Annotated in this window: 82 protein-coding genes (2 of these 82 running past the window's edge); 13 read left to right on the top strand and 69 right to left on the bottom strand. The window is 38.6% G+C overall.

From position 1 onward, the window contains the following. The 9 genes from D8Q48_RS00860 to D8Q48_RS00825 all read right to left on the bottom strand — a co-directional run. On the bottom strand, positions 1-2,477 hold the 5' portion of the coding sequence (locus tag D8Q48_RS00860) for an FN3 associated domain-containing protein (protein ID WP_243116192.1). 217 nt of this gene lie to the left of the window's left edge; 2,477 of the gene's 2,694 nt are visible here — the first part of the coding sequence; it begins with the start codon at positions 2,475-2,477; its stop codon lies off the left edge, out of view. Next, complete coding sequence (locus tag D8Q48_RS00855; RefSeq protein ID WP_243116191.1) at positions 2,450-4,918, bottom strand: discoidin domain-containing protein; 2,469 nt, start codon at positions 4,916-4,918, stop codon at positions 2,450-2,452. Before D8Q48_RS00855 ends, D8Q48_RS00860 begins: the two co-directional genes overlap by 28 nt. 43 nt (positions 4,919-4,961) lie before the next feature. Beyond that, positions 4,962-5,774, bottom strand: a complete 813-nt coding sequence (srtB, locus tag D8Q48_RS00850) for a class B sortase (RefSeq protein ID WP_117874607.1) — start codon at positions 5,772-5,774, stop codon at positions 4,962-4,964. 72 nt (positions 5,775-5,846) lie between these two features. After that, the gene (locus tag D8Q48_RS17750) at positions 5,847-6,263 is read right to left on the bottom strand and encodes an MmcQ/YjbR family DNA-binding protein (protein ID WP_117539300.1); all 417 of its coding nucleotides are present in this window, start codon (positions 6,261-6,263) and stop codon (positions 5,847-5,849) included. Between the two features lie 186 nt (positions 6,264-6,449). After that, positions 6,450-6,773, bottom strand: a complete 324-nt coding sequence (locus D8Q48_RS00840) for a hypothetical protein (protein WP_117539302.1) — start codon at positions 6,771-6,773, stop codon at positions 6,450-6,452. A 4-nt stretch (positions 6,774-6,777) separates the two neighbouring features. Continuing rightward, positions 6,778-7,365 (bottom strand): hypothetical protein, encoded by a 588-nt coding sequence (locus D8Q48_RS00835; RefSeq protein WP_117539304.1) that lies wholly within the window; start codon positions 7,363-7,365, stop codon positions 6,778-6,780. A 67-nt stretch (positions 7,366-7,432) separates the two neighbouring features. Continuing rightward, on the bottom strand, positions 7,433-7,600 hold the full coding sequence (locus D8Q48_RS17070) for a hypothetical protein (RefSeq protein ID WP_172696934.1): 168 nt from the start codon (positions 7,598-7,600) through the stop codon (positions 7,433-7,435). A 54-nt stretch (positions 7,601-7,654) separates the two neighbouring features. Continuing rightward, complete coding sequence (locus tag D8Q48_RS00830) at positions 7,655-9,100, bottom strand: glycoside-pentoside-hexuronide (GPH):cation symporter (RefSeq protein WP_121055091.1); 1,446 nt, start codon at positions 9,098-9,100, stop codon at positions 7,655-7,657. 18 nt (positions 9,101-9,118) lie between these two features. After that, positions 9,119-11,536 carry a glycoside hydrolase family 3 C-terminal domain-containing protein gene (locus tag D8Q48_RS00825; protein ID WP_121055089.1) on the bottom strand — a complete coding sequence of 806 codons (2,418 nt, stop codon included), beginning with the start codon at positions 11,534-11,536 and terminating at the stop codon, positions 9,119-9,121. Positions 11,537-11,681: 145 nt separating this feature from the next. On the opposite strand from D8Q48_RS00825, the gene D8Q48_RS00820 reads away from it, so the two are divergent. After that, the gene (locus tag D8Q48_RS00820; protein ID WP_117989259.1) at positions 11,682-12,440 is read left to right on the top strand and encodes an AraC family transcriptional regulator; all 759 of its coding nucleotides are present in this window, start codon (positions 11,682-11,684) and stop codon (positions 12,438-12,440) included. 133 nt (positions 12,441-12,573) lie between these two features. Here the strand turns inward: D8Q48_RS00820 and D8Q48_RS00815 are convergent, their stop codons facing one another. From D8Q48_RS00815 to D8Q48_RS00750, 14 genes are all read right to left on the bottom strand, one after another. Continuing rightward, positions 12,574-14,286 carry an AAA family ATPase gene (locus D8Q48_RS00815; RefSeq protein WP_243116190.1) on the bottom strand — a complete coding sequence of 571 codons (1,713 nt, stop codon included), beginning with the start codon at positions 14,284-14,286 and terminating at the stop codon, positions 12,574-12,576. A 255-nt stretch (positions 14,287-14,541) separates the two neighbouring features. After that, complete coding sequence (locus tag D8Q48_RS00810; RefSeq protein ID WP_117989260.1) at positions 14,542-16,053, bottom strand: CoA-transferase; 1,512 nt, start codon at positions 16,051-16,053, stop codon at positions 14,542-14,544. Between the two features lie 150 nt (positions 16,054-16,203). Continuing rightward, positions 16,204-16,965: an SDR family oxidoreductase gene (locus D8Q48_RS00805; protein WP_121055087.1), complete on the bottom strand. Its 762-nt coding sequence runs from the start codon at positions 16,963-16,965 to the stop codon at positions 16,204-16,206. Between the two features lie 222 nt (positions 16,966-17,187). Then, the gene (locus D8Q48_RS00800; protein ID WP_117989262.1) at positions 17,188-17,880 is read right to left on the bottom strand and encodes a DNA alkylation repair protein; all 693 of its coding nucleotides are present in this window, start codon (positions 17,878-17,880) and stop codon (positions 17,188-17,190) included. An 82-nt stretch (positions 17,881-17,962) separates the two neighbouring features. Beyond that, positions 17,963-18,484 (bottom strand): EutP/PduV family microcompartment system protein, encoded by a 522-nt coding sequence (locus tag D8Q48_RS00795; protein WP_022075561.1) that lies wholly within the window; start codon positions 18,482-18,484, stop codon positions 17,963-17,965. A gap of 25 nt (positions 18,485-18,509) precedes the next feature. Beyond that, the gene (locus tag D8Q48_RS00790) at positions 18,510-18,938 is read right to left on the bottom strand and encodes a BMC domain-containing protein (RefSeq protein WP_117989263.1); all 429 of its coding nucleotides are present in this window, start codon (positions 18,936-18,938) and stop codon (positions 18,510-18,512) included. 11 nt (positions 18,939-18,949) lie between these two features. After that, the gene (locus tag D8Q48_RS00785; protein ID WP_022075563.1) at positions 18,950-19,315 is read right to left on the bottom strand and encodes a BMC domain-containing protein; all 366 of its coding nucleotides are present in this window, start codon (positions 19,313-19,315) and stop codon (positions 18,950-18,952) included. A gap of 72 nt (positions 19,316-19,387) precedes the next feature. Beyond that, a complete protein-coding gene (gene ytvI / locus D8Q48_RS00780; RefSeq protein WP_117989264.1) occupies positions 19,388-20,518 on the bottom strand; it encodes a sporulation integral membrane protein YtvI in 1,131 nt (376 codons plus the stop codon). An 80-nt stretch (positions 20,519-20,598) separates the two neighbouring features. Further along, positions 20,599-21,207 (bottom strand): ribosome biogenesis GTP-binding protein YihA/YsxC, encoded by a 609-nt coding sequence (gene yihA, locus D8Q48_RS00775; protein ID WP_117989265.1) that lies wholly within the window; start codon positions 21,205-21,207, stop codon positions 20,599-20,601. A 27-nt stretch (positions 21,208-21,234) separates the two neighbouring features. Beyond that, positions 21,235-23,547: an endopeptidase La gene (gene lon / locus D8Q48_RS00770; protein WP_117989266.1), complete on the bottom strand. Its 2,313-nt coding sequence runs from the start codon at positions 23,545-23,547 to the stop codon at positions 21,235-21,237. 199 nt (positions 23,548-23,746) lie between these two features. Beyond that, on the bottom strand, positions 23,747-25,018 hold the full coding sequence (gene clpX / locus D8Q48_RS00765) for an ATP-dependent Clp protease ATP-binding subunit ClpX (protein WP_117989267.1): 1,272 nt from the start codon (positions 25,016-25,018) through the stop codon (positions 23,747-23,749). Between the two features lie 30 nt (positions 25,019-25,048). Then, on the bottom strand, positions 25,049-25,630 hold the full coding sequence (clpP, locus tag D8Q48_RS00760) for an ATP-dependent Clp endopeptidase proteolytic subunit ClpP (RefSeq protein ID WP_022075568.1): 582 nt from the start codon (positions 25,628-25,630) through the stop codon (positions 25,049-25,051). A gap of 31 nt (positions 25,631-25,661) precedes the next feature. After that, positions 25,662-26,948, bottom strand: a complete 1,287-nt coding sequence (tig, locus tag D8Q48_RS00755) for a trigger factor (RefSeq protein WP_117989268.1) — start codon at positions 26,946-26,948, stop codon at positions 25,662-25,664. Between the two features lie 268 nt (positions 26,949-27,216). Continuing rightward, positions 27,217-27,765 carry a DJ-1 family glyoxalase III gene (locus D8Q48_RS00750; RefSeq protein WP_117989269.1) on the bottom strand — a complete coding sequence of 183 codons (549 nt, stop codon included), beginning with the start codon at positions 27,763-27,765 and terminating at the stop codon, positions 27,217-27,219. 162 nt (positions 27,766-27,927) lie between these two features. Between D8Q48_RS00750 and D8Q48_RS00745 the strand changes: the two genes are divergently transcribed. Together D8Q48_RS00745 and D8Q48_RS00740 are read left to right on the top strand one after the other, a co-directional pair. Then, the gene (locus D8Q48_RS00745) at positions 27,928-28,410 is read left to right on the top strand and encodes a CYTH domain-containing protein (RefSeq protein ID WP_121055085.1); all 483 of its coding nucleotides are present in this window, start codon (positions 27,928-27,930) and stop codon (positions 28,408-28,410) included. Between the two features lie 106 nt (positions 28,411-28,516). Beyond that, positions 28,517-28,903, top strand: a complete 387-nt coding sequence (locus D8Q48_RS00740) for a helix-turn-helix transcriptional regulator (RefSeq protein WP_172696933.1) — start codon at positions 28,517-28,519, stop codon at positions 28,901-28,903. A gap of 93 nt (positions 28,904-28,996) precedes the next feature. Here the strand turns inward: D8Q48_RS00740 and D8Q48_RS00735 are convergent, their stop codons facing one another. The 8 genes from D8Q48_RS00735 to D8Q48_RS00700 all read right to left on the bottom strand — a co-directional run bounded on the left by D8Q48_RS00735 (position 28,997) and on the right by D8Q48_RS00700 (position 38,993). Continuing rightward, a complete protein-coding gene (locus D8Q48_RS00735; RefSeq protein WP_121055084.1) occupies positions 28,997-30,214 on the bottom strand; it encodes a homoserine dehydrogenase in 1,218 nt (405 codons plus the stop codon). 35 nt (positions 30,215-30,249) lie between these two features. Further along, a protein-coding gene (prfB, locus tag D8Q48_RS00730) for a peptide chain release factor 2 (protein WP_186864988.1) occupies positions 30,250-31,348 on the bottom strand; the annotation gives its coding sequence in 2 pieces (ribosomal slippage) (positions 30,250-31,284 and positions 31,286-31,348; 1,098 coding nt in all). A gap of 39 nt (positions 31,349-31,387) precedes the next feature. After that, entirely contained in the window at positions 31,388-33,964 is a 2,577-nt protein-coding gene (secA, locus tag D8Q48_RS00725) for a preprotein translocase subunit SecA (RefSeq protein WP_117989274.1), read from the bottom strand. 70 nt (positions 33,965-34,034) lie between these two features. Beyond that, a complete protein-coding gene (gene hisA, locus D8Q48_RS00720; RefSeq protein WP_121055082.1) occupies positions 34,035-34,826 on the bottom strand; it encodes a phosphoribosylformimino-5-aminoimidazole carboxamide ribotide isomerase in 792 nt (263 codons plus the stop codon). Positions 34,827-34,995: 169 nt separating this feature from the next. Next, the gene (locus D8Q48_RS00715) at positions 34,996-35,259 is read right to left on the bottom strand and encodes a hypothetical protein (protein WP_121055080.1); all 264 of its coding nucleotides are present in this window, start codon (positions 35,257-35,259) and stop codon (positions 34,996-34,998) included. A 109-nt stretch (positions 35,260-35,368) separates the two neighbouring features. Beyond that, positions 35,369-37,327, bottom strand: coding sequence for a fructose-1,6-bisphosphatase (locus tag D8Q48_RS00710; RefSeq protein WP_118688475.1), 1,959 nt, complete (start codon positions 37,325-37,327; stop codon positions 35,369-35,371). Positions 37,328-37,387: 60 nt separating this feature from the next. Beyond that, positions 37,388-38,146 (bottom strand): 4-hydroxy-tetrahydrodipicolinate reductase, encoded by a 759-nt coding sequence (dapB, locus tag D8Q48_RS00705; protein WP_121055078.1) that lies wholly within the window; start codon positions 38,144-38,146, stop codon positions 37,388-37,390. A 220-nt stretch (positions 38,147-38,366) separates the two neighbouring features. Continuing rightward, positions 38,367-38,993 carry a single-stranded DNA-binding protein gene (locus D8Q48_RS00700; protein ID WP_117989279.1) on the bottom strand — a complete coding sequence of 209 codons (627 nt, stop codon included), beginning with the start codon at positions 38,991-38,993 and terminating at the stop codon, positions 38,367-38,369. Between the two features lie 228 nt (positions 38,994-39,221). Here D8Q48_RS00700 and typA point away from each other — a divergent pair, with 228 nt between their 5' ends. Both typA and raiA read left to right on the top strand, forming a co-directional pair. Beyond that, the gene (gene typA / locus D8Q48_RS00695) at positions 39,222-41,048 is read left to right on the top strand and encodes a translational GTPase TypA (RefSeq protein ID WP_121055076.1); all 1,827 of its coding nucleotides are present in this window, start codon (positions 39,222-39,224) and stop codon (positions 41,046-41,048) included. 180 nt (positions 41,049-41,228) lie between these two features. Next, positions 41,229-41,786: a ribosome-associated translation inhibitor RaiA gene (gene raiA / locus D8Q48_RS00690; protein ID WP_117989281.1), complete on the top strand. Its 558-nt coding sequence runs from the start codon at positions 41,229-41,231 to the stop codon at positions 41,784-41,786. Between the two features lie 106 nt (positions 41,787-41,892). Here raiA and D8Q48_RS00685 read toward each other — a convergent pair whose 3' ends face one another. Beyond that, the gene (locus D8Q48_RS00685) at positions 41,893-42,543 is read right to left on the bottom strand and encodes a YigZ family protein (RefSeq protein WP_121055074.1); all 651 of its coding nucleotides are present in this window, start codon (positions 42,541-42,543) and stop codon (positions 41,893-41,895) included. Between the two features lie 177 nt (positions 42,544-42,720). On the opposite strand from D8Q48_RS00685, the gene D8Q48_RS00680 reads away from it, so the two are divergent. Further along, positions 42,721-45,285 carry a transglycosylase domain-containing protein gene (locus tag D8Q48_RS00680; protein WP_121055072.1) on the top strand — a complete coding sequence of 855 codons (2,565 nt, stop codon included), beginning with the start codon at positions 42,721-42,723 and terminating at the stop codon, positions 45,283-45,285. 82 nt (positions 45,286-45,367) lie between these two features. Here D8Q48_RS00680 and hprK read toward each other — a convergent pair whose 3' ends face one another. The 3 genes from hprK to ftsH form a co-directional block, all read right to left on the bottom strand. Next, positions 45,368-46,297, bottom strand: coding sequence for an HPr(Ser) kinase/phosphatase (gene hprK / locus D8Q48_RS00675; protein WP_121055070.1), 930 nt, complete (start codon positions 46,295-46,297; stop codon positions 45,368-45,370). A gap of 86 nt (positions 46,298-46,383) precedes the next feature. After that, positions 46,384-48,234 (bottom strand): excinuclease ABC subunit UvrC, encoded by a 1,851-nt coding sequence (gene uvrC, locus D8Q48_RS00670; RefSeq protein WP_121055068.1) that lies wholly within the window; start codon positions 48,232-48,234, stop codon positions 46,384-46,386. Between the two features lie 167 nt (positions 48,235-48,401). After that, positions 48,402-50,513: an ATP-dependent zinc metalloprotease FtsH gene (gene ftsH, locus D8Q48_RS00665; RefSeq protein WP_117989286.1), complete on the bottom strand. Its 2,112-nt coding sequence runs from the start codon at positions 50,511-50,513 to the stop codon at positions 48,402-48,404. Positions 50,514-50,717: 204 nt separating this feature from the next. On the opposite strand from ftsH, the gene D8Q48_RS00660 reads away from it, so the two are divergent. Continuing rightward, positions 50,718-52,196, top strand: coding sequence for a DUF1846 domain-containing protein (locus tag D8Q48_RS00660; RefSeq protein WP_117989287.1), 1,479 nt, complete (start codon positions 50,718-50,720; stop codon positions 52,194-52,196). 96 nt (positions 52,197-52,292) lie between these two features. Beyond that, positions 52,293-53,921 (top strand): CTP synthase, encoded by a 1,629-nt coding sequence (locus tag D8Q48_RS00655; RefSeq protein WP_121055066.1) that lies wholly within the window; start codon positions 52,293-52,295, stop codon positions 53,919-53,921. 43 nt (positions 53,922-53,964) lie between these two features. Here D8Q48_RS00655 and D8Q48_RS00650 read toward each other — a convergent pair whose 3' ends face one another. The 13 genes from D8Q48_RS00650 to D8Q48_RS00590 form a co-directional block, all read right to left on the bottom strand. Then, entirely contained in the window at positions 53,965-55,239 is a 1,275-nt protein-coding gene (locus D8Q48_RS00650; RefSeq protein WP_121055064.1) for a diaminopimelate decarboxylase, read from the bottom strand. Between the two features lies 1 nt (position 55,240). Then, positions 55,241-55,948 carry a TrmB family transcriptional regulator gene (locus D8Q48_RS00645; RefSeq protein WP_118688565.1) on the bottom strand — a complete coding sequence of 236 codons (708 nt, stop codon included), beginning with the start codon at positions 55,946-55,948 and terminating at the stop codon, positions 55,241-55,243. A 161-nt stretch (positions 55,949-56,109) separates the two neighbouring features. Then, positions 56,110-56,973 (bottom strand): DMT family transporter, encoded by an 864-nt coding sequence (locus D8Q48_RS00640; RefSeq protein WP_121055062.1) that lies wholly within the window; start codon positions 56,971-56,973, stop codon positions 56,110-56,112. A 1-nt stretch (position 56,974) separates the two neighbouring features. Beyond that, complete coding sequence (gene thiD / locus D8Q48_RS00635) at positions 56,975-57,805, bottom strand: bifunctional hydroxymethylpyrimidine kinase/phosphomethylpyrimidine kinase (RefSeq protein ID WP_121055358.1); 831 nt, start codon at positions 57,803-57,805, stop codon at positions 56,975-56,977. Then, the gene (locus D8Q48_RS00630; RefSeq protein ID WP_121055061.1) at positions 57,805-58,482 is read right to left on the bottom strand and encodes an HAD family phosphatase; all 678 of its coding nucleotides are present in this window, start codon (positions 58,480-58,482) and stop codon (positions 57,805-57,807) included. The genes thiD and D8Q48_RS00630 overlap by 1 nt, the downstream gene beginning before the upstream one ends. A 26-nt stretch (positions 58,483-58,508) precedes the next feature. After that, the gene (thiE, locus tag D8Q48_RS00625; RefSeq protein ID WP_121055059.1) at positions 58,509-59,150 is read right to left on the bottom strand and encodes a thiamine phosphate synthase; all 642 of its coding nucleotides are present in this window, start codon (positions 59,148-59,150) and stop codon (positions 58,509-58,511) included. 29 nt (positions 59,151-59,179) lie between these two features. Continuing rightward, positions 59,180-59,998: a hydroxyethylthiazole kinase gene (gene thiM, locus D8Q48_RS00620; RefSeq protein WP_117989294.1), complete on the bottom strand. Its 819-nt coding sequence runs from the start codon at positions 59,996-59,998 to the stop codon at positions 59,180-59,182. Between the two features lie 127 nt (positions 59,999-60,125). Continuing rightward, positions 60,126-63,329: a carbamoyl-phosphate synthase large subunit gene (gene carB, locus D8Q48_RS00615; RefSeq protein ID WP_118688561.1), complete on the bottom strand. Its 3,204-nt coding sequence runs from the start codon at positions 63,327-63,329 to the stop codon at positions 60,126-60,128. Continuing rightward, positions 63,329-64,399 carry a carbamoyl phosphate synthase small subunit gene (locus D8Q48_RS00610; protein ID WP_117989438.1) on the bottom strand — a complete coding sequence of 357 codons (1,071 nt, stop codon included), beginning with the start codon at positions 64,397-64,399 and terminating at the stop codon, positions 63,329-63,331. The genes carB and D8Q48_RS00610 overlap by 1 nt, the downstream gene beginning before the upstream one ends. Positions 64,400-64,621: 222 nt before the next feature. Beyond that, complete coding sequence (locus D8Q48_RS00605) at positions 64,622-65,902, bottom strand: peptidoglycan-binding domain-containing protein (RefSeq protein ID WP_243116189.1); 1,281 nt, start codon at positions 65,900-65,902, stop codon at positions 64,622-64,624. 143 nt (positions 65,903-66,045) lie between these two features. After that, positions 66,046-67,197: a nitronate monooxygenase family protein gene (locus tag D8Q48_RS00600; RefSeq protein WP_117989296.1), complete on the bottom strand. Its 1,152-nt coding sequence runs from the start codon at positions 67,195-67,197 to the stop codon at positions 66,046-66,048. A gap of 203 nt (positions 67,198-67,400) precedes the next feature. Next, a complete protein-coding gene (locus D8Q48_RS00595) occupies positions 67,401-68,168 on the bottom strand; it encodes a type III pantothenate kinase (RefSeq protein WP_121055057.1) in 768 nt (255 codons plus the stop codon). Between the two features lie 77 nt (positions 68,169-68,245). Next, entirely contained in the window at positions 68,246-69,574 is a 1,329-nt protein-coding gene (locus tag D8Q48_RS00590; RefSeq protein WP_121055054.1) for an MATE family efflux transporter, read from the bottom strand. A 290-nt stretch (positions 69,575-69,864) separates the two neighbouring features. Between D8Q48_RS00590 and D8Q48_RS00585 the strand changes: the two genes are divergently transcribed. Then, a complete protein-coding gene (locus D8Q48_RS00585) occupies positions 69,865-71,349 on the top strand; it encodes an AAA family ATPase (protein ID WP_118688559.1) in 1,485 nt (494 codons plus the stop codon). A gap of 145 nt (positions 71,350-71,494) precedes the next feature. On the opposite strand, the gene bilR is transcribed toward D8Q48_RS00585, so the two are convergent. The 4 genes from bilR to D8Q48_RS00565 form a co-directional block, all read right to left on the bottom strand. Further along, a complete protein-coding gene (gene bilR, locus D8Q48_RS00580; RefSeq protein WP_121055052.1) occupies positions 71,495-73,501 on the bottom strand; it encodes a bilirubin reductase, long form in 2,007 nt (668 codons plus the stop codon). Between the two features lie 94 nt (positions 73,502-73,595). After that, a complete protein-coding gene (locus tag D8Q48_RS00575; protein ID WP_117989299.1) occupies positions 73,596-75,521 on the bottom strand; it encodes an FAD-dependent oxidoreductase in 1,926 nt (641 codons plus the stop codon). A 162-nt stretch (positions 75,522-75,683) separates the two neighbouring features. Continuing rightward, positions 75,684-76,460 (bottom strand): S8/S53 family peptidase, encoded by a 777-nt coding sequence (locus D8Q48_RS00570; RefSeq protein ID WP_118688558.1) that lies wholly within the window; start codon positions 76,458-76,460, stop codon positions 75,684-75,686. A gap of 110 nt (positions 76,461-76,570) precedes the next feature. Further along, positions 76,571-84,931 carry an InlB B-repeat-containing protein gene (locus D8Q48_RS00565; RefSeq protein WP_121055050.1) on the bottom strand — a complete coding sequence of 2,787 codons (8,361 nt, stop codon included), beginning with the start codon at positions 84,929-84,931 and terminating at the stop codon, positions 76,571-76,573. A 235-nt stretch (positions 84,932-85,166) separates the two neighbouring features. Here D8Q48_RS00565 and D8Q48_RS00560 point away from each other — a divergent pair, with 235 nt between their 5' ends. Continuing rightward, positions 85,167-85,889 carry a LytTR family DNA-binding domain-containing protein gene (locus tag D8Q48_RS00560; protein WP_121055048.1) on the top strand — a complete coding sequence of 241 codons (723 nt, stop codon included), beginning with the start codon at positions 85,167-85,169 and terminating at the stop codon, positions 85,887-85,889. Further along, a complete protein-coding gene (locus tag D8Q48_RS00555; RefSeq protein WP_121055046.1) occupies positions 85,886-87,160 on the top strand; it encodes a sensor histidine kinase in 1,275 nt (424 codons plus the stop codon). The genes D8Q48_RS00560 and D8Q48_RS00555 overlap by 4 nt, the downstream gene beginning before the upstream one ends. A gap of 12 nt (positions 87,161-87,172) precedes the next feature. On the opposite strand, the gene D8Q48_RS00550 is transcribed toward D8Q48_RS00555, so the two are convergent. The 5 genes from D8Q48_RS00550 to D8Q48_RS00530 all read right to left on the bottom strand — a co-directional run bounded on the left by D8Q48_RS00550 (position 87,173) and on the right by D8Q48_RS00530 (position 94,398). Further along, complete coding sequence (locus tag D8Q48_RS00550) at positions 87,173-88,858, bottom strand: Na/Pi cotransporter family protein (protein WP_121055044.1); 1,686 nt, start codon at positions 88,856-88,858, stop codon at positions 87,173-87,175. 140 nt (positions 88,859-88,998) lie between these two features. Continuing rightward, positions 88,999-91,137 (bottom strand): ATP-dependent helicase, encoded by a 2,139-nt coding sequence (locus tag D8Q48_RS00545; protein ID WP_121055042.1) that lies wholly within the window; start codon positions 91,135-91,137, stop codon positions 88,999-89,001. A gap of 57 nt (positions 91,138-91,194) precedes the next feature. Next, entirely contained in the window at positions 91,195-92,031 is an 837-nt protein-coding gene (locus D8Q48_RS00540) for an energy-coupling factor transporter transmembrane component T (RefSeq protein WP_022076164.1), read from the bottom strand. Then, positions 92,021-93,745 (bottom strand): ABC transporter ATP-binding protein, encoded by a 1,725-nt coding sequence (locus D8Q48_RS00535; protein WP_121055040.1) that lies wholly within the window; start codon positions 93,743-93,745, stop codon positions 92,021-92,023. The genes D8Q48_RS00540 and D8Q48_RS00535 overlap by 11 nt, the downstream gene beginning before the upstream one ends. Positions 93,746-93,846: 101 nt before the next feature. Then, positions 93,847-94,398: an ECF-type riboflavin transporter substrate-binding protein gene (locus D8Q48_RS00530; RefSeq protein ID WP_022076162.1), complete on the bottom strand. Its 552-nt coding sequence runs from the start codon at positions 94,396-94,398 to the stop codon at positions 93,847-93,849. A gap of 296 nt (positions 94,399-94,694) precedes the next feature. On the opposite strand from D8Q48_RS00530, the gene D8Q48_RS00525 reads away from it, so the two are divergent. Continuing rightward, positions 94,695-96,053 carry an MATE family efflux transporter gene (locus D8Q48_RS00525; RefSeq protein ID WP_121055038.1) on the top strand — a complete coding sequence of 453 codons (1,359 nt, stop codon included), beginning with the start codon at positions 94,695-94,697 and terminating at the stop codon, positions 96,051-96,053. 93 nt (positions 96,054-96,146) lie between these two features. On the opposite strand, the gene D8Q48_RS00520 is transcribed toward D8Q48_RS00525, so the two are convergent. From D8Q48_RS00520 to D8Q48_RS00510, 3 genes are read right to left on the bottom strand one after another with little or no spacing between them, the layout of a single operon-like run. Continuing rightward, entirely contained in the window at positions 96,147-96,944 is a 798-nt protein-coding gene (locus D8Q48_RS00520) for an ABC transporter ATP-binding protein (protein ID WP_191855102.1), read from the bottom strand. A gap of 8 nt (positions 96,945-96,952) precedes the next feature. Continuing rightward, positions 96,953-97,891, bottom strand: coding sequence for an ABC transporter permease (locus D8Q48_RS00515; protein ID WP_117989307.1), 939 nt, complete (start codon positions 97,889-97,891; stop codon positions 96,953-96,955). A gap of 11 nt (positions 97,892-97,902) precedes the next feature. Continuing rightward, positions 97,903-98,904, bottom strand: coding sequence for an ABC transporter substrate-binding protein (locus D8Q48_RS00510; protein ID WP_117989308.1), 1,002 nt, complete (start codon positions 98,902-98,904; stop codon positions 97,903-97,905). A gap of 427 nt (positions 98,905-99,331) precedes the next feature. Here D8Q48_RS00510 and D8Q48_RS00505 point away from each other — a divergent pair, with 427 nt between their 5' ends. Then, entirely contained in the window at positions 99,332-100,276 is a 945-nt protein-coding gene (locus D8Q48_RS00505; RefSeq protein WP_243116188.1) for a hypothetical protein, read from the top strand. Positions 100,277-100,433: 157 nt separating this feature from the next. On the opposite strand, the gene D8Q48_RS00500 is transcribed toward D8Q48_RS00505, so the two are convergent. From D8Q48_RS00500 to D8Q48_RS00460, 9 genes are all read right to left on the bottom strand, one after another. Continuing rightward, positions 100,434-101,033 (bottom strand): signal peptidase I, encoded by a 600-nt coding sequence (locus D8Q48_RS00500; RefSeq protein ID WP_121055036.1) that lies wholly within the window; start codon positions 101,031-101,033, stop codon positions 100,434-100,436. Next, the gene (locus D8Q48_RS00495) at positions 101,030-103,114 is read right to left on the bottom strand and encodes a DUF2357 domain-containing protein (RefSeq protein ID WP_172696932.1); all 2,085 of its coding nucleotides are present in this window, start codon (positions 103,112-103,114) and stop codon (positions 101,030-101,032) included. The genes D8Q48_RS00500 and D8Q48_RS00495 overlap by 4 nt, the downstream gene beginning before the upstream one ends. A gap of 30 nt (positions 103,115-103,144) precedes the next feature. Next, on the bottom strand, positions 103,145-104,782 hold the full coding sequence (locus D8Q48_RS00490; RefSeq protein WP_121055032.1) for a hypothetical protein: 1,638 nt from the start codon (positions 104,780-104,782) through the stop codon (positions 103,145-103,147). A gap of 6 nt (positions 104,783-104,788) precedes the next feature. Then, positions 104,789-105,544 carry a signal peptidase I gene (locus D8Q48_RS00485; RefSeq protein WP_121055030.1) on the bottom strand — a complete coding sequence of 252 codons (756 nt, stop codon included), beginning with the start codon at positions 105,542-105,544 and terminating at the stop codon, positions 104,789-104,791. A 2-nt stretch (positions 105,545-105,546) separates the two neighbouring features. After that, positions 105,547-106,344 (bottom strand): hypothetical protein, encoded by a 798-nt coding sequence (locus D8Q48_RS00480; RefSeq protein ID WP_121055028.1) that lies wholly within the window; start codon positions 106,342-106,344, stop codon positions 105,547-105,549. Next, a complete protein-coding gene (locus D8Q48_RS00475; RefSeq protein ID WP_121055026.1) occupies positions 106,344-107,207 on the bottom strand; it encodes a hypothetical protein in 864 nt (287 codons plus the stop codon). Before D8Q48_RS00475 ends, D8Q48_RS00480 begins: the two co-directional genes overlap by 1 nt. Positions 107,208-107,271: 64 nt before the next feature. Further along, positions 107,272-108,153 (bottom strand): hypothetical protein, encoded by an 882-nt coding sequence (locus D8Q48_RS00470; protein ID WP_121055024.1) that lies wholly within the window; start codon positions 108,151-108,153, stop codon positions 107,272-107,274. 33 nt (positions 108,154-108,186) lie between these two features. Next, the gene (locus D8Q48_RS00465; protein ID WP_121055022.1) at positions 108,187-109,107 is read right to left on the bottom strand and encodes a hypothetical protein; all 921 of its coding nucleotides are present in this window, start codon (positions 109,105-109,107) and stop codon (positions 108,187-108,189) included. A gap of 165 nt (positions 109,108-109,272) precedes the next feature. Then, positions 109,273-115,343 carry the 3' portion of a hypothetical protein gene (locus D8Q48_RS00460; protein ID WP_121055020.1) on the bottom strand. Its footprint extends 4,606 nt past the window's final position, so only the last 6,071 of its 10,677 coding nucleotides appear in the window; its start codon lies off the right edge, out of view; the stop codon is at positions 109,273-109,275.

The following is a 115,343-nucleotide window of genomic DNA, read 5'->3' as shown; positions in this document are numbered from 1 at the left end:
AATTCAAATTTGTTCAGCTTTTCTAAGATTTCAGATACCTCATTCGGTGTTGCATTTGGATTGTCCAATACATTTTTCGCCTGTTCTCTAAGTCCTGTAAACTCTTTCCATGACTCATCCGTCGCCTGACCTTGTGTCATATCTTTAATCTTATCATACTTTTCTTGAAGTGCAGTCTTATCCGCACGCAGTCCGCTGATTCGCTGTTTCAAAATGGCCGTCTTTTCATTTACCTCATCCTGTGTATATGTGCCATTTAACAATACCTCTGCTTCTCTGATACCCTGCTGCAGTGCCTCAAAACTTTCTTTTGTGTATCCCTCCGAAGAAATTGCTTTCGCTGTCTTAATGACCTCTTTCAGTTCCGATATATCTACCGTCACTTTCTGGAGATTTTCCCTTGCCGCTTCTACTTCCGCTGCTTTATCGTTCATCTCAGATGTACAGGTCTCTTCATCTGGTTTTTTCAAAAGTTCTGTTGCACTTTTTACAACTTCTTGAAGCGCAGTCCAGCTTTCTGTTGTATACTCTTTTTCATTCAGACCCTCACAAAGCTTCAATTCTTCTTCAAGCTTGCATCTATCCACCATTTCTTTCTTTTCTTTCCGAATCGTCAGTGCGCCAACCTCAACCCAGCCTCTTTTATCCTGTGCCTGTGTGCTTTTTCCCACTCGCTCAAACTGAATCGTATACGAGCCTTCTGCAAATTCCTCCTGCATCAGCTCTGTTCCTTCCACTCGGTTTTGCGCATATGTATCAATCTCTTCCTGATAAATTTGTTTTCCGGATTGATCCTGAAGCGTCACCCGAATGACTCCGTGGTCATCTCCTTTTACAGTCGGAACCTGTATGAAATGTCCGGTAAATTCATACGTCAACGGTCCCGCATTGTCATCTGCTGTCGCCTTGAATTTACCTGCCTGAATCCATTTGTCAGAGCCTTGCAGCTCTCCTGAAGGAACCTGTATCTCTTCAAATCCTCCCTGTTCCAAGTTATCTAATGCTTTTTGCAGTTTCTGCGCTGTCTGATCGACTGTTGGCTGCTTTGCACTCTCATCAGCCAAAACTTCTTTTGCTTCCGCAAGCACTTTCTTTAACTGGTACAACGACTCATTTGTATACTCGCCTTTCAGCGCTTCTTCTGCCCGTGCAATCAATGTCTCCAGCGCCGATTTATCTGTCTCCCCAAAGCCAAGACGGTCATATCTATTTGATAAAAATTCGGTTCTGGAATCCATCAAATCCTGTGATGCTTTCAACATTTCTTTTCCATCTGAAATGCTTTCTTCAAATGCATCTTTTAGTTCCTGCGGTGCATTTACATAATAGTCTGATGTACGGTCTGCTTCCTCTGCCAATCCAATCATGCTCTCCAATTCTGCTGCGTCACCAGCTTTATCTGCCGGAACACCTGCACAAAGTGGTGTCACCTCATACAGAGATGGTTCGCCTAAGAATCCTGCTTTCAGTATCACTTTTACAGAATCCGTATTGATCTCCGGAAATTCCGCTAAGTAATATGCATGATACCCTTCGCTGTTTCCATCTACATCTCCCACCTTATCATTGATATCCCCCATCTTTGTACCTTCGTACACTGTCTGGTAGGTTCCATCCACAAGCGCTTGAATTTCAAATGCACCAATCGCATTATTTCTTGACACAAAGAGGTCAAATTTCATCTGGCTGAGTAGCTCTGCTTTTGCAAATGTCAATGTGAGCTCCATCGGTTTGGAAGTATCTACACCTTTTGATGCCCATCTTGTCGCCGGATTTCCGTCAATCATCTTCTCTTTTGCATAAGTATCTCCCCAATGGTTTTCATGGGATACTACCAAATCTTTAACGGAAATACCTTCTGTCATATATTTCTTTGTATATACCTGACTGACTCTCTGCTCTTTATAGAACAATGCTGCTCTGACAACAGTGTCCTCCTGATCACTCAACTGAAGTGGTTTCTCGTAGTTTTCTGATGTCTTTCTCGGAATACTTCCATCTGTTGTATAGCGGATCTCATAATTTTTAGCATTCTCACTCTTACTCAAAGTAAGCGCCCGGTCCTCCCCAATGATTCCGGAATCTTTACTAAATGAAATCACCCGGTTCTCCATCTGTTTTTCTAATTGTGCCGCGGTATCAGTAAGCTGACTTTCTGCCTTCTGATAGTATTCCATATCCCCTGTGTTTTCCAGCAATGTATTGCGCAATTCTCTCAACTGATTGTAAATAGTATCAATCTCATTGTAGGCAAGCCCTTCCTGATCAGTCAGATAATATACGTTCTCTGCTTCTTGCAGATATGTGCGGTATAATTGATCCATCTGTTTTGCTTTTGTCAGAATACTTCCCAGTTCTTTTGAAGAACGGTCAATCGCCGACTGCAGTTCTTCTTTAATCTTGATCAGATCCGGATGGAGTTGTTTTAAAAATGCTGTTGCCTTCTCTTTCAATTCCTCCACATTCGTCTCAGACATATAATCAATCCAGACAACACTTCTTTTGATACAGGTGCTACCGGTACAAAAGTCAATCCCTCTTTTGCATCTTTCAACGCTTTCAATGCATCTTTAAATTCTGATGGGTGTACCGGTGTTGTCTTGTTCTTTTCAATCAGCTGTTCCACTGCTTCTTTTGCCGCAACAAAATTATTCCAAGACTCTTCTGTATAGATAGATTTATCTGTTGCATTGATAAAGTCATTTTCTGCCTGCACTGCGAGCATACATTCTTCCATTGCAGACGGATTGTATACAAGCGCTGATTTTGCCGCCTCTAAATCTGCAAGTAATTTTTCTACATCTGCTACTGATGTATTATCCGCATTTTCCATTGCTGTTTCAATCGCACTTACTGCGTTGCTGTATACACGCCATGTTCTTGCTGTGTAGTTCTCAGAATCTTTCAGCGCCTTGTCCAATGCTGCCTGCAATTTTGACATATCGCCTTTCAACTCTTTGTCTGCCACTGCATTTTTAATTGCAAGTACTGCGCTGTCAACGCTTCCTTTGCTTGCATGTTCGCTGTCATATACTTTCTGACCTGCTGCAATTGCCGCATCATATGCCTGCTTACTGTCTGTTGTCCAAGAAGAAGTATCTTCTTTGTTGTCTAACAGCTTTTTCAGTTCTGCTTTGTCCACATTCACAGTATCTGTTTTTGCAAATACTAATTCTGTGATAGATGGTGTCACATTTTTCCACTCTAATTTCACATCTAAGAGAACGGTATCTTTTTCTAATACGAACTCATTTACTGTCTGTGCAAGCGTTCCAAGTGTAATCCATTTGTCCGGATTTTTCAATGTGCGGGCTTTTACAGTCGCATTGGAAATTGCGTCTGCTCCCTGAATGATCTTAATCACATTGACATTGTTATTGTCAGAAACTGTATAGTTCAATGTTCCTGTTTCTTTTGCCGGAACAAATGCTGTAGACAAATCAGCATCTACCATGTATGCATATTTTCCGTTTCTTGTATCCAGACAGTCACTTTCAAATGTCGGGTCGTTCACTGTCGGCATATACTCACCGCCATTGATCTCAAATTCCTGGAATCTCACCCATTTATCTGAACCTACTTTTGTTCTTGTAATCTCAAACTTGATAAAACGAGCTTTCTGGTTGATATTTTCTTCCAATTTTGCATTGTAAGAAGTCTCATGTAACGGAGGTACATCATTGATATTATCTTCGTTTGAAGCTTCGCCTTCATTTTCTTTATCCTGATTACCGATTGTCATCACATCTGTCCACTTTTGACCATCTGTTGATACTGAAATCTTTGCGTGATGTGGGAAATCAATCTCACTGTCTCTACATACTACTTTCAATGTCTTCAGGTCAATTGTCTGTCCCAGATCATAGACAAATTTTGCGCCCTGATTTTGGCTTCCCTGATAGATAACCTGTGTCGTGCGGTCTCCGTCAAACAGGTTTGTTGCCGGATTGCTTGCCGCCTCACCGATTGCAAACGTTGTCTGATCAGCTACAAGTGATTTTTCATAAATCTCAAATGTCTTCAATGACAACTTCTGAATATCGAATGTTTTCTTCGCATCTGTCTTGTTGATGAGACGTACATAACGTGCATCTACATTCTTTCCAGCTGCATACTCAGTCCATTCGTATCCGTTTTTCGATACTTCTAATGTAATACCGTCTGCATCTTTTAACTGATTCTCAATCGTTGTAATCTCATGTACACGATCTAATTTCAGACCAATATATTGATCTTTCTCCAACGCAATGTCATTTTGTGGAGCCAGCTCTGCTGAATCTGCAAATACGTTTGCCCCAAAATCTTTATATGCATCTACGTTTGTATATGCTTTCGCATTGTAAAATACTTTTGCATCTACATCAAATTCTCTGAAAGCAATCCAGCTCTCCTGATTTTCCAGACGAACATACTGTGCCTCGATGTTTTTGTCCGAAAGATCTACCTGAATATGTCTTGTATTTTTAAACGGCTCTACACCCGGAATATCCTTCCAGTCTGTTCCATTTACTGAATACTGCAATTTTACATTCTTGAAGTAATCACCATCATTGTCATTCTTACCCTGTAAAATATCAATTTTACCTAACGTGATTGGCTGTGATAATTTCACTCCGACATAGTCACCTTTGATTGTAGTATTTGCCGGATTTCCATTCTGTCTTACATTATACCAGATTGATGTCTGTGTATTTTCGTCAATCAAGTTACTTTCTTCTCCTTGATATGGAGCCCATCCGTCCTGTGTACGGATGACTTCTTTCGTAAACTCAACTCCTGTCTCCGGTGTTGTGGATACTTTGAATTCTCTCATAGATGGCCATTTATTGCCTGAGCCTTTTTGTGTACATTCATAACGTACTGCCACAACATTCTCAATCTCGATACCGGATACATCTACACGCTCATCCAAAAACATGTTTTTGGATATTTTTTCGACATACTTTTGGATATTTTCATAGTTAATTTCCTGTTTCCTTTAATTTTGACTCATCTGTAGTTTGTGCGTCAATGCAGACTGCATGGATGGCAAGCCGCTTGCTGTATCCGTTCCCTGTACAGGTAGAAAGTGTCAGTATCTTGTTACTGGTCTGCGGCTTTACTCCTGTATCAACATCGGAATCTTTTATCATCTGGTCGATAAATTTCTGATACTCTTCGCCCGGCTGGTATCCTACTTTGTATACATCACCGCCATTGACTGCATCCTCATAAGAGAAGATTCGATAACGGTAGGCGGTTGTCTCAGAATATACAGTGAAGTATTGATTCTCTTTCCAGAAACCGTCATCCTTATATTTTTTCAGGCTCCCGAACATGCTTCCGTCATTCATATTATGACCATAGATAATGTTGTAATAATCCGAAAAATCAGATTTGTTAAGGCCTTCCAAAAAGATACATCCTGCGATGTGACTGTTGCCATGCAGGTCGGTTCTCAGATATTTCTGATTGTCTCCTGAATACAGAATTGGATAATTGATGCCAAGTTCATCCTGATTATCAAACCGTATCCATCCGATGACATCTGGATTCTCAGCTTTCAACTTGTCAAACTCTACTTTTACATCTGTAGCCCACCAGTCTTTTTTCTTCTGCTTTCCATCATCTGGTTCGGACTCATCATTTACATACTCTTCGGCAAGTTTGTCATAATCTCTGGCAGATTTCCATCGGTCGATGTATGGGGGCAGGATATGCATAAGTGCTACCCCGATCAAAACCACTGCCAATATGATCCATATCAGCCATCGGTATGAGCTTTTTTTCTTCATGTTGTCTCTCCCATTTTTCCTGTTAGTTCTCTCGAACCACTATCGTCATTATGGAATGTGTGGTCAGAATTGTCAATCTTTTTCTTCTGGCGTACTGTCTGTTGCCTGTCCGTCTGCCCCTATCTGTCTATCTGCTCCTGTTTCTCCATCTGCTTCTGCCTGTCCGTCTACGAGGTCGTAGCTCATATCGAGTAAATCCAGAACTTTTGAATCGCTGACAGAACCGTCCAGCGGAACTGCCAGCCAGTGCTTCTGATCCATGTGCTTTGCCGGAGCAAGATGGTACATTTCGATGTAGTTGCCTATCATGTCCGGCTCTGCCTGAACTTCCATGAAAGTTGTTCTTTCGGCTGATTGGTAAAAGATGACATAAGGTGCGGCAGTTCTTGGGTTTTTGAAGATGGTGACGGGGTATCCGGATTTGGTGATGGTGTCTGGATGGATGGGGTATTGCTTTTGGATGTATGTGAATATTTCTTGTTGGTTCATGGGGATTCCTTCTTTTTTCTAATGAATGGATGACCTCTTGCCATCCATTATCATTTATTATAACTTTTCTGATTCGCTTATTACAATAGCTTTTTTAACAAGTCTCTGTTTTTGAAGCAAAAGAAAACTACCAGTTTTTTCCTCTGATAGCTTTCCATTCCTTCTCTATACCATTTATATTTATTATTATTCTGATTCATTTTTAGTTGATTCTTTTATCTTCTCAACTAATTTTTCTACCTCTTTTTCACTATAGCCAACACATTCTATTCCATTAGCTTTAAAACTTTTCGAATCATTTCTCTTTATAAATGCAATAATAATCTTACAAAGTTTTTCTATTAAAACAACAGCCGTACCTGTTTCCAAAAAGTAATATAAAAGATCGAAACCATCAAACCCATTTTGTTCAAATTTTTCAACCTTAATATCTTCTATTTCTTCCAACGCTGAATCTAATTGACTGATTGTTTCTTCATTCGTATAAGCTACTTCAAGTTTAATTTTCATTTTCTTACCTCCAATTTAACAATTTATATATATCTTGATCTGATAATTTTTCACAAGTATCAGATGAGAATATATTCTTCCAATATTCAAGAGCCTTTTCATTAAAAAAATAAGAATACAACATATTTTCAAGATTATAATTGTCCTCAAAACCATTATAATTCCATAGATTTTCATCTTCGTAATCTTGCAAATCTTGTTGTATGATTTGTATTGCAGGAATAACTTCAAAAAGATACATCCTCATTGATATCGCCTGTTGATGAATATTTACTTCATCAATATTGCAATTACACTTTTGCCAAAAAGTCTTTAATGAAATCAATATAGAATTATAATAATTCACGATACGAATTGTTTCTGAACATTTAGTAATAATCTCTTTTTCTGAATATTTCTTTTCCCAAACCTTTCTATATACCGAGATACAATTATTAAATGAATATGTATCACATAACAGTTCTTCTTTCAAATCAGTATCTGACATTGCAGAATTAATCATTTCTAATAATTCTGATTTACTTTTCAAATATTTTTCTTTACAATATGATTCATCATAATTCTCATAAAGTCTATGTACTATATCTAGCATATCTTCTATATTCTTTAAATCAAATGCTTTTTGAACTTTATCATTCTCATATTTAAAATGTGTTTGTTCATGATTTTATAATACGTGGAAAAACATAATTTGTAGAAATCATTTTTATAGTTAATCCATAATTATTACAAACAGATTCTATCACCCTATCTATATGATCTGCTGTATATTCAGAACCATTATCACGTACAATACTATTTTCATATATAAAATCATCAATTGTCATTCATATCACCTTTTTCTAAACTCATCAATTATAAGGTCATCACAACTAATTGAATCATTTTTTATTTGTGCTTTTTATTTCCGCTACCAGTTCTTCATACTTACGTTCGTCAATGATATATTTCCGTTTAATCAGTATATAAGCAGCTCCTATAGAAATTACCGGAACAGCTACAATTCCAAGACGCAATATAAATCTTTGTCCGGCATCTGCTGTCTGGATAAATTTATCTGCCTGTACAATTACATTTTCCGAAGTAAGTTCTCCTATACCAGCTTTTATTTCTAATCCGGATATTTTCTGACTGATTGCATAGATATTGCTTATAATCAGTATTAACGCAACAACCGCCTGATCAACTGCACTGGCCAGCTTTGTTGCAAAAGATCTTACTGCTGAGATAATACTGTCATGTCGTTCATGAAACCGGACTTCATCATACTCTATAGTATTATTTAACATGACAATCATCGTCATGTTGAATGCCCCCTGTGAAAAGAAGATCAGGAAACCGATGATATTCAGTAAAACAACACTCTTTGGTAAAATGTAGCCTACACTCATAAAAAGCATATACCCAATGACTGTAATGACGGTAGCTGCAGTTATAATCTGATTTCGTGTGAATTTTGAGGAAAGCCACGCAAAAGATGCCTCTGATATCAGCGTTCCTAATCCATACATAATTGTAAACCAAAATACAAGACTGCCACCTACAGAATATCCAAATTCAAAATAAAAGAAATTCATTCCAATCATAATCAGAAGACCATTTCCGATTTGGAATAATAAACATGCAATTCCAATCACTATCAACTGATCATTCCTCAGAAATATATGAAACATATCTTTTAATGACAGTGTTCTCTTCTTTTCCGGTCGTTTTCTCTCTTTTACTCCAAACACTGTAAGAAGCTGGAAACCAATAAAACAAAAAGCAATCACAATCGCAGCCGTCCGATACGCCATAATCGCATTTCCTGCTACCATATCAGGGAGCAGACCCGCAACAGAAAACTGTCCGATACAGATAAAAATTCCCTGTACGGTTACCAGCCAGTTCCGTTCTCCCGGATCTGATGTAAGACTCGGCAGCATTCCCCAATAGGCAATATCATTCATTGTGTAAGTCATTCCCCATAAAAGATATCCCACTCCAAAAAATGCGACAAATCCCCATCCTTCCGGTCTTACTGTAAACAGGCAGATAATTACCAGGCTGTTTAAAATTACTCCTATAAAAATCCAAGCTTTAAATTTTCCGGCTTTCAAATGCGAATTTTCAATAATAATTCCCATCATTGGATCATTAATGGCATCCCACAGCAGACACACTACCATAATTGCTGATATTACTGCATATTGGGCAACTGTCAGTTTCATCGTATACTGAATATATGTAAGAAGAAACATAGAGACGAGTGCATACGCCATATCTCTTCCGGTTGCTCCTATACAATAGCTCCATTTTGTGCGTTTATCCAATTTATTGTTTTCCATATACGACTCCCCCTCTCTCTATTTCTTCAGCAGTCTTTTAAAAGCCTGCAAATATTTTTTATTTGCATTGTAAACTAACATATCGATTAACTTCGGAGTTGCAATTCCACCACTGGTGGCAATCAGACCTTCCAGATTTCCTTCTTCCACTCCCATTTTTACCATTTTAAAGGCCGGGTCCTGCTCTGATTTTCCCCGAAGCATAATCTTAAGTCCGATATGTACGACTCCACGAACAAATTTTCCAAACATTGAGACATTTACCACATCCTGATAGGAATCGTAAACCGTATACTCTCCACGCTTTTTTTCTTTGTCATGTTTTGGTTCAACGCCTAATAGCTGATAAAATTGTTCTGCACTGATTTCCATTCCATGTGACTGCTCTCTAAAATAATCCGGAAACAGTTCTCTTTCATTTCTAAAATAACTATTTCCTACTACTTCTATATTCGCCTTTAATTGCAAATCATGTACCGATGCTCCGATACAGATCTGATATTTGCCGCTTAACATGGAAAAGGCTTTTTTCTCTACATCATAGACGGAAAAACTTCTTTCATCCAGCTCTAATATAACTTCTTTTTCTTCTCCCGGATGCAGATATATTTTTTGAAATCCCTTTAATTCTATATGGCTTCTGATAACATCTGATTCGTTCGGGCAGACATATAACTGTGCTATTTCTGCTCCACTCACTTTTCCGATATTTTTAATTTTAAAACGAATTTGTATCTTTCCACCACTATACACTTCCGGTACATTCAATTCCGAATAGGAAAAAGAAGTATAGGAAAGTCCATAACCAAACGGATATTTTACCGGAACATGGAATGTCTCATAGTAACGATAACCCACAAAAATACTTTCCCTGTATTCTACATCATCATTCGGAGGTGCAAAATATCTCCATGCAGGAGTATCTTTTTCTGAAAACGGAATTGTCTCTGCCAATTTACCGGATGGATTCACTTCTCCACTGATTAAGTCAGCAACAGATTCTCCTACAGCCTGTCCTCCGAGGTACATGTGAAGAATTGCTCCTACATTCTTTTCAAAACTAAAATCCATAGGCGCACCACCGAAACTAATTGCAACAATATGATCTTTTCCGACAGTTTCTGCAATTTCAGCCAACAGCTCTTCCTGATTTTGAGGGATTTTAAGATTTTTCCTATCGTATCCTTCTCCTTCGTAAGATTCTGTAAGACCGATAAAATATAGAATCACACAATCTTTTTTTCTATATTCCTGTTTCAGTTTTTCTATCGTATCCTGTAGTTGCTTTTCTCCTAATTCTTCCTTTTCATTCTGATATCCCTGTATATAAGTTACCTGATATCCTTTTTCACGTATTGCTTCAATCGCATTTGTCATCTTCGTCGGCTGGATATGACTACTCCCACCTCCCTGAAACCGCATCTGCCTGGCAAGCTCTCCAATAATGATTACCTTCTTCTCTTTTCCAATTGGCAAAACACTATTATTTTTCAAAAGTACTGCACTTTCATTTTCCAGTTTACGTGCCACCTGATTCTGTTCTTCCATATCTACCTCATAATTTTCTTCTATATTTTTATGAAGTGATACAAAATTCTGCAGAACATTCTTAGTCCAGTTATCCAGTTCCTGATCCGTAATCCAACCATCCTTATACGCTTCTTTTAACACGTCTGTGTGGAAGCCTTTCGGATCTGGCATTTCCAGTGTCAGACCATTTTTCATACAGCTTACAATATCATTTGCTGCTCCCCAATCCGACACCACACCACCTTGATATTTCCATTCTTTTCTCAGAACATCTGTCAGTAAGTATTTATTTCTTGCTCCAAATTCTCCATTAATCCTGTTGTATGAAGCCATTACAGAAGTCGGTTTTGCTTTTTTCACAACTTCTTCAAAAGCCGACAGATATATTTCCCTAAGAGTTCTTTCATCAATCTGGCTATTGGATGTCATTCGTCTTGTTTCCTGTGAATTAACAGCATAATGCTTTAAACTCGTACCTATTCCAAGACTCTGTACACCTTCTATATATCCCGTTGCCAGCTTTCCTGTCAAATACGGATCTTCACTGAAATATTCAAAATTTCTTCCACATAATGGAGAACGCTTGATATTGATTCCACAGCCTAACACAATGGATATCTGCTCTTTTTTCGCTTCTCTTGCAATCGCTTCGCCCATCTTTTTAACAATAGTAGGATTCCAACTGCAGGCTATTGCACTCGCAGTCGGAAAACAGGTCGCTGGCTTGCTGGTTTCAATATCCCCAACCTTTTCCTGCTCCAGTTTTCGAATCCCATGTGGTCCGTCTGTCATCATAATAGAGGGGATTTTCCCATTACAGTCATAAGTATGCCAATCACCAACACCACCTAAAAGCCGGATTTTTTCATCTATTGTTAACTGTTCGCATATTTTATCAATGTTCATGGCTTATCCCCTCTCGTATAATATTTAATGCCAATCTCCTCTCTCTTATTCTCTTAATTGCATTTTATCTATTTCCGGCATATAATTATATTGATTTATCGTGTTTTATGTCAATTTATCGTGTTTTTGACAGGAGGAATTACCTATGTATAAAATGAAGTCAGACATCAATTTTTCACTCACACATGAAATGTTGGAAAATGCAGAAAATGAACGGATACATACATCTTATGCACAGGAAAAGGCAATTCTCGAATGTGTTTCAAGCGGAGATATTCATGCATTGGAGAATACCTATTATTCACTTCCAACAACTGTTTACGGAAAGATGACCTCTTCCAATTCCAAATTAAAATTACTTTTTTATGCAAGTATTGCTAATACAACTTTAGTTACCAGATATGCCATCGAAGGAGGACTTAATGAGGAAACTGCTTTTTCCTTAAGTGATGTATATATACGAAAAATGGAACAATGTACCGATGTTGACGCTTTAATGAAATTAAATGAACAGATGGCTATTGAATTTACGCTTCGTGTTGCTGAAGCAAAAAAGACGCCAAAAAACTACTATTCACCAGCTATTTCTCGCGTCATTGATTATATCTATCATGGTAAAAATAAAACTTTAACCTTAAATCAACTGGCATCTTTAGTTAATTTAACACCTAAATATCTGTCTGCCCTGTTCCATAAAGAAACCGGACAGACGCTTACTGTTTTTATCCATAAAGTTCTTATTGAAAAGGCACAGAATTTACTGGCACATTCCGACTATAGTCTGGGTGAAATCAGTACTTACTTGAATTTTTCATCTCAAAGTTATTTTATTTCTATTTTTAAGAGATACACTGGTATAACTCCCGGACAATATCGTAAACTGCACCGCCAAATTAGTTGGTAAAACATAAAAAATAAGGATAACGACAATGAAACGCTATCCTTATTTTTTACTTTTAAAATTTCTACTTTTTACAAAATAGCAGCCAATTGATAGTAGAAATAATACTGGCGTCATTATATAAATAATTGTCCCTCTAGAGCCTTTCTACTACAACTTTACAGCGTTTTTTATAAAATGCGATTCCATATGCGAGTATTTCGTTCCGTCCGTCCTCGCGCAATGCCTGGTCGTATCTTCGGTCTTTGATCTGTTCCAATGCCCTCTCGCATGCCTGCTCCAGATCATTGAAAGAATGTGCATATTTCAACTCCATGATAATCCCTGCATCCGGATTCTTAGGTTTCACCAGAATATCCGCGAATCCATCTCCGGACTCTCTGTTCGATCTGACCGCCCAATCAGATTTGCTTTTCAGAATGTCAATCAAAATGCCATGATAGAATATTTCTTTTTCCTCATTCCGTGCCTTTGTATCCAGCACGCTGATTGTTTCCCCAAGGAACATCGTCAGTTCCTGTTCTATATCCTCTACTTTTCCTTCCAGAAATCCACAGTTGATTTTCTTTGTAGACGCCTGGTCATTTGCAACAACCCGGTCAAACCACTCACGGATTTGAAGGACAAAAACTTCCAAGACTTCTTTATTTGGAATCACCAGCTTATACATTCCATTTTCAGACTCACCAAGCCGTGTGAGATATCCAGTTGTGAACAGTACACTCCACACATTTTCTGCGCTGTTATCAATCTCATCATAAGTCAGATCCAGCCGGATTCTCTTCTGGACAGCCTTTCCTGTAATCAACTGCTCGATTTCATCCCTGGTGGTCGTATCAGCCTTGTCTATAAAACGCTTCACAAGATCATTTCCACTGCTGTTGATCCAATACGCCTTTGGTTTTGCTTTTGAATCACTCATAAGATCATCGATGTAATTAATCACATCCCACGGACAGTAAATGTCCGCATTTCCAAAATGATACCCATCGTACCATTCTTTCATTTCTTCAAAATGGTCTTGTTGGTTGTAGTCTGCCAGAATTTTCTTTACGTCTTCAGTCGTAAATCCAAATTCTTCGTCATACTGAACATCATCGGCCGAATAAACTTTGAAGTTGTTCAGCCCTGTAAAAATGCTTTCTTTTGACACACGAAGACAGCCTGCCAGCACAGCGAACTGCAGAAAACTGTTTGTTTTTAACGCCTGCCCGAATAAGCCTCGGATCAGAGATTCCATTTCCTTATAATATCCATGCTGGAATGCTTTATCCAGAGGCACATCATACTCATCGATCAGAATAATGGCTTTCTGATCATAATGCTTATATAAAAGCTGAGCCAAAACTTTCAATGATGAAATCAAGAAACCTTTGTCTATACAATATTTCCCGTTTTGGATGATTGTGAAACCACGATACTGCTCCTTTTCTGTTTCAGAAAGTTTATCACTGTTTAATAAAAAAGGAAACCTTGCAGCCTCACTTCCAATGAGCTGAATTAATGCATTTTCAGCTTCATCATACGTCAACCCGTCAACATCTTTCATTGACAAAAATATCACCGGATACTTCCCCATATATTCTTCACAGAGTTTCTGATTCTCTGAAATATAAAGCCCCTCAAATAAGGTCTCATCTGTTCCTATTTCAAAAAAGTTCTTAAGCATGCTCATATTTAAAGTTTTTCCAAATCGGCGCGGTCTGGTAAAAAGGTTCACCTCGCCCCATTTTTGCAGAAGATGCTCAATAAGTTGTGTCTTATCTACATAATAAAAATGATTTTCTCGAATCTTCTTGAAATCATCAAAGCCAACTGGCAGTTTTTTTAAATTTTCCGTACAGATCACCTCCTCAATTGGTTATTATGAGTATAGCCTTTTTTTCAGTCGTCTGCAAGGTCTTACTATGATTTGCTGGTTCTCCCACTGACATAGTAATTCCAATATATATTCTTCCCGTTCCAGCTTGGAATTAACTCTTGTTCATTCTATGTCATCTGCTTCTCTTTGCTTTCCATGATCATTCCTCACTTGTTTTCTGTGTATCTATACATACCGCATGAACTGCGAATCGTTTGCTGCTATCATCATTATGGAATGCACCTATACTTCCACCTCAAATGGTAGAAGATACAGAATATCTTTCTGTACATCAATCCCCGGATAAACCTCTATCAGTTTCAGTCCCTTCGGTGTCAGGCGAAATACGCAGCGTTCTGTCACGTAAAGCACCTTCTGACCATTTGCAATTGCACGTCCGGCTGAAAAACTGATACTCTTGACTTGATCCACGAATTTAGGAATTGTCCCTTCCTTCTCAACCGTTACAATTCCTTTTGTCTGTGAAACCTCAAGACCTTTTGCAGTAAAACTAAAACAGAAAACAACTGTCGGTGTCTTAGATGTGATATTCGCAAATCCTCCGATTCCTGCAAATGCTCCCGGTCCACGATGTGCATTAACATTTCCTTCTTTATCTACTTCAAGAGCACCCATAAAGCAGACATCCAATCCGCCATTGTCATAAAGATCGAACTGGTTTGCCATATCATAGACAGATGCCGCACCAATCATTGCTCCAAATGCCTCACCAGAAACTGGAAAACCGCCGATTCCTCCTGACTCAACCGTCAATGTCACCATGTCAAGCATTCCACTCTTTCTTGCAAAACGTGAAACCATCTCCGGAATACCGATTCCAATATTTACAATATCATCCACTCGCAATTCCTTTGATGCACGTTTTCCGATTATATTCGCTACTGTATTATTCTTTGACTGCTTCACTGAAACTAAATCCAAACGTTCACTCCATGTATTCCATTCTTCATATGGAATCTCAAAGCTTCCGGTTAATGCTGTATAAGCTTCATTTCTTGTTTCTGGTTCTACTACAACAATTGCATCTACCAGACATCCCGGAATAATTGCATTTCTCGGTCGTGACGGAGTATCAACCAAACGGTCTACCTGAACAATCACCTTTCCACGATTTGCCTTAACTGCCTGACAAATAGACAACGCATCACCCGACATAAACATATCATCAAAAGTGATATTTCCCTTTCTGTCTGCCGCTGTTCCTTTAATCAATGCAATATTAATCTTTGGCAATTTATAATAAAGGAATTCCTCCCCATCCACTTCCACATGCTTAACCAACGAATCATCAATTGAGATTCTATTAATTCCGGGTCCTTCTTTTCTTGGATCCACAAAAATGTCCAGACCAACCTTTGAGAGTGCGCCAGGAAGCCCGCCTGCCTGAGCACGAATAGCGTGTGAAATACATCCAAGTGGCAAGTTATATGCTTCAAACCGGTCTTCTAAAACAAGTTTTTTTGTACTTAACATTGCCCCAAAATGCCCGCAAATAAGCTTGTCTACGGCTCCTTCTCTGATATACCCTTCCGCATTATGTTCATCATCCCAGACACCAAATCCGGCACTGGAAATCATTGTCAGATGTGTTGGTGACTGCATCTTCTGATATCTTCTATAAATTGCCTCGTGAAGTTCAATTGGATTCTCTATTCCAACAAATGAATTCACGCAGATACAGTCTCCGTCCCGAATCAGCCGGATTGCCTCATCGGCAGTCATTATTTCATACATGATGTAATTTCTCCTTATCCCAAATATTCTTACCGTTCATTATACACTATCTCAGGAAATCAATCATCATAAATTTACAAGAAAGGCTCCCAGCTGATTGCCTTCAACCAGCTGGGAGCCTTTCTTATAATATTCTTTTACGTAATTTAATTATGGCATAATTGAATTTGCACCATCTACAATTACGCTCTGACCTGAATAATAGCATGAATCTGGTCCTGCAAGGAATGCGATGACTGGAGCAATATCAATTTCAGGGTCTCCAAAACGTTTCATAGGATTTAAGTTTACCTGTTTTGCATATTCCTCCGGGAATTTCTCAGCCCATGCTTTTGCTGCAGGTGATTCTGCTCCTGGGAGTACGATATTTACACAGATTCCATACTGTCCCCATTCTTTTGCTGCAATCTTAGTCATACCTCGTAATGCTTCTTTATTAGAGCCATACGCTAACTGTCCAGCTATACCAAACATACCTGTTGCCGAAGCAAAGTTGATCACTCTTCCTTCGTGCTGTTCTTTCATATAAGGAAATGCTGCCTGCATATAGTTAAGAGAACCAATCACACCACTTTCCCAGGCTTTAAGCATATTGTCATATGTAGTATCCTCAACTGAAGCCGATGGAACGATTGCCTGTGCATTGTTTACAATAACATCTACTGTTCCATATGTATCAGCTGCTGCTTTAACAACTTCTTCTACTCTTGCTCTGTCTGCTGAGTCACAAGACATAGCGAAGCCTTCTCCACCAAGCTCTTTAATCTCAGCGATTGTCTGCTCGATTGGTTCAAGACGTCGTCCTGTCGCAATAATCTTTACTCCCCTCTTTGCAAGACAAAGTGCAATTCCTTTTCCAATTCCCTGTCCGGCTCCTGTTACGATAGCCACTTTTTCATTTAACTGTTTCATCTCAAAATCCTCCTATACGTACAATACTCAATAGGACAATTATAACATTTTTTGTTGATTATGCAATAGACTTTTTATGAAAAGAATATTTCTTTTATAGATTTTTACCAACTTTATAAAATTCTATCGTTCTCCATTTCATATAGCATATCTGCAACGTTCATTGTGGATACTCTGTGGGATACCAGGACAGCCGTTTTCATCCATTTTTTATTTCTTTTATCATTTCAACGTTTTTATATATTCTTTCTGCTTGGGAGTTATCCGATAACTCTCTACGCACTTTTGTATTGTTTTGTTATGTGTCCACACATCCAATTGTCTTTCCTCTAGAAACGGAATCACCTGTTCATACTGCTTTGCCAATGCTGTAGCAAAATACCATGCACGCATCATATTTACGTAATATTCTTCTGAACGGATTTCTGCAACCTTCCTGGCATATTCTATCCGGAATGTATCCTCAAGATAATATCTCATCAACATACCGATAGCAAATCGAATTGTATATGTATGTTCTGATTCAAGCCACTGATAGATTTTCTTTATAAATATATCCAAATGTTTCTTGACAACTTTCATTGCAAGCATATCGCACGTTGCCCAATTATCTATATATGGCAGAAAATATTCTAATTCATCCAGAGCACTATCATATTCTTTGATTTGCTCTATCAATAATCCATGCAAATTATTCTCTTCATAATATTGATGTGGAAGCACTGTTAAAAAAATTCTTGCTTTCTCTGTTTTTCCATATTCTTTTGCAAATGTCCGTAACTGCGGAGTTCTCACTCCTATGATTTTGTTCTTATCAATATTCGGCATCAGTCCTGCATGGAAATCCCTGTATTTTAAATCCTGCATCTCAAAAAGTTGCTCTTCCACTTCTTTAATTACCCATTCCTGTTCCAAATTTTTTACCTTCTTTTCACATTTTTCAAAGAAAAATAATCTATTAAAAAGTGTTATTACTTTCTAATAGATTATCTTTTTACTATTCTGGATACTCTACACCCTCCGGCAGTTCATCCCATTCATTTAATCCAAGATGCTGCTTAAACTTTGCCTGCTCCAAAGTCAGTTTTGGTAAATCATCTTCCAGATATTCCATCAATTCTCTGATTCCCTCACGAGTTACGTTATTTACTTCAAAAATCCGCTCGCATCCGGCATTTTCCATCCATTGTCTTACCATAGGAATGTTTGCATACGGCGAGTCAACTTTTGTAATAATTCCGATTAATGGACGTTGGATAAAAGAGCGACCTCCCGGTCCAAACAAATTAAACGGCTCATCCGCAGCTTGTACCATTGCGATTACATCTGCTTCAAATGAAAAACATGCCAATCCTACACTAAAATGCTTAGACTCTGCATACTCTCCCGGAGAATCAATCGTGTCATCTTCTGTGTTCGTATATTGTGTTTTAATATAGTGAAGTTCTTCCCCCTTCAATGCCTGTGTCAAAGAGGTTTTTCCTGCTTCACTTCTACCCATTAAAAATATTTTTTTCATCTTTTCACCTGATTCTCTTACTTTTTTAGCTTCGGTATACTTCGCAAGTTGCAAAGCCTAACTCTTCTTTAAAAAAGCGGACGACTTCCCCTACCGCAGTCTCTACTTCTGATAAACGACCAAGCAAGATTAATGTTCCACAAAATCGATCCATAAACCCGATTTCAACATGTGCACTCTTCATCGCCACATCAGCAGCCACTACAACAGCTTCCCATGGTGTAAATCGAAGAAGTCCTATTGTCTCTCCATTATGATCTTCACCTTGATGCACCCCGATATGTAAGCCAAGATTCTGATAAATGCATGGATCTGCCGGATTTAAGACATGCGCCATACAAACTTCTCTTCCCGGAACACGAACACGTGTCATGCGAAGCCGTTTTCCTTTCAAATCTTGATAATCATCATGGAACAGTTTTTCTAACAGTTCCTCTTTTGTCATTCGAGCCATTGCTGCACTTCCTATCTCTTTGTAATATTGCAGACTACATATCCAAGAGAATCTCTAAAATAATCTACAATTTCTGTCAATGCTGATGTCACATCAGAAATTTCTCCGGTAATGATCAAAGTCCCGGTAAAACGATCTGCAAATCCCAAATATACATTTCCACTTTTTACTGCGATATCTGATGCAATAACTGCAGACTCCGGTGGTGTCATATTCATAATTCCAATTGCAGATGAACGATAATCCACCTGTGGATTCAATCCTAATTTCTGATAAATAATTGGTGACGGACCTCCCATCACATGTGCAAATGTAATTTCCTTTCCACATACAGTTTCCTGTACGATACGAATCTGTTCTTCATGCTCATTTGCCATCTCTTTGTACCTCTCCTTCTTAATTCTTTCATACACATTTTCTATCTAATTGCTGTTTTACAAGGTGAATGTTTATTTATTTGATTCTTCTCGAAGCCCCAATATACCTTCTACCAGAATCTTTACATCATCAAAAATATAATCAAATGCACCTGCCTGACACATATTGATTATAACCATTCCGATTGGCACTGCAACGATCATTCCTATCACGCTGCTCACACGATATCCGATATACAATAAAATCAATGTGACCAGAGGATTAAGCCCGACACTATCTGCTACCAATTTAGGCTGTAATAATTGTCTGGATACCTGGGTGATCGCATAAATTACGATTAACATAATAGCCATTGTATAATTACCCATAAAGAATTTATATACTGCCCATGGAATCATCGCTGTTCCTGTTCCGAAGAATGGAAGAAAATCCAAAAATGCTATAAAAAACGCAACAAGAACAAAATAGTTAATCCTAAGCATTGCAAAACCAACAGCTAATATTAAGAATACAATCCCCATTATTTTAAACTGGGCTTTAAAATATCCTCCTACCGCATATCGCAGATTATCCATAACCAGTTTCATCCTCTTCTCTACCGATGGCGGCGCAATCTTACATAACCATTGTATCACATCTTCACGCTGTACGGTAAAAAAATATGAAGACATCAATGCCATAATTAAGTATATCACATATGAAGGTAATTTTTTAGCGAAATTGCCTGCTGCTTCCATTGTTGGTTCGCTTGCTTTTTTCACTAAATCCCCCATCATCTGATCCAGATTCACTATCGCTGTATTCCAACCATCCTGCACGCTTTCCGGAAGGCGTGAGAATAAACCTGATAATGTTCCTCCTATCTGGCGCAATCCGCTTTCTAACTGACTATACAGATCAGGTACGTTTTGTATCAAATCTCCAATTTCAAGTATTAATCTGCTGATTGCAAAATAAAATATGGCTACAATAATCGCAATAACCACGATTACAACTAATGCGGATCCCAATTTTTTTACTATATTAAATTTCTTTTCCAGCCAATTTACTACCGGCACCGCAATCGATGCAATACACCATCCAACTACAAATGGCATAAAAAACAAAACGGCTTTTACTCCAATAAATATAAATGCAACCGTCGCTAATATGCTAAATAATAAGCTTACTGCCACTTGCCAATACGGGCGTTTCTTTTCCATACAGACACGTCACCTCGTTTTCATAATCTGCTATTATCTGCCCCTTGTTGCTCTATCACACTTGTTTTCATTAATTTATCTTATTCTTCTGTCTCTTCCTCATTGCCAAGATATTCTGTCTCCACAAGTTCCCAAATTTCATCCCGGCCTTGTTTTGTTACAGAAGAAAATGGAATAATCTTTGTTCCCGGAACTAAATTCAATCCCGTCTTTACCATTTTCACATGTTTCTGAACCTGACTTCTTTTCAATTTATCTAACTTTGTGGCAATAATAATCGGTTCAAAGCCCTGTTCAACAATCCAATCATACATCATCTTATCATTTGCAGATGGGTCATGACGGATATCTATCAACAAAAATACTGCTCTTAACTGTTTTGAACCGTGAAGATATCTTTCAATTAATTTTCCCCATTCGATTTTGTCTTTCTCGGAAACCTTCGCATAACCATATCCCGGAAGGTCCACAAGATACATTTCTTCATTGATATTATAAAAATTAATCGTCTGCGTTTTTCCTGGCGTTGCAGAAATTCTTGCATAAGATTTTCTGTTCATCAACGCATTAATCAAGGAAGATTTACCAACATTTGATTTACCTGCAAATGCAATCTCTGGCAGTTCATTTTCCGGGAGTTTACTTGTAATACCACATACTGTTTCCAGGTTAATATTTTTAATTACCATAACGTTCTCCTATATCATTTTTCTGTTTTACACCAATGCTTCTTTCAATACTTCATCCATAGATTCTACCGGAATAATTTCTAAGCCTTTTGTTATTTCAGAACTTAGTTCCTCCACGTCCACTTGATTTTCTTTTGGAACAAGCACAGTCTTAATTCCGGCATTCTTTGCAGCAAGTAATTTTTCTTTCAGTCCACCAATTGGAAGTACTCTTCCCCTTAAGGTGATTTCTCCTGTCATTGCCAGATCTGCACGTACCTTTCTTGCTGTAATTGCAGATAAAATAGCTGTTGCCATTGTAATTCCCGCTGAAGGACCATCTTTTGGCACTGCGCCTTCCGGAATATGTACATGAATGTCGTGTTTTTCAAAGAAATCTGCAGCAATCTCGTATTTTTCACTAACTGAACGAATATAACTGATTCCTGCCCCAGCCGATTCTTTCATTACATCTCCAAGCTGTCCTGTCAAGGCAATCTCCCCTTTTCCAGGCATTACATTTACTTCTATTTGAAGTGTATCTCCACCGACACTGGTCCATGCAAGCCCTCGCACAATACCAACTTCATCCACTGGATTTGCCATCTGATATTTATACTTCTCTTTGCCAAGATATTTATGCAGATTCTTCTCTGTCACTGATATTTTCTTTTTATCCGTCGTAAGGATTTCTTTTGCTGTCTTTCTGCAAATATTGCCGATTTCACGCTCCATCTGTCTGACTCCGGCTTCCTTTGTATAATTTTCAGCAATCTTCCAGATCGCTCGTTTGCTGATTGATAATGTATCTGAAGTCAATCCATGTTTCTCTAACTGTTTTGGAATCAAATGTTCTTCCGCAATATGAAGTTTTTCGTTCTCTGTATAGCTACTGATTTCAATAATTTCCATTCTGTCTAACAATGGACGTGGTATCGTCTGAAGTGAGTTTGCCGTAGCAATAAACAGTACTTCTGACAAATCTAATGGCACTTCCATGTAATGATCCTGAAATTTACTATTCTGCTCGCTATCTAATACTTCAAGTAATGCAGAAAATGTATCTCCTTTATAGTCTGAACTGACTTTATCAATTTCATCCAGCAACATAACCGGATTTTTGACACCTGCAGTTTTTAAACCGTTCGCAATTCTACCAGGCATTGCTCCAACATAAGTTCTTCGATGACCACGGATTTCTGCCTCATCACGAACACCCCCAAGTGAAATCCGCACATAAGGTTTCTGAAGTGCTCTTGCAAGTGATCTTGCAATGGAAGTCTTTCCTGTTCCCGGAGGTCCAACCAAACAAAGTATCGGGCTTTCACCTTTTTTTGTCAATGTCCGCACCGCCAGAAACTCTAATACTCTTTCCTTTACTTGTTCAAGTCCATAATGATCTGTATCTAATATTTTTTCCGCATAAGCCAAATCAGTATTTTCTTTCACTGTCTTATTCCACGGCATTTCCAACAGTGTTTCAATATATGTGCGTATAACACCAATTTCTGCCGGAGAATTCATAGAGCTTTTGAATCTTTTGATTTCTTTAAATAATTTTTCTTTCACTTCTTTCGGTGCATTCAATTTCTTCGTTGCTGATTCAAATTCTTCTGCATCTGAAATTGTGGAATCTTCGCCAAGCTCTTCTCTGATTAACTTTAATTGTTCTCTTAAAATATACTCTCGCTGATGCTTATCTACACGTTCTTTTACTTTTGCACGTATCTCATCTTTAATCGCAATAATCTGTATTTCGTTTACAAGCTTAAAACACAGTGTCTCATAACGTTGCTCAAATTCTGTTTGATTTAAAATATCCTGAAGCTCCATATATGGCAATGGGACATTTGCAGCAATCTCATCCACCAGTTTTTTTACATCTTGAATCTCTAAAATCCCTCCGATGGATTCTTTTGAAAATTTACCATTCTTTGCAGCGTATTCTACAAAAATGTCTTTCAATCCTCGTAACATGGCCTGATCATCCAAAGTTTCAGGCATAGCTTCGTCATCTTCTATTATTTCTACTTCCGCCTGTAAATAAGGTGCATCATCACTCATATTTATCAAACGGCCCCGCACCTCACCTTCTACAAGTACACGCATTATTTGCTTTGGTAATTTCATAATTTGTTTTACTGTTGCAATTGTACCTATTTCAAATACGTCTTCTTGCGTCGGTTTCTCTGTTTCTATACTTTTTTGTGAAACCAGAAAAATTTTCTGTTCCTCTGCCATTGCCTCCTGCACAGCTTGGATAGAACTTTCTCTACTCACATCAAAATGCACTATCATCCCCGGCATAATGGTAAGCCCTCGAAGTGGTACCATAGGAAGATTTAATCTTTGATCTGCCATCTTAATATCTCCTTCTATGTATCTCTATTTATAAACCAATATCTGGTAATTTTCGTCTTTATTATAACTCTCATCTATATAAAAAGGAAGCGGATACCCAGTGTTCGCCCAGTTACCCGCCTCTCGTTATCTTTTTGCAGCCAAGCTGCTAAATTCTGATTCATCTGTCGTTGCCAGAACCAACATACATACAACAATATTATGCACTTTCAGATGTCAAAAATGACTGACGCTCTTCTCCGTCACGTTGATACAACGGCTTGCTTTTTCCATTAACAACATCTTTTGTGATTCTGCATTCTTTAATGGTTTCATCTGATGGAACTTTAAACATTGTATCCATCATAATGTCTTCCATAATTGCACGCAGACCTCTGGCTCCTGTTTTTCTAGCCATTGATGTTTCCGCAATTGCATTCAGAGCCTCACGATCAAATTCCAAATTCACACCATCCAGCTCCAGTAATTTCTGATACTGTTTAACAATAGAATTCTTCGGTTCTGTCATGATACGAACCAATGCTTTCTGATCAAGCATATCTAATGAAACTGTAATTGGTAATCTACCTACCAATTCTGGAATTAAACCAAACTTTGTTAAATCCTGCGGTAAAATCTGCTTCAGCAAGACATCTACATCATATTCATGCTGTAATGCAATCTCAGCATTAAATCCAATGGATTTTTTATCCAGACGAGTCTCAATGATCTTCTCAATTCCTTCAAATGCTCCGCCACAAATAAAAAGTATATTTGTAGTATCAATTTGAATCAATTCCTGATGAGGATGTTTTCTTCCTCCCTGTGGTGGTACAGAAGCAACTGTTCCCTCAATAATCTTTAAGAGTGCCTGCTGTACTCCCTCTCCCGATACATCTCGGGTAATTGACGGATTTTCAGATTTTCTTGTAATCTTATCAATCTCATCAATATAAATAATTCCATGCTCTGCACGCTCAATATCTCCATCCGCTGCCTGAATGACTTTGAGAAGAATATTCTCAACGTCTTCTCCAACATATCCGGCCTCTGTCAATGCAGTTGCATCTGCTATTGCAAATGGAACATTTAATATTTTTGCAAGGGTCTGTGCAAGAAGTGTCTTTCCACACCCAGTTGGTCCGAGCATTAAAATATTACTCTTTTGAAGTTCTACTCCTAAATCCTGACCTGCCATAATCCTCTTATAATGATTATAAACAGATACTGCCAGCACTTTTTTCGCCTCATCCTGACCAATTACATAATCATCCAAAAACGCCTTAATTTCTTCCGGTGTTAAAAGATTAATATCAGAGAATCTGTTTCTCTCTTCATATTCAAATTCTTCTTCGATAATCTCAGAACAAACTTCAACACACTCATCACAGATGTAGGAGCCATTTGGACCTGCAATTAACTTGCGTACCTGGTTCTGTGTTTTATTACAGAAAGAACATCTGACTGTATCATCACCGATTTTTCCTGCCATACTACTCTCACCTCATATTGCACTCACTTCTTAGTGATTTGCAATTACTTCATCAATTAATCCATATTCTTTCGCTGCCTGTGCAGACATAAAGTTATCTCTTTCTGTATCTTTCTGAATAACTTCTAATGGCTGTCCTGTATTGGCTGCCAAAATCTCATTTAATTTCTGACGTGTGCGCAAAATATGTTCTGCGGCAATCTGAATCTCTGTTGCCTGTCCCTGCGCTCCGCCTGATGGCTGATGGATCATAATCTCTGCATTTGGAAGTGCAAAACGTTTTCCTTTTGTACCTCCCGAAAGAAGAAATGAACCCATACTTGCAGCCATACCGATACATACTGTAGATACATCACATTTGATATACTGCATTGTATCATAAATTGCCATCCCGGCTGTCACAGATCCACCTGGACTGTTGATATACAGCTGGATGTCTTTATTTGGATCATCTGCTTCCAGGAAAAGAAGCTGTGCCACAATAATATTTGCAGACACATCTGTTACTTCTTCTCCCAGAAAGATAATTCTATCTTTTAACAATCTAGAATAGATGTCGTAGGAGCGTTCTCCTCGGCTTGTCTGTTCAATGACATATGGTACTAAACTCATAAGACTGTCAGCTCCCTTCTATATTCGCATCTTAGCCTTCTACTGATGCATCTGTAATCAATGTTACAGCTTCCTGAACTGCGATATCCTCTTTCATCTGAGCAGCTTCTGCTTCTCCCATGTACTCTTTGAGTTTATCAAATTCCATCTGATATGCATCTGCCATCTTCTGGATTTCTTCATCTAAACGTTCATCAGATACTTCGATGTTCTCTGCTTTTACAATTGCTTCAAGAACAAGTCTTGTTTTGATTCTCTTAACAGCCTGTGGCTCGAACTCTTCCATCATCTTTTCCTGTGTCAGTCCTGTGAACTGGAAGTACTGCTCTACTGTCAGTCCCTGCTGCTGGATACGACGTGCAAAATCATCTGCCATCTGTCTTACCTGAAGATCGATCATTGGCTGTGGAATATCCATCTCTGCATTCTCGATTGCCTGCTCTACTGCCTGATCTTCTTTCTTTGATTTTCCTTCAGATTCTTTTCTGTCTTTGATTTTCTGTTTTACTTCTGCTCTGTATGCTTCCATTGTTTCGCACTCAGATACTTCTGATGCAAATTCATCGTCAGCTTCTGGAAGCTCTTTTGCTTTGATAGCGTGTACTGTACATTTGAATACAGCATCTTTGCCAGCAAGTTCAGCAGCCTGATACTCTTCTGGGAATGTTACTTTTACTTCAACTTCTTTGTCGATCTCAGCTCCGATCAACTGCTCTTCAAATCCTGGGATAAATGAACCAGAACCGATTGTCAGTGGATAGTCTGTTCCTTTTCCACCTTCAAATGCAACACCATCTACAAATCCTTCAAAGTCAAGTGTTACGATATCTTTATCTTCAACTGCACGATCTGTTACTTCAACAGTTCTTGCATTGCGCTCACGCTCTTTTTCAATTTCCTCGTCTACTTCTTTCTGTGTAACTCTTGTAGAATATTTGTCTACTTTAAGCCCTTTATACTCACCAAGTTTTACTTCTGGTTTTGTAGCTACTTCTGCTGTGAAAATGAAATCTTTTCCTTTTTCTAACTGTACGATATCGATAGATGGCTGTGAAACGATATCTAATTCACACTCATCATATGCTTTTCCATACGCTTCAGAGATCATCTTGTTTGCTGCTTCATCATAGAAGATTTCAGCTCCATACATTTTTTCGATCATCTGGCGTGGCACTTTACCTTTACGGAATCCTGGAATATTGATTTTTCCACGCTGTTTTAAATAAGCAGCCTGTAAAGCTTTCTCTACCTCTTCTGCTGCAACTTCGATAGTAAGTTTTGCCATGTTATGTTCTAACTTTTCTACCTGTAAACTCATCTTTACTTCCTCCTTGATTTGTATCTTCTCAGCAGACTATGCATGCTGATTGATATTCTTTTATATTCGAAGATCCTATAGATCTTAACGCATGTTGTGCCTGCTGACATTCTATTGCACAACCCTGTTCATGCGTTTTTACACGAAATGTTTATCAGCCAGTTACTAATATACATTCGCAGTCATTGAAACAGTATAGCACAAATATCCCCTTATTTCCAGTGCTTTTTGCTGTTTTCTTAGCTTTTCTTAGCTTTTTGAAAATTTTTTATACAAATAAAATAGATTCTTTTACTTCATTTGCTGCTTTTGCTCCGCATAAAACTTCTGTCAGCTTTAATGCGAATGGAATTGCTGCTCCCATTCCCCTGCTTGTAACAATGTGTCCGTCTTGTACAACCGGTTCAAATACAACCTCAGCACCTGTAAGCTGCTCCTCAAATGATGGATAACAGCAAGCTCTTCTTCCTTCCAAAATTCCATACTTCCCAAGCACACTCGGAGCTGCGCATATAGCAGCTATGTTCTTCTTCTCACTATGAAAATCTTTCAAAATGTTCTGCACCCCTTTATGCTCACCCAAATGTAACGTTCCCGGCATTCCACCTGGAAGAACCAGCATATCTGCTACGCTAAAATCAGCCTCATCAAACATTTGATCTGCTTTTATGTTAATCCCATGTGCTCCCTGAATATCAATAGTATCCATAATTGAAACTGTCGAAACTTCTACTTTTGCTCTTCTCAAAATATCAACAACTGTCAAGCCTTCTATTTCTTCAAATCCGTCTGCTAAAAATACATATACTTTTTTCATTGTACCGTTCCTCCTCCACAATTCAATTTAACAGTAATATTTTAATATACTCTTTCCGAACTAACAAGAATCTTTGGCTTTTTTATTGAAATTAATCCCATTAAACCTTAAAATCATGTATATACTATAACTACACTTACTTATAAACATTAGGAGATTACCATGGAAATTGAACGAAAATATTTAATTGATGCCACAAAACTGCCTTTTTCACCTGAAGATTATCCTGCTCATCACATTGAACAAGGATATTTGTGCACGGAGCCTGTTGTACGCATCCGCAAAGATAATGAAGATTATTTTCTTACCTACAAATCAAAAGGACTGATGAGCCGGGAAGAGTATAATCTTCCACTCACTAGAGAGGCTTATGTCCACTTAAAATCTAAAGTTGATGGTCGTATTATTTCAAAAAAACGCTATGTAATTCCTTTGACACATTTTATTATGCAAAGCACCTACTCCGATTTAAAAATCGAATTAGATATTTTTTCTGAAGATTTAGAGGGGCTGGCTCTTGCAGAAGTAGAATTCTACAACGAAGAAAGTGCACTTTCTTTTGTACCTCCTGTATGGTTCGGCGAAGATGTAACATTTTCTTCTGAATACCATAACAGTAATTTAAGTCAGCGCACAATTTTGTAATCATTTGTTTACATTTTATGTTTTTGCTCATTTTTGTTGCGTATGATTCTTTCCTTATTGGAAATTGATATAATAATCATATTAATTTTCAACAAGGAGGAGCATCGTGGCGAACTTACAGCTTGCAAAAAATTTACGAAAATACCGCAAAGCACGTGGTTATACACAGGACAAACTGAGCAAGTATCTTAACATCTCACGCCAAGCTTACTCTAATTATGAAAGAGCTAATCGTGATCCGGATATTGGATTGTTAATCAGATTATGTGAGCTTTATAACGTTTCAATGGAAGAACTCATCATTAAGCCTTTTAACCAAACCTATATCATCCATGAATCAGGAGACTATCATTTTGCTATCGAAGAAAAATCTAATGATTCCATTATTTTGATGCAAGATGAGATTGATTTAATTTTAAAATATCGTGATTCTTCTTCTGACACACGTGCTATGATTCATACACTGTTAGATTCAGCAAATGTATCGCACTAGGCAAAAGAACCATAAGACTTACTTCTTTCAGGTAAATCTTATGGTTCTTTTATATCTTTAAACTATCTTTTGTATTTCATAAATCCACTGTTTTTATTCTTCTATACGGATCATATGGATGATTCCCGGGAACTCTGCTGATTTTTCTTTATAACTTCCTTCTGTCATCTCTTCCGTAACAAAGCCGAATTCGCCATTCAATCCATCTACTTTCACAATTGAAATCGGACCAAATGTGCTCTCTAAATGTGACTTCATAGCTTCAGCGTCGCCTTTGATTCGGACAAAAAATTTCTTACTCGTATTATCAAGTGGCAGAAGCTCTAACTTCTCATTCTTCCACATCGTCATGATATTACGATTCAAATGTTTTGCCTCATCAACAACATCTGCAACAACTGCACTCGCTGTTGGAAGTTTACCCGCTCCACTTCCGTAGAACATTGCATCTCCAAGAACATTTCCGTGAACAAAAATCGCATTGAATACATCATTTACATTGTAAAGAGGATGCTCTTTACGCAGTAATGCCGGAGCTACAATTGCATGCAAATGATCGCCATCTCTTTTACTTGACGCAAGTAACTTAATCGTCATTTCCATTTCTTTTGCATACATCATATCTTCTTTTGTAATATTTGTAATACCTTCTGTATAAATATCTTCAAAATCAACCTGCTGTCCTGAAATCAAAGAAGATAAAATCGCAATTTTACGACACGCATCATAGCCTTCTACATCTGCTTCCGGATTTCGTTCTGCATATCCTTTATCCTGTGCTTCTTTTAAAACTTCCGCGTAATCTGCTCCTTCATAGAACATTTTGGAAAGCATATAATTTGTTGTCCCGTTTAAAATACCTGTTATTTCTTCAATTTCATCTGCTGTCAATGAAGAGTTCAAAGGACGAATAATCGGAATTCCGCCACCAACACTTGCTTCAAACAAGAAGTTAATATTCTTATCGCGGGCAATAGACAATAATTCAGCTCCATGCTTAGCCACCAATGCTTTATTTGATGTTGCAACACTCTTTCCAGCCTGAAGGGAACGTTTTACAAATGTATATGCAGGTTCAATTCCGCCCATCACCTCAACTACGATCTGTACATCCGGATCCTCTACGATTATGTTGAAATCATGTACCAATTTTTCCTGTATCGGATCTCCAGGAAAATCTCTCAGATCCAGAACATACTTCACATTCAACTCATCCCCGATTCTTTGGTTAATCCGTTCATGATTGGTATGAATGACTTCAACTACTCCTGATCCTACTGTGCCATAACCTAATACTGCTATATTTACCATTTCATTCTCCCTTTCTTGCTATACACATCTATCATCTAATTCGCACTCAAATATGCATTAATAAACGGATCCAGATAGCCATCCATAACTGCATTCACGTTACTGATTTCTTCGTTCGTTCTGTGATCTTTTACCATTGTATATGGCTGCATAACATATGAACGAATCTGATTGCCAAATCCAATATCCTTTACTTCACCGCGGATACCTGACATCTTGTCCGCCTGCTCCTGCTGTTTCAGCAAATATAATTTTGCTTTCAACATCTGCATTGCTTTATCTTTGTTCATATGCTGTGAACGCTCATTTTGACACTGTACTACAATTCCCGTTGGCAAATGCGTAATTCGAATTGCAGAAGATGTTTTATTAATATGCTGTCCACCGGCTCCGCTGGAACGATACGTGTCAATTCGAAGATCATCATCGTTAATCTCAACTTCAATATCCTCTTGAATATCCGGAATCACGTCGCAAGATGCAAACGAAGTCTGTCGTTTACCTGCTGCATTAAATGGTGAAATACGCACAAGACGATGCACACCCTTTTCGGAGCGCAGATATCCATATGCATTTTCTCCCTGAATTTCAATTGTTACACCTTTTATTCCTGCCACATCGCCTTCCAGATAGTCAAGCACTTCTACTGAATATCCTTTTTTCTCGGCCCAACGTGTATACATACGATACAGCATACTGGCCCAGTCACAGGATTCCGTTCCGCCTGCTCCTGCATGAATCGTCAGGATTGCACTGCACTTATCGTATTCTCCTGTAAGAAGCGTCTGTATTCTCAACTCTTCAAACTCTTCTTTAAACCGCTCCAGATCCTCTTGTATCTCTTGTATCGTATCGTCATCAGGTTCTTCTTCACTCATCTCTATCAGAAGACCGATATCCTCATAATCTGTAAACATTTGTTCAATCTGTTTTACAGAATCCTGGAGTCCTCTCAAATATTTCATTGTCTGCTGAGATTCCTCCGGATTATCCCAAAATCCAGGTTCTTCAATTCTTCTTTCTAATTCTTCGATTCGTTCTTTCTTTGACGCTAAGTCAAAGTGAATCCCTCAAATCTTTCAGCGGTTCTTCATATGCTGTCAACGTCTGTTTCAACTCATCTAACAAAACCACCTTATTCACCTCTTTCATTTTTTATAATTGCTTTAAAAATTATACAATTTTTCTTCCACAGCACTGTTTGTATTTCTTTCCACTTCCACATGGACATGGATCATTTGGATATATTTTCTTCTCTTCACGTTTTTTCGGAGCTCGTACAGCAGTTTCATCTTTATTCGTTCCTGTCACTTTCGCAACCTGCTCACGCTCTACTTTCTGCTCAACACGGATATTAAACAACGTCTTGATCGTCATCTCTGCGATAGCATTCGTCATTTCGCCGAACATATCATATCCCATCATTTTATATTCTACCAGCGGATCTCTCTGACCATATGCCTGAAGACCGATTCCCTGACGCAGCTGATCCATATCATCAATGTGATCCATCCATTTTGCATCGATTACTTTTAACAATACAACCCGTTCCATCTCTCGGATCTGTTCCGGTTCTGGGAATTCTGCTTCTTTACCTTCATATGCCTTAACAGCTTTTTCTTTCAATAAATGCTTCAGTTCCTTCTGCTGCATGTCTTCAATTTCTTTTGCTGTAGGGAATTTTAATTGTGGAATAACATCATGAAGTGAAACTTCAAGTCCTGTCAAATCCCATTCTTCCGGATCTACATCCGGTGACACACAGCGATCGACCAGATTTTCCACATATTCTGTAATCATATTATAAACTGTATCGCGCATACTCTCGCCATCCAGAACGCGGCGTCTCTCTTCGTAAATGATTTCACGCTGTTCATTCATAACCTGGTCGTATTCCAATAAATTCTTACGAATTCCATAGTTATTGCTCTCAATTTTCTTCTGCGCTTTTTCTATTGCATTAGAAAGCATCTTATGTTCAATCTGCTCTCCGTCTTCTACACCCAAAGTGTTAAATACGGACATCAATTTTTCGGAACCGAACAATCTCATCAGATCATCTTCCAAAGAAATATAAAAACGAGACTCTCCCGGATCACCCTGACGACCTGCACGACCACGCAGCTGATTATCAATACGACGAGATTCATGACGTTCTGTACCAATAATCTTCAATCCACCTGCTGCCTTTGATTCATCATCCAGCTTAATATCCGTACCACGGCCAGCCATGTTTGTAGCAATTGTAACAGCTCCATGTATTCCGGCATCTGCTACAATCTCAGCTTCCTGTTCATGGTATTTTGCATTCAAAACATTGTGAGGGATTCCCTCTTTTTTCAACATCTTGCTAAGTAACTCTGATACATCAATTGTAATTGTACCTACCAGAACAGGCTGGCCTGTTGCATGCGCTTCTTTTACTGCCTCTACAACAGCCTTATACTTTTCCTCTTTTGTCTTATAAACAGCGTCATCTAAATCCTTTCTCTGAACCGGAAGGTTTGTTGGAATTTCGATAACGTCCATTCCATAAATATCTCTAAACTCTTTTTCCTCTGTCAAGGCAGTACCTGTCATACCACTCTTTTTCTCATATTTATTAAACAAATTCTGGAATGTAATCGTTGCAAGAGTTTTGCTTTCCCTCATCACTTTTACATGTTCTTTAGCCTCAATTGCCTGATGAAGACCATCTGAATAACGACGTCCAGGCATAATACGTCCTGTAAACTCATCGACAATAACAACCTCTCCCTCTGGTGTCACCACATAATCCTGATCACGGAACATAAGATTATGTGCACGCAATGCAAGAATGATATTATGCTGAATCTCAAGATTTTCCGGATCGGCAAGGTTTTCAATATGGAAGAATTTCTCTACCTTCTTCACACCATCTTCAGTCAGGTTTACTGACTTCTCTTTCTCATTTACAATATAGTCTCCTGTTTCCTCGATATCTTCTCCCATGATGGCATTAATCTTAGAGAATTCACCACTTGCCTCTCCACGTTCCAACTGACGCGCAAGAATATCACAGGCTTCATATAATTTTGTTGATTTACTGCTCTGTCCGGAAATAATCAATGGTGTTCTTGCCTCATCGATCAATACTGAATCGACCTCATCAATAACTGCAAAATTCAATCCACGTTGTACAAGCTGCTCTTTATAAATAACCATATTATCTCTCAGATAATCAAATCCAAGCTCGTTATTGGTTACGTAAGTAATATCACAATCATAAGCTGCACGTCTCTCTTCACTTTCCATGCTATTGAGAACCACTCCGACTGTCAGTCCTAAAAATTGATGTACTTTTCCCATCCACTCCGCATCACGTCTTGCGAGATAATCATTGACTGTTACAATGTGAACGCCTTTTCCGCTCAATGCGTTCAAATAAGCAGGTAATGTAGAAACCAGTGTCTTACCTTCACCTGTTCTCATCTCTGCAATTCGTCCCTGATGTAAAATAATACCGCCAATCAACTGTACACGATAATGTTTCATACCAAGACTTCTATAAGCCGCTTCACGTACTGTTGCATATGCTTCCGGTAAAATATCGTCTAATGTTTCCCCATCATTCAGACGTTGTTTAAATTCTTTTGTTTTTCCTCTCAGTTCCTCATCAGAAAGTGCCTGCATCTGTGAATCCAATGCTTCAATCTGATCAACTATTGGATATATTCGTTTTAATTCGTTTTCACTATGTGTACCAAATATTTTCTGTATTAAACCCATAATCAGTAGTGTACTCCTTGTCTAATTTTACTCTGTTCTCCATTTTATCACTAATCGAGCTTAAATTCAATTACTGTTTCGTACAGTTTTGTATACTGCTTTTAACAATTTCGCGATATGATATTGTTCCGCCAAATAAATCCAATGCACTTCCTATCGTATAATCCAATTTTCCGCCACAGGCTTCTTCAAATTTCTTCAAATCATCTATACTTCCAATACCCCCGGCATATGTAATCTTTGTTCCATTCCACTTTCCGAGCATTTCGACGAGTTCCAACTCCACTCCTGATGATTTTCCCTCTACATCCACACCATGGATTAGAAATTCATCACAATATCCTGCCAATTCATCTAATGTTTTTTGATTTAATTTCACTTCCGTAAATGTCTGCCAACGATTTGTCACAACATAATAATCATTGTTTTTTTTGCGACAGCTTAAATCCAATACTAACTTTTCTTTCCCTACTTCCTGCAATAACTTCTGTAAATTATCTTGATGAAATTTTCCATCTTGAAATACATAAGAAGTTACGATTACATGACTTGCGCCCGCCTGCAAATATTCCTGTGCATTTTCTGCTGTTATCCCGCCACCGATCTGCATTCCTTTCGGATATGCCTGTAATGCTGATAGTGCTTGTTTTTTTGTCTCTTTATAATATTCTGAAGTCGGTGGATTCAGTAAAATAATATGCCCCCCTGACAATCTGTCTTTCTGATACATCTTTGCGTAATATGCAGCGTCCAACTCTGAAGAGAAGTTCGTTTTTGCTGTATCCCCTTTATCGCAAAGTGAACCACCAACAATCTGTTTTACTTTTCCGTTATGTATATCAATACAAGGTCTGAATTTCATGATATAATCCGCCTTTCTGCCTTTTAAATACTATTTACATCATTTTGTGTTCCAGTCACTTCACCATTTTATCATAGTAAAGTCAAAAAAGGAAGAGAAAACCAAATATCAGCTTCTCTCCCTCTATGTTACATGTTATTACTTTTAACTCATTTGCAAATGATTTTTCCTATCGTACTGTACCTTTATCTGTTGCTCCATTATCAGTCATATCATCTACCGCATTATCAATTCCATCAGTCACATCATTCACTGCATCATCAATAATACCATCTCCATCCTTATCAGCCTTTGTATCAGCTCCTTGATCCGTAGTATTATTGTTTCCCTGATCTGCAGCATTCATTCCATTGTTTGTTGTTCCACATGCAGTCATGCTTCCCATCAGCAATACACTAACAACTAATAATATCGCCGTTTTCATTTTTTTCATTTTGATTCTTCCTTTCCATAAAAAATCTTGTACACTTACTATGTACTTTTTTATCGTTTTTATGTCTGGAAAAATCTTCCAAAAGAAAAATTTCTATAGATATACAACTTTATAGTTTTTCTTTTAGTTCACCACTGCGATAAGCCGCCAACAGCACTTCCAAATCTGCTATCTGTTCTTTTAATTCTTTTCCGATATCAGTATTTCCAACAAGACTTCTTTGTACAACACGACGGATTACCATACTTTCTGAATGAATATCACTTTCTTTTTCAATCGCAGATTCTGTTGATTCAAATGGTTCATGTGCAACAAGCAACAATCCATAAGAATTGTATATTAATGTATATCCGGCAATCCCTGTTTCTCGTTGATAAGCTTTTGAGAATCCACCATCAATTACCATGACTTTACCATTACATTTCACAGGGCTTTCCCCGTTTTTTCTTTTAACCGGAACATGTCCATTGATAATATGCGTATCATCCGACTCAAAATCTAACCCGAACTCTTTCATAATAGATGCGATTACTTTTTCATTTTCTATATATTGATAATATGGATTTTTTACCTCTTTATGAGTTTCTTCCTCAGCAAGAAAATATCGTTCGAAAGTTGCCATCTTATCCTTTCCAAACAATGGTGAATTCGGATTCAGCCAGATATACCACATGATATCTTTTCCGTTTTGCCAATCCTCTTTGTCAACTGCGAAAAATCCTTTTCTCACATAACGCTCTAATGCATCATACAAAGATTTACCTTTGAATTTTTTACCAAACAATGTTACTTCTTTCAATGAACCATCTTCATTTAACGGTACACACCCATGATACAACAAATTATTATTGTAAACCTTATACAAACTTCCTTTCGAAAGCAGGAAATGCATATGTTCCTGAAGTTTTTCACATCCGGTAAACGCACGTTCCAATCGTTCCATTACATCTTCCTCGTCTGCCGACAACTGATATGGGTTCTTTGGATCGATCGTTGGAAAGTTTGTATCCAGCAATTTATATTCTTTTCCATCTAACGTAATAGTCCCTTTTTCATAATCAATCCTATGCAAAAGGGCGCGCTCCTCCAACCCAAATCCCGGCTGACGTCTAATTGTCTGTCCTTCAATTTTAAACTGGATAATTGAAATTGCTTTGTGCATTCTCATATTCATTTCCATCTCTGCTTTATTTGGATTGTCCATACCTTTCAGCATAAAGCAGTCACACGGGTCATCTCCATATGTCTGAAGTGCAAACGCCGCTAATGGAAGGAGATTGATTCCATATCCATCTTCAAGAATATCTAAATTGCCATAACGTGCACAAATTCGGATTACATTTGCAATACATGCCAATTGTCCTGCCGCAGCTCCCATCCATACAACATCATGGTTACCCCACTGAATATCCAAAGAATGATAATTCATCAGCTTATCCATAATAATATGAGGCCCCGGTCCTCTGTCATAAATATCTCCGACAATATGCAAATGATCTACAACCAGGCGCTGAATCAATGACGAAATCGCAATAATAAATTCTTCTGCTCGTCCAATTCTAATGATCGTCATTATAATCTCGTTATAATAAGATTCTTTATCATTTATTTCTGAACGTTCTGTAATCAATTCTTCTATAACATAAGCAAAATCTTTTGGCAGTGCTTTCCTTACTTTGGAACGAGTATATTTGCTTGCTGCTCTCTTACTTACTTCAATCAAACGATACAGATTGATCTTGTACCAATCCTCCATATTTGATTCTGTCTTCTTTACTTGAGCTATCTTATCTTTCGGATAATAAATCAATGTTGCGAGAGATTGCTTATCCCTGCTGCTCAATGTATTTCCAAAAACATCATTAATTTTTCTCCTCACAGATCCCGATCCATTCTTCAGCACGTGAGAAAATGCCTCATATTCTCCATGAACATCTGTAATAAAATGTTCTGTACCTTTTGGCAAATTCAAAATTGCCTGTAAATTGATAATCTCTGTAGATGCTGCTGCTATTGTTGGATATAGATCAGACAAGCGATCCAGATACCTTTCTTCCAAATTTCTCATAAACGATTCCTTTTCCCCTGAGTTCATCTAACCTCAAGAACCTGTTTTTTATTTTTTCTATTAAAATACAATTACATCACTCATATCGTACATTCCCGCCGGTTTGCCTGCCAGATATTTTGCAGCTTCAACAGCTCCTTTTCCAAATACACTTCTGGAATATGCTGTGTGTTTAAATTCAATCACTTCATCTGTTCCGGCAAAAATCACTTCATGCTCTCCGACAATTGTTCCGGCACGAACTGCAGAAATACCAATTTCTTTTGAGTCACGTTTCTGACGCACCTGGCTTCTGTCATAAACATAGTTGTATTCATTATTCAATGCATCATTAATAGAGTCTGCAAGTGCGAGTGCTGTTCCGCTTGGTGCATCCAGTTTTTGATTGTGATGTTTTTCTACTAATTCAATGTCATATTCCGCCGGTGCCAGCACCTTAGCGGCATCTTTCAAAAGCTTTAACAAAAGATTAATTCCCATTGACATGTTTGCAGATTTTAAAATTGCAACTTTTTCAGAAGCTTCTTTAATTTTCTGCAGCTGTTCCTCTGAATAACCTGTCGAGCAAATTACCGCCGGCACTTGCTTACTTATACAGTAATCCAACAAACCTTCCAATGCTGCAGCATTCGAAAAATCAATCACCACATCAACTTCTACATCACAATCCGCAAAACTTTTGAATACCGGATATGTATTCGAAATTCCTGTATAAGTATCTATTCCAGCCACAATTTCAACCTGTTCGTCCTCTTTTACAAGACCTGTTATCATCTGTCCCATCTTTCCGTTGCATCCGCTCATCAAAACTCTTATCATGTTTCTATCCTCCTGTATTTCGCTGCGTTCTAGTCTTTTTAATCCATATTCTGTCACTAAGTATGGCTGATAGCTTTTTATGTATTTAATCACTACTAACAAAAAGGATATCATATTTGAAGCAATTCCTCAAGAAATGATATCCTTTTAACGATCCCTTTTACCTAAAACAGATTGCTGACCAATTTATATTAAATAATATCAGCTTACTTTTTGTTTCTTATTCTACACATTCTAATTTGCTTACGGAAACTTCATACGCTGTTCTTGTCTCAGTTTCTGCCTCGGATAATTTTTTCACATAATTTCTGCTTTGAATTCTTCCAAGCAATTGAACATGTTCTCCAACCTCAAACCCAGAAGCATATCTTGCATTTCTTCCCCAACATATGCAAGGAATATAATCCGATTTTCCATAAGGTCTGTTTACAGCCAGAAGCAAATCTGCAATTTCTCTTCCTAATGGAGTTTTTCTGTAAATTGGTTTTTTACAAATATATCCTTCTAATAGGATATGATTTGTCTTTGCTCCATCCAGCTCTTCATCTACAAATTCCAGTTCACGGACAAACACTGACAATACCAATCGATTTTTTTGTTCTTCATGCCGGTTATACGAACGGAACTGCCCGGATACTTTAATGAATTCTCCGGTATAATCCTGATTTACATCAATCAATCGTTCCGATATAGTGAGTGGAATCCGATCTTCCGAATTGCTCAATCGCTTCACCATAACATCCATTACATAAAATCCTTCTCCAAACACCTCATGGCTATATGTAAGAGGTGAAGCAACCTCTCCCATAATTGTTACCTGATTATTTTCAATAATCTTATCTGACATAATTTGTAATTCTCCCTTCCTCTTTGCGGTATTTTTAAGTCATTACTAAATCTATGTTCTTCAACACCTTTTTTAGAACAAATTTATCGCAAAATCGCTCGACAGCCAAAAATGACATTTTTTGCAAACATATTTTTTACATATATAGGTATTGTAAATTTGAAATTTTGTGATAGAATGAAAAAGTTGTAACTTTATCATGATATATTTAAGAAAGTGTGTGAAGCTATGAAAACAAAACGAGAAGATGTTAGAAATATTGCAATTATCGCTCACGTAGACCACGGCAAGACAACGCTGGTCGATGAGCTTTTAAAACAAAGCGGTGTATTCCGCGAGAATCAGGAAGTTGCTGAACGTGTCATGGACTCTAATGATATTGAACGTGAACGTGGAATTACGATCCTGTCAAAAAATACTGCTGTATATTATAAAGGAACAAAGATTAATATCATTGATACACCGGGACATGCTGATTTCGGTGGCGAAGTGGAACGTGTATTAAAAATGGTAAATGGTGTTATTCTTGTTGTAGACGCATTTGAAGGCGCAATGCCACAGACAAAATTCGTATTGCGTAAAGCATTGGAATTAAATCTTCCGGTTATCGTATGTATCAATAAAATTGACAGACCTGAGGCGAGACCTGATGAGGTTATCGATGAGGTTCTGGAACTTTTTATGGATTTGGATGCATCAGACGAACAGTTAGATTGTCCATTTGTTTATGCATCTGCAAAAGCAGGTATTGCTGTACTTGATCTTTCTGATGAAGAAAAAGATATGCAGCCTTTATTTGAGACTATTATCGATTATATTCCTGCTCCTGAAGGAGATCCAGAGGCTTCAACTCAGGTTTTGATCAGTACTATTGATTATAATGAATATGTAGGTCGTATCGGAGTCGGTAAGGTAGATAATGGAACAATTTCTGTAAATCAGGATGTTGTTGTTGTAAACCATCATGATCCGGATAAACAGCAGAAGGTTAAAATCAGCAAATTATATGAATTTGATGGATTGAATAAAGTAGAAGTAAAAGAAGCTACTATTGGTTCCATCGTTGCTATTTCTGGAATTTCAGATATTTCTATTGGTGATACAATTTGTTCTATTGATAACCCGGTTGCTATCCCATTCCAGAAGATTTCTGAGCCTACAATTTCTATGCAGTTTATCGTAAACGACAGCCCTTTTGCAGGACAGGAAGGTAAATTTGTAACTTCCCGTCACCTCCGTGATCGTTTACTTCGCGAATTAAACACAGATGTAAGTCTTCGTGTAGAAGAAACAGAAAATGCCGACAGTTTTAAGGTTTCTGGACGTGGAGAATTACATTTATCTGTTTTAATCGAAAACATGCGCCGTGAAGGTTATGAATTTGCAGTCAGCAAAGCAGAGGTATTATATAAAACAGATGAAAACGGAAAGAAACTCGAGCCTATGGAGCTTGCTTACGTTGATGTGCCGGATGAGTTTACCGGAACAGTTATTGATAAATTAAGCCAGAGAAAAGGTGAACTCCGCAGTATGGGAATGTCCAATGGAGGATATACCCGTCTTGAGTTCTCTATCCCAGCTCGTGGACTGATTGGATATCGTGGAGAATTTATGACAGATACAAAGGGAAATGGTATCTTAAATACAAGTTTCGAAGGTTATGCTCCATATAAGGGCGATATTCAGTATAGAAAACAGGGTTCCCTCATCGCTTTTGAGACAGGTGAATCTGTAACTTATGGTCTCTATAGTGCTCAGGAACGCGGAACATTATTTATCGGTGCCGGAGAAAAAGTATATTCTGGTATGGTTATCGGACAAAATGGTAAGACTGATGATATCGAATTAAATGTATGTAAGACCAAACATCTTACAAACACTCGTTCATCAAGTGCAGATGAAGCACTTCGACTGACACCTCCTCGTATTTTAAGTCTTGAAGAAGCATTGGACTTCATTGATACAGATGAGCTTCTGGAAGTAACACCAAACTCACTTCGTATCCGTAAGAAGATTCTTGATGCAAGAATGCGTAAAAGAAGTAATATAAAATAATATTTCAAAGTGGACAGTAACTATTCTGTCCACTTTTATTTTTTTGAGTTTTTTATTTTTTTCACTCTTTTTTCAGACAATTTCTCTGTACAATCATCCTGTCATATGCTATAATCTCTATATAAATACAGATGATTTCATTATTTTTCTGTATAATATGAACAAAAGGAGTTGATTGGCATGAAATTTATTATCAGCGGAAAGAACATCGAGGTAACACCTGGATTAAAAGACACAGTCGAACAAAAATTAGGAAAACTTGAGAGGTATTTCACTCCTGAAACCGAAATCATTGTAACACTTAGCGTAGAAAAAGATCGTCAGAAGATTGAAGTAACAATTCCTGTAAAGGGAAACATTATTCGTTCAGAACAGACAAGCAGCGATATGTATGTATCTATTGATCTTGTAGAAGAAGTAATTGAACGTCAGCTTCGCAAATACAAGAACAAACTGGTAGCTAGAAGCCAGGGTCATCCTACTGCTTCTTCATCAGGCAATAATTTCAAAAAAGAATTTTTTGAATCCGATGATGATTCTTCTGAAACAGATGAAATTAAGATTGTACGTACAAAACGTTTTGGAATTAAACCGATGTATCCGGAAGATGCTTGCATCCAGATGGATCTTCTTGGACATAACTTCTTCGTATTTTCCAATGCAGAAACAGATGAAGTTAATGTTGTATATAAAAGAAAAGATGGTTCTTTCGGTTTGATCGAACCAGAATTTGATTAATTTGTAAATGCGTAAGTTTTAAACTTACATAAGTAAATTCAGAGCAGGAACAATTGTTTAAAACAATTTGTTCCTGCTCTGTTTCGTCATAACACTTTTATATTTATCAATTATCAAACTGGATCATTTGTCCCTCTACATTAGCAAAACTGCACTCTTCTATTCTCTCGACTACAGTTTGTCCGTTTGTTACTTCCGTAATATCACGTTGAAGTACAGATTCCTCCTCTTTTGATATATAAACAAAAATCTCCACATTATCCTGATATACTGAGTCTATAATCTGAATTTCTTTTTGTCCCAATAAATATTGGATTTTACCAAGAGTGGTATAATCCGTCTGGATTTTCACTTTATACCCTTGTGTTTTTGTAACAATCGTGCTGACTGCGATTCCTTCCTGTGCTGCTTGTGTATAAGCACGTACCAGACCTCCTGTTCCCAGCAATGTCCCGCCAAAATAACGTGTTACAACAATTAAAACATTATGGATTTCATTTCCCCGTATTACTTCCAGAATAGGTTTTCCTGCTGTACCACTAGGCTCCCCATCATCACTTAAGCGTTCCTGAACTTGTTCGTCTCCGATTGCATATGCCCAGCAGTGATGTCTCGCATCCCAATATTTCTTCTTAACTTTTTCTAAAATTTGAAGTGCTTCTTCCTCTGAAGAAACGGAAAATATATCTGCAATAAATCTTGATTTCTTTTCAATAATTTCAGCAGTATTCCCCTGATAGACTATTTTTATATTCATTTATCTATAATTGCTCCTTTTTTACCTTTTCTCATGGTTTCCATTATACTAAAGCAGAAGAAAACTACAAGAATTTATTAAAATTTTTTATCTATATATAAACTTTTTATTTTCTACTTTATTTAGAATACTAATTTTGATATAATAGAAACTAATGAATAAAGGAGGAAATTATTCATGAATTACGGAAAAAACAATCTTACACGGAGGAAAAAGTCGATCTCCTCGAAAAAAAAGATGAAGAAAAAGCGGGTTTGGGTACGTTTTTTTAAAGCTCTTCTTATCTGTATTCTTCTTCTCGCAGTAATTGGTGTCGCAGGCATCGGCATATTTACCAAGAAGATTATCGATAACACTCCAACAGTAACTCCTGCAGATGTAAAGCCAAGTGCTTTTGTAACCACTGTTGTTGCCGAGTCGGATGGTTCTGTTTTGGAAGAGTTCAAACAGTCTGGTTCTAACCGAATTTATAAAAATATCGATGAAATTCCGGTTAATCTTGCACATGCTTTTGTAGCGATAGAGGACGAGCGTTTTTATCAGCATAATGGTATTGACTTACGTGGTATCGCACGTGCAGCAGTTGTCGGTATCACATCCGGAGACTTTTCGGAAGGTGCCAGTACACTTACGCAGCAGTTGATAAAAAACAATGTATTTCCAAACTTCGTAGATGAAAAAACATTTTATGATCGTTTAGAGCGAAAGATACAGGAGCAATACCTTGCAATTGCCATTGAAAAGCAAATGTCAAAAGATGAAATTTTAGAAGCGTATATGAATACAATCAACCTTGGACAAGGTTGTCTTGGTGTTCAGGCTGCTTCGATGCGTTATTTTGGAAAAGATGTTTCACAGCTATCGCTTTCTGAATGTGCTGTTATTGCCGGTATCACTCAGAACCCAACCGAGTTTGATCCGGTTGTATATCCTGATAATAACTCAAAACGTCGCGACAAAGTTTTGAAAAATATGTTAGAACAAGGATATATCACTCAGACGGAATATGATGAGGCAAAAGCTGATCCGGTTTACGAACGCATTTTGCCTAATGCTTCTATAACCGATACAACACCTTATTCTTATTTCAATGATGATTTGTCTCAACAGATTATCAAAGACTTGATGGAACGAAAAGCTTACACAGAGACGCAGGCTTACAACGCTCTTTACAGTGGTGGTCTTACAATTACTTCTACTCAAGATCCTGCAATCCAGCAGATTTGTGATGAAGAAGTTGCAAATGACGCTGTTTATCCTGTTGGAACTGAATATGGTCTGGAATACGCAATGACAATTTATCGTGCTGACGGCTCTATTGAAAACTATAGTAAAGAGATGCTTGCTGATTATATTCGAAATGCATGGGGACGTGAATATCCACTTATTTATTCTTCACCGGATGAAGCTTATACTGCTATCAATGAATATAAATCAACATTGAACATTGCTGAAGGCGAAACTGTTGATGAAAGTGTTGATATCACTCCACAACCACAGGTTTCAGTCGTAGTTATGGAGCAATCTACCGGAAAAGTAAAAGCAATAGTCGGCGGCCGAGGTCAAAAAACATCCAGCCTTTCATTGAATCGTGCAACCGATTCAACCAGACAGCCTGGTTCATGTTTTAAAGTATTATCCACATATGCTCCGGCACTGGATTCAGCCAAATATACGCTGGCTTCTCCACTTAAGAATGCTGGTCCTTATGTGTATTCAGACGGATCAAAAGCTGAAAACTGGGATAAAGTATATCCTGGAACCTCTACAATGCGCTACTCAATCGAACACTCAATCAACGTTGCCGCATTGAATACAATTACAGATATCGGTCCACAGACAGCTTATGATTATTTAATTAACTTTGGATTTACTACTCTGGTAAATTATGACAACGATAACTTCCCTGGAATGACTGATGTTCTGCCTTCTACAGCTTTAGGTGGTATTACACGTGGTGTATATAACATTGAATTAACTGCTGCATATGCAACAATCGCGAACAACGGAACTTACATTAAGCCAATTTTATATACAAAGGTTGTAGATCATGATGGAAACGTTCTGCTGGATAACAGCACTCCTGATTCACATCAGGTAATCAAGGATTCTACTGCTGCCCTATTGACTAGTGCAATGCAGGATGTAATCAATAAGGGGACTGGTACTGCTGCTCGTCTGGATGGCATGCCAGCCGCAGGAAAAACAGGTACAACTGAAAAAAGTAATGACTTATGGCTTGCTGCTTATACTCCTTATTACACCGCTTCTGTATGGGGTGGATACGACTGCAACAAATCAATGGAGAATATTTATAATCAGTACTGGCACGAAGTAATTTGGAAGAACATTATGACAAGAATTCATGCAGGACTTCCTTCTAAGGACTTTACGATGCCATCTTCTGTTCAGCAGAAAACGATTTGTACACAGACAGGATATTTGGCAACTTCAAGTTGTCCGTCATTCACTGAATATTTTGCAGAAGGAACCGGTCCGACTCAGAGCTGTGCCGGTCACGTAACAGCAAAACCGGCCGATTCGGATAAGACAAAGAAAACAGAGGACTCGGATGAGAAAAAGGATGATAATGACAGTTCAACAGACAACAATACATCATCTGGCTCTAATTCAGGCAGTGATTCTTCTAATAGTAATACTACTACTACTCCTGGTAGTGATTCTAGCGGAGGCACAACCCCTGGCGGTGATAGTTCAGGAACTGATAGTTCAGCTCAATAATTTATTCTAAAAAATATTAAAAAAGAAATCCAGCAAAGGTATATTTCCCTTGTCGGATTTCTTTTTTATATTTCATTTAATATTATCTGTTCTTTGCAAGATTCTCCTGTACTCTCTTATAAAGCTCCTGCGCTGCGTTATATCCCATCTGTTTTTGTCTATGGTTAACAGCTGCTGATTCTACTATAATAGCAAGATTACGACCCGGACGGATTGGAATATTATGGCATACTACTTTATTTCCAAGAAATTCTGTATAACTTTCTTCAAGTCCTAAACGATCATATTCTTTTTCTCTGCTCCAGTCTTCCAAAGTAATGACCAAATCAATATTCTGCGTTTCACGTACACTTTGAACACCAAACATAGATTTTACATCAACGATACCAATACCTCGAAGCTCGATAAAATGTCTTGTAATATCCGGTGCTGAACCTACGAGCGTCTCATCGCTCACTTTACGAATCTCCACTACATCATCTGTCACAAGACGATGTCCACGTTTGATCAGTTCCAAAGCGGCCTCACTTTTTCCTATACCACTCTCGCCCATAATCAAAACACCGACTCCATAAACATCCACCAATACCCCATGAATAGAAATACATGGTGCAAGTTTTACGTTCATCCAACGAATCAATTCCGCCATAAATCCAGATGTCTGTTTTTCTGTCTGAAAAATCGGAATATCCTGTTTCTCAGCTTTTTCAAGAAGTTCTTTATCCGGCTCCAGATTTCTGCTATATACAATACATGGAACTTTATATGTCACCAGTTCATCATATATTTTCAGCTTTCTTTCATAGTCTAACGTCTGCAGATACGTGTATTCCACATATCCGATAATCTGCACACGATCTGAATCAAAATGATCAAAGAAACCTGATAGTTGTAATGCCGGTCTGTTCACCTCTGGAATACTTACCTCTTTTCCTTTCAACTCAACTGTTGGTGTCAGATTTTTTAATTCCATTTTTTCTGCTAATTCACTTAATTTCACACCATGTCCCATAACTTTTCTCCTCTTCTAGCTATTATTTTCATTCATTTTACTGTAGTCTTTGGACTTTTTAGCTTAGCTTTGTATCTATTTTAACACTAATGAAAAAATTTGTATACAGATTCTGCTGCCTTTTCATTCATTGATGGTATTTGAGCTAATTCTTCAACTGTAGCCGCTTTAATTGCCTCCAAACTGACAAATTCACGCATTAAGCTCTTTCTTCTTGAAGGTCCGATTCCCTCAATATCATCTAATATTGAATGTACCTGGCCTTTCCCTCTCAATTGCTTATGATACTCGATTGCAAATCGATGTGCTTCATCTTGAATTCGCGTAATCAAACGAAATGCTTCTGAAGAACGGTCAATTGTAATCTCTTCGTTTTGAAAATAGAGTCCTCTTGTTCTATGATGATCATCTTTGACCATTCCACAAACCGGGATATCCAAATGTAATGCATCTAAAACCTCTAATGCAATATTTACCTGCCCTCTTCCTCCGTCCATTAAGATTAAATCCGGAAATACTGTAAAACCGCCTACTTCTTTGCTTTCTTCTTTTTCTTTCAGGCCATGCATAAATCTTCTTGTCAAAACCTCTCGCATACTCGCATAATCATCTGCACCTTTTACACCTTTAATCTTGAACTTACGATAATCATTCTTCTTTGGTTTTCCACGTTCATAAACAACCATTGAGCCTACAGATTCAAATCCATTTGTATTTGAAATATCATATGCTTCCATACGATATATATCCTGCACTCCAATTAATTTTTCGATTTCCTTTACTGCGCCGATTGTTCGTCCTTCTTCTCTTTTGAGACGTTCCTTATCTTTCGTAAGAACCATTTTTGCATTATTTTCTGCAAGTTCCACCATTTTTTCCTTGGTTCCTTTTTTAGGGACAAGAATAGACACCTTAGCACCACGCTTTGCAGAAAGCCACTCTTCCAGTAATCCACTATCCTCCAGCACTTCCTGAACCATTAAAACGCCTGGAATAAATGGCGTCCCTGCATAATACTGCTTGATAAAACTATCTATAATATATGCTTTTAATTCATCCTGCTGAATTTTTAAATAAAAATGATCGCGTCCGATCAGTCGTCCGCCACGTATAAAAAAGACTTGCACAACGGCATCTTCTTTATCTGTTGCCACAGCCAGAATGTCTCTATCCTCCCAACTGCTGTCCGTAATCTTTTGTTTCTGTGCAATTTTATTCACACTATTCAATAGTTCTCTGTATTCTATCGCTTTCTCAAATTCCATTTCTTCTGATGCCTGTAGCATTTTCTCTTCCAGCTCTTTTTGAATGGGTGCATAATTTCCTCCCAAAAAACGTAATACTTCCGATATTGATTTTCCGTATTCTTCTTGTGATATATATCCCTGGCAAGGTGCATCGCATTGTTTAATATGATAATTTAAGCAAGGTCGTTCTTTTCCTATATCCTTTGGAAGACTTCTATTACAGCTTCGTATATGATATAGCTTATGCAATAATTCAATTGTATCTCTTACTGCCTGACTGCTTGTAAATGGTCCAAAATACTTTGCTTTATCTTTCAACATCTTCCGTGCCAGCATAACTCTTGGATATGGTTCGTTTGTTGTAACTTTTATAAATGGATATGCCTTATCATCCATCAGCATCGTATTATATTTCGGATGATGTTCTTTAATCAAATTACACTCTAAAACCAGCGCTTCCAATTCAGAATCCGTTACTATATATTCAAATCTACGGATATGCGTAACCATTTGTTCAATTTTCACACTTTTATTCCTACTGCTTTGAAAATATTGGCGCACACGATTTTTCAGGCTGATGGCTTTTCCCACATATATAATATGATCCTTTTCATCATGCATCAAATAGACGCCCGGCTTTCCGGGTAATTTTTTTAATTCTTCCTCTATATTAAAATTCTGCTCCTGCATTCTTTTTCACCTCTCCCAACTTAATTTTTCTTCTGACACCTGCAACGGTCTCTTGCACCACCTACATTTTACGCCGCAGTGCACATCCTTAGCGGAGCGGTTTTATATATTAGGAAAACACTTTCCTAATATATAAAAAGCAGGGATAAATTCATCCCCGCTTTTTACTACTCTTCTGTCACATCTGGATTTTCAGCTTCTACATCTTCTGTCACATCTGTATTATCAGCTTCTGCATTTTCTGTCTGTTTCATCACAATTCTGTCTTCTTTCTTGTCTTGTGACTCTTCTGGTTCAGGGATTCCCTTCACTTCACGGAAAATCTTCATAAATTCTTTTCCTGTGATGGTTTCTTTCTCAATCAAAAATGCCGCGATTTTATCCAAAGCTTCTCTATTCTCAGTCAACAATGATTTTGCCTCAGCATAAGCTTTCTTCAGCATCTCCATAACTTCTTTATCTATCTCTGCAGCCGTTGCTTCCCCACAATTCATGACTGCACGGCCATCCAAATATCTATGCTGCACGGATTCCAGACCGATTAAGCCAAACTTTTCAGACATACCATACTGTGTAATCATTGCTCTTGCAATCTTAGTAGCCTGCTCTATATCATTAGAAGCCCCTGTTGTAACAGTTTCAAAAACAATTTCCTCTGCCGCACGGCCTGCCAATGCACCTACAAGCATTGCCTCTAATTCTTTCTTTGTATTCAAGAATTTCTCTTCTTCCGGTGTTTGCATTACATATCCGAGAGCCCCCATTGTTCTAGGCACTATCGTAATTTTCTGAACCGGCTCTGCATCTTTTTGAAGAGCACTCACCAATGCATGTCCGACTTCATGATATGATACAATTCGACGTTCTTCGTTGCTCATAATTCTGTCTTTTTTCTCTTTTCCGACGAGAACCACTTCAACTGCTTCAAATAAATCTTTCTGACTTACAACCTGGCGGCCATGCTTAACTGCATTAATTGCAGCCTCATTGATCATATTAGCAAGATCCGAACCAACCGCTCCGGATGTAGCCAATGCAATTGCTTCCAAATCAACAGTCTCATCCATCTTAACATCTTTTGAATGTACTTTTAAAATCTCCACACGACCTTTTAAATCTGGTTTATCAACAATGATTCTCCGGTCAAAACGTCCTGGTCTTAAAAGTGCCGGATCCAGTACTTCCGGTCTATTTGTTGCTGCTAAAAGCAAAAGACCTTTATTTGTGTCAAATCCATCCATCTCTGCTAAAAGCTGATTCAATGTCTGCTCTCGTTCATCATTACCGCCGCCCATAGCTGTATCACGGCTTTTACCAATCGCATCAATCTCGTCAATAAACACAATACATGGTGCCATCTGCTGAGCCTGTTTAAATAAATCACGTACTCTGGATGCTCCCACACCGACGTACATCTCTACAAAAGCAGAACCCGATAACGAGAAAAATGGAACCTTTGCCTCTCCGGCAACAGCCTTGGCAAGTAAAGTCTTACCCGTTCCCGGAGGGCCTACAAGCAATGCTCCCTTCGGAAGCTTCGCTCCTATGCCGGTATATTTACCTGGGTTATGCAAGAAATCGACAACCTCCTGTAAAGATTCTTTTGCTTCATCTTCACCCGCAACATCCTGAAATGTCACTCCGGTTTCTTTCTCCACATATACTTTTGCATTGCTCTTGCCTATTCCCATCATACCGCCGCCTTTGGTCATGCGTTTCATAAGGAAATTAAACAATATCATAAGTAATACGATTGGAAGAATTACTGTTACAAACATTTCAAATATGATAGAAGACATTGTATCAGGAATTTCCTGCTCATAGTCTACCCCGGCATTATATAAACGTTCTGGCAGTGAATCATCATTCACTATTCCCGTATAATAATCTGGTTCTTTTGTATTCTCCATATCACTTTCTGAAACACCAAGCTGCTTTGCCAGATCATCTGCCAGATTTTGTGCCTCCTGCAATGTACTGTTCTCATTTGTCGCAGAGTCTGTCGAACTCTGTGTAGTATCATCATCCAGCTCTTCTTTTACTGATACGCCTTCTTTTAATGTAATATAAATTCTTGATGAGCTGATCTTAACTTTATCAACTTTTCCATCATCTACCATTTTCAGAAATTTATAATAGCTGATTTCCTGCGGATTCTTATCCTGCATCAATGAATACAGCCCCATTACAACAAAAATAGCCAGTAAGGTGGTAATTATGATTACACTCCATCCCTGCCGGTTATTTCTAGGCTTATTGTTATTATTTTGATTATCCATTCTGTTCCTCCTAAAGTCCACTAGTATTATTATAGATTCCGCAAACTTATAAATCAATAAAAAAATAGTGAAAATATTGTAAACAACAGCAATTATATAGTATACTATAGCATGTAGGATTTTTCTTGTTACTTTTTGTCATAAAGTATAAGGAATATTCCTATTAAGAAAAATCAATGTCATTAAATATAAAGAGAGGTCAATATGAAAATAGGTTTTGATAATGAAAAGTATCTAAAAATGCAGTCCGAACATATCCGTCAAAGAATTGAACAGTTTGATCACAAATTGTATCTTGAATTTGGCGGTAAACTTTTTGACGACTATCATGCATCCAGAGTTCTTCCGGGATTTCAGCCGGACAGTAAACTTCAGATGCTGAAACAATTAAGTTCTCAGGCGGAAATTATCATTGTAATCAGCGCTAAAGATATTGAAAAAAATAAAGTGCGTGGTGATCTGGGGATTACTTACGATTCCGATGTTCTTCGTCTTATGGATTCTTTCCATGATAATGGACTTTATGTAGGCAGTGTCGTAATCACTCAATTTTCTGGTCAGGAAAGTGCACTGATGTTTAGAAACCGTTTAGAAAAGCTCAACATTAAAGTTTATATGCACTACAATATACCTGGTTATCCTTCCAATATTGCACAGATTGTCAGTGATGAAGGATATGGAAAAAATGATTATATCGAAACAACCAGACCTCTGGTCATTATCACTGCACCAGGTCCTGGAAGCGGTAAGATGGCAACTTGTCTGTCTCAGTTATATCATGAGCATAAAAGAGGAATTCATGCAGGATATGCCAAATTTGAAACATTCCCTATCTGGAATCTTCCATTAAGCCATCCTGTTAATCTTGCTTATGAAGCTGCAACTGCCGATTTAAATGATATCAACATGATTGATCCATACCATTTAGAAGCATACGGGGAAACAACTGTAAATTACAACCGTGATGTAGAGATTTTCCCTGTACTCAATACTATTTTCCATAAAATTTATGGAAAGAGCCCTTACAAATCTCCTACTGACATGGGAGTCAACATGGCTGGAAATTGTATTTGTGATGATGAGGTATGCCGTGAAGCATCACGTCAGGAAATTATTCGTCGTTATTACGAAGCAAAGAACGCAATTTTAAAGGGGACTTGTTCAGAAGAGACAATACAAAAACTGGAACTTCTTATGAGTCAGGTAGATGTAACCGTTCAGGATCGTCTTGTTGTTGCAGCAGCAATGAACCGTGCTGAAGAGACAAATGGTCCTGCTGCTTCTCTTGAACTTCCTGATGGTAAAATCGTAACCGGTAAGACATCTGCTCTCCTTGGTGCGTCCGCTGCACTTTTGCTTAACGCGATCAAGGAACTCGCTGGTCTGGACCACAAACTCCAGATTATTTCACCAGAGTCTATCGAACCAATTCAAAAGCTTAAGACAGAATATTTAAGAAGCCAGAACCCTCGTCTGCATACAGATGAAGTATTGATTGCACTTTCTGCGAGTGCTGCTTCAAGAAAGGATGCTGCACTTGCATTACAGCAGCTTCCTAAATTACGTGGATGTCAGGCTCATACTTCTGTTATGTTGTCTAATGTCGACATTAAAATATTTAAAAAATTAGGTGTTCAACTTACTTGTGAGGCAGTCTATGAGAACGGACATGTCTATCACTAAAAAATAGGACTGTATTTCCTTTAGCAAAGTATACTTTTTTGTGATTTGGGGGATTATAACAAATTTGCTTTAGAGATTTATACTAAGGAGGATAATATGGCAGTAAAATATGTATTTGTTACCGGAGGTGTCGTATCCGGTCTTGGAAAAGGAATCACAGCAGCATCTCTCGGTCGTCTTTTGAAGGCTCGTGGATATACTGTGACAATGCAGAAATTTGATCCTTATATCAATATTGATCCGGGAACAATGAATCCCGTTCAGCACGGAGAGGTCTTCGTAACAGATGATGGTGCTGAAACAGACCTTGATCTTGGACATTATGAACGTTTTATCGATGAGAACCTTACTAAAAATTCGAATGTCACAACAGGAAAAATTTATTGGTCTGTATTACAAAAAGAACGTCGTGGCGATTTCGGTGGAGGTACCGTTCAGGTTATTCCACATATTACAAATGAAATTAAAAGCAGATTTTACCGTAACCCTGCTGCCACAGATACTGAAATTGCGATCATCGAAGTCGGTGGTACTGTCGGAGATATTGAAAGTCAACCATTTCTTGAATCCATCCGTCAGTTTCAACATGAAAAAGGGGCAGAAAATGTTATTCTGATCCACGTTACTTTAATTCCTTACCTGAGAGCATCTCAGGAGATGAAAACAAAGCCAACTCAGGCAAGCGTAAAAGAATTGCAGGGAATGGGAATTCAACCAGACATCATCGTATGCCGTTCTGAATACCCTTTGGATACTGGAATGAAAGACAAAATTTCTTTGTTCTGTAATCTGCCTGCTAACCATGTATTACAAAACCTTGATGTAGATTATTTATATGAAGCTCCACTTGCAATGGAAAAAGAACATCTCGCACAGGTTGTCTGCGAATGTCTTCATTTGCCTTGTCCTGAGCCAAATTTAAAAGACTGGACTGAAATGGTAGATAATTTACGTCATCCGACACAGGAGGTTACTGTTGCACTTGTCGGAAAATATATCCAGCTTCATGACGCTTATATCAGTGTTGTAGAAGCATTAAAGCACGGAGGTATCTATAGCCATACTACTGTAAATATCAAGTGGATTGATTCTGAAACTGTTACCCCTGAAAACGCGGAAGAAATCCTCGGTAACGTAAGTGGTATTTTAGTACCCGGCGGATTTGGAGACCGTGGTATTGAAGGAAAAATTGAAGCAATTAAATACGCCAGAACACATAACGTTCCATTTCTTGGCCTTTGTCTTGGTATGCAGCTTTCTATCGTTGAATTTGCGAGAGACGTTATTGGCTACAATGATGCTCACAGCATGGAATTAAATCCAAACACAACGCATCCTGTCATCCATATTATGCCTGACCAGATTGGTATCGAAGATATCGGAGGAACATTAAGACTCGGATCATACCCTTGCGTGCTGAAAGAGGATTCTAAAGCTTATGCATTGTATGGAACAAAAGACATCAACGAACGTCATCGTCATCGTTATGAAGTGAACAACGATTATCGCGAAGTATTGGAAGAGAACGGTATGATGCTTTCAGGTCTTTCTCCTGACGGACGTATTGTAGAGATGGTTGAAATTCCATCCCATCCTTGGTTCATTGCAACACAGGCACATCCTGAGTTAAAATCCAGACCAAACAAACCACACCCACTATTCAAGGGATTTGTGGAAGCATCTTTAAAATTTTCAAATACAGCTTCAGGAAAGACGCTTTCCTAATATAAAACAATAAAAAAAGAGCCGCGCGGCTCTTTTTTTATTATTATTTATTTATTAATTTCTTTCCAATATCAAAGCAATCGAATGTCGCAAAATAATCTGCCGGTGTCTCTGCCCGACGAATCATCTGTACACTTCCATCTTCTTTCAAAAGTAATTCTGCTGATTTTAATTTTCCATTATAGTTATATCCCATCGAAAAGCCGTGTGCCCCTGTATCATGAATAACCAGATAATCTCCTTTATCAATCTTTGGAAGCATACGATCAATTGCAAATTTATCATTATTTTCACACAAAGATCCTGTAATATCGTATTTATGGTCACATGGCTGGTCTTCTTTCCCCATTACAGTAATATGATGATATGCACCATACATTGCAGGACGCATCAAATTCACAGCACATGCATCTACACCGATATATTCTTTATGTGTATGCTTCTCATGGATTGCCTTTGTAACCAGGCATCCATAAGGTCCCATCATAAAACGACCTAATTCTGTATAAATTGCAACATCTCCCATTCCTGCAGGAACAAGAACTTCTTCATATACTCGACGGACACCTTCACCAATTGCACGAATATCATTCGGTGTCTGGTCTGGTTTATAAGGAATTCCAATACCACCAGAAAGATTAATAAACGTAATATGCGCTCCTGTCTCTTTCTGAAGTCTGACTGCCTCTTCAAATAACACCTTCGCAAGCATTGGATAGTAATCATTTGTCACTGTATTACTTGCAAGAAATGCATGGATTCCAAATTCTTTTGCTCCTTTAGACTTCAAAATCTTATATGCTTCTGTCATTTGCTCCGTTGTCATTCCATATTTTGCATCTCCCGGATTATCCATAATATCATTACTTATCTTAAACAATCCACCCGGATTATAGCGACAGCTGATTCTTTCCGGAATATGTCCAATTGCTTTCTCCAGAAAATCAATATGTGTAATATCATCTAAATTAATTGTAGCGCCTAATTTATCTGCATACTGAAACTCTTCCATCGGTGTATCATTTGATGAAAACATAATATCCTGGCCTACTGCTCCAATTGCTTCTGAAAGCATCAGTTCAGTATATGAAGAACAGTCACATCCACACCCATATTCTCTTAAAATCTGGATTAAAAATGGATTTGGTGTTGCTTTGACAGCAAAATATTCTTTATATCCCGGATTCCATGCAAATGCTTCTTTCAATGCCTTTGCATTTTCTCGAATTTCTTTTTCATCATAAAGATGAAAAGGTGTTGGATATGTTTTTGTAATTTCTTCAATCTGCTCTTTTGTCACAAATGGTTTTTTATTCATCTTATTGCTTCTCCTTACTTAATGTCATTAGTTTTATCTCATTCGCCAATGCATTTTTATAAAGCATCACGAAATTCTTTTTTCCGGAATAAAGACAGGTATTCATACTTCCTTTCCCATACTCACCTGTCAGCACATGTTTTGAATCTGTAATAATTCCTATCTGTTTTCCCTTTGCATCGCCGGTATATACTTGTACATTTTCCAATGGACAAATTCCATCCGTAATAATCACAACCTTTTTGCCTTGCTGTTCCAATTTCATCAATTCCTCTTGAAATTCACTTAAATATAGATATGAACAGGAAAGATATACCCTCTCCTCTGTCTCATTCAAAAGATTATGTATCTTATTACTGATATTGGTTTCTCCTTCAATTGTAATATACCCTTCCTCATCCACAGAAGAACTCGGAAGATTTTTAAGCATCCAGGCTTTCTCTTCTTGCATGCGTCTGATACTGTTTTCACAGAACTCTTCCAGTGCAACCGGAATATACTTCTTGGCATTCTCTTCCAAAATATAAGCCGCACCTTTTTCTGTCAGCGCAGCCAGTGCACTATAAGCATTCGATCTGGAAATTCCTGTTGCTTTCGCTATCTCATACCCTGTCTGTTTCCCATCTGTCAACAATCTGTGATATACAATTGCTTCTTGTCTTGTCAATCCATAGTGAATCAAACATTCTATAAACTGATGTTCATCCATTGTTGTACACCGTCCTTGTTTTCGCTAGTAGTTCTTTCTAGGAACACTATACAGCTACTCTTTCTATTTGTCAATATTTAAGAGCTATTTTATGAATTATTATCAACTATGAGAAAAAGAGTTACTATTTTCTTTTGCAAAAATAGTAACCCTTTTGTATTTTATTCTTTATTCTTATTATATAAAAACATAATTACTGCCATTGTACAGATGATAATATATCCAATCCAGCTATAGATATCCGGAACCTGTCCAAATATAATAAATCCAAGCAATGCTGAAAAAATAATCTGTGAGTAGTCATATACAGAAATTTCTTTTGCAGGTGCATGAAAATACGCTGCTGTAATACTAAACTGTCCTCCACTTGCCGCCAGACCTGCAAAAAGCAAATACACAATCTGCATCATTGACATCGGATGATAATCTATAATTAAAAATGGTAATGTAGCAATACATGAAAATGAGGAAAATACAAATACGATAAATGGACCTTTTTCACCTTTTTGACCTAACACACGTACATATGTATATGCGACTCCTGCACCTAATCCACCTAACAAACCAATGAGTGATGCCGGCTCTGAAAAGATTGCAGGTGTCGGTTTAATGATTAACAGACTTCCCAGAAATGCACCGATAACGATCAATGCCTGCGGAATTTTCACCTTCTCTTTCAATATCAAAGCACTAAATATAATAGCAAAAAACGGAGACATTTTATTAAGCATAGAAGCATCTGACAGCACCAGATGATCTACTGCATAAAAGTTGCATAAAATGCCGATTGTTCCTGCAAGTGAACGTATAAATAAATATTTTACATTTTCTTTTTTTCCTGAAAATCCAATTCCATCTTTCTTTAAGAGTACAAATGCAAATATCAACGCTACCAGGTTTCTGAAAAAACTTTTTTGAACAGATGGCAAATCTCCTGCTAATCTCACAAACATCGCCATCAGTGCAAAACAAAATGCAGAAATAATAATATAAAGAATCCCCATATATTTCTTTTTTGTTTTCATCCTATGCTTCCTCTTCCTTAGAGTCATCATTTACACATGTCACATATTTTCCCGTAATATTGAAACAATGCTTCATAGGACCAGAGCCTTTTCCCAAATCCAACATTGCCTCCAATGCCTCTGAAATATAATCTTTTGCTCTTTTTACGGATTCGTCCATGCTATATCCCTTTGCAAGGTTCGAAGCAATAGCACTGGATAATGTGCAACCTGTTCCATGGGTATTTGGATTTTGAATTCGTTTTCCATGAAACCACTTATATTCTCCGTCTCGATACAAAAGGTCATTTGCATCATTCAACTGATGACCTCCTTTACAGAGCACCGCACAATGAAATGTTTCACTGATTTTCTTTGCCGCAAGGATCATCTCCCCTTCTGTCTCTACCTTCATTTCAGCCAACACTTCTGCTTCAGGAATATTTGGTGTTAAAATAGAAGAAAGTGGCATTAAGCATGTTTTTAAGGTTTCAATTGCATCATCACTAATTAATTTTGAACCACTTGTAGCGACCATGACCGGATCAACCACAACATTTTCTGCTTTATATTCTTTCAATTTTTCTGCAATCACATGAATCAAAGCAGAAGATGATACCATTCCTATTTTCACCGCATCCGGACGGATATCTGTAAAAATACTATCCAATTGCTGAGCCAGAAATTCCGGTGTCACTTCCATAATCCCTGTCACACCTGTAGTATTTTGTGCTGTCAATGCCGTAATTGCTGTCATAGCATATACTCCATTTGCAGTCATGGTCTTAATATCAGCCTGAATCCCGGCACCTCCACTAGAATCACTTCCGGCAATTGATAATGCTGTTCTCATCATACTTCATCTTCTCCTTTTTCTGTCATACTCCACCAAAATTTTTGAAAATCATCATATCCCGGCAAATATACATCCGCCGTATTCCATATCTTAGCCAGATCTCTATCATTTGCCTGATCGTACACTCCTACTGTAATAAATCCGGCCTTTTTCGCTGTTACAATTGCGTGATATGCATCTTCAAAAACAATTACTTCATCCGGATCACAATCCATCTGAAGTGCTGCCGCAAGGTAAATATCTGGTTTTGACTTATCCGTCTGCATCTCTGTACATGTCAAAATTCCTTCAAACAGATTCCTAATTCCCAATCGCTTTAGGGCTGCCTCAAGATTCCTTCGATCTCCCGTTGTAGCGATTACCATCGGAATGTGTAACTCACGAAATCCTTCAAGAAAACTTCGGACTCCTTCTTTTAAAGGTACCTTCTTTGCATAGTATTCTTCTATCTCACAATTAAGTCCCTCTATGATTTCTTTTTCTGTCAGATTCAAATGATACTCTTGAATCAAATACTTGGCTGCCTGCGGAAGACTCATTGTAAAGAGGACTTCACCAAGACCCTGTTTCGCCTCAATCCCCATAGATTTTAAATAAAGCTCTCCTAAATTCTCCCAGATAGGCATGGAATTCAAAAGCGTTCCATCCGCATCAAATATTATTCCTTTCACCATTTCCTTTACCTCATCCATTTGCAGTGTTATTTTGCAAGCATCTGTTCAGTACGGCTCCTTAAATCCTTTGTTGCCTGTTCAATATCCGGCTGAGCAAACAATGCGCTGATAACTGCAATACCACTAATACCACTTCCTGCAAGTTCTTCTACATTATGCGCTCCAACGCCACCAATTGCAACAACCGGAATAGAAACCGCTTCACATATTTCCTTCAGAACCTCTTTGCCCACTTCAACTGCATCTTCTTTGGTCCCTGTTGGAAATACTGCTCCAACTCCTAAATAATCTGCACCTCTTCTTTCAGCTTCCACCGCCTGCTGTACAGTCTGTGCTGAAACTCCGATAATTTTATCCAGACCAAGTTTTGCACGAACATCACCGGCTTCCATGTCACGCTGTCCTACATGTACTCCGTCTGCATTAATTGCTGCTGTAAGTTCAACATTATCATTAATTATAAACGGAACATGATATTTACGGCAAAGCTTCTGGATTTCTTTTGCCTCTTCCATGAAATGTTCTTCATCCAGATTCTTTTCGCGCAGCTGGATAAATGTTGCCCCACCCTTCAATACTTTTTCAACCTGACTGTAAAGTGTCTCTCCATTTAGCCAATGACGATCTGTTACTGCATATAAAATCAAATCTTTCTTCTCACAATTCATTCTATTTTACCATCCTTTTTGTACAAAATTTATCGAATTTCGTAGTTTGCACCCTTTTCTAAAATATCTCCGGTCATATTATAAATAGCATCTATAATACGATTGCGATAGGTAGCGTTGCCATCTCCTGTTTGCATCCTGCTCCATCCAATCTCCCCGGCAAGTCCCATAGCACAGACCGCCGCTGCTGCCGCTTCGAGCATTTCATCTGGATTCGCAGTAATAAATGCTGTCATCATACCGGATAACTGACATCCTGTCCCGGTGATTTTCCCCATCTCCGGGCGCCCATTACGGATCACATAACATCTATTTCCGTCTGTAACCAAATCGATTCTACCTGTCACAGCAATAATCGTTCCCGTCTTCTTAGAAAAAGCTTTCACAAACTCAATTGCCTGTTCTAAATTTTCTTCTGTTACGGCATCCGACACGTCTGCATCTACACCCTTTGTTGTCCCATTTCCAAGTGCCAGAGTTTTTATTTCGGAAATATTCCCCCTGATAACTGCCAGATTTAACTCTTGCATTAACCCCAGAGCCGTTTCTGTACGGAATTTACTTGCACCTGCTCCTACCGGATCTAATAAAATCGGATGATGCAAATCGTTTGCCTTTTTTCCTGCACGCAGCATACCTTCGATACTTGATTTATGTAATGTTCCGATATTGATATTCAATCCATTACAAATAGATGTGATATCTTCCACATCTTCCACCTCATCTGACATGATCGGACTCCCTCCACACGCAAGCAGGATATTGGCGACATCATTCACCGTCACATAATTTGTAATATTATGTATCAAGGGCATTGTTTTTCTAAGCAGATCAAATTGTCTCTTCATGAATGCTATCTTCCTTTCAACAAACTCCAAAAAGCGGACATTCCACTCAAGTCATGTCCGCTTTAATTACCTTTACTATTATAACTCACATTTTGTAAATGTAAAGTTTTTTATCTCTCAGATTTTCTTACTGCACTTTTGCAATGTCGATCAGTGTCAGTTTCTGAATATCTGTATTTTCAAGACTGGTGATCAGGGCTTTTGCTGTGTCCATTGCTGTCAATACATTAACACCTGTCTCAATCGCATTTCTTCGGATAATAAATCCATCTTTTGAATGCTCTGCTCCCTGTGCCGGAATATCAATAACAAGATCAATTTCATGACCAAGAATTAAATCCAGAAGGTTTGGAGACTCCTGTTCAATCTTACGAACCGGAATTGCCTTCACACCTGCTTCTCTTAAAGTAGCCGCTGTTCCGCTTGTCGCGAAGATACGATATCCGATATCAGCAAATCTGCGGCCAATCTCCACAGCCTCTTCTTTTTCTTCATCACGAACTGTCATGATCATATTTTTATATTTCGGTAATTTGATTCCCGCACCGATAAATGCTTTGTATAATGCTTCGTCGAATGTCTTTGCAATTCCAAGACACTCTCCTGTCGATTTCATTTCCGGTCCAAGGCTGATATCTGCTCCTCTAATCTTCTCAAATGAGAATACCGGCATTTTAACCGCAATATAATCTGCTTCCTTCTGAAGTCCCGGTGTGTAGCCTAATTCACGTATTTTCTTACCGATGATAACCTGCGTTGCAAGTGGTACGATTGGAATGCCTGTTACTTTACTGATATATGGCACCGTACGGCTGGAACGAGGGTTTACTTCGATTACATATACATCGTCCTCTCCGCATACAATAAACTGAATATTGATCATACCGATTACATGCAGTGATTTTGCAAGTCTTCTTGTATATTCTGCAATCTTATCCTTTGCTGACTGTGTCAGGCTCTGTGCCGGATATACTGAAATACTGTCTCCCGAATGGATACCTGCTCTCTCAATATGCTCCATAATTCCCGGAATCAGAATATCCTCTCCGTCACATACAGCATCTACTTCGATTTCTTTACCTTGTAAATATTTATCTACAAGAATTGGGTGATCCTGTGCAATTCTATTGATGATTCCGATAAATTCATCAATATCATGATCATTGATTGCAATCTGCATACCCTGTCCACCAAGTACGTATGAAGGACGAACCAGTACAGGATATCCAAGTCTGTTTGCTACTTCTTTTGCTTCTTCTGCTGTAAATACAGTTCCACCTGTCGGTCTCGGAATCTCACACTCTTCCAGGATTTCATCAAAGAGCTCTCTGTCCTCTGCTTTGTCTACATTTTCTGCAGATGTTCCAAGAATCGGAACTCCCATCTTCATCAGACTTTCTGTTAATTTAATCGCTGTCTGTCCACCAAACTGAACAACTGCTCCATCTGGTTTTTCAATATCCACAATGCTTTCCACATCTTCCGGTGTTAATGGCTCAAAATACAACTTATCTGCAATATCAAAGTCAGTACTTACTGTCTCCGGGTTGTTATTTACAATAATTGTTTCATAATTTTCTTTTGAAAATGCCCATGTACAATGTACGGAACAGAAGTCAAACTCTATACCCTGACCGATACGGATTGGGCCGGAACCTAATACCAGTACTTTCTTTTTATCATTTGTCTTCTCGACTTCTGATTCACAACCAAATACAGAATAGTAATATGGTGTCTCGGCTGCGAACTCAGCTGCACAAGTATCAACCATCTTATATGCTGCTACGATACCATTTGCATGACGCAGATCATGAATCTCACGTTCATCTTTTCCTGTCAAATCGGCAATCACATTGTCTGGGAATTCAATTCTCTTTGCTTCTTTTAAAAGCTCTGGTGTGAGTTCCTCTGTTCTCAGTCTTTCTTCCATCTCTGTAATAATCGCAAATTTATCGATAAACCAGATATCAATCTTTGTAATATCATGAATCGTCTCATATGACACTCCGCGGCGGATTGCTTCTGCTATTCTCCACATTCTCATATCATCTACTATATGAAGTTCTTCCATCAGATCATCATCTGACAGATTTGTAAAATCATAAGACATAAGACTGTCTACATGCTGTTCCAGAGAACGTATTGCTTTCATTAATGCACCTTCAAAGTTATCACAGATACTCATAACTTCTCCGGTTGCTTTCATCTGAGTTGTCAATGTTCTCTTTGCACTGATAAATTTATCAAATGGAAGTCTTGGGATTTTTACTACGCAATAATCAAGCATTGGTTCAAAGCTTGCATATGTTTTATGTGTGATTGCATTTTTAATCTCATCCAAAGTATAACCAAGCGCAATTTTGGCAGCTACCTTTGCAATCGGATAACCTGTCGCTTTGGAAGCCAAAGCAGAAGAACGGCTTACACGTGGATTTACTTCAATTACACAATATTCAAATGAATCCGGATTCAGAGCATACTGTACATTACATCCACCTGTGATATTCAATTCGCTGATGATATTTAATGCAGAAGTACGGAGCATCTGATACTCTTTATCTCCCAATGTCTGCGATGGTGCTACTACAATACTATCTCCTGTATGAACTCCGACAGGATCAATATTTTCCATATTACATACTGTAATGCAGTTTCCTTTACTATCACGCATCACCTCATATTCGATTTCTTTCCAGCCGGCGATACATCTCTCAACCAAAACCTGTCCTACTCGAGAAAGACGAAGACCATTTTCCAGAATTTCGATAAGCTGCTGTGAATCATGGGCGATACCACCTCCGCTTCCTCCTAATGTATATGCCGGACGAAGTACAACCGGATAACCGATGCTATTTGCAAATGCAAGACCATCTTCTACATTCTCGACAACAAGTGAAGCTGCTACAGGTTCCCCGATTTTTTCCATTGTAGCTTTAAATTCAAGACGGTCCTCTGCCTTTTTAATTGTCTCTGAAGTTGTACCGATCAAATGAACATTATTTTCCTTTAAAAATCCTGCCTCTTCCAATTCCATTGCGAGATTGAGTCCTGCCTGTCCTCCAAGAGTTGGAAGCACACTGTCAGGCTTCTCTTTTTTGATCAGCTGCTCAACTACTTCTATTGTAAGTGGTTCGATATATACGCGGTCTGCAATATCTTTATCTGTCATGATGGTCGCCGGATTTGAATTCAAAAGAACAACTTCAAGACCTTCCTCTTTTAATGAACGACATGCCTGTGTTCCTGCATAATCAAACTCTGCTGCCTGCCCGATAACAATCGGACCTGAGCCAATAACCAATACTTTTTTTATACTATTATCTCTAGGCATTATTTGACTCCTCCCATCATATTAATAAATCTGTCGAATAAGTATCCCGAATCCTGTGGTCCAGGGCAAGCCTCCGGATGGAACTGTACAGTGAAAATATTCTTTCCTACATATGCAAGTCCTTCATTTGTTCCATCATTAACATTTACAAATGCCGGTACTGCAATATTGGAATCTACGTTTTCAGCATCTACTACATAACCATGGTTCTGTGATGAAATATATACACGACCTGTCTGTAAATCTTTTACCGGATGATTTCCACCTCTATGTCCATATTTTAACTTGTGTGTAGACGCACCTGTAGCAAGGGCCATCAACTGATGTCCTAAACAAATAGCAAATATTGGAATATCTGTATTGTATAATTTCTTGATTTCTTCGATAATAGATGTGCAATCTGCCGGATCTCCAGGTCCATTGGATAACATAATTCCGTCAGGATTAGAAGAAATGATTTCTTCTGCTGTTGTATGTGCCGGATAAACAGTCACCTCACAACCGCGTTCATTTAATGATTTTGCAATATTATTCTTTGCTCCAAGATCTAAAAGGGCAACTTTTTTCCCTGTTCCCTCTAATGTATACTTCTCATCGCAGGTTACTTTAGAAACGACATCACCTACTGTGTAAGCTTTTAATTTAGGAAGAATCTCCTCTAAATTATAATTTTCGTTTGTTGTAATCATTCCATTCATGGTACCCTTTTCTCTTAAAACCTTAGTAAGAGCACGAGTATCAATACCAGCAATCCCCGGGATATCCTGTTCTTTTAAGAAATCCTGAATTGTTCCCTGGCATCTAAAATTACTAGGAATACGAGATAATTCCTTAACAATATAACCATCCGGCCATGCCTTTCTCGATTCCATGTCTGGTGTAATTCCATAATTACCAATCAGTGGATAGGTCATCACAACGGCCTGTCCCGCATAAGAAGGGTCCGTTAACACCTCTAAATATCCTGTCATTGAGGTATTAAATACGATTTCACTGATCATATCCTTTGTTGAACCTATGCTTGTTCCAGTAAACACGGTTCCGTCTTCTAAAATTAGAAACGCTTTCATCTGTTCATCTGCTCCCTTCATCTTATTGTGCTATTTTCTTTAAGCATTATAACCTTTATTGTTTTACTTCTGCTCAAATTGTTAAGATTATACTATATCCTTTTTTATAATTCAACCGATTTCTAACAGCTTTTTTTTTTGATTTATCTAAAAATTTTTTAGATATTTTCAGCTATAAGAATTTCTAAATTTCTATGATTAGTCATTCTTATAGCTGTCATTTTATCTAAGTTCTGCGATTCTTGATACTCCTACATAAATTTCTGAAATTTTATACCAGGTACGATAATCTACCACTCCGGTTTGAGGCAATCCAAATACAGATTGGAAAACACGAACAGCTTCTGCTGTCGCCGGTCCATATATCCCATCCACTGCAATTTTAGGAATTAACGGATAGGCTTCTGCCACCACATTTAATTGTTCTTGTATCTGCCGTACTTTCTCCCCGCTCGCCCCATTTTCCAGATCATATCCCGGCCATGATGAAGGAACCCCTGACACCTCCTGCGCTGTATTAATATAAATATCATCGCCATAATAATATCGCAGGATTTCTATTGCCGAATACCCCTGTTCTCCAAGACTTTGACTGCCCCATTGTGTTAACCAGTTCGGACACTGCACCCTTCTGCCGTCACAATACTGTGTTAATATCGGCTGTCTTACATTCGGTCTGGACAAATAATCTGCAAAAAGTTCATCTACAATAGTTGATATCGTATCGAAATAATTTCGATTAGGAATCCATTTATGGTCAAATGCTGTAGATGATGTGATTGTAAAATCGTATCCCCGATTACGATAGTATTCTGTATAAACACGATTTAACGTAAAAGACATAATTGCCAGCACATTTGCCCTAATTGCATTCTCTGTCCATGTTGCATATATTTCACTCGATGCAACATTTTTAATATAATCTTTGTATTTCACATAGTAATTTGTGGCCGTACTGTCCCGTGGCGAACCATCGTGTACGATAACATATTCAGGGATTACTACTCTGCTAAGTACAATTTCCCCGCTTTCATTAATTGGCTTTATTTCATCTTCCGGAATTTTAGGAGGGTATTCTCCATATAATGTATGTGCCGGAATAACATACACTTCCGGCTCTGCATCTTCTACGAGTGGATGCAGTCGTACATCCTGTAGTGCTGTAACATCTGCTAAAATCTCAGCTCCGGCTATGCTGATTGGTTCAAATCCCGAAGCATTCACCTGCAATGTATATTCTGAATATGGCTGCTCCTCTATTGTCTGGTCCAGACTATATTCCAATGGCGGCGCATCCAGCTCCACAACCTCTGTCTGCCCTACCTGGTTCGTCTGCAATTGTTCTAGTGTACTATTGGGCACACCCGTATAAGAGATTGAAATTGTCGCATTTTCAATAGGATAAGCTGTAATTTCTGATGTTACATTAATTTGCAGCCTGCCCCTGTCCACTGCCTGGTCTTTATTTCGCTGCACACCTTCCTGCATCATTTTCACCAGCATAAACGATTACCCTCTTTGATACTGTTCTTATGATTTTTACAAACAGTAATATCTACTTTCATACACTCTCTGCTTAGTATATGTTTCCCACTTCCACTTTGTGCATTTTTTATTATTTTTTACGCAGCACATCATACGCTGCCCTATCTTTCTATTTCTCCTGTCAACTCTTTGATTACATCCTCAACATGCATCATTTCCTGGATTTTTCCTACATTGGAGCCGCAAAATATCAATCCATGCTCTACATCACCTTTCACTGCATCTACCAATGCCTTTGTTATACAGTATGGAACTTCTGCAGGATTACATTTTGCCAGACATTGATAGCATTTTTGAATTTTACATTTTTCTTTTTCTGTCTTTTCCACAAATGCGTTGCGTACTGCACGCCCCGGCAATCCAACCGGACTTTTAATTATTTGTACGTCTTCTTCTTTTGCATGCAAATATGCCTGCTTATACGCCTCAGAAGCATCACATTCATAGGTTGCAACAAATCTGCTTGCAACCTGTACTCCATCTGCTCCTAATTCGAATGCATGCTTCACATCTTTGTACTCAAAAACACCACCTGCCATAATCACAGGTATATTACATTGGTATTTTTCTTCATACTCTTTTTTTAATTTAATAATTTTCTGTATCTCTTCGTCCATTGCAGCCTGTCCTTTTTCATTGGCCTGCTCCATACTTTCTTTATCTTTTTTCTGCAAATAACCATATTCTTCCAACTCATCCATGTGAAAACCAAGATGTCCTCCTGCTGCAGGACCTTCCACTACAATAAAATCTGCTGTTCGCTTGTATTTTCTGTCCCACTGACGGAAAATAAGCCTGCATGCTCTTGCACTTGATACAATAGGTGCAATTTTGGTTTCACTTCCTTTCACTAATTCCGGAAGCTCCAGCGGTAACCCCGCCCCGCAAATTATTACATCACTACCTGCTTCCACTGCAGCTTTAACATGTTCCTGATAATGCTTCAATGCAACCATTACATTGACACCGATCAGTCCATGACATTCTCCATTCTCGTCTTTAGCAATTTCTTTTGCACGTTCAATATGCTTACGTATTGCCTTTAGATTTGCTTTTGCCTGATCCTTTTCAAATCCTTCTTCATCATAACCAATCTGTGCTGTGGAAATAATTCCGACACCGCCTTCTTTCGCCACTGCTCCTGCCAGTGAAGAACGGCTGACACCAACCCCCATTCCTCCCTGGATAATTGGAATTCTTGCTTCTTTCCCTCCGATTTTTAAACTTGGAAATTTTTCTCTTGTTTTATTCATTTGATTACCCCATTTATATTTATTTTGATATTAAAACTATTTTATAATATAAATATTTTCTTTTAAAATGTCAAGCTAATCTTGTTTTTATTTCTTTTTTATATGGTTTTAAATACTATATTCTTGCCGGTAAATTATTTTCAGAAAAAAAGAAGCAGAACACACTCTATGTACTCTGCCTCTTATATCTTCTCTTTTATTATTTATTTTCTATTTTTTTCGTAAATAATCTGCAGTCCTTTTAATAACAGCTCCTCGTCTATTATCATCTTTCTCTTGCAATATGGGACTACTTTATTCGCCAGCCCACCGGTTGCAATGACTGTTATTGATTGTCCGAGTTCTTCTTCCAAACGATCAATAATGCCGTCTAATGCTGCTGCATTTGAATAAATAACTCCGCTCTTCATACACTCTATCGTATTTTTACCGATTATTTTCTTCGGAGCTTCCAGACCAATTCCCTGAAGCTGAGATGCATTGGAAGTTAATGCATTCAATGAAACATTGATTCCGGGATATATCATACCTCCCAGATAATTTTTCTTCGCATCAATGACACAAACTGTTGTAGCCGTTCCAAGATCACATACTGCAAGTGGAGTTGGATACTGTGCAATTGCAGCTACTGCTCCTGCCACAAGATCGCTTCCAAGCTGGGATGGATTATCGATCAAAATATTTAATCCTGTTTTTACTCCCGGACCGATAACTAACGTTTCTCTTTTCAAAATCTTCTCTGCTGCTTCTTTAACCACATAAGTAATCTGTGGAACTACGGAGCAAATAATTGCCCCATCTAATTTCTCCACATCAATTCCATGAATATCAAGTACCATCTTAATATCAATTGCATATTCCAATTCCATTTTCGTCTTATTGGTGGCAAGTCTTTCAATAAAATATGTCTTTTGATTATCTACACATCCGAGAACAATATTTGTATTGCCTATATCAATTGCTAAAATCATATGAATTCTCCTTCTTTTATTAACAAATCCAATTTGTCTTTGTAAATTATAACATGTCAATTTAAAGTTCAAAAGTATTATTCTTTCACTTTTCCATTTTTTACTTTTTGATAAAAAATAATCGTCAATACTGTTGCAACAATCCAACCAAACGGCCATGCCATCCAAATTCCTGTACTACCGAAACGAGATGATAAAACAAGTGCGAAACAAATTCGCAAAATCAGATCCGGTACTGTTGCGATAATAAAATACATCATGGCACCTGCACCTCTGATAATTCCGTCCGTCATCAATTTTACCGCTATAATAAAATATAGTGGAGAAACGATTCTTAAAAAAGAGATTCCTGCCTGGATTGCCTCCATACTTCCATCATCTAAAAATAAGCCCATCATCTGACGACTAAATATAAAATACAATATAAAAAATGGAATCACTGTAATCTCTGACAGCTTAACTCCTGTTTTAAAGCCCAGTGGAATCCGTTCCTGCTTTCCTGCCCCAATGTTTTGTGCTGTATAACTGGATAAACAAGAACCCAGACACATAAATGTATTGATTGCAAATGTATTTAACTTAATCGCTCCCGAATATCCGGCAATCACTGATGAGCCAAATCGATTTACAATATCTTGAACAAATAAATTTCCTACGCTTAATACACTTTGCTGAATAATACTCGGAACTGCAATTTCTATAATCTGCCACAATAATTGTTTGTCCACAAATGGCTGTTTTTCATTTGATATATGCCTAAGTCGCACAGACATTGTAATAAGAGCAAGAATTGCCGCCCCGCCCTGTGCTATAAATGTTGCCCAGGCAACTCCGGCAACTCCTAAGTAAAGCTTTGCAACAAATATGTAATCTAATATGATATTTCCGATTGAAGAACCGATCAAAAAATATAACGGTGTCTTTGAATCTCCCCATGCTGTAAATACACCTGTGCAAACATTATAAAACATCAGAAAGAAAAAGCCGAACACGTAAATCCGTAAATATAAAATTCCTTCTGCCATAATGTTTTCCGGCGTATGTATTGCACTCATCATCCATCTACAACAAAACACCCCTAATATACAAAGTATCATGCTAAGCAGCAAGCACGCCGTCAATGCCGTGGTCACTGCACGTTTGACCCCCTTTTTATCTCCTGCTCCAAACAAGCGTGAAACAACTACCGATGTTCCAAGATTCATTCCTACTGCAAAAGCCATAAAAATGATCGTAATCGGATAAGATGCCCCGACAGCTGCCAATGCATCCTCCCCTGCAAATCTTCCGACGATCACACTGTCTGCAATATTATAAAACTGTTGAAACATCACACTTATCATCATTGGCAACAGAAACTTCCATAATGTTTTATCAGGATGTTCCTTTGTCAAATCCATTACCATTTTTACTCCTCCATCTGCCACTGTTTTTATAATATAGAACAGTAATATTTTTCATTGTATCATTTCTTTATATAAATGATAACATATTTTACAAGGATATTTTTACAAGATATTTTAAATTCCTCTCTGGTCATATGGACATGAAATTGCTATAATCAGAATATTAAGATTTTCAATTTACTTAATTTTAAACTTTTCAAGTCGAGCAGTTACTCACCACCTGAAAGAGATGGGAGTCTTCTCGACTGAGATAAACAGACTCAATTAGCATTACACAAGGAGAATGAATCATGCCAGTATTTGATTTTAATGACACAACAGACGCTAAAAACAACTCCATTTGTACCTATACAACATTTCAATCCAGTGAATCTGACCCTTCCCCGGAAAAACCGATTATGTTACTTGATAACACAAGTAGAAAATGGGAGCATTATTCCTGTGGCATTTTCACTAACCCTGTAAAGCGTACTTCCTTTGAATTTGATACTGAAGAAGGTACTTATACAGCAGATATTCTTCAAATCGACAGCCGCTTTGTAAGTCTTTTAAAATGGCTTGGCCAGAACCATATCAACGTCCGTTTATCAGGAGAAAACCGACCAGATGGCTATGCGATATATCGTATACGTGAAATTGCATTTGGAGGAGGCTCAAAGCTTTCAGCTGAAGATGGTTTTTTACAGTTTATGATTGACCGTCTTTTAGCAAGCAGTGCCCCTACAGAGGAGGCTGAAGATGAAGAAGCCATGGAGGACGGCGATGAAATGAAGCTTACAAGTCTTCAGAGCATCACTGACTTCATGACTTGTGCAGGTCGTACACTGCCAGATAATATCCGGCTTTGGGCAAGACGTAACCTTGCCGTTGCCCGTTCACATGAAGTTTCTCCTGAAGAACGACGCCATGCACAACGTGCACTTTCCATTATGATGAATATTCAATGGAAAAATAATTATTTTGAGGCAATTGATCCTGTTGAAGCACGGCGCATCCTTGATGAAGAATTGTACGGCATGGAACGTGTAAAACAACGTATTATTGAAACAATCATTCAAATTAACCGAACACATACACTCCCTGCGTATGGACTTTTACTTATCGGTCCTGCCGGAACCGGTAAATCACAGATTGCCTATGCCGTAGCACGTATTCTGAAACTGCCTTGGTCAAGTCTGGATATGAGTTCCATAAATGACCCGGAACAATTGACAGGAAGCTCACGTATTTATTCTAATGCAAAACCAGGCATTATCATGGATGCTTTCTCTATGGCCGGAGAATCTAATCTTGTTTTCATAATTAATGAATTAGATAAGGCATCTTCCGGAAAAGGGAATGGAAATCCTGCTGATGTACTCTTAACATTACTCGACAACCTTGGATTTACTGATAACTATCTTGAATGTATGATTCCTACTTCCGGTGTTTATCCGATTGCAACGGCCAATGATAAAGAGCAGATCAGCGCTCCTTTGATGTCACGTTTTGCAGTAATTGAGTTACCGGATTATACTATTGAAGAGAAGAAAGTCATCTTCTCAAAATTTGCACTTCCGAAGATTTTAAAGAGAATTGGATTAAAGGAGAATGAATGTATTATTCCTTCTGATGCTTTGGATGAAATTATGAAAATCTACTCAAACACTTCCGGAATACGTGATCTTGAACAGGCCGCTGAACATATTGCAGCGCACACACTCTATCAAATTGAAGTGAATCACGTTACTTCTGTTACATTTACAGCAGATATGATTCGAGAGCTGCTTGTATAAAACCATATAAAATATTCGTTATTTCTTGATTTAAAAAAGATGATGTTGCCAGGCTTATAAAGAAAGCTTAAACAACATCATCTTTTTATTTCATTTTATTAATCAGCAAATATAAACTTTTCCGAAATTAAATTTAAAACCTCTGTTATATTTCATTTCCTGCTCGATATCCACTGCGGATAGCTGCCGAAATATCTGCTGTTCTTTCACCACTACAATCTCCAACATATTCAAATGGAACTGTCAGCTTACTATCATCAAAAAGATTTTTCTTTGATCCAAGAGCATTGATGATTGTATCAGCTTCGATTGTTATATCTGTTCCGTCTTTTGTATTTGTTGCAAAAATCACATTATTTTCAATAGATTTTACTTTTGTATTTACATATTGTTTCACATCATGCTCTTCAAAATCTTTCATAATCAGCGGCATAACTGTTTCAGATTCTCCGGTTGCAATCTGATCCAGCATTTCGATAATACTGACTTTCAATCCTTTTTGTGCTAAGAATTCTGCTGTCTCTGTTCCTACAAGTCCCCCACCGAGAACGGCACAATTTCCACTTACAGCTTCTCCGTTTAAAACATCCCACGAAGATACCACATTACTATTTTCTACAGACATTGGAAGTTCCATATTATGTGCACCTATTGCCAGAATTACATTGTCATACTGATTCAATTCTTCATATGTCGGCTCTGTATTCAATTCTACTTTTACAGAAAGTTCTGGGAGAATTTTTTCATAATATTCTATTGCTCTTAAAATCTCATTTTTTCTTGGTGGAACTGCTGCCAAATGAATCTGTCCGCCAATTTTTTCTGATTTTTCATAAACAACAACGTCATGTCCGCGTTTTGCTGCAACTCTTGCGGCTTCAAGCCCTGCAATTCCGCCACCTACAACTACAACTTTTTTCTTATCCTGTGCCGGTTTAATAAATACAGTACCTTCGTTTCCATTTTCTGCATTTAATACACATGAAATATAACGGCGTCCCTGAATCGCATCCACACAGCCCTTATTACAATTAAGACATTCTCTAATACATTCTCCGGATTCCGCTTTATTCGCAATATCCGCATCAGCTAGCATAGAACGTCCATAAGCTACGATATCAGCATCTCCGTCTTCAAGGATTTTCTCTCCTGCTTCTAAGCTGACAACACGGCCAACTGTTGCAACCGGAACAGATACCAGTTTTTTCACTTCTCTGGCAACCGGAAGTGTCCAGTTATATGGAACATCTCCCATCGGTGGGATTGTATCTCCCATGTTTCCTGTATGGTTCGCCTGAGCAACCTGGATCATGTCAATTCCTGCTTCATCAAGCATCTTAGCAAACTGGATTCCTTCTTCTGCCTCAAGTCCTCCTTTTCCACGAAGTGTTCCGTCAGGATTTACTGTAATAATTGGCAACTTGTACTCGATCATAAGATCCGGTGCTGCTTCTTTGATTGCTGCTACTACTTCAAGTGCGTATCTTGTACGATTCTCAAGGCTTCCTCCATACTGATCTTCTCTATGGTTCAGAATCTTAGAGCAAAGAGAACCAAGGAGACGGTCTCCATGTACTTCAATCGCATCAATTCCGGCTTTCTGTGCCTTTTCTGCACATGAGGCGATGCTGTTTTTAATATCTTCTAACTGTTCAACAGTTGCCTCTGTTACAAAATGCTGCATATCATGATGAAGTTTTGCATAAGCGCCTTTTGTAAGTCTGTCGCATTCTTCCATCTGTTTCTTTGCTTCTTCTGCATTTCCCTCAGCCTGTGCTTTTGCCGCAGCCTGTCTTGCAATACCTGCTTCCATGATCATGCGTCCTACTCCTGGTACATCATACTCCGGATGGAACAGCTGAAGTGCAAGCTTACAATCATACTTATGTAATGTGTCTGCCAGATTTTTATATACCGGAATCTGACTGTCATCATAAAGCTTCGGTGTCGGTGAAGCGGTTCTTACAGGAGCTACATCTCCGATAACAACATACGCTGCTCCACCTTTCGCAAGTCTTTCATAGAAATTCAGACTTCTCTCTCCAATAGATCCGTCTCTTTCTTCATATCCTGTTGTAAGCGGTGGAAACATGATTCTATTCTTAAAAGTAAGATTTCCAACTTTAATTGGTTCTAATAATTTCTTTCCCATCTATATTCTCTCCATTCTGCTTTATTTCTTAATCTCTTTCAAACTAACACACTTATGATTCTTGTCAGCATTTGCTGACACATCTTTTTTTCAATTACAATTCTTCTGCCAGTTTATGTCCTGCTGCAATTGCATCTTTCAGAGTTCCAACTTTATCACAATCTCCGATAAAATGAACTCTTTCTTCTGTATTCTCTACCTTGTTTGGTGCATATCCGACTGCAAAGATCAGTGTATCAGCATCTGTAATATGGTATTCCTGTCCATCCTTCTCATAAGTGATTGTAGTCTCATCAACCTTTGTTACCTGACTGTTCAGTTCAATCTTTACACCTTTTCTCTTGAGTCTCATTGTCAGCTGACTCTTCGCTGCTCCGCCTTCTCCCGGCATCAGCGATGGTGTCATCTCGATAATTGTAATGTCACGGTTTGCAGGGAACATATCATCAATCAATGGTGCAAGGTAATCTGCTGTTTCACAACCTACAGATCCGCCTCCAAGAACAACGATTTTTCTTCCCGGATATTTTCTTCCGGCAAGCACATCATCTGCTGTCATTGTCTGCTTAAAGACCTTAAAAGGAGGGATTTCCTTAGGAACTGCTCCTGTAGAACAGACAACCTCATAATCCTTAAATTCTCCGGCAAGCATTTCTGGAGTCACTTCACAATTCATACGAACTTCAATTCCTTCATTCTTCAGACGACGTGCCATAAATTTGATTACTTTACAAAGTTCCTGCTTAGCAATTGGAACGGCTGCAAGTCTGAGAAGTCCTCCCAGCTCTCCACTCTTCTCACAGAGAACAACTTCATGTCCACGTTTCTTAGCAACATACGCTGCTTCCATTCCTGCCGGTCCTCCACCGATCACAAGAATTTTTTTCTTCTCTTTAGCTTCTTTGATCTCTTCAGATTCAACCGATGGATTCACTGTACAGCTAATCGGATTACCAAACATAATTCCCGTCAGACATCGGCCACATCCTATACATGGACGAATATCATCCGTCTTTCCTGCAGCCGCTTTATTTGCAAATTCACTGTCACATAAGTTTGGACGACCAATCATACAAATATCTGTTTTTCCATTTGCAATCAATTCTTCTGCTACCCAAGGCTCATTAATTCTTGCAACTGTAGATACCGGAATATTCACATGTTTTCTGATTTCTTCACTTGCATGCGCATGAGGTGCAGGAGATGTACCAGGTGCCGGCATAGAACTTCCTCTCTTGATTGTGTTTCCTCCGGAAACATGGATGAAATCAACACCTGTTTTTTCAAGCTGTTTTGAGACATAGATCATGTCATTAAGTGTCAATCCGCCTTCACTATACTCATCACCCGAAATACGGACATCAATGATAAAATCATCACCGCAAAGTTCACGAATCTTGGCAATTACTTCAAGTGTCAGTCTAAGACGTCCATTAATATCTCCGCCGTACTCATCTGTTCTCTTATTATAAAGTGGAGTAAGGAATCCTCCAAGCAGACCATGTGCATGTGCACACTGAATCTCAACTCCGTCTCCACCTGCAATCTGGAAACGACGTGCAGCTTCTCCGAACTGCTGAACCAATACATGCAGCTCTTCTACTGTGACTGCTCTCGGTGCAGATTTTGCATAATATGGTCCTACATTAGATGGTGCAATCAGCTGTGGTGTTCCCGGAATTGGAAATGCCATATAAGCCGGGTGGAATAACTGTGCCAGAATTTTTGTATCATACTGATGCACAGCATCTACCAGTTTCTTCCAGCCAGGAATATAAGAATCATCATAAATAGACATATCTCCCGGCAAATAAGTATATACAGGCTCTACTGTCGTAACTTCTGTAACAATAAGTCCGACCCCACCCTTTGCTCTGGCTGAGTAATGCTCAACTAATGCATCTGTCACATATCCTTTGTCTGCCATGTTAGTAGAGATTGGTGGCATAAAAATTCTGTTCTTTACAGTTGTCTTTCCAATTTTGATTGGCTCAAATAAATGTGGAAATTTTTCGTTCATTTTTTCTTTCCTCCGCTTTTGTTACAAATTGCTTCTCCCCAAAAACAATTTGTTATTTTTTTATCATCAATGCATTATAACATTGTTTTCTCTGTTTGAAAATAGCTTGGCTTCACCTCACATAAAATATTTTATTCGTTAAATTATATCTGCGTTTTATTGTCAATTACTTAACATCTTTTTCAATTCATCCACTGTGATTTCCACATCATTTTCTATCTTTAAAGCTGCCTGTCCGGTCACCTTTGCCGCTGAATAAGATGTTCCATCCCCCACACTGGTATTCCCGCTCAAGGTCTTAATTTCCACCTGCTCGCCAACTGTGTAAACATCCACCCATTCCCCTCTTTGAGAAAATGCTGCGATTTCAGTTCCGTCTTTATTCAAAGCTCCTACTGCCAGAACACTCTCATAAGCTGCCGGATAATATCTTACAGCCCCGTTTTCTGCATAATCATTTCCTGCAGATGCAATAATAAGAACATTCTTCTTTTCTGCGTATTCTACCGCCTGTCTTACAGATTCTTTATCTAAAACAAGTCCCGCACTCAAATTGATAATCCTGCAGTGGTAGATGTCCACCGCATCCCGTATCATTTGTGCCAATGTATCATTATCAACCTGTTTTATTTTTCCATTTTCAAACACATTACTTACCAATGGGACAATCTGTGTATTCTTTGCTTCTTTTAATATAATAGATGCCACCGCTGTCCCATGCCCGTAGGTATCTTCTGTGGATAATTTAGTATCTACATAATTTTTCCCTTCGGCTATATGTTCTTTTGAAATGGCATTCGTGGAAATTCCTGTATCGATCACTGCAACACGAACCGATACTTTTGTTTTTTGCTTCCCGCATCCCTGAAATAATAATGCCATTATCACAACCATCAATATTACTATGATTCTATATTTTTTATACTTTTTCGCATTCATCTATAACACTCTTTTACGTTTATTTACTCCTTTATAATACCATAGGACACCACATAAATGGTGCCCTATCGGTATTTTTCACTTTGAAATTTTGCTATTTTTATGACCTATTAATTGCCAAATACATCCTTGACTGTACCCGTTACCGGCTTCAGATTCTTAATGTCGTTGTTCACATCCGGAGTCACTTCAAAATCCTGTGCCAGTGTCGCTGTAAATGTAAGTGCATTTGTTCCTTCTCCTCCCGCATATTGCACATTTGTCAAAGGAATATTTGCTACTCCCAAAAGCCCTATATTCGATGCTGACTTGATCACTTCATCATAATGAACTGTAATTGAAATCTGTTCACCTGCTTTGTACTGTCCAAAGGCAAGGCAGCTAACTCCAACCTGCTGTGGTGCCCGGTTATCAAGAATCATATAATGTAAATCTGTTGTACCGAACTGCCAGGCATTTTTTCCTTTTCCACTTTCTGCAAGTTCAAGCTGTACTCTGTCATTGATTCCGATCCTTGCATAGCACGGTGAGCCAAATACAACTTGTCCATTATGACTTTTACTCTCATATTCTGCTCCATTTGTCTTTGATCCGTTATATGGGAATGGAACATCGATTTTCCATCCCTTTCCCTGCAGATCGAGCTTATACTCTGCAAAATATGCTCCGCCGCCATAAAATCTAAACCATAGATATCCATCATTTACTTCCTTCAAATCCGAAGTCATACGGAAACCGGCATTCGTTGCTGTTCCTGCAATGTATTTCTGCTTTGCTTCATTAACATTCTTGCTTCTCAAAACTTCCATCAAACTATTAAATGTATATGGAGTTCTTTCATTATAATGATAATTGTTTATCTTCGGATCTCCTGTACGGATTGTATAACTATGCCATTGATTATAGCATTCCTTTATCAAATCTTCCAAGCAGTATGCTTTTTCTGCATCAATCACGCGCTGAGAAGAAGTCTGCTCTCCTAATACGCCTCCGCAGGTTCCTATTGTATCTACAATTTTATAAAGCTCTATATTATAATAACGAGCTGTATTATTTAACTGGAATCCTGCTGCACTATCCGCTGTTGTGTTCATTCCCCACTCTTCAATCGTGAATGTTTTTTCCATATCGTTCTGTCCAAATGTCAAATATACATCTTCTCCTCCAACATGTTTGAAATGACATTTATCACTCTCTGAATCAACGGTAGAACCATATGCAGTTCCATTTACTGTACGATAATAAATGTGCTGTGGATTTGTTGTTGGCACAGTACCTTCCGGTAATGTTCTAGTCACTTTGTAGGTTAAACGAGTACCCTCTTTTCCTACGTATACCAGATTAAATGTACCTCCATATCCCCATTTTGCGGTCAGCCTATAATCTTTTTGTGTTCCTTTTACAATCTCAGATACCAATGTATCTGCGTCGTACCATCCAAGGAACTGATAACCGTCTTTTGCAGCCGGTGCTTCCAGCTGTATGTCATTATCTTCAATACTATAGCTTTCTGGATTTGTCTGACTGATTCCTCCTGCTCCAAGATCATATGTGATTTTAAATACATTCAGCTCCCATACAGCATATAATGTTACATTGCCTTCACCTGCAAGATTCTTAACGTTTTGACCGTCTTTATAAACAACTGCTCCATCTTTTTCCAGTGCCCATCCGGTAAATGTATATCCCGGTTTCTTAAAGTTTCTCATTTCAGAAACCAGATTCAGATTGTCCGCTTCATCGTACATCATCAGCTGTGTTTCTACCGGCACTGTATCACCCAGACAACTGTCAAATGTAACGGTGTATGGGTTTGGATTCCATTTTGCATAGAATCGCCAGTCATGTAGTGCATCCAGTATGATTGTTCCACTAACCTTCTTTGTAAGAGATGAATCACTATACCATCCATCAAATGTATAGCCTGGTTTTCCTACCGGTTCGTGTAAATTAAATGTATTCGATACAACGGTAAATTCAGTCGGGTTATCCGGTGCATTTTCTGCTCCATCCATATTTTCATATAGAATCTGATATGCCTTCGGCGTCCATACTGCATACAAATGTACTTCACCCTGATTAACTGCCGACAATTTACTTACTGTCTGACAATCCGCATATACAACTTCTCCGTTTGGTATCAATGACCATCCGGCAAATGTATAGCCTTCTCGCACATATCGATTTGTATCCAGCATTTTCACTTCTGTATATGAGAAATTTTGAACCTTACTTCTGTCTTCCTCATTGTTGGAATGGAATACAACCTTATAGCGATTCTCACTCCATTTTGCATAGAGAATGATATCACCCGTACTCTTTGCAGGAATTGCCACAACAGTATCATCACTTAAATCCGCCTTTTCGTGCCATCCTTCAAATCTGTATCCTTCTTTTTCTGCCGCTGATAGTGTAAGCAAGCCTGTTTCAATATTATATTGTGCCGGATTCGTATTTGTTGCTCCATCTGCGCCGTAATAATCAATCTTGTAATTGATCGGTATAAAACGTGCATAAATGGTGTGGTCGCCTGTCGCTGTTACCAGTGTCTCACTTGTAATCTCTGTGCCGCCTTCTTGCTCTGAATACCATCCGGCAAAAGTATATCCTTCCTTTTCAAGCTTCGGTAGCGTATCATAAGCTGTTCCATATGTAACCGTTTTTGTCAGAAGCTCACCATCACCCGTTACATATCCGCCGTTTGGCTCCATTGTAAGCTGATAGCTTTGAGGAGTCCATACTGCTTTATAAGCAAGATCCTTCGCCGGCATATTCTGCTCTATCTTCATGTTCCATACACAAGAATTTCCATCCTTTACAGCTGCCGGTGCTATGATTGGTGTGTCATAATAGACTTGTCCTTCTGTATAGCCAGCCACTGCCATACCGCCATCCAGATCCCAGCTTAAGGAGTATTTATTTCTCGTATAATAATAGTCTGCCACATTTGCCCGCTCATCTGTTGTTACTATGATCTGCTTTGCTTTTTCCGGTGCTGTAAATCCTGTATATTGTTTTAATTCCGGCTCAATAACACTATCCATTGCCGCTGTTTGGTGAACGGATTCTTTTAATGTATAATTTTCAGAACCATCCACATTTTGCTGATAATAATTCACTGTATATCCATACTGTCCTGCCACCCATCTTGCCTGTAATACCGTATCTTCTGCCGGCATTGTATGACTTGTGAATTTTTCTTCTCCTACATACCAGCCTTCAAATCCATATCCTTCTCTTAGCGGAATCGGAAGCTGTAATTCTGATTCATATTTGCCATAAATGACAGAGTCGACACCCTCTGGAAGTATACCGCCATCCACATTCAATGTAACTGTTACATCCTTACGTTTGTACTCATAACGGACACACGTACTTCCATCTGCTGCAATTGACACAGTCTGCACTTCCGGTATTATAAATCCTTCATAATTCTTTGTTTCTAATGTCACCAGACTGTCAGATGTACCTTTCAGCTCATCTGTATCTGCAAGAACCATGTTCCAATCGAGTGCTTCTTTGTAATGCTCTACTTTATAAGGAGTGTCTGTATTCGCCTCCCATTTTGCATAGAATATCTTATCTCCTACAGAGCCTTTTTTAATTTCCCTGACCACTTCTCCTTCACATGCTTCATTCTCATACCATCCCTTGAATGTATATCCTTTTCGTACAGGATCCATCAACGTAATGGTTTCTGTCTCAACATTGTAATTTGACGGATTAGTATTTATCAGTCCTTCTGCTTTGTTGTAAATGATGTTGTAATTCTTCATATTCCATACTGCATACAGTGTAACGGCTGCTTCATTTTCTGCCGTCAAATTCAAGACACTTGCAGTATTTTCATATTCCACGCCTGTTCCTTTTCGTGTGGTCCATCCAAGAAAATCATATCCATCCAGTACAAATGCATTTTCATGTAAATTCTGTCCTTCATCGTATGCAAACTGCATCTGCTCCATCTCGCCTGTAGCCGCATCATGATTCTTATCAAACTTCACTGTATATGTATTCGCTTTCCATAAAGCTGTGTATGCAACATCTCCGGTTCCCATCTTATTTTCCGGTTCAACTACATTTACCCCGTCTATGCTCCAACCGATAAATGTATATCCCGTCCGCTGCATTTTTTCCGGACTGTGGATATGATCTCCATAATAAGATTCCTGACTTGATGACTGTTCTCCGTCTCCGGTGTCATAACCATAAGAGAAGCTTATTTTGTACTTCTCACGTTTGTAGTTGATCTTGATTATAGATTTTCCACTTCCCTCTACAACCGCAGTTTCTTTTGCCAGTCCATTTACTGTAAGATTTTCAAATACAACTCCATTTTCTTCCACATATTTTTGCTCAGCAGTCGTCTCACCGTCGATTGGAAGATTTCTCAATGTGTCTGCCGAAATCTCTTCTCCTGTGAAGCCCATGCCTTCATACAGATGTTTCAGTTTATATTTTCCGTCGACATCCTGTACATAATACTCTACTCTGTAAGCAGTATCCGGATTCTTCGTCCACTGTGCGGTATAGACAAGATTCTCTGTTCCCATGTTTGAAACAACTTCGCTGTCCCATCCGGTAAATGTATATCCTTTTGCTGCCATCATTGGTGCAATGATCGTTCCGCCATATTTCAAATCGTAAGTAACCTTTTCTCCTCCGACTTCGCCCGGTTCAAATGTAACTGTATGATTTTCTAATGCGTAATAATAACGTAATACAGAACTTCCATCTGCACTGATCTTGATTTCCTGTTCTGCCGGCATCCGATAACCAACATATTCTTTTATCTCTGGTGTCACGAAACTTTCCGTTGTACCGGTCAGTTCCTCTGCTTCTGCCAGCTCGTATTCTCCTGAACGCAACTGCTCTGTATAATATTCTACACGATATGGTGTATCTGCTTTGGCAACCCATTTTGCATAGATATTTGTATCTGCCGCAGGCATGCTCTCCGGAAATTCATAAGCTTCTGTCAATGTCTCATCACTATACCAGCCTGCAAAATCATATCCCGGTTTTACCGGATCTGCTGGTTTTTCTACTTTTGCTTCAAATTTTGCATTGATGATATTGATATATGTTCCACCGTTTGTATACGGAACAATGACATATCCGTCACGCAGATTGTCCCAATACAGAGAAATTGTTCTCTGAATTGGTCTTGATGAAAATGCCAGTGGGTAGCGAATCCAAGTAATAATCATCTCGCCTTCCAGTTTTTTATCGTCTTTTTCCGGATTTACACTGACCGTGTTTGTCTTCGGATCATATGTGAATTTATCATTTGTCATGCGGATATCAAAATTTTTACGATTCGTCAGGCTTTCTGCCTTATTGGAATCATAATCATCATTGTAAATTGCCTGCTTCTCCTGGCCGTCCTTCAAATCCAGATAATCCATAGAGAATACTGCATCCGGAAGCATCGCATCCCTCACATGCTGCTTCAACTTGATATCCGGCATCTCTTCTTGCTCCGTCGCAAAATCCAGCACATTATCTTGTCGGCCGACCGTCCACAGTGACCATTCATTATCATACAGCTTCAATTCTGTAGAGAAGGTATCCTTTAGTGCCTGGGCTTTTAATCCGACCTCCAGATATGCTCCCACATCAATAAGCATTGCTCCATTATATTGCTGGTCGCGTCCATTACTTGTGCTATACCTCAACTCATAATAGAAATATCCCCATAACTTACTATACGCACCGGCTTCCGACCTAAATCCGACCGATGCCAGATCTGTTGAAAACAATCCTATTTTAAATTCAAATTCTAATCCTGCTTTTATTTCCAGTCGTCCCATCGTATAGAAATCAAACTGATATGTCTCTTCTAACAATGTAACGGTATCGTTATAAACCGCTCCTGCAAATACATCGATCGTATATGTATATCGTTTTCCTGTCATATATTCAAAATCGAATCCAACAGAAATGCATGCATTCATTTTTACAACAAAATCGATTTCTGTATTAATTGCAATAATCGGGAACGGCGGTGGAACCTGCTGTTCATTATCTACAATATTCTGTTCAATGACACGTACCCAATCCGAATCTCCTTTCATCATTTCACTGTAACGTTTGATCAGATTGCTTTTTCCTTCTTCCGATTCGTCATCTTCTCCGTTTTCCTTATTGCTGTCGATCAACTCTTTAATCTGTCCTGCAATCTCTGCTCCTTCATCAAAATGTTCATTTCCACTTTCATCATTTGACTGGGTCATCATCATAGCATTGACTTCCACGCTGGTATAATTCAATACATCCACATTGGCTGTCACGCGATATTCGGCAATATATGGGAAGATTCCCCATACCTTCCAGACTGCTTTACTTCTTACTCCGAGGTCAATCCCTACCTCTTCTGCAAATGTTCCGCTAATGTTGATCACAAGCTGATTATCAGAGCCCTGCTTGCCAATCGTAATCTTTGCCTGCACTTCCAACTGAACGCTAAGACCTTTATCCTTTGCAGCGGTTCCGTTCGCCTGATTAAGCTTGGTCGGGTGTGTGCTAATCGTTGCTTTCGGATATCCTTGTTCCATCTCACACTTTGCGGAGATATTAGATGCCATCAATTGTAATTCTTCCGGCGAAACAGGTGTTCCGTCTTCCAGAGTCACTTTATAATCTTCCAGATTGAGATTATCACTAAGTTTTGTAAAATTCTCTGTTGCAAGTGCCATTGAGCCAAGATATTGTGCCGCTTCTTCTGCGAATCCACTTTCAAGGGCCTGCTGCTCAATCTGTGCTTCAAGGGCTGCTGTATCTACGCCTTCCAGCATATCTGTACCGGTCATCGTATCTTCTGCGTAAATATCCATCGCCTGCTGTACTTCATCCCAGCCAACCTCTTTGAATCCGATGGTTGTCGTATCACCTGCTCCTGTCTTTACTCCTGTAATTTTTCCATATCTCTCAAGCTTTGCCGCATTGCTTCCGCTTTCGACTCCAAATGTTCCGCTATAGAACATAATGAAATCTCCGACATCCACTGTTGTCTGACTATCCAATTCGATATTTGCATACACATCGGCAGAATAATCAAGCAGTTGATTATCCACTGTGATCGTATCTGCTGCTTCATCCATATCTGCCCCTATTGGGATCGGCAACATATCCGGCTCAAAAATAACATCTTCCGGCTGTGCATTTTTATAACTATACCGGTTTCCATTTCTTGCAGTAATCTCTACATACGCAAGCTCACCGTTCTCTTCCTTCGGCGTATCCAATGTACGTTTGTCCGGTCTTAATCCCGCATAAATAGAAACGATATCGCCTAAATGGAGTTCTCCTTTTGTATAATCAAATTCTCCCTGCGTCATATTGGCAGGTCCAAGTGTTCCATCTTTGTCTGCCTGATAAAGTGCAATACTCAATGTTTCAACACTCTTATCTCCTGAAGTGATATTGCTGATATCCTCTATCGGGATATATACAATCCCGTCATTTAAAGATGTGTTTAATACTTGTTTCTTATCTGTTGTAAAATTATATTCTCTTACTGTCTTCGGCTGATCTTCAAAACAAAGTCTGGTATCTGTCAAGGCAACCCGATATGTACAGCCTTCGGCAAATCCATCCACAGCGTCCATTTTTCCATCTTCTGAAACCGGATTCTTACCTGAGATTGTAAACGTTCCACTTTCGCCTGTCACCTCTATAATATCTGTCTGCTTTGGATCTGTTAGATTCGAAGCTGTAATCCCGGCTTTCACAGCATCCAGATTCAATTTTTTATTCTTCGCTTTTACTATAATCTTAAAATCTGTCTTAACTCCTGTTGCACTGGCAAATGTCACCTGTTCTACATTTTCAAGTGGTGTCTGTGCCGCGTATTCTGCATAAAGACTTACATTACTGTTAATCTCATCTTCTTTTGAAGCAAGCTTTTCTCTATTCTTATCATAATACCAGCTGACAAAAATATAATTATCGCGATAAGGTGTCGGAAGTGAACCAATCTTTGTTCCTTTGTTAACTTTACGTGCTTCTAATTTGCTTCCGCCTTCTGTATAAAATGTAACCTTATACTGTTTTATTTTTGTATCTTCCGGCTTCTTATCGTCGTTTCCTGTAATCTTATCGACAACTTTGTCTATAAAAGATTTATTCGGATTCTCCGGCTGTTTGCTCTTTTTTTTGGTATTCACATTTGAAGAAGCAACCTTTTTATTATTTGTAGAATCTGCTTTTTCTTTATTTTCCGAGGATTGAATGCTCTTATTATCCAGCTGTTGGCTGCTACTTTGTGCCGGCTGTTTCTCTTCTTGCTGTTTCTCTGCCGTCTCCTTCTTTTCTTCCGCTGTCTTCTGGTCTACCGTAATATCTGAATCATCCTTCATCTGCTTCCCGTTTTTATTTGCGAAAAATGCTGCCGCAGACAACGATACTACCGTCAATACAAAGATCAGTATTATAATTCCTTTCTTATCATTCCAAAACTTTTTCCACATATGCGTTCCCCCTGTGTTCTTTTTTCCTGCGCTATATTTGTAAAAACATGAATGATTCTTTGTTTACAAAAATATCCGATTTTTCTATATTCTATAGTACAAAATTTCATTCTTTTTGAGGAAACACCTACATGAATTACGCTTTTTTCGACATGAACGATACCTTGTCTCTATGGCATTTTATTTCATTTCAAGTTATAATAAATTCACATGAAACTACAGGAGGAAGCGACTTATGAAAATCGCTATATGCGACGACGATAAAACAGAACAACTTCAAATTTTAGAACTGTTGGAGGAATATTTTAAAGGAAGAAAAAACAAGTCAACCATCAAAACCTTCAGTAGCAGCATTGAGCTTGCTTCCATCGCCCGCTATGAACAGTTTAACCTCTATCTTCTTGATATTATCATGCCTGTGTTAAATGGCATCGAGCTGGCAAAAGAAATCCGTGGATTTGACAAAGCTTCCGATATTATTTTCCTTACATCATCACCGGAATTTGCTGTCGAAAGCTACACAGTCAAAGCTGCCAATTATCTTGTGAAGCCAATACAAAAAGCTGCTTTTTTTCAGGCTTTAGATGATATTTCGGAAAAGAGAATGGAAGAATCCGGCAAATCAATTATTGTAAAAAGTTCGTTTGGTGTACATAAAATTTATTTGTCCGGATTGATTTATGTGGAAGCACTGAATCGAAAAGTAATTTATTATCTAAAGAATGGAGAACAGATTACAACTGCGGAACGTTTTTCATCGGTATCTGATATACTGATGCAAAACTCAGAATTTATTCTTCCGCATCGTTCCTTCCTTGTAAACATGAATTACATCCGTTCGATTACTACTACAGATATGCATTTACAAAACAATAAGATTATCCCTTTAGCACAGAGAAGGGTGGCAGATATTAAAAAACATTATCTTGCATTTCAAATGGAGGAGGTTTCACCATGAATTTTGCAACGCTTTGTGATTTTATCAATTATGGACTGGTTCTTTTTTTCGGAATTGTCGTCTCACTTTATCTTGCAGACTTTCCATTTGAAGACCATAGAAGTTTTTACACACTGACAATATGCGGTTTCGGGATTGTACAGATTCTCTTCTATCTCATAATGGGTGAAACAACTTTGTACCATTGTTATCCCCTATTGATCCACCTGCCGCTTTTTCTGTTAATTCGATTTGGGTTGCACCGCAACCTCTATCTATCTATGATTGCAGTACTGTCTGCTTATTTACTATGTACACCGAGAAAATGGTTTGGAACACTGATCGCATCCTTTTTTGATTACAATCCTGTTATATCCGATATTGCTTCCAGCCTGATTACAATTCCACTTTTATTTTTTGTTATAAAAATAATCGCACCTTACATTATTAAACTAAAATATGAAAATAAAACAACACAAATGTTACTTTTCCTATTGCCTCTTTCTTACTATATTTTGGAATATATTTTTACAGTTTATACAAATTTACTTTACACCGGCGGTGCAGTTGTCATTGATTTTCTTGACAGCTTTCTTGTACTGCTCTATTTTATTCTCTCAATGCTCACGATTGAATATGCAAGCCAGCGAAGTCGTACCGAGCGTGAAAATTTACTTCTCACCACTGTTTCTTCCCAGGCAAAAAAAGAGATTGCGCAGCTTTCTGATTCCAAAAAGCAGGCCGCAATCTATCGTCATGATTTAAAACACCATATGAACTTTATTCAAAACTGTATTCAAGAACAAAAAACTGAAGAAGCCCTCTCTTACATTAACGAAATCTGTACAACATTGCAGTCTGGTGCAATCCAAAAATACTGTGAAAATGAATCTGTTAATCTGATTCTCTCTTCCTATATTGAAAAAGCACAGGCACTTCAAATCCAAACTGTTATTTCCGTAACTGCAACTGATTTTTCAAGATTTCAGATTACAGACCTTTGCAGCTTACTTTCAAATGCTCTGGAAAATGCGATTCATGCGTGTGCACAAATCACATATCCGGAAGGTCGTTATATCAATCTGAAACTCTATGAAAAAAATGAACAATTATGTATCAACCTTGCAAACAGCTACGAAGAAGAACCTGCTTTTGAAAATGACATTCCCGTTTCACACAAAAGTGGACATGGCTTCGGTGTACAAAGCATGATTTCTGTCGTAAATAAATACTCAGGCATCTATGGTTTCTTTGCCGAAAATGGTGAATTTAGATTTCAGGCAACATTTTAAAAATGTTGTCTTCTAATTCACCGTCATAAAATAACTCAGACTAATTTCATTTGTTGCTACATCCGCAAGATTTAAGCAGCTGTTTCCCATACGGTCGATCAGATGAAGAATATTTGTGAATGGTGCTGTCAGACTTGCTTTACATTTTCCTTTATTTACACGTTGCAGATGCGCCTTTCTCATCTTAATATCCAAATCCATGATCTTATCTTTTCGCTTAACCATTTTATCTATCTGAACCGATTTATCTCCCTGCAATGCCTTCATTGAATCAATAAACATTTTTTCCAGTGTTCTTAGACTCTTCTGTAATTCATCCATTGCTTCCGGCGTATATTTATATTTATTTTGTTCCTTCTCCCGGATACATTTTGCAATTTCCACACTTAAGCTTCCCATACGTTCCACATCACTTAAAATATACATTAAGCTCGCTGTCTGAGCTGCCTGCTGCTCTGTCATTGTTCCGGAAGAAAATAAAAGTGCCAGATATTCGGTTGTTTTATCCGTCAATGCTTTAATATTTTTACCCTTCTCAAGCAAGCCCTCCAATTGACTGATATCTTCTGTTTTAACTAATTCAATTGTATTACTTACCGCATCCTTCACTATATCACTGATATGCAAAATCTCTTTTGCCACAAGCTGAAGTGCTGCTGTCGGCTGATTTGTCATCTTTTCATCCAAATACAATGGCTTTGCCGGATCTACCGCAACTGCCTTTCCATCCGGGATTAAAGTCATAACAATCTTAACCATTACATTAATCAGACATACCCAGATCAAAGTCATTGTAATATTAAATACTGTATGTGAATTTGCAATCTGTCGGGAAATCACTTCGATTTCCGGTCCTTTCGGCGAAATATACTGAATCAGTGCTGCAAATGGTTTAATAAACCAGATAAACAGCAGACATCCTGATACATTAAAAATACAGTGTGCTACAGCTGTTCGTTTTGCATCCTTATTCTGTCCGATGCTGGCTAAAAGTGCTGTAATCGTTGTTCCGATATTATCTCCAAGAAGAATCGGGATTGCTCCTGTCAATCCTAATATACTTGTCACACCATCCGGTCCAGCCTGGGCTGCAAAGTTCTGTAATACTGCAATTGTCGCACTACTGCTCTGTACTACCAACGTCATCAATGTACCAACCGCAACTCCAAGTACCGGCATATTTGATACTTTAGCGATCAAATCTGTAAATATCGGACTTGATGCCAGTGGCTTCATAACATCTCCCATCGTTTCAATTCCAAGGAACAACAGACCGAAAGCAAATATCGTCTGTCCGATACTTTTTACTTTCTCTGACTTCGCCACAAAAGAAATGATAAAACCGATAAATATGATAATGTAAATATAATCTGTAATTTTAAATGCAATGATCTGTGCTGTCATTGTCGTTCCGATGTTCGCACCAAAGATAATCGAGATTGCCTGTGGCAGGCTCATAAGTCCTGCACTTACGAAGCCAATCGCCATAACTGTAGTCGCACTACTGCTCTGCAAAACTGCAGTTGTGATTGCTCCTGCCAATACCCCTAAAACTGGATTTCTTGTCAACAGTGCTAAAATACTTTTCATCTTCTCGCCTGCCGCTTTTTGCAGACATTCACTCATCATATTCATGCCGTAGATAAATATTGCAAGACCACCTACAAGCCCAAATACGATCTGTAACTTCTCATTCATACCAATTCCTCACATTATTTCAAATATTATTTTCTTGTTTCATGCGAGTTAATTGTATGTAATACGTATGCAAGATAAATCAAATTTATGTTAAATGTATGTTAAATCGTAAAAGAAGTTTTTTTAAATGCATGTTTTCACTAACGCACTTCTAAAAATCCTCCTTGTATTAACATACGCATATCCAGATTTCGCAGCTTTTCCCCAAACAAAATCTGTACACGCTCTTCATCCATTGAAACGACAACCCCATCACCAAACTTTTTATGTTTCACGAGCACACCTGCTCCAAGCTGTTCTTTAAACATCTTATATTCATCAGCTGTTACCGGCTTCATCCTTGATTTTGTATTCTGTGCATATGGATTTGCCTGAGAAAATATTTTATTAGCGGAAACTGATTTTACGCTATTCTTTTGAACTAATGTTTTCCCTAATATTTCCCTGCAAAATGCGCTTTCCCTGTTTGTTGTAAACAATGTCAGTTGTTGTTTTGCCCTTGTAACACCAACATAAAATAAGCGGCGTTCTTCCTCGTAAGTCTGCAATTCTTCTTTTGAGGCCCGCTTCGGATTTTGCAAAGCCTGCTCCGGAAAAATCCCATCCACCACATCAATCAGATACACGTGCTCATATTCCAACCCTTTGCTTGCATGTATCGTAGAAAGAATAAATGGACACTGTACATCCGATTGTTTTTCCAAAATAATAGATTTTAATTCTTCTAGACGTTTTACAAGCCGCTCGGGCGATTCTTCCCCGGCTCCCAGCATCCGTAAAATTTCCAGTTTGCTGTCGCTTACCCCGATTCGATTCAAATATTCACGATATCCCATATATTGTGAAATTCGATTGACCGCTTTATCTCCACTTTCCTGCAGCATATTTTGCAAATGCGTCCGCACTGATTTGACGCATCCTATAACATGTCCGCTCAAGCCTTGATAATCTGCCGCCACATCAAGCACCGGCAAATCCTTTTCCTCACTAATTTCCGCTATCCTCATAGCCTCCTGCTTACGAAGATATGTACCGATCTTATAATATACCTGCAAAAATGCTTCCGTATCTTTCGGATTCAACGCTAATTTCATAATGTTCACAACATCCAAAACTGTTCTGTGCGAAAAAAATGTCAGTTCTGCATTTCTCATCTGATATGGAATGTTATTTCGCTCCAACAGATCAACCAACGGTAAAATACATTCATTATCCCGATACAACACTGCTGTTTGCGTTGTACAGCCATCCGCAACTTTCATAAGATAACTGTACTGGGCTTTCCTGCTTTTTAGAGAAATCTCTTTAATTTCTTCCATTCTTTCCTTTGTTGCCCGCATATGCTTTTCATGACGCAATGTATTTTTCTGGATAAACTGGTCTGCTGCCTCAACAATACTTGCATTCGAGCGGAAGTTATCTTCCATCAACAGCACCCTTGCATTCGCGTGATTCTTTTCAAATGACAACAATGCTTCCGGATATGCCGCACGAAATCCATAAATACTTTGATCCTCATCTCCGACCATAAACAAATTTTCCGTTTTAGAAGCAAGCAACGCAATAATCGCATGCTGGATTTTCGATGTATCTTGTGCTTCATCCACACAAATATAAGGATATAAATTTTGAAAATGTTCCAACAGTTGAGGAAATTTGCGAAGCATTGTATATGCGTATACCATCTGGTCATCATAATCCATCAGATGATGTTCCCGAAGCTGCCTGCAGTATTCCTTATAAATAATCGAAATTTTAATATCTTCTTTTTCATCTAACTTAAGAATATCTTCTTCACTCAACATCATGTTTTTAATATATGTAATAAGCGTACGGACATTTTTCAAATCACTCTCTGTCGCAAATTCATGTTGAACCTGCTGATAAATTTTAGACAACATTCCTGCTGTCATCTTTTCATCCCGGACCAATTCAAACGCTGTCCTGCCAACCATTTTTCCATAATATTGAATGATTTTCGCACATATCCCATTAATCGTCCGAAACTCTAAGCGCTCTGCCATATCATTTCCAAAATAACCTGCAAAACGCTTCGCCATATCCTTTGTTGCCGCAACCGTATAAGTAACTGTTAATATCTTACTCGGATCAATCCCCTTACAATACACCATATATCCCAATCGGGTCACCAGCACGGTAGTCTTCCCGGACCCCGGTACAGCAAGAAGCAGTACAGGACCATCCACGCTCTGTACCGCTTCTTTTTGCTGAGTATTCAATTGTATCGGGAATCTCTGTTCAAATTCCTTCCAATTCATCGTTCTCTTACTATCCTATCTTTCTTGTCTTCTCTTCCTTGCAAACCAATCTATTTGTCAGGCAGCAATAAATGGATTATAAAATCTTCCCCACTTTATCGTCACACTCAGGCTTATAACCAAAAGCACAACCCCAAATCCTATCACTGCAAAATCTGCCTTTGCAAATGGACGTTTCATATACCAGGTTCGTTTTGGGTTCTTTCCAAATCCGCGCAATTCCATCGCATTTGAAATCGTATCGATTCGATTCAGGCTTGTCAGAATCAATGGTAATAAAATACTTACTGAATTTTTTAATCTTGCAAAAAAGCGCTCATTCTTTCCAAGCTCTACACCTCTTGCCTGCTGTGCCTGACTGATACTGTGATAATCTCTCTGAATATCCGGAATATAACGCAATGCTATCGCAACTGAATAACCCACCTTGTAGGAAACCCCGATGCTGTTAAGACTTGCCGCAAATTCACTTGGATTTGTTGCAGAGATAAATAATATTGCAACCGGTAATGCCACGAAATATTTCAAAGAAATATTCAACATGTAAAACAATTGCTCTGCTGTCAGATCATATCTCCAGAACAAATGACATAATACATGTCGTGTACCATATAATGTTGTTCCCTGATTTGGATCAAACAAAAATATAAACAAATTGTTCAAAAGCAGGAATATCAACATAAATACCATCATAAACCGCACTTCTTTCAGCTTGATCTTACTCAATCGAAATGCCACAATACTCACTGCAAATAATCCTAACAATACCCACGTATTATATGTAATCATACTCGCAAATGTAAACAGTAAGAAGAATGCAAGCTTTGTTGTTCCGGTCAACCGATGTATGACACTTTTTCTCGGCAGATAATTTAATACAGTTTTAGCAGCCATGTTTTCTTACCTCCCGGTCTTCTTCTATAAAGCATTCTACAAATTCTTCCGGCGGTACAATACCGCATCGGTTTGCCAGTGTAAATAAGCTCGTCTCCTTTAAAGCTGCACGACCTATCAGCTTTGGATCACACAGCACTTCTGCCGCACTGCCATCTGCGATCATCTTACCATCTGAAAATACCAATGCTCTTGGTGTATATTCCAGCATCAGATGCATATCATGTGTGATCATAATGATCGTTACACCCTGTTCATTTAGCTTTCTTAAGAACTCCATAATTTCTGTATAATGACGGAAGTCTTGTCCTGCTGTCGGTTCATCTAAAATAATAAGTTCCGGATCTTGTACCAACACGCTTGCGATTGTCACACGTTTCTTCTGTCCAAAGCTAAGTGCGGAAACCGGCCAGTTACGGAATGGATACAACCCACATATTTTCAAGGTTGCTTCGACTTTTTCTTTGATTTCTTCCTGACTCAATCCTTGATTCTGTAAGCTCAACGCCACTTCCTCAAAAATCATCGTCTTCGATATCATCTGATTTGGGTTCTGCATTACATACCCGATATATTTTGCACGATGTCGGATGTTCTCTTTAAGCAAGTCCTTTCCTTTAAACAGAATCTCACCAGAATCCGGTGTTTCAAAACCACATATCAATTTTGAAAATGTTGATTTTCCGGCACCATTCTTCCCAACAATACTTACCATCTCTCCTTTGGAAATGGATAGACTGACATCACTTAATATCTTCTGCCCTTTCACATATCCAAACTCCAAATTCTTCACTTCCAACAATGCTTCTTTTTTATCATTATTTTTTAATACCGGATGTGACTCAAACCATTGATTGAGTTTTTTTGTATCTTCCTCATCTAATACTACCGAATCTACGTGAGATGCTTTCTTCTGTGCGGTTATTTCAATTCCTGCATAACGCATAGCAGTAACATGCAACGGCTCACGAATCCCATTCTCGATCAGTAAATTAGATGCAAGTAATTCATCCGGAGATAAATCTGCCAGAATCTGTCCGTCATTCATTAATATAATGCGGTCTACATCTCGCCAGAGCACATCTTCTAGACGATGTTCGATAATCAATACTGTTGTATCTGTTTTCTGCTGGATTTCATCAATCAATTCGATGGTCTGCTTTCCTGTCGCCGGATCAAGACTTGCAAGCGGCTCATCAAACAGCAAAATCCTCACCTGATCCACCATAACTCCGGCCAGACTTACTCGTTGCTTTTGTCCTCCGGACAATTCATGCGGAGCATAATCCAAATGATGCTCAATTCCTACCAGTTCTGCCACATGTTTTGTAATGGAATGCATCTCATCCTGCGGTGTACAACTGTTTTCCAATGCAAATGCGATATCTTCGCCAACTGTCAAACCTATAAACTGACCATCCGGGTCCTGCAGCACAGTTCCGACATGGGCAGATAATTCAAAGATACTGCTCTTGGTGGCATCTACTCCATTCACCTCCAGTGAACCCTCACATTTTCCTGGATTCGAATATGGATTTAACCCGTTAATACATCCGGCCAATGTACTTTTTCCACACCCGGAAGGTCCTGCGATCAACACACGCTCACCGGGATATATATCTAGATTAATTCCTTTCAGTGTCGGTTTTTTCTGTGCACGATACTGAAAAGAATAATTCTTAAAAGAAATAATCGGAGAATTCTCGTTTATCATTCATGATCCTCTTTCCTATGAACTAAATATAGCTGTCATTTCATATGATAGTTATTCTACCACAAGAAATGACAGCTGTAAGTCTTTTTTTCAAAAAAATCTTATTCCTGATCCAAAGATCCTTTCTTTGCGATTGTCTTTGTATAAGCCAAAATCAAAAGTCCTCCGACAATTACACCTGTAATTGTATTAGAGATTGCCGCAAATACACCCTGAGCAAATACTTTGTTTGCCGGTTCTGCATAGATCAAGATATCAAGTACAGGTGCTACAACTACCCATCCGACTACATGTGCAATTACATTAGCCAGAACGAAAATAGTCATCTTACCTTTTCCGAAATCTCCATCTTCTACTTTTAATTTCTTAGCAAAGATTCCAATCACTACACCTACAAATGCTGATGTGATAACCCAGCTCCACCATGGGCTTCCTCCCCATGACAGGTCGATCAATGTGTGACCGATGAATCCGATCAGTCCACCGGCAACCGGTCCGTACATTGCAGCTAAAAGTGCAAGTACTGCATACTGAAGACTGATATTAGTATTCGGCACAGGACTTGGAATTGCTACGAAACGTCCAAGTACAAAGAATAGTGCTGCACCGATACCTACCGCTACAACTGTTTTGATACTGCTGTTACTTTTCATTTGTATATCCTCCTCTACATTTCTCTCATACTAGGCTCTATCAAAGCCTTTTCATAGTATACGATTATTACAGGCTTTTTTCAAGATACAAAATCTGTAATCAGTTGCTTTTCTACTTATTTATAAGTAGAAAAATAACCTTTCAGAGATTTCCTTATAACAGTTGACAAATATTAGTAAAACATTTACGATGAACTTAGCAATACCGAAGAGGTCTATTGCTTTTATTTTGGGAATTTTTCTTTGATCCGGTTCATAGATTCCGGATTATTTCTATGTTGATGGGGGACATAATTATGGAGATGAAAAAAAGGGGGTTTTCCCGCACAATTGAGATGACTAGCGGGTCTTTATGGAAGAACATTTTTTTATTCAGTCTTCCACTGATGTTTTCTCAGATATTGGAGGTTTTATTTAATTTAAGTGACGTTGCGATCGTTGGCCGGTTTTCCAGCTATCAGGCTCTTGGTTCGGTTGGTTCTACTACTCTTTTAGTCACACTGTTTACCGGTTTTCTGATTGGCATGGGCGCCGGTGTAAATGTACGAACAGCTCATGAGCTTGGAGCAGGAAATCAGGATAACATTACCAAAACCATTCATACTTCTTTACTTGTATGTCTGGCGGTCGGACTGATCATCTGTACCATCTGTATTCTCTTTTCGGAAAATATTCTTCATCTGTTGAACACAAAGGATGAATTGATAGATGGTGCTGTATTATATATGAAAATTTATTCACTTGGTATGCCTGCCATGGCAATTTATAACTTTGGTAACGGTGTATTAAGTGCCCGCGGAGATACTACAAAGCCATTATTTTATCTCTCTATCGCCGGTGTATTGAATGTAGTATTAAACCTTATTTTTGTTGTTTATTTCCACATGGCAGCAGAGGGCGTCGCACTTGCAAGTGCAATCGCACAGTATGTTTCTGCCGCATTGATCATCATTAATTTATTACGACGCAATGACGAATGCAAATTATATCTTTCTAAGCTTCGTTTTCATAAGCAGGCAAGCCTTGCCGTGTTAATGCTCGGTATTCCTGCCGGTATTCAAAATGCGATTTTTGCATTGGCAAATTTGTTCGTACAGACCGGTCTAAACTCTTTTGATGCCGTTACTGTATCCGGAAACTCTGCTGCGATCAACGCTGATACCCTGGTTTTTAATCTTATGTACGCGTTTTACATTGCCGGTTCAAGCTTTATCAGTCAGAATTATGGAGCGAAGAATAAAAAACGTATGCTGCAAAGTTATTTCATCAGCGTCTTTTATGCATTTGCTGCCGGTGCCATATTCGGTATTTTACTACTCCTGTTTGGAAGACAATTTTTATCCTTATTCGCTACAAATCCAGATGTAATAAGTGCCGGGCTTCAGCGAATTAAAATCATGTGGTTTGCATACTGCATCAGTGCATTTATGGATGGCTCTATTGCCGCATCCCGCGGAATCGGCAAAACAATCGTTCCGACTATCCTCGTAATCATCGGTTCCTGCGTGTTCCGTGTTATCTGGATTTATACAATATTTGCCCATTTCCATACAATACCATCTTTGTATTTATTGTATTTCTTCTCATGGGTATTGACATCAATTGCAGAAATTATTTACTTTGCGATAAGCTTCCACAAAGTAAAGATGGATTAAAAAGGGAAAACACAGGAGGTAGAATTTCTATCCCCTGTGTTTTCTTTTCCCTTATATATTTTCATACTACTTTTTTACTACTGTTATGCTCTACTATTTTGCTAACATCATGCGGTCATTTGCAAATTCTCCACCGCTGACCTCTTCAAATTTTTTCAGGAGATCTGCCACTTTCAGATTTTTCTTTTCCTCTCCTGATACATCATAGATTACTTTCCCTTCATGCATCATGATCAGTCTGTTACCATGATTAATGGCATCTTTCATATTATGTGTAACCATCATGGCTGTCAATTTGTTTTCATTGATAATCTGATCTGACAGGGTAAGCACCTTTGCCGCTGTCTTTGGATCCAATGCTGCTGTATGTTCATCTAAAAGCAACAGCTTCGGTTTCTTTAAAGAAGCCATCAAAAGTGTGATTGCCTGTCTTTGTCCACCGGACAAAAGACCTACCTTACTGCTCAGTCTGTCTTCCAAGCCAAGATCTAATTCTTTGAGTTTTTCTCTGAACTCTTCTCGCTCTTTTTTAGTAATTCCCCAGCCAAGCCCACGACTCTGTCCTCGTCTTGCGGCAATCGCCATATTTTCTTCAATTGACATTGTCGCTGCCGTACCTGTCATCGGGTCCTGAAATACACGACCTAAGAATTTTGCTCTTTTGTGTTCAGAAAGCTTTGTAATATCTACGCCATCAATAATAATCTTGCCTTGGTCAACACCCCACACACCTGCGATTGCATTCAATGTTGTCGATTTTCCGGCTCCGTTACCACCGATGATTGTAACAAAATCTCCCGGATTCAGATTGAGATTTACTCCATTTAATGCGATCTTTTCATTGATCGTTCCTGCATTAAATGTTTTATGTATATTCTGGATTTCTAACATATAACTCATTATGCAGTCCTCCGTTTCTTGAAATATTTTTCTTTCATATAAGGAACTGCCAGGAAACATGCAACCACAACTGCGGAGAACAGTTTCATATAATCTGATGGCATCTTCAGCCATAATACAAATGCAATTACGATATAGTAAATGATTGCTCCTATAAATACCGCTCCTAATGTAAGTGCAAATGCAATTTTCTTTCCTGCACAGAATTTTCCGAAAATAACTTCGCTGATGATAACTGCTGCAAGTCCGATTACGATTGCTCCACGACCCATATTTACATCGGCTGCTCCCTGATACTGTGCATAAATTCCACCACAGAGACCTACAAGTCCATTGGAAATCATAAGTGCAAGAACTTTATTAAATGATGTATTGATTCCCTGTGCGCTTGCCATCTGTGGATTACATCCTGTAGCACGGATAGCGGCTCCAAGCTCTGTTCCGAAAAACCAGTAAATAATTGCAATCAGTACAATCGCTGCCAGAATCAGTTTGACAAAGAAAAATCCGCTTCCTTCTCCTGTAACATATCGAAGAGATGCAACCAGTTTGTATTGAAGCACATTGATTGCCTGATTTGATTTTCCCATAATCCCAAGATTTACAGAATATAATCCGATCTGTGTCAAAATGCTTGCCAGAATTCCCGGAATACCAAATACTGTATGCAAAATTCCAGTCACAAATCCTGCTGCCATTCCTGCTAAAAACGCAAATATAAGTGCAATTGCCGGGTTCATGCCCCCGCGGATCAGCATAACTGCTACTGCTCCGCCGGTTGCAAGTGAACCATCCACCGTAAGATCTGCAAAATCTAAAATACGAAATGTAATATATACCCCAAGTGCCATAATTCCCCAAATAATTCCCTGAGCAACGTTACCCGGAAGGGCACGTACCAGAGTCATCGGGTTTAGGCTTGCCAGATAAATCCCCATAATTTATTCCTCTATTCTTCTATTGCTTCATATTCATCTGGAACTGTAATTCCAAGTTCTTCACAAATTGTCGGATTGTACATCTTTGTTACGTTTGGTGCTGTCTCAATCTCCATTGTTGTAATGTCGGCACCATTTACCAAAATATCATATGCCATCTCACCGGCTTTGTATCCGATATCATAGTAGCTGATAGATAATGTTGCAATACCGCATCCTGAACAGATTCCCTGCTCACCTGCAATTACAGGAATTTTTGCCGGAAGACAAATGTTGTTGATGATTTCAGTGTTTGCTGCCATTGTATTATCTGTAGGAATATAAAGTGCATCACACTCAGCTACTGCTGATGTCACAACTGACTGAATCTCATTTGAATCTGCCGCTGTATATTCTTTACATGTAATTCCATCCTTCTTCAGTGCTTCTGCAAATAAGTTTGCCTGATATGCTGAATTAGGCTCTGCTGAACAATATAAAATACCAACTGTCTTTGCATCCGGTACTAATTCTGTAAGCATCTCTTCCTGCTTATCAATCGGAGCTAAGTCACTTGTACCTGAAATATTCATTCCTGTTGCTCCTGTCCAATCGGAAATATCCAGAGCTGTTGCATAATCTGTGATTGATGTTCCAAGAATCGGAATATCACTTGTTGCGGCTGCTGAACACTGGAGTGCTGTAGTCGCATTTGCCATGATCAAATCCACATTATCAGCGACAAAATTATTTGCAATTGTTGCACAGTTTGCCTGCTCGCCCTGTCCATTTTGTAAATCAAATGTTACGTTGTCTTTTCCAAATTTTTCTTCACAGGCATCCTCAAATCCCTTTGTAGCCTGGTCAAGTGCCTCATGCTCTAACTGCTGGCAAATACCAATCTTGTATACTTTTCCAGAATCTGATGCGCCATCTGCACTTTTTGAATCTGATGAAGAGCTGCCTCCACATGCTGCCAATGATAATGTCATTGTTGCGGCTAACATAACCGCTGCTATTTTTTTTGCTTTCATAATACCCATTCCTCCTATATTGTTTTGTAACTGTCGCTTTAAAGCACTACACTTTAAATCGTTACGCTTTAACGTGATAAAATATAAGTCATGTTAATTATTATAGTCTTGTTTTACATAATAGTCAAGAGGGAATTAGGAGCCATTTGGGGACGGGGTTTTCCGGCTTTTTGCTTTGCAAAAAAGCCGGAAAACCCCGTCCCGAATTGGCTCCCGAATTGGCGCTTTAATTGTTCTTGCACTCCCTTCCCTATTCGTGTTACACTATAACAAAGCATATTTCTTATGAATCTAAGGTGCGTATCACCATCTATTTTCTAATTACATTTCAAAAGTCTATGCTTTTATATCAATCACACATAAAAGCAGGAGGCCGAATGAAATATTAGATTTAGATTGTCTCCTGTAAAAAGGAGGAAAATTAAATATGGCAAAACACAAGAAGGCACAAAGAAACCACAAGTACTCGTTGCATTCTCGACAAAGGAAAGTGAACCGTAAGTACAAAGATACTATCTTTCGTATGTTGTTCAAAGACAGAAACAACCTGCTTTCACTCTACAATGCAATGAACAAGAAAAATTACACCGATGCATCTGCATTGCAGGTAGTAACTTTGGAAAACGCAATCTATCTGGGAATGAAAAACGATCTGGCTTTTATTATGGATATGAATTTATATCTGTATGAACACCAGTCGACCTATAATCCCAACATGCCATTGAGAGATTTATTCTATATTTCAAACGAATATCAAAAGATGGTAGTTCAACAATCCTTATATTCATCTACGATTCAAAAGATACCTGCTCCAAAATTTATAGTTTTTTATAATGGTACAAAAGAGATTAATGATTTAACTGAATTCCGATTATCTTCTGCTTACGAATGTCCAACAGAAGACCCTGATTTGGAATTACGCGTAACCGTATTAAATGTAAATGATGGCCATAATAAGGCCCTGATGGAGCAATGTCAAACACTCAAGGAATATGCTCAGTATGTAGCACGAGTGCGTAAATATGTCTCTTCTAACGAATTATCATTGGAAGAGGCTGTAGAGAAAGCAGTAACAGAATGCATAAACGAAAATATTTTACGCGATTTTTTATCATCTAACCGAGCTGAGGTAATCAATATGAGTATTTTTGAATATGACAAAGAATTGGAAGAGAAAAAACTTCGCAGGGCTGAATTTCAGGCCGGAATGGAGGCTGGTATTGAGCAGGGGATTGCAAAAGGGCAACAAGACTTACTAATGCAAAAAATCAAAGCAAAACTTGCAAAAGGGAAATCGCTTGAATTAATTGCTGATGAATTAGAAGAAGATATTTCCGTCATTGAAAAGCTGCTAAACCAGAAGACCATTTAGGGACGGGGTTTTCCGGCTTTTTTCTGGAAATGGATATAAAAATTGGGAAAGTGAATTTTTTCACCTTCCCAATTTTTTTATTTTTCAAAGTCCAAAGAGCCGGAAAACCCCGTCCCTAAATGGCCAAGAGCCAGAAACCCCCGTCCCGAATTGGCTCTCATTGCTGCTTTTCTTTAATTTTTCGAATTGCTTCTCGTATAGCTTCTTCTTCCTCTTCCTTCGCTATCTTTTTAGCCATATGGACAGTTCCAACCAAATTGCTAATTAGAATAAGTGCAAGTGGAATTAATATGATTGGAATGAATATCAGTGGGTTCGCAACCAGACGCGAAATTTTTCCTATTACTATTGAAGAAGCAACTACCTTCCCTATCAGATATTCACTTTCGACATTATATGCATCTGTTACATTGTTATTATCACCTTTGGTAACGAATACTCGTCCTTGCTCTTCCTCCAGGATTTCCACCACACGATGTGTGTTTACCGCTCCATCGAGTACGGGGTCCTGCGAATAAAATGAAATTACATCATTTACCTTTATTGTTTCAGGATCAACTTTTTTTACAACAATCAACGAATCAACATCATACGTTGGTTTCATGCTTCCTGTAGTTACCCGTAATGCCGTATAACCAAACACCGAAGGAGCTTCTCCTGATTTTGTGAAAATTACTGTACACAACACAAAAACTGCTGCAATAATAATCAATACTGAAAAAACATTAATAATGCCAAAAACTATCTTTTTTATCATTTATCTTCTCCGTCATTTTTTGTATTCTTACGCTCCTTACGTTCCTGAAGTGCTTGAACGATATAATGTGACAGACTGTTAGCTTCTGCTTTATCTTCTGCTTTTTCTTTTGCTTTCTGTGCTGCTTTCACCTGTTTTTCAGTCACTTTCTTAATTGACTCGATTTCTTTTTCTGCGGCTTTCTTAACCTCTGCTGCTTTTTTCCGCTCTGCTGCAATTTCCTCGACCGCTTTTCTCTGCTCTTCCGCAACTTCCTCTGCTGCTTTTTTCTGTGCTTCTGCAATCTTTTCTTCTGCAATTTTCTGGGCTTTTGCGAGCTGTTCCTGGGTTTCTTCCTTTATTGCAGACACACTTGCATCTGACTCTCTCTGAATTGCCGCAACTTCCTTGGCTGCTTTTCTCTGCTCTTCTGCAACATCTTCAGCCGCCTTTTTCCGCTCTGCCGCAATTTCCTCAGCCGCACTTTTCTGTGCTTCTGCAATCTTTTCTTCTGCAATTTTCTGGGCTTTTGCGAGCTGTTCCTGGGCTTCTTCCTTTATTGCAGACACATTTGCATCTGACTCTTTCTGAATTGCTGTAATTTCCTCAGCCGCTTTTCTCTGTGCTGCTGCAACTTCTTCAGTCGCTTTTTTCCGCTCTGCCGCAACTTCCTCTGCCGCTTTTCTCTGCTCTTCCGCAACCTCTTCTGCCGCCTTTTTCCGCTCTGCCGCAACTTCCTCGGCCGCCTCATGCTGCATCGTCTCAACCATCATTCTGGCTTCTGTCTGTGCCTGCTCTACAGCCTCTTGTGACTCAGCCCGTGCCTGTTTTTCATCCGCAAGCTGCTTCTCGTAAGCTGCAATTTCTTCTGAATGCTGTTGCTCTAATTCTGCCTGCTGTTCTTCTAATTGCGCTCTGATCTGATCTAAATATTCCAATTGCTGATTCAATGACTCCATCTGAAATTGAAGTTCTGAAACAGAATTTTCCAATTCTTCTCTCTTCGCAGTCTCTTCTTTTAATTTTTCCTCTGCATTGAGCTGTGCCTGGGTCACTTCTTCTACAAATACTCTGCGTATCTCTACATCCGGAATATTGCGATCTTCTACAATTTCTTCTTTGATTTCTTTTATAAACTTTGGTTTTACAGGCTCACGTTTCTTTGTCTCAATCTCACTCATCTTGCGCGGATCAGATACAAGAAGACTCTTGAACACTGTATAATTTGTAATCATATTGATATACATCTGTAACAAATATTCTTCATCGAACTGTAATGTAGAATCCTGCTCTTCAATGGTATATCCGACTTCATCATAGCCTTCGATGAACTGCCATAATTTATAACAAGTACGATAATCCGGATCTTTCATCATCAAGTTTGTACGCTGGATCGGACTATGTACTCTGGAACAGCCATTCATGATATCGCAAAATGAACTGGTGCGTAAAACTCTGGACATTCTGCGCACACGGTCGATACGCTTGAATATGTCCATGTTGTCATTGTCATTTTCCACAAGACTCTGACGATTTTTTATCGTCATCTCAACTTTATAAGAAATCTCTTCATATGCATCGTCAACCTTGCTTTCCATGCTCATTACATTGCAAGTCTCATCTCCTGTCGACCAGAAGATTACATCTGTTCGTTTGTCTACAAACGCAAACAAACGCTGGATCAGATGATACACGAAACGATTCTCATATAAGTCATAGCTTTCTTCTGTTGTTACATTTAAAATCTTTGTCGGCATAATGTCGCCGGCTTCATTTGTCGTAATATACTGTGTATTCTGGCTTAAATGCCGAACACTGTCTGACGTAATTTTCTTTGCAAGTGCAACCGGCACAACTTCCTCTGAGGTTGTAATAAAACGGCGTGGCTTGTCCACAATATTGAAAATGGCTTCGATTCCTTCTTCTACTACTGTAAGCCAGCGCTCATCTACAACCTTATGCAATATTCGGTTTTTCTGTTCCAGAGTATTGTCCCCGGCCTGAATCATTTCAAACAGGTATTGGAAATATTTATCCTCCTCCAGAGCATACCCTACGCCTTCTGTGTATTTCGAATATAATTCATTAATCGTATCCGCCATCTTCATCCATTTCCTTACTTTTCAATATAATTAATACAAGTTCTGAATGCGTCTTAAGTATTCTTTACTATCCGGCATTCCGTCTTCACCAAATGTCTTATCTATATAACTGATCAGACCTGTGATCTCATCTCTTACAAAGCTGACATTCATACTTTCAAATTTCTTGAGCACTTTTCGTGCGATAATGTAATCCATACCGCCCAATTCTGTACCGCCACATGCAACATAAACCGGAATAAAGTCATATAACTGCTTCATAATACGGTTTCCAAAGGCAAGCTTAAATCTTGTGATCAGATAACTATCCAGCTTCTGCATCTTCTCCATCAGTTCCTCACTGATTGGATAGTCCTCTTTTGCTTTCTGGAACATATATTCCAGATGTTCTGCGGTAACATCACACGCCGGATACATCTCACATTCAAATTCATCGGCTCTTTCATTCAACTCAATCGGCATTGCACGGTCATATACTTTATCCGTGATTGTAAATGTCGAATCATCATTATTCGCAGTACCGATAAACCACGTAGAGTCTGCCACATGAATTTTACCGTTATCCATTTTATAAGGATCACCCTTCCAGGCTGTCGGCACAAGATCCAGAATCCATTCATCCTTGCTCGGCATTTCCAGAACAGATAACATTTCTGCAAAATAATACTCAATACGTGCAAGGTTCATCTCATCTAACACGATCAATGTCGGAGTCTGATTATAGTTTGCTTCATACAAAGCCCTCAAAAACTCTGTCTCGTTAAATTTCTTTGAAAATTCATTAAAATAACCCAACAATTCGGAACGGTCACGAAATGACGGCTGCACGGAAATAATGGTTGCCGGGTTATCCATATAACGGCTAAATGAATATGGAAGACTTGTTTTACCGGTACCGGAAATACCTTCCAAAATCAACAGCTTACTTGCTGCCATGCCAGCCACAAATCTTCTGACAATCTCCGGTGTATAATAAAGCCCCATCTGGCTTGCCGCGAACATACGATACCCTTCTGTAAATTCCTGGAGCGAAATCTCGTTGTCATACTGTGGAGGCTGAAAATCCTTATATTTTACATCCACAAGCGAAAGCTTCGGGAAACGATGTGCTACATTTGTATCTTCCTTTCCCTCTATCACTGCACGCACAAGAGGTGCCTTGTTTGGATCTGTATTTTCAACCATTGCCTCCATCGCTCTTCCGGATGGAATCTCATTTCCGGTAACATTCTCCAGACTCGGAATCGTATCCTCCGTCAGTGCAGAGGCACCCATATATGGAATACGCTCCACACCACCCATCGCATTTACCTTCAATGCCAGAATATTATTCTTCTCTTCCATCAAATCTAACACCTGTTTGTTCAGTCTTCCAATCTCCCGGTACAATGTTGCATTGTCTGTACTGTCTGCTTTTAACTGGTGATGCAAAATTATACGACGAATCAGGAGTATGATGATCACTACCGGAATCGCTAACAATAAAAGTATCAAAAGTACTGATAAAATCTTAGCGAGAATATTCAATGTTGGAAAATAGGTTTTAAATATCAGGAAATATTGAACCCATCCTGTTATAAACAATCTGATAAATGCCGCAACCCAAGTTACAAGGTTGTATACAACCTGGGACAACACTTCATACGCAAACTTTAAAAATTCACTCACGGTTCTTTATTCCTCCCCGTTCTTATCTTCATCCTGCTTCGCTTTCTCAAGCTCTTTTTCTGCTTTTGCGCGAATCGCTTCTGCTTCTTCTCTCAGTCTCTTCGCCTCTTCAAGCGCCGCCTGTGCCTCATCTTTATCCTTCGCAGCCTGCTCAACATCTGCTTTATTTAATCCTGCTTTTGCAAGTTCTTCCGCATTCTCTACCGCAATCGCTTTTTTCAGACGAATACTGATCATAATCAGGTTATATACCTGATAAATAAAGAACAGAAGCATCGGTAAGACGATTACGATTAAGAATCCCATACTGCTTGAAAGGAAGCTCATAACTTTACCAAGGTTAGAAATGTGTCCGACATATTTACCAACAATATCTCCATCGGAAATCACATGCTGGTCGGCAACACCGTTGTTGTTATCACCAATCGTGGTGTAGCTTCTGACACCGTTGACCTCGTCAATCTTCTGGATACGGTGAGTGTTGAGTGCATACTGATTATCAATAATTGTGTGAAATGTGATGATATCTCCTTCTTTCAACTTTGAAGTATCACATTTTTTTATGAAAATCAAATCGCCTTTGCAAAATGTTGGTTTCATAGAATCCGACTCAACAGTCATCGGTGTATATCCAAGAATTCTTGATACACTCTGGTCATCCTTTGTCGCCATTGTTGTAAATGCATACAGTGCAGCGAGCAAAATGATTGCCCATAGAATCACACTGATCACAATTGTGCCTATTCGTTTTAGTGTCTTCATACTTATTTCTCCCTTGTGTTTATAGTTTCTGTAGTTTTACCCGTAAATCGCATCCGAATTGCGTAGTCTGCGGATTTCAGACTGTCTGTACATGCCGGGTCTGTACCTTCCATCCATATATGGACAAGAACCGGCTTATCGATATTCTTCTTTAATGAAAACATTGCGTTATTACTGTTAATTCTTGTGCTTCCCATAGAAGGAAGTCCAAACGTAGTCGCTGCAGCGGAAGTGGAAAGCGTATCTCCCATACCCTGATCATAAATCCAGGTCTGTCCATCCGCTGTAAAAGAAATCCTCATCGCTTCCGGAAGTTCTGCATTACTTGAACTGATATTCGTCCCATCCCCTGCACCATCACTGCTGTCTGCACTGTTCAGATGGACGATCATATCTTTTTCTGCCATAAAATGTAACGTAAATGTCAAATATGCACCCTTCGTATCCGGTACTTCCGTTCCATTCTCATATGTAAATATATTCTGATCTGCTGTCGTGACCGGCTCCAGCGGAGTCGTCTGCATATCAAACCCTTTCTCACTTTGCATCCTCTGTGCGATTGATTCAAATGAAAGCTTCTTTACATATTGTTCAAAATAATCATGTGCATCCAGATCCATCCTCAGATCCACATCTGACTCAATATCCAGACTCATCGACTTAACCTTTGTCTTATCTGCAATGGAAAACCAGGCAACTGTCGCTGCTGTAATTGCTGCAAGAGCCAAGAGCACAAGCAAAATGGATGTGTATAACCGGTTTCTGACTGCCTGGTTTTCTTCTTTTTTTGTCCTACTCATCAATTGCCCTCCTTCTGGTCAAGTACACCATAGAATGCAAGATGAAGATTTGCTTCATTAAACTGAACACTCTCCGAACAATCCGGATCACAGCCTTCCAGATAAAAATAAATGTCTACTGCATAGATTTTTCCAAATTCCATACTAAGCAGCGCGCTCTTTGGTAGAGTCATCTGATTGTTTGTAAAACTGATCGTATAATCACTGACCAATACTGATGGGTCAGTCGTAGCAAACACGCCATTTTCATTATAACCCAGAACCTGGTTCTTGCCTAGTAATTTTCCATTTACTTCTGTATTATACACTTGAGCATTTTCCGGATTCTCTGACTCACTTAGTCGTAAAATGATCGGATTCGAAGTGTCTCCGCCAAAAATCAAGCCAAGTCTGGATGCATTTAACAAATATCCATCTGCCGCATCTCCCAAAAGCCCATCACTTTGGTCCAGATACAGATTCATCCTGCTGCCATCCGGCCAGCCCTCTCCTTCTGCCCGCAAATACACCCGGCCATGATAATAATTTGCCTCATCGTCCACCTTTTTAAAAGCAGAAGCCTTACCATCTTTGGTAAATGGTGCATATACAAAGCTGTTCAAATCAGCCGTGGACACAGGTAACAGAAATTCTGAATTTGTCTGATTTACCTGCGTGATTTGTGCTGTCTCTACACTCTTAAAACTACTTCCACCACTGCTGCTGATCTGTAGCTCCAACGTCTCATCCCCGGTTCTGGCTGTAGCAGTATTCGTCTGCACAGCACGATTCGCCGTAAACCATGCAAGTGTCGCAAATGTAAATGCCAATACTGCAAATAATGTAGTTACTGCCCAAAACCAGGTTCGGAAAGTTTTTTTCATCCTGCCTCACCTTCTTTTTCTCATCCTCTTTTTCTATCCATGCTTGTCGGTTCTTCCGGCAAGATTATTCCACTTCCACACCTGCAAATGCAAGCTGGATATCCGATGTTTTACTCTGCACCTCATTGATGCACTGTTCATCGCATCCTTCCAGATAAAGCCAGTACTCAACCGATGCCACTTCATCCTTCTCAAGTCTTATCAGTCTGGTCGTCCCCGCCTTAAAATCATTGTCACTGTTTCCTGCATTTGCCATATAATCAGAAAGAGCTGTCGACGGATCACTTACATACTCCGGCAATCCACTTCCATTTACCGCAGATACGACTTGTGCGCTGCCCGGAATCGTCTTTTGTGACTGTGCGCTTCCTGTAGCTCCCAGTTCATCTAACTTGAAAATGTATGTCTTCGTACCTTCTTTTGCTGTGATCTTCACGCCAAATCTCATTGCTGCAAGAGCCTGCGCATCTGTTCCAAGCTTTAACTGCTCTTTATTAAAATATACATCACATGGTGCATTCAGGCATTGTAAATAGACTGTTCCATGTAACGTCTGTGCATCCACAACGTCATCCGCATTGCGATAAAATACCGCGATTCCCTCTTTATCCTGTGCGACTGCTTTATAAAAATGAGATAAATCTGCTGTCGATACCGGTTTTAGCGAATCCGGATTCCCTGCGTATGCCAATTCACAAGTTTTATCAAATGGGCCGGCAGCATTTTTTGAAATCAAAAGAGATGTCGTCCCTTCACTGATTGTTCCTCCCATCGGAGTGACATAAGTCGATGCCCTTCCAGACAGTGAGAACCAGGCATATGTTGTACCCGTTGCCACAAGAACCAAAAGAAGTAAACCTGCGATTGCCATTCTAAATGAATGTCTCAGTTGTCTGACATCCTGCTTTTCCTCTAAATTTTCTTCTTTTTTCTTCTCTTTTGCCACAAGTCCCCACCTGCCTTTTCATTTTATTTTCTCTTATCTGACAATTCCGGCAAATGATAATGCCAGATTCTGTAACGTCGTGCCGGACAAATTACCCGTACAGTCCTCGTCACATCCCTCAAGCCAGATATACACCTCTACTTCCACAGAACGCCCTGCCTTTCCTTCGCCGTCACCGGACACGGTACAGATTTTTTTCGAGTTCTGCTTCAATGTCACCTCACCGGTGCTTTTATTATAATTGCAATACGCATCTGACGTATATAGTTTCGGCAGAACTGTTGATCCATCCCTTTTGGAACTATCCAGTACATACCCCTCTTCTCCATCATCCGTATTATACTGTGCCTGTGGATTCTTCTTATCACTGATTTCGAAAATGTATTCCGAATCCGGCGGCTGATCTTCTCCCGGATGATGCACGACCAATCCAACTCGGATTGCCGAAGAAATCGGATTCTCTTCGTCACTGTCCTCAAATCCAATATCCGACAAATAAATATCGGTTGTACCACCTGTCGTTCGAAGGAAAAGCTTTGTATGGTAATAATCACTTGTCTGTCCGCCTGTAAAAGTATCCGTAACAAGCGGTGCCTGACCTTGTCCTCCATTTTTAAATAACGTAACCTTCTGAAATCCCCCGCTGATCCGATTCGTTGATACCGGTACCAGCTGCCCTGGGAACTTTGCAAGTACAGTAGCTGAACTGTAATCCCCGTCATATGTATTACTAATCTGCAGGTTTACTCCCGTACCGGCTGCCATCTTAACGTTTGTCGTGTGACGGTTTGTATTATAAATATACCAGGCATACGTCGCTGCAAGCGAAGCAAGGAGCAATAGAAAAATAGCTATCATAGAAGTAGTAAGCCTGTTTTTTAATTGTTTCGCACTATGTTCTGAATTCTGTGCCATTCTATCTCTGTCATTCGAGTGTTTCTTTCTATGTAACACCTGCGGCGGACCTCCCTCCTGCTTTTTAATCGATAAAAAAGTACAAAAAATCATTTTATATTTTATCACAGGGAAGGGACGTTTTCAAGGGAGACCAATGGGGACGGGGTTAGTGGCTTTTTTGCTCGCAAAAAAGCCACTAACCCCGTCCCCATTGGTCACCTGTTAATCTTGAAACTCTGGTTTCACCCTTGCCATGGTATAAATAATATTGTCTTCAGCTATCGTATTTTCTACCACATTTCCATCTTCACCAATAATTCTCACTGATAAAACGACCCTATAATTTGAATACAAATGTTGCAATTGGTCTACGTTTTTTATATTGACCTTTAATTGTATTGCCTGCGTCATAATATCACCATCAAAAATGCTGCTTGCTTTCATGATCTTTTTATCATCATCCCAATAACTGCTCTTTGGCACAGTCCATGTATATGCTTTATGGTCATCTGTAAGCTGTACTTTTCCAACTTTTTCTGATTTCACGACAACTTTCATATAATTATAATCGTTTAATTCAAGTGCATCTTCATAAGTTTCGGTAGCCTGTGCTGTGTTTTTATTTTGCAGTTGGATGCTAAACTGAATACCACTTGATGATGCCAATATCGAAGACAAATCTTTTATTGCCGACATATCATATCTTGCTGTTGTATCAATGATTGTATTTTCTTTCGCCGCATCCAAATATGAATTTTGCAAATCCAACAAATTGATTCCAAGCTGACCAATTTCATCTGCTTCATAAGTAAGCTGCACTCCATCCGCCTCATCACGATAATAGCTTATTTTTGTATTTTGGTGCAATGCACGAGCCGTACTATAAGACAGACTTTTTCTTGTTGTTGCAAGCTGTGATGTATACGTCAACTTCGTATAATTCGTTGGTACATCATCTTTCAGCTGTGATTCTGGAATAACATCCAATCCATTCGCCGGTAATTTTGCATTCATCTTTACTTCTACATAGAATTTGTTTTGATTTTTATCTAACACAATTTTACGAATTTGCTGCAGGCTGACCGATGAATCAATTGTTCCATTTGTAGATAATGGTAAATCCATCAGTCCGTTGATTGCTGTCCATTCATATTCCAATGCTTTTGTTTCTGTACTTCCCGCTTCCGTCCATTTTCTATCTGCATATGTATAGTACTTCTTTTTTGTTCCATCCATCACATATACATAAAATGCTGCCGTTCCAGTAGTTCCGTTTGGAAATACTTCGGCTGACGTAGATTGCGAATTTTCCTGCTTCAACGTTTTTATCAGACTTCCGCTAAATTTTTGATACAACTCATCCTGCTCATTGAAAGCCTGTCCGGATGGAATCGTAATTTTATCTACCACATCTACTGTCATAGAAGAATCCGTCGCAGTTACTTTTTTAATTGCTCCCGTCACAGCTTCAGATTCTGTCAGCTCCTGCTTATATCCATGTGATATCTGATAAGTACTTGCAGTATTACTGTGTGTGTCTTCTACTTTTCCCTTTCTTGTACGATAATTCAAATGAAATGGAATACCATTACTTGTTATCTTCGTCTGCACGGAACCATTTAGGTCTGTTCCGCTTGTTATATCAGCTACCGTTATTACCAGATAATAATTTTCATGTACCGTACTGATCGGTCCCACTCCATCTTTTAATTTGCTTTCATCTACTGTCACAGCATAGTGCGTTCCCGACTCACCTGTTTCTATCTTACGATAATACTCATATCCATTTGCCGTCTTTATTTTGACAGTTGGTGCGGTGTAAGTTTTCCCATCTTCTTTCGTTACACCATCCGGTACACCCTCTGCATCCACCTTGATAAAGGTGCCATTATTATCTTGCGTAGCAGTTACACCCATTAATTCTCCAATGCTTACTGCCTGAAATGCATTCTCTGACGAGTCTTTAAAATCCTTAAGTGGTATCGTATTACCAGTATTTGAATCTGTCGTGTAATAATATACCTTGCTATTATCCTGACAATCAATCAATGACAACTGTGTTCCTGCCGGCAGCGAAGAACCCTTAGAAACCTGAAAATCAATTGATTTATCCAGTGCTTGCGACACATTTCCTCCTGCATTAATATAACTATTCCAGCCATATTCGGAATACAAGCCCTTATCATCACTATTATATGTATAAGTAAGATAAGCCGTAAATGCATTTCCTGTGCTTTCCAGCAAATGTGCGTTGTCTTCAATCAAATCGTAATTTGTTGCCCGGTAATTAGTTCCTGAGCTCAATGTTGCTGTAAATCCAATTTCCAGCATACGGCGCACAATAATCGGTACCTGCACATTATAGTTGTGTACTGTATCGTTTTCATCTTTTTCTTTAAATGTAACTGTCAGCAATGTGAAACGTGACTGCGTATTATCATATTGTGTTGTTGCGGCGAATTCAGAAATCCGGCCTGATGCATATTTGACTTCTAAAGCAGGATTTGTTGCAGGTACAAACTTACCACCTGTATCTTTATAGGTTTGCACACTGGCATCTACATGTCCCGATATATTGTTTGCCCTTGTATATCCGCCATTTGTTACGATATCCAGATAATCCGTGATCGTTTGTGATACATTATCTGACACTACCAATACCGGAAAATCATTTGAAACTGTATTCGTCTGATTTTCTTTATTATATGTGGAAATATTTTTGGTAAACTGGAACTGCTCAACGCCCATTTCCTGATATGTATATTTCCCTTCTGCGGTGCTGTTTTGAGTATTCTTCGCATCCTGATAGATTGTCTGAGCATTTAAAGTATATTTGCCATCTGCGTCTTTTGTCCATGCGGCACTGTCACCATATAGTGCTTTGCTTGCATTTGCAGCGTCGTAAACACTTAATTGACTGGTTGGACTTGTAACAACGTATGGAAATACCTGCTCTGCATCAAGTAAGGATTGCGTCGTATTATTCGATGCTGTTCCATTGTAATCTGCGAATGAAAAATAACTTTCGTTCTTTACATTAGTATTATCAGTTTCATTCAATGTGCCATATAACTTGCTTATGTTACGATTGTTCTCTTTTGCAGTTGTTTTCTGAATACTGATACCGGCAATTGTCATCGGTTGGAGGTTTTGATTTCCAGTCAAACCGATTAGTAAACCTGCATTATTTACTGCAGATGCTTTAATTGTTGTATCTTTTAATAATAAATTGGAACCATTCAAATATCCCCTGATATTACCAGCAAATCCACCTGCTCTTTGTCCTGTAATTGTACATCCATTCACTTGACTGTCATAAAAATATAACTTAGGAACAACATTCCAATTTATATCTCCAACCAGCCCGCCTGCTCCCCAATCATCAATAGCAGTTATTGAAGTGTTACTTACTGTACTGTTATGAATTCCTATTTTCCCTCCACAGGCAATTTCACCCACAATTCCAGCTGCACACTTTTGACCTTTTATAATATTTTTATCATTGTCTGATCCGGAAACTGTACATTCCGTAATTGTCGTAGGTATACAAAGTTCACCTGCTATACCACCTACTAACGATCCATACATACCAGATTCTTCAACAGAACAGTTTTGAATGTTTAGTTTTCCGTTTCCATCTGCACCCCCAGCAAGACCTCCTGTTCTTAATTTTTCTCCTGAAACTTTATCTACTTCATTAATTTGTGTATTTTGCACTTCACAATCCAAAATATTAAATGTAACACCAGAAGCAAAACTAATCTTGCCTATAAGACCTCCTGTATATTTCTCCCCATTTGATCTTACCTTGATTAAAGATTTTGTTCCTGTTTTTCCAGAAACTCTCACATTCCGGATTTTATAATATGGTGAACTACTATCAGTATATATTTGCCCTATAATACCTCCACTATATTGTCCGGCTTCCACATTTACATTTTCCCATATTGCTGTATATGTTGTTCCACTTACAGTATTTATAGCCACTCCACGTCTGGCATAACCAAATAATCCACCTGCAGAAGAATTACCTTGAATTGCTGAAATTGTAGAATCTTGTCCAACTATAAAGTTTTGTGTTGTAACATTTAAATTGTTTTGATTAGTAACCTTTCCATCTATACATCCACAAAATCCTCCTGCGTTTTCTTGCCCCTTTACTGTAAGATCTCTGAAAGAGCAGTTAGTAAATGTATTATAAGGATATACGGTCTGTTCATTTCCATATGGTTGAAGAAGAATACCTATATCCGTTGTAGGCGTATATATTCTTGCAATATTTCCAATCAACCCTCCAGCAACAGCAGGACTCTGTATCGTCATATTTTCAAATTTCACTGAGTCAAAATTAACCTTTACTGGATACCACTTAGACGTTAATGTTCCCGCTGTACTTCCGACAAAACTGCCTACTCCGACAAATGACCGGCTGCCCCAGTTATTAGATGCCTGTGCTGTTACCTCTCCGTTAGACGTATAATATTGCAACTGTACTCCAGTCTTAGGATCTGTTCCTGTCTTTCCGGTAAATGTCAAATTTGTCACATTACACGTGCCGCTTACTGGTGCAAAAAGATTAAACACCCCTCCGACCGATGCTGCATGGAAATCATCATCTGCATATTCCCTTACATTCATATCGAATATAATTTTCGTTCCGTTTCCGGAAACACCTTGTATAAGCGGAACAATTCCAGCTGCTTTTGTTTCTGTATTGCTTGTCACTGCATTAGAAACATATCGTGCTGATATGCCTTGATAGGAGCTTTTATATACGGACATATCAAGTGTTCCATCATTTGGAAACGTTAATGTTGCCCCGCCTGTTGTTGCATCTAAAACAGCCATATTGAACAAATCTTTATCGGCATATTTTGTAATTAATACTGGCGTGTTGCTATCACTCGGTGCAGTTTGATCATCTTTAACTGCTGTATTAAAATCTTCTGGTTTTTCATTCGCGCCAATGCCGTCATACGTTGCATTTCGCACCTTACCATATTCACCATTTCCAAATGCATATTTACTATTTCCAAATGCATATCCTTTTTCTTCATTTTTTTGATAAGCATTACTGCTTCCTGAAGAAGCTGCTCCACTATTCACAATCGCAGATAAAATAAGCAGACCTTCTGCGTCTTTTATTTCGATTGTTTTTCCTGATGCTGTTATATGTTTTGTATCGTTTGGCCCTGACGAGTTAAGATTTTGAATCTGATAGTTCTTGTCTGTATTATTCAGACTCTTTCTTGCTGTGTCAGCAAATGCATACCCATCTAGCACTCTTCCGACATAAGGGTTGACATATAGGGATCTCGTTTCAGTTTCTTTTACGCTCCCGCTCCTATCTGAAATCATCTCATCCGTCAGACCAGGTGCATCTTGCATATTTCTAAATAAAACACCACCGCCACAGACAGAACCAACATATCCGCCTACTTGGAGTAAATGCTTATTTGCCCCGGAAAGTTTCAGCCAACCAGTATCCAGCGTCACGTTTACGCCATCAATAATATTATCTCCACCAAGAATACAACCAATTGCGCCTCCAAAACAGCTTGTCGGATAAAATACGGAAGAGCTTTTTTGATAAACTAACGTCTTTTTCTTTCCTTTGTATTTTATAGTCAGATTTTTAACAACGCTTCCATAACTATATGCAATAAGTCCATTTCCTGTATTTGCCCCTGTCAGAATCAGTTCTACACCTTTTGTACTAACAAGCACTCCACGAAATGGATTATCTGTAGTTCCAAATCCTTTAAAATCATTTAATGTTATTTGTCTGTTAGTACCCTGCAAGTCATAATATGCATTTGCAATATAACGCTGCATAAAGCTATTGCTTCTGGTCTGACCATTTTGTACATCTACCCCTTGCTCTTTGCTAACTTCTACCCACTGTACTCCATTGTAACGGAATGTAATATCCTTTGAATGATTTGTACAATATGCGTTTTGTTCTTTAGTGATCGTAATTTTCCAGTCTGTACGCGGCAAATTCGTTCTCATATACTCGGATATGATTTCCATTTCTCCGGCATCTTTAATGACATAAGGATCTCCATAAGTTCCGCAGCCCTCAGTGATATCAAATACTCTTTGATTTACTTTGATTTCATGCGAATGATTGTTTTCGTTATATGAAACATACACATAAGGCAGCCACGTTGAAAAATCTGTCTGATTATCTCCTGTTTCCACTAAGCCTTCGTCTTCATTATACGTTGCTATATCGTAATACCACTTTTGTAAATCTTTATATTCCGTCGAATGGGATATTTCCTTACCAT

The organism is Ruminococcus sp. B05 (genome assembly GCF_003628495.1).
Taxonomy (GTDB): Bacteria; Bacillota; Clostridia; order Lachnospirales; family Lachnospiraceae; genus Schaedlerella; species Schaedlerella hominis.
Note: the sequence above shows the minus strand (reverse complement) of the source record. Positions and strands in the feature narration are given on the sequence as shown.

Coding starts and splice junctions, on each gene's coding strand:
- D8Q48_RS00595 (WP_121055057.1), bottom strand. CDS start 68,168: ATGATTTTAGCAATTGATATAGGCAATACAAATATTGTTCTCGGATGT.
- D8Q48_RS00570 (WP_118688558.1), bottom strand. CDS start 76,460: ATGAATGCGAAAAAGTATAAAAAATATAGAATCATAGTAATATTGATG.
- D8Q48_RS00685 (WP_121055074.1), bottom strand. CDS start 42,543: ATGAATATAAAAATAGTCTATCAGGGGAATACTGCTGAAATTATTGAA.
- D8Q48_RS00590 (WP_121055054.1), bottom strand. CDS start 69,574: ATGGTAATGGATTTGACAAAGGAACATCCTGATAAAACATTATGGAAG.
- uvrC (WP_121055068.1), bottom strand. CDS start 48,234: ATGCAGGAGCAGAATTTTAATATAGAGGAAGAATTAAAAAAATTACCC.
- bilR (WP_121055052.1), bottom strand. CDS start 73,501: ATGGGAAAGAAATTATTAGAACCAATTAAAGTTGGAAATCTTACTTTT.
- D8Q48_RS00480 (WP_121055028.1), bottom strand. CDS start 106,344: ATGAGTAGGACAAAAAAAGAAGAAAACCAGGCAGTCAGAAACCGGTTA.
- D8Q48_RS00640 (WP_121055062.1), bottom strand. CDS start 56,973: ATGAAAACAAAAAAGAAATATATGGGGATTCTTTATATTATTATTTCT.
- typA (WP_121055076.1), top strand. CDS start 39,222: ATGAAAACAAAACGAGAAGATGTTAGAAATATTGCAATTATCGCTCAC.
- D8Q48_RS00600 (WP_117989296.1), bottom strand. CDS start 67,197: ATGAATAAAACAAGAGAAAAATTTCCAAGTTTAAAAATCGGAGGGAAA.
- thiE (WP_121055059.1), bottom strand. CDS start 59,150: ATGAATTGTGAGAAGAAAGATTTGATTTTATATGCAGTAACAGATCGT.
- D8Q48_RS00790 (WP_117989263.1), bottom strand. CDS start 18,938: ATGGCTCGAATGACAAAAGAGGAACTGTTAGAAAAACTGTTCCATGAT.
- tig (WP_117989268.1), bottom strand. CDS start 26,948: ATGAGTTTACAGGTAGAAAAGTTAGAACATAACATGGCAAAACTTACT.
- D8Q48_RS00475 (WP_121055026.1), bottom strand. CDS start 107,207: ATGAAAAAAACTTTCCGAACCTGGTTTTGGGCAGTAACTACATTATTT.
- D8Q48_RS00550 (WP_121055044.1), bottom strand. CDS start 88,858: ATGAATGAGAAGTTACAGATCGTATTTGGGCTTGTAGGTGGTCTTGCA.
- hisA (WP_121055082.1), bottom strand. CDS start 34,826: ATGAAATTCAGACCTTGTATTGATATACATAACGGAAAAGTAAAACAG.
- D8Q48_RS00505 (WP_243116188.1), top strand. CDS start 99,332: ATGGCAAAACACAAGAAGGCACAAAGAAACCACAAGTACTCGTTGCAT.
- ftsH (WP_117989286.1), bottom strand. CDS start 50,513: ATGGATAATCAAAATAATAACAATAAGCCTAGAAATAACCGGCAGGGA.
- ytvI (WP_117989264.1), bottom strand. CDS start 20,518: ATGGAAAAGAAACGCCCGTATTGGCAAGTGGCAGTAAGCTTATTATTT.
- D8Q48_RS00805 (WP_121055087.1), bottom strand. CDS start 16,965: ATGAAACAGTTAAATGAAAAAGTGGCTATCGTAACAGGAGCCGGACAG.
- raiA (WP_117989281.1), top strand. CDS start 41,229: ATGAAATTTATTATCAGCGGAAAGAACATCGAGGTAACACCTGGATTA.
- D8Q48_RS17070 (WP_172696934.1), bottom strand. CDS start 7,600: ATGACAATTGATGATTTTATATATGAAAATAGTATTGTACGTGATAAT.
- D8Q48_RS00710 (WP_118688475.1), bottom strand. CDS start 37,327: ATGAGAAATTTGGAAGAAAGGTATCTGGATCGCTTGTCTGATCTATAT.
- D8Q48_RS00795 (WP_022075561.1), bottom strand. CDS start 18,484: ATGAAAAAAATATTTTTAATGGGTAGAAGTGAAGCAGGAAAAACCTCT.
- clpP (WP_022075568.1), bottom strand. CDS start 25,630: ATGAGTTTAGTACCATATGTCATTGAACAGACAAGCCGAGGAGAACGC.
- D8Q48_RS00520 (WP_191855102.1), bottom strand. CDS start 96,944: ATGTTAGAAATCCAGAATATACATAAAACATTTAATGCAGGAACGATC.
- yihA (WP_117989265.1), bottom strand. CDS start 21,207: ATGGTAATTAAAAATATTAACCTGGAAACAGTATGTGGTATTACAAGT.
- D8Q48_RS00530 (WP_022076162.1), bottom strand. CDS start 94,398: ATGAAAAGTAACAGCAGTATCAAAACAGTTGTAGCGGTAGGTATCGGT.
- D8Q48_RS00785 (WP_022075563.1), bottom strand. CDS start 19,315: ATGGCAAATGAGCATGAAGAACAGATTCGTATCGTACAGGAAACTGTA.
- D8Q48_RS00835 (WP_117539304.1), bottom strand. CDS start 7,365: ATGCTAGATATAGTACATAGACTTTATGAGAATTATGATGAATCATAT.
- D8Q48_RS17750 (WP_117539300.1), bottom strand. CDS start 6,263: ATGAACCAACAAGAAATATTCACATACATCCAAAAGCAATACCCCATC.
- D8Q48_RS00830 (WP_121055091.1), bottom strand. CDS start 9,100: ATGGAAAACAATAAATTGGATAAACGCACAAAATGGAGCTATTGTATA.
- D8Q48_RS00650 (WP_121055064.1), bottom strand. CDS start 55,239: ATGAATAAAAAACCATTTGTGACAAAAGAGCAGATTGAAGAAATTACA.
- D8Q48_RS00545 (WP_121055042.1), bottom strand. CDS start 91,137: ATGAATTGGAAGGAATTTGAACAGAGATTCCCGATACAATTGAATACT.
- secA (WP_117989274.1), bottom strand. CDS start 33,964: ATGGGTTTAATACAGAAAATATTTGGTACACATAGTGAAAACGAATTA.
- D8Q48_RS00555 (WP_121055046.1), top strand. CDS start 85,886: ATGAATTTTGCAACGCTTTGTGATTTTATCAATTATGGACTGGTTCTT.
- D8Q48_RS00700 (WP_117989279.1), bottom strand. CDS start 38,993: ATGTCAGATAAGATTATTGAAAATAATCAGGTAACAATTATGGGAGAG.
- D8Q48_RS00655 (WP_121055066.1), top strand. CDS start 52,293: ATGGCAGTAAAATATGTATTTGTTACCGGAGGTGTCGTATCCGGTCTT.
- clpX (WP_117989267.1), bottom strand. CDS start 25,018: ATGGCAGGAAAAATCGGTGATGATACAGTCAGATGTTCTTTCTGTAAT.
- D8Q48_RS00855 (WP_243116191.1), bottom strand. CDS start 4,918: ATGTTTTTGGATGAGCGTGTAGATGTATCCGGTATCGAGATTGAGAAT.
- D8Q48_RS00810 (WP_117989260.1), bottom strand. CDS start 16,053: ATGTATGAAATAATGACTGCCGATGAGGCAATCCGGCTGATTCGGGAC.
- hprK (WP_121055070.1), bottom strand. CDS start 46,297: ATGGGACATGGTGTGAAATTAAGTGAATTAGCAGAAAAAATGGAATTA.
- D8Q48_RS00840 (WP_117539302.1), bottom strand. CDS start 6,773: ATGAAAATTAAACTTGAAGTAGCTTATACGAATGAAGAAACAATCAGT.
- D8Q48_RS00515 (WP_117989307.1), bottom strand. CDS start 97,891: ATGGGGATTTATCTGGCAAGCCTAAACCCGATGACTCTGGTACGTGCC.
- D8Q48_RS00660 (WP_117989287.1), top strand. CDS start 50,718: ATGAAAATAGGTTTTGATAATGAAAAGTATCTAAAAATGCAGTCCGAA.
- D8Q48_RS00585 (WP_118688559.1), top strand. CDS start 69,865: ATGCCAGTATTTGATTTTAATGACACAACAGACGCTAAAAACAACTCC.
- D8Q48_RS00680 (WP_121055072.1), top strand. CDS start 42,721: ATGAATTACGGAAAAAACAATCTTACACGGAGGAAAAAGTCGATCTCC.
- carB (WP_118688561.1), bottom strand. CDS start 63,329: ATGCCTAGAGATAATAGTATAAAAAAAGTATTGGTTATTGGCTCAGGT.
- D8Q48_RS00820 (WP_117989259.1), top strand. CDS start 11,682: ATGTATAAAATGAAGTCAGACATCAATTTTTCACTCACACATGAAATG.
- D8Q48_RS00745 (WP_121055085.1), top strand. CDS start 27,928: ATGGAAATTGAACGAAAATATTTAATTGATGCCACAAAACTGCCTTTT.
- D8Q48_RS00495 (WP_172696932.1), bottom strand. CDS start 103,114: ATGGCGGATACGATTAATGAATTATATTCGAAATACACAGAAGGCGTA.
- D8Q48_RS00565 (WP_121055050.1), bottom strand. CDS start 84,931: ATGTGGAAAAAGTTTTGGAATGATAAGAAAGGAATTATAATACTGATC.
- D8Q48_RS00645 (WP_118688565.1), bottom strand. CDS start 55,948: ATGGATGAACATCAGTTTATAGAATGTTTGATTCACTATGGATTGACA.
- D8Q48_RS00575 (WP_117989299.1), bottom strand. CDS start 75,521: ATGAACGAAAAATTTCCACATTTATTTGAGCCAATCAAAATTGGAAAG.
- D8Q48_RS00605 (WP_243116189.1), bottom strand. CDS start 65,902: ATGCTGGTGAAAATGATGCAGGAAGGTGTGCAGCGAAATAAAGACCAG.
- D8Q48_RS00525 (WP_121055038.1), top strand. CDS start 94,695: ATGGAGATGAAAAAAAGGGGGTTTTCCCGCACAATTGAGATGACTAGC.
- D8Q48_RS00825 (WP_121055089.1), bottom strand. CDS start 11,536: ATGAACATTGATAAAATATGCGAACAGTTAACAATAGATGAAAAAATC.
- D8Q48_RS00610 (WP_117989438.1), bottom strand. CDS start 64,399: ATGAAAGCGTTTCTAATTTTAGAAGACGGAACCGTGTTTACTGGAACA.
- D8Q48_RS00750 (WP_117989269.1), bottom strand. CDS start 27,765: ATGAAAAAAGTATATGTATTTTTAGCAGACGGATTTGAAGAAATAGAA.
- srtB (WP_117874607.1), bottom strand. CDS start 5,774: ATGAAGAAAAAAAGCTCATACCGATGGCTGATATGGATCATATTGGCA.
- D8Q48_RS00560 (WP_121055048.1), top strand. CDS start 85,167: ATGAAAATCGCTATATGCGACGACGATAAAACAGAACAACTTCAAATT.
- D8Q48_RS00485 (WP_121055030.1), bottom strand. CDS start 105,544: ATGAAGACACTAAAACGAATAGGCACAATTGTGATCAGTGTGATTCTA.
- D8Q48_RS00630 (WP_121055061.1), bottom strand. CDS start 58,482: ATGGTGAAAGGAATAATATTTGATGCGGATGGAACGCTTTTGAATTCC.
- D8Q48_RS00510 (WP_117989308.1), bottom strand. CDS start 98,904: ATGAAAGCAAAAAAAATAGCAGCGGTTATGTTAGCCGCAACAATGACA.
- thiD (WP_121055358.1), bottom strand. CDS start 57,805: ATGAGAACAGCATTATCAATTGCCGGAAGTGATTCTAGTGGAGGTGCC.
- thiM (WP_117989294.1), bottom strand. CDS start 59,998: ATGAAGAGACAATTTGATCTGCTTAGAAAAACAATGCCCTTGATACAT.
- D8Q48_RS00735 (WP_121055084.1), bottom strand. CDS start 30,214: ATGGTAAATATAGCAGTATTAGGTTATGGCACAGTAGGATCAGGAGTA.
- D8Q48_RS00540 (WP_022076164.1), bottom strand. CDS start 92,031: ATGGCTGCTAAAACTGTATTAAATTATCTGCCGAGAAAAAGTGTCATA.
- lon (WP_117989266.1), bottom strand. CDS start 23,547: ATGGCAGATCAAAGATTAAATCTTCCTATGGTACCACTTCGAGGGCTT.
- dapB (WP_121055078.1), bottom strand. CDS start 38,146: ATGATAAGAGTTTTGATGAGCGGATGCAACGGAAAGATGGGACAGATG.
- D8Q48_RS00715 (WP_121055080.1), bottom strand. CDS start 35,259: ATGAAAAAAATGAAAACGGCGATATTATTAGTTGTTAGTGTATTGCTG.
- D8Q48_RS00535 (WP_121055040.1), bottom strand. CDS start 93,745: ATGATAAACGAGAATTCTCCGATTATTTCTTTTAAGAATTATTCTTTT.
- D8Q48_RS00500 (WP_121055036.1), bottom strand. CDS start 101,033: ATGATAAAAAAGATAGTTTTTGGCATTATTAATGTTTTTTCAGTATTG.